This is a genomic window from Amycolatopsis sp. NPDC021455 (assembly GCF_040640995.1).
Lineage (GTDB): Bacteria > Actinomycetota > Actinomycetes > Mycobacteriales > Pseudonocardiaceae > Amycolatopsis.
The window spans coordinates 1-112972 of the sequence record NZ_JBFACT010000014.1 but is presented as its reverse complement, the minus strand read 5'-3'; the positions used below and the strand labels follow the sequence as shown (position 1 = coordinate 112972).

General features: G+C 72.0%; 108 protein-coding genes and 1 tRNA gene (1 of these 109 cut by a window edge). 63 read left to right on the top strand and 46 right to left on the bottom strand.

Features of this window, described 5'->3' with window-relative positions:
• Window positions 1-227, bottom strand: the 5' end (the start) of a protein-coding gene (locus tag AB0G28_RS19325; RefSeq protein ID WP_361090175.1) for an ATP-binding protein. Its footprint begins 1171 nt before the window's first position; 227 of the gene's 1398 nt are visible here — the first part of the coding sequence; its start codon is at window positions 225-227; the stop codon falls past the left edge of the window.
• Between the two features lie 113 nt (window positions 228-340).
• On the opposite strand from AB0G28_RS19325, the gene AB0G28_RS19320 reads away from it, so the two are divergent.
• Both AB0G28_RS19320 and AB0G28_RS19315 read left to right on the top strand, forming a co-directional pair.
• On the top strand, window positions 341-1138 hold the full coding sequence (locus AB0G28_RS19320) for a hypothetical protein (RefSeq protein WP_361090172.1): 798 nt from the start codon (window positions 341-343) through the stop codon (window positions 1136-1138).
• Between the two features lie 14 nt (window positions 1139-1152).
• On the top strand, window positions 1153-1932 hold the full coding sequence (locus AB0G28_RS19315; protein ID WP_361090169.1) for a methyltransferase: 780 nt from the start codon (window positions 1153-1155) through the stop codon (window positions 1930-1932).
• Here AB0G28_RS19315 and AB0G28_RS19310 read toward each other — a convergent pair.
• Window positions 1929-2972: a ferrochelatase gene (locus AB0G28_RS19310; protein WP_361090166.1), complete on the bottom strand. Its 1044-nt coding sequence runs from the start codon at window positions 2970-2972 to the stop codon at window positions 1929-1931. The two genes, AB0G28_RS19315 and AB0G28_RS19310, sit on opposite strands and share 4 nt — an antisense overlap.
• An 86-nt stretch (window positions 2973-3058) precedes the next feature.
• Here AB0G28_RS19310 and AB0G28_RS19305 point away from each other — a divergent pair, with 86 nt between their 5' ends.
• Both AB0G28_RS19305 and AB0G28_RS19300 read left to right on the top strand, forming a co-directional pair.
• Window positions 3059-3643 carry a TetR/AcrR family transcriptional regulator gene (locus AB0G28_RS19305; RefSeq protein ID WP_361090164.1) on the top strand — a complete coding sequence of 195 codons (585 nt, stop codon included), beginning with the start codon at window positions 3059-3061 and terminating at the stop codon, window positions 3641-3643.
• A 74-nt stretch (window positions 3644-3717) separates the two neighbouring features.
• A complete protein-coding gene (locus tag AB0G28_RS19300; RefSeq protein WP_361090161.1) occupies window positions 3718-4878 on the top strand; it encodes a Cmx/CmrA family chloramphenicol efflux MFS transporter in 1161 nt (386 codons plus the stop codon).
• A gap of 61 nt (window positions 4879-4939) precedes the next feature.
• Here AB0G28_RS19300 and fabI read toward each other — a convergent pair whose 3' ends face one another.
• The 3 genes from fabI to AB0G28_RS19285 all read right to left on the bottom strand — a co-directional run bounded on the left by fabI (window position 4940) and on the right by AB0G28_RS19285 (window position 6803).
• Complete coding sequence (gene fabI / locus AB0G28_RS19295; protein ID WP_361090158.1) at window positions 4940-5707, bottom strand: enoyl-ACP reductase FabI; 768 nt, start codon at window positions 5705-5707, stop codon at window positions 4940-4942.
• A gap of 37 nt (window positions 5708-5744) precedes the next feature.
• Window positions 5745-6449, bottom strand: coding sequence for a beta-ketoacyl-ACP reductase (locus AB0G28_RS19290; RefSeq protein ID WP_361090155.1), 705 nt, complete (start codon window positions 6447-6449; stop codon window positions 5745-5747).
• A gap of 210 nt (window positions 6450-6659) precedes the next feature.
• Window positions 6660-6803, bottom strand: a complete 144-nt coding sequence (locus AB0G28_RS19285; RefSeq protein WP_361090152.1) for a hypothetical protein — start codon at window positions 6801-6803, stop codon at window positions 6660-6662.
• Between the two features lie 208 nt (window positions 6804-7011).
• On the opposite strand from AB0G28_RS19285, the gene AB0G28_RS19280 reads away from it, so the two are divergent.
• The 11 genes from AB0G28_RS19280 to AB0G28_RS19230 all read left to right on the top strand — a co-directional run bounded on the left by AB0G28_RS19280 (window position 7012) and on the right by AB0G28_RS19230 (window position 15161).
• Window positions 7012-7773 (top strand): GntR family transcriptional regulator, encoded by a 762-nt coding sequence (locus AB0G28_RS19280; RefSeq protein WP_361090149.1) that lies wholly within the window; start codon window positions 7012-7014, stop codon window positions 7771-7773.
• A 44-nt stretch (window positions 7774-7817) separates the two neighbouring features.
• Complete coding sequence (locus tag AB0G28_RS19275) at window positions 7818-8108, top strand: hypothetical protein (RefSeq protein WP_361090146.1); 291 nt, start codon at window positions 7818-7820, stop codon at window positions 8106-8108.
• A gap of 117 nt (window positions 8109-8225) precedes the next feature.
• Window positions 8226-9536 carry an MFS transporter gene (locus tag AB0G28_RS19270; protein ID WP_361090143.1) on the top strand — a complete coding sequence of 437 codons (1311 nt, stop codon included), beginning with the start codon at window positions 8226-8228 and terminating at the stop codon, window positions 9534-9536.
• Between the two features lie 5 nt (window positions 9537-9541).
• Entirely contained in the window at window positions 9542-10210 is a 669-nt protein-coding gene (locus AB0G28_RS19265) for a response regulator transcription factor (RefSeq protein ID WP_361090140.1), read from the top strand.
• Window positions 10211-10213: 3 nt separating this feature from the next.
• Window positions 10214-11608: a HAMP domain-containing sensor histidine kinase gene (locus AB0G28_RS19260; protein WP_361090137.1), complete on the top strand. Its 1395-nt coding sequence runs from the start codon at window positions 10214-10216 to the stop codon at window positions 11606-11608.
• A complete protein-coding gene (locus tag AB0G28_RS19255; RefSeq protein WP_361090134.1) occupies window positions 11605-12549 on the top strand; it encodes a TAXI family TRAP transporter solute-binding subunit in 945 nt (314 codons plus the stop codon). Before AB0G28_RS19260 ends, AB0G28_RS19255 begins: the two co-directional genes overlap by 4 nt.
• A gap of 16 nt (window positions 12550-12565) precedes the next feature.
• A complete protein-coding gene (locus AB0G28_RS19250; protein WP_361090132.1) occupies window positions 12566-12988 on the top strand; it encodes a thioesterase family protein in 423 nt (140 codons plus the stop codon).
• A gap of 3 nt (window positions 12989-12991) precedes the next feature.
• Window positions 12992-13459 carry a tRNA (cytidine(34)-2'-O)-methyltransferase gene (locus tag AB0G28_RS19245; RefSeq protein ID WP_361090129.1) on the top strand — a complete coding sequence of 156 codons (468 nt, stop codon included), beginning with the start codon at window positions 12992-12994 and terminating at the stop codon, window positions 13457-13459.
• A 65-nt stretch (window positions 13460-13524) separates the two neighbouring features.
• Window positions 13525-14316, top strand: a complete 792-nt coding sequence (locus AB0G28_RS19240; protein ID WP_361090126.1) for a class I SAM-dependent methyltransferase — start codon at window positions 13525-13527, stop codon at window positions 14314-14316.
• Between the two features lie 52 nt (window positions 14317-14368).
• Window positions 14369-14878, top strand: a complete 510-nt coding sequence (locus AB0G28_RS19235) for a hypothetical protein (RefSeq protein WP_361090123.1) — start codon at window positions 14369-14371, stop codon at window positions 14876-14878.
• Window positions 14879-14957: 79 nt separating this feature from the next.
• Complete coding sequence (locus AB0G28_RS19230; protein ID WP_361090120.1) at window positions 14958-15161, top strand: hypothetical protein; 204 nt, start codon at window positions 14958-14960, stop codon at window positions 15159-15161.
• Window positions 15162-15258: 97 nt separating this feature from the next.
• On the opposite strand, the gene AB0G28_RS19225 is transcribed toward AB0G28_RS19230, so the two are convergent.
• The 6 genes from AB0G28_RS19225 to AB0G28_RS19200 all read right to left on the bottom strand — a co-directional run bounded on the left by AB0G28_RS19225 (window position 15259) and on the right by AB0G28_RS19200 (window position 21246).
• Complete coding sequence (locus AB0G28_RS19225; protein WP_361090117.1) at window positions 15259-16239, bottom strand: VWA domain-containing protein; 981 nt, start codon at window positions 16237-16239, stop codon at window positions 15259-15261.
• A gap of 73 nt (window positions 16240-16312) precedes the next feature.
• Entirely contained in the window at window positions 16313-17257 is a 945-nt protein-coding gene (locus tag AB0G28_RS19220; RefSeq protein WP_361090115.1) for a DUF58 domain-containing protein, read from the bottom strand.
• A gap of 7 nt (window positions 17258-17264) precedes the next feature.
• Window positions 17265-18338, bottom strand: coding sequence for a MoxR family ATPase (locus AB0G28_RS19215; RefSeq protein WP_361090112.1), 1074 nt, complete (start codon window positions 18336-18338; stop codon window positions 17265-17267).
• 160 nt (window positions 18339-18498) lie between these two features.
• Window positions 18499-19044 (bottom strand): molybdenum cofactor guanylyltransferase, encoded by a 546-nt coding sequence (locus tag AB0G28_RS19210; RefSeq protein ID WP_361090109.1) that lies wholly within the window; start codon window positions 19042-19044, stop codon window positions 18499-18501.
• A gap of 125 nt (window positions 19045-19169) precedes the next feature.
• On the bottom strand, window positions 19170-19889 hold the full coding sequence (locus AB0G28_RS19205; RefSeq protein ID WP_361090106.1) for a class I SAM-dependent methyltransferase: 720 nt from the start codon (window positions 19887-19889) through the stop codon (window positions 19170-19172).
• Between the two features lie 43 nt (window positions 19890-19932).
• Window positions 19933-21246, bottom strand: coding sequence for an NlpC/P60 family protein (locus AB0G28_RS19200; protein WP_361090103.1), 1314 nt, complete (start codon window positions 21244-21246; stop codon window positions 19933-19935).
• A gap of 347 nt (window positions 21247-21593) precedes the next feature.
• Between AB0G28_RS19200 and AB0G28_RS19195 the strand changes: the two genes are divergently transcribed.
• Together AB0G28_RS19195 and AB0G28_RS19190 are read left to right on the top strand one after the other, a co-directional pair.
• A complete protein-coding gene (locus AB0G28_RS19195) occupies window positions 21594-24407 on the top strand; it encodes an aconitate hydratase (RefSeq protein WP_361090100.1) in 2814 nt (937 codons plus the stop codon).
• Window positions 24408-24477: 70 nt separating this feature from the next.
• Complete coding sequence (locus tag AB0G28_RS19190; protein WP_361090097.1) at window positions 24478-25248, top strand: alpha/beta hydrolase; 771 nt, start codon at window positions 24478-24480, stop codon at window positions 25246-25248.
• On the opposite strand, the gene AB0G28_RS19185 is transcribed toward AB0G28_RS19190, so the two are convergent.
• The 8 genes from AB0G28_RS19185 to AB0G28_RS19150 all read right to left on the bottom strand — a co-directional run bounded on the left by AB0G28_RS19185 (window position 25245) and on the right by AB0G28_RS19150 (window position 33826).
• Window positions 25245-25943 carry an MgtC/SapB family protein gene (locus AB0G28_RS19185; protein WP_361090094.1) on the bottom strand — a complete coding sequence of 233 codons (699 nt, stop codon included), beginning with the start codon at window positions 25941-25943 and terminating at the stop codon, window positions 25245-25247. The two genes, AB0G28_RS19190 and AB0G28_RS19185, sit on opposite strands and share 4 nt — an antisense overlap.
• 226 nt (window positions 25944-26169) lie before the next feature.
• Window positions 26170-27771: an alpha/beta hydrolase gene (locus AB0G28_RS19180; protein WP_361090340.1), complete on the bottom strand. Its 1602-nt coding sequence runs from the start codon at window positions 27769-27771 to the stop codon at window positions 26170-26172.
• 136 nt (window positions 27772-27907) lie between these two features.
• The gene (locus tag AB0G28_RS19175) at window positions 27908-28330 is read right to left on the bottom strand and encodes a nitroreductase family deazaflavin-dependent oxidoreductase (RefSeq protein ID WP_361090337.1); all 423 of its coding nucleotides are present in this window, start codon (window positions 28328-28330) and stop codon (window positions 27908-27910) included.
• 46 nt (window positions 28331-28376) lie between these two features.
• The gene (gene egtD, locus AB0G28_RS19170) at window positions 28377-29354 is read right to left on the bottom strand and encodes an L-histidine N(alpha)-methyltransferase (RefSeq protein ID WP_361090091.1); all 978 of its coding nucleotides are present in this window, start codon (window positions 29352-29354) and stop codon (window positions 28377-28379) included.
• Window positions 29351-30106: an ergothioneine biosynthesis protein EgtC gene (gene egtC, locus AB0G28_RS19165; protein ID WP_361090088.1), complete on the bottom strand. Its 756-nt coding sequence runs from the start codon at window positions 30104-30106 to the stop codon at window positions 29351-29353. Before egtC ends, egtD begins: the two co-directional genes overlap by 4 nt.
• Window positions 30107-30110: 4 nt before the next feature.
• Entirely contained in the window at window positions 30111-31463 is a 1353-nt protein-coding gene (gene egtB, locus AB0G28_RS19160) for an ergothioneine biosynthesis protein EgtB (protein ID WP_361090085.1), read from the bottom strand.
• On the bottom strand, window positions 31460-32719 hold the full coding sequence (locus AB0G28_RS19155; RefSeq protein WP_361090082.1) for a glutamate-cysteine ligase family protein: 1260 nt from the start codon (window positions 32717-32719) through the stop codon (window positions 31460-31462). Before AB0G28_RS19155 ends, egtB begins: the two co-directional genes overlap by 4 nt.
• Window positions 32720-32899: 180 nt before the next feature.
• A complete protein-coding gene (locus tag AB0G28_RS19150) occupies window positions 32900-33826 on the bottom strand; it encodes a LysR substrate-binding domain-containing protein (protein WP_361090079.1) in 927 nt (308 codons plus the stop codon).
• 121 nt (window positions 33827-33947) lie between these two features.
• Here AB0G28_RS19150 and AB0G28_RS19145 point away from each other — a divergent pair, with 121 nt between their 5' ends.
• Window positions 33948-35147 (top strand): Glu/Leu/Phe/Val dehydrogenase dimerization domain-containing protein, encoded by a 1200-nt coding sequence (locus AB0G28_RS19145; protein WP_361090076.1) that lies wholly within the window; start codon window positions 33948-33950, stop codon window positions 35145-35147.
• Here AB0G28_RS19145 and pip read toward each other — a convergent pair.
• From pip to AB0G28_RS19120, 5 genes are read right to left on the bottom strand one after another with little or no spacing between them, the layout of a single operon-like run.
• A complete protein-coding gene (gene pip, locus AB0G28_RS19140) occupies window positions 35137-36084 on the bottom strand; it encodes a prolyl aminopeptidase (RefSeq protein WP_361090073.1) in 948 nt (315 codons plus the stop codon). The genes AB0G28_RS19145 and pip overlap by 11 nt on opposite strands.
• Before the next feature lie 55 nt (window positions 36085-36139).
• A complete protein-coding gene (locus AB0G28_RS19135) occupies window positions 36140-36868 on the bottom strand; it encodes an ESX secretion-associated protein EspG (RefSeq protein WP_361090070.1) in 729 nt (242 codons plus the stop codon).
• 25 nt (window positions 36869-36893) lie between these two features.
• Entirely contained in the window at window positions 36894-38159 is a 1266-nt protein-coding gene (locus AB0G28_RS19130) for a hypothetical protein (protein ID WP_361090067.1), read from the bottom strand.
• 3 nt (window positions 38160-38162) lie between these two features.
• Window positions 38163-38780, bottom strand: a complete 618-nt coding sequence (locus AB0G28_RS19125) for a DUF3558 domain-containing protein (protein WP_361090065.1) — start codon at window positions 38778-38780, stop codon at window positions 38163-38165.
• A 2-nt stretch (window positions 38781-38782) separates the two neighbouring features.
• Window positions 38783-39184 carry a hypothetical protein gene (locus tag AB0G28_RS19120; protein WP_361090062.1) on the bottom strand — a complete coding sequence of 134 codons (402 nt, stop codon included), beginning with the start codon at window positions 39182-39184 and terminating at the stop codon, window positions 38783-38785.
• 184 nt (window positions 39185-39368) lie between these two features.
• Between AB0G28_RS19120 and AB0G28_RS19115 the strand changes: the two genes are divergently transcribed.
• From AB0G28_RS19115 to AB0G28_RS19095, 5 genes are all read left to right on the top strand, one after another.
• Window positions 39369-39962 carry a helix-turn-helix domain-containing protein gene (locus tag AB0G28_RS19115; RefSeq protein WP_361090059.1) on the top strand — a complete coding sequence of 198 codons (594 nt, stop codon included), beginning with the start codon at window positions 39369-39371 and terminating at the stop codon, window positions 39960-39962.
• Window positions 39963-40161: 199 nt separating this feature from the next.
• Complete coding sequence (locus AB0G28_RS19110) at window positions 40162-41499, top strand: hemolysin family protein (RefSeq protein ID WP_361090056.1); 1338 nt, start codon at window positions 40162-40164, stop codon at window positions 41497-41499.
• Window positions 41496-42539, top strand: a complete 1044-nt coding sequence (locus AB0G28_RS19105) for a hemolysin family protein (protein ID WP_361090053.1) — start codon at window positions 41496-41498, stop codon at window positions 42537-42539. Before AB0G28_RS19110 ends, AB0G28_RS19105 begins: the two co-directional genes overlap by 4 nt.
• Window positions 42536-43417, top strand: a complete 882-nt coding sequence (locus tag AB0G28_RS19100) for a 3-methyladenine DNA glycosylase (RefSeq protein WP_361090050.1) — start codon at window positions 42536-42538, stop codon at window positions 43415-43417. Before AB0G28_RS19105 ends, AB0G28_RS19100 begins: the two co-directional genes overlap by 4 nt.
• 146 nt (window positions 43418-43563) lie before the next feature.
• Window positions 43564-45231, top strand: coding sequence for a hypothetical protein (locus AB0G28_RS19095; protein WP_361090047.1), 1668 nt, complete (start codon window positions 43564-43566; stop codon window positions 45229-45231).
• 122 nt (window positions 45232-45353) lie between these two features.
• On the opposite strand, the gene AB0G28_RS19090 is transcribed toward AB0G28_RS19095, so the two are convergent.
• The 4 genes from AB0G28_RS19090 to AB0G28_RS19075 form a co-directional block, all read right to left on the bottom strand.
• Window positions 45354-45815 (bottom strand): phage tail protein, encoded by a 462-nt coding sequence (locus AB0G28_RS19090; protein WP_361090044.1) that lies wholly within the window; start codon window positions 45813-45815, stop codon window positions 45354-45356.
• Window positions 45816-45886: 71 nt separating this feature from the next.
• Window positions 45887-46240 carry a hypothetical protein gene (locus AB0G28_RS19085; RefSeq protein WP_361090041.1) on the bottom strand — a complete coding sequence of 118 codons (354 nt, stop codon included), beginning with the start codon at window positions 46238-46240 and terminating at the stop codon, window positions 45887-45889.
• A gap of 10 nt (window positions 46241-46250) precedes the next feature.
• Window positions 46251-46838, bottom strand: a complete 588-nt coding sequence (locus AB0G28_RS19080) for an NAD(P)H-dependent oxidoreductase (RefSeq protein WP_361090038.1) — start codon at window positions 46836-46838, stop codon at window positions 46251-46253.
• Entirely contained in the window at window positions 46835-47290 is a 456-nt protein-coding gene (locus AB0G28_RS19075; RefSeq protein WP_361090035.1) for a MarR family transcriptional regulator, read from the bottom strand. The genes AB0G28_RS19080 and AB0G28_RS19075 overlap by 4 nt, the downstream gene beginning before the upstream one ends.
• 325 nt (window positions 47291-47615) lie before the next feature.
• Between AB0G28_RS19075 and AB0G28_RS19070 the strand changes: the two genes are divergently transcribed.
• The 15 genes from AB0G28_RS19070 to AB0G28_RS19000 all read left to right on the top strand — a co-directional run bounded on the left by AB0G28_RS19070 (window position 47616) and on the right by AB0G28_RS19000 (window position 61455).
• Window positions 47616-48575, top strand: coding sequence for a DUF1707 domain-containing protein (locus AB0G28_RS19070; RefSeq protein ID WP_361090032.1), 960 nt, complete (start codon window positions 47616-47618; stop codon window positions 48573-48575).
• A 57-nt stretch (window positions 48576-48632) separates the two neighbouring features.
• A complete protein-coding gene (locus AB0G28_RS19065) occupies window positions 48633-49457 on the top strand; it encodes a DUF72 domain-containing protein (protein ID WP_361090334.1) in 825 nt (274 codons plus the stop codon).
• Window positions 49458-49509: 52 nt separating this feature from the next.
• A complete protein-coding gene (locus AB0G28_RS19060) occupies window positions 49510-50070 on the top strand; it encodes an adenine phosphoribosyltransferase (RefSeq protein ID WP_361090029.1) in 561 nt (186 codons plus the stop codon).
• Between the two features lie 66 nt (window positions 50071-50136).
• A complete protein-coding gene (locus AB0G28_RS19055) occupies window positions 50137-51675 on the top strand; it encodes a hypothetical protein (protein WP_361090026.1) in 1539 nt (512 codons plus the stop codon).
• Window positions 51676-51689: 14 nt separating this feature from the next.
• Window positions 51690-51762, top strand: a tRNA-Trp gene (locus AB0G28_RS19050).
• Between the two features lie 34 nt (window positions 51763-51796).
• Window positions 51797-53116, top strand: coding sequence for an SDR family NAD(P)-dependent oxidoreductase (locus AB0G28_RS19045; RefSeq protein WP_361090023.1), 1320 nt, complete (start codon window positions 51797-51799; stop codon window positions 53114-53116).
• Window positions 53110-53355, top strand: coding sequence for a hypothetical protein (locus AB0G28_RS19040; RefSeq protein ID WP_361090021.1), 246 nt, complete (start codon window positions 53110-53112; stop codon window positions 53353-53355). The genes AB0G28_RS19045 and AB0G28_RS19040 overlap by 7 nt, the downstream gene beginning before the upstream one ends.
• Before the next feature lie 22 nt (window positions 53356-53377).
• A complete protein-coding gene (locus AB0G28_RS19035; RefSeq protein ID WP_361090018.1) occupies window positions 53378-53701 on the top strand; it encodes a YciI family protein in 324 nt (107 codons plus the stop codon).
• Window positions 53698-54924, top strand: a complete 1227-nt coding sequence (locus AB0G28_RS19030) for a DUF6596 domain-containing protein (protein ID WP_361090015.1) — start codon at window positions 53698-53700, stop codon at window positions 54922-54924. Before AB0G28_RS19035 ends, AB0G28_RS19030 begins: the two co-directional genes overlap by 4 nt.
• 11 nt (window positions 54925-54935) lie before the next feature.
• Complete coding sequence (locus tag AB0G28_RS19025) at window positions 54936-55532, top strand: hypothetical protein (RefSeq protein WP_361090013.1); 597 nt, start codon at window positions 54936-54938, stop codon at window positions 55530-55532.
• A 45-nt stretch (window positions 55533-55577) separates the two neighbouring features.
• Window positions 55578-56426 carry a hypothetical protein gene (locus AB0G28_RS19020; protein WP_361090010.1) on the top strand — a complete coding sequence of 283 codons (849 nt, stop codon included), beginning with the start codon at window positions 55578-55580 and terminating at the stop codon, window positions 56424-56426.
• Between the two features lie 76 nt (window positions 56427-56502).
• Window positions 56503-57651 (top strand): HAF repeat-containing protein, encoded by a 1149-nt coding sequence (locus AB0G28_RS19015; protein ID WP_361090007.1) that lies wholly within the window; start codon window positions 56503-56505, stop codon window positions 57649-57651.
• An 89-nt stretch (window positions 57652-57740) separates the two neighbouring features.
• Entirely contained in the window at window positions 57741-58994 is a 1254-nt protein-coding gene (locus tag AB0G28_RS19010) for a hypothetical protein (RefSeq protein ID WP_361090004.1), read from the top strand.
• Window positions 58995-59035: 41 nt separating this feature from the next.
• Window positions 59036-60259 (top strand): MoxR family ATPase, encoded by a 1224-nt coding sequence (locus AB0G28_RS19005; RefSeq protein ID WP_361090001.1) that lies wholly within the window; start codon window positions 59036-59038, stop codon window positions 60257-60259.
• On the top strand, window positions 60256-61455 hold the full coding sequence (locus AB0G28_RS19000) for a VWA-like domain-containing protein (RefSeq protein WP_361089998.1): 1200 nt from the start codon (window positions 60256-60258) through the stop codon (window positions 61453-61455). The genes AB0G28_RS19005 and AB0G28_RS19000 overlap by 4 nt, the downstream gene beginning before the upstream one ends.
• A gap of 10 nt (window positions 61456-61465) precedes the next feature.
• On the opposite strand, the gene AB0G28_RS18995 is transcribed toward AB0G28_RS19000, so the two are convergent.
• Window positions 61466-61975, bottom strand: coding sequence for a hypothetical protein (locus AB0G28_RS18995; RefSeq protein WP_361089995.1), 510 nt, complete (start codon window positions 61973-61975; stop codon window positions 61466-61468).
• Between the two features lie 76 nt (window positions 61976-62051).
• Here AB0G28_RS18995 and AB0G28_RS18990 point away from each other — a divergent pair, with 76 nt between their 5' ends.
• On the top strand, window positions 62052-62684 hold the full coding sequence (locus tag AB0G28_RS18990) for a nucleoside deaminase (RefSeq protein ID WP_361089992.1): 633 nt from the start codon (window positions 62052-62054) through the stop codon (window positions 62682-62684).
• Window positions 62685-62816: 132 nt separating this feature from the next.
• Window positions 62817-64322: an amidase gene (locus AB0G28_RS18985; protein WP_361089989.1), complete on the top strand. Its 1506-nt coding sequence runs from the start codon at window positions 62817-62819 to the stop codon at window positions 64320-64322.
• Here AB0G28_RS18985 and AB0G28_RS18980 read toward each other — a convergent pair.
• Entirely contained in the window at window positions 64285-65178 is an 894-nt protein-coding gene (locus AB0G28_RS18980; RefSeq protein WP_361089986.1) for an SDR family oxidoreductase, read from the bottom strand. The two genes, AB0G28_RS18985 and AB0G28_RS18980, sit on opposite strands and share 38 nt — an antisense overlap.
• Window positions 65179-65277: 99 nt before the next feature.
• Here AB0G28_RS18980 and AB0G28_RS18975 point away from each other — a divergent pair, with 99 nt between their 5' ends.
• On the top strand, window positions 65278-65868 hold the full coding sequence (locus AB0G28_RS18975; RefSeq protein WP_361089983.1) for a TetR family transcriptional regulator: 591 nt from the start codon (window positions 65278-65280) through the stop codon (window positions 65866-65868).
• Here the strand turns inward: AB0G28_RS18975 and AB0G28_RS18970 are convergent.
• Window positions 65837-67144: an erythromycin esterase family protein gene (locus AB0G28_RS18970; protein ID WP_361089980.1), complete on the bottom strand. Its 1308-nt coding sequence runs from the start codon at window positions 67142-67144 to the stop codon at window positions 65837-65839. The two genes, AB0G28_RS18975 and AB0G28_RS18970, sit on opposite strands and share 32 nt — an antisense overlap.
• Window positions 67145-67924: a MerR family transcriptional regulator gene (locus AB0G28_RS18965; protein WP_361089977.1), complete on the bottom strand. Its 780-nt coding sequence runs from the start codon at window positions 67922-67924 to the stop codon at window positions 67145-67147.
• A 73-nt stretch (window positions 67925-67997) separates the two neighbouring features.
• On the opposite strand from AB0G28_RS18965, the gene AB0G28_RS18960 reads away from it, so the two are divergent.
• From AB0G28_RS18960 to AB0G28_RS18945, 4 genes are all read left to right on the top strand, one after another.
• Entirely contained in the window at window positions 67998-68765 is a 768-nt protein-coding gene (locus AB0G28_RS18960; protein ID WP_361089974.1) for a methyltransferase domain-containing protein, read from the top strand.
• A gap of 238 nt (window positions 68766-69003) precedes the next feature.
• A complete protein-coding gene (locus AB0G28_RS18955) occupies window positions 69004-69438 on the top strand; it encodes a hypothetical protein (RefSeq protein ID WP_361089971.1) in 435 nt (144 codons plus the stop codon).
• Between the two features lie 35 nt (window positions 69439-69473).
• The gene (locus AB0G28_RS18950) at window positions 69474-70292 is read left to right on the top strand and encodes a CHAP domain-containing protein (RefSeq protein WP_361089968.1); all 819 of its coding nucleotides are present in this window, start codon (window positions 69474-69476) and stop codon (window positions 70290-70292) included.
• A gap of 141 nt (window positions 70293-70433) precedes the next feature.
• Entirely contained in the window at window positions 70434-72704 is a 2271-nt protein-coding gene (locus AB0G28_RS18945; RefSeq protein ID WP_361089965.1) for a tetratricopeptide repeat protein, read from the top strand.
• Between the two features lie 14 nt (window positions 72705-72718).
• Here the strand turns inward: AB0G28_RS18945 and AB0G28_RS18940 are convergent, their stop codons facing one another.
• Window positions 72719-73375: a hypothetical protein gene (locus AB0G28_RS18940; protein ID WP_361089962.1), complete on the bottom strand. Its 657-nt coding sequence runs from the start codon at window positions 73373-73375 to the stop codon at window positions 72719-72721.
• Between the two features lie 29 nt (window positions 73376-73404).
• Window positions 73405-74112, bottom strand: coding sequence for a dienelactone hydrolase family protein (locus AB0G28_RS18935; protein WP_361089960.1), 708 nt, complete (start codon window positions 74110-74112; stop codon window positions 73405-73407).
• Window positions 74113-74177: 65 nt separating this feature from the next.
• On the opposite strand from AB0G28_RS18935, the gene AB0G28_RS18930 reads away from it, so the two are divergent.
• Window positions 74178-75530: a TrpB-like pyridoxal phosphate-dependent enzyme gene (locus AB0G28_RS18930; RefSeq protein WP_361089957.1), complete on the top strand. Its 1353-nt coding sequence runs from the start codon at window positions 74178-74180 to the stop codon at window positions 75528-75530.
• Window positions 75531-75587: 57 nt separating this feature from the next.
• Here the strand turns inward: AB0G28_RS18930 and AB0G28_RS18925 are convergent, their stop codons facing one another.
• The gene (locus tag AB0G28_RS18925; RefSeq protein ID WP_361089954.1) at window positions 75588-76862 is read right to left on the bottom strand and encodes a diguanylate cyclase; all 1275 of its coding nucleotides are present in this window, start codon (window positions 76860-76862) and stop codon (window positions 75588-75590) included.
• A gap of 206 nt (window positions 76863-77068) precedes the next feature.
• Between AB0G28_RS18925 and AB0G28_RS18920 the strand changes: the two genes are divergently transcribed.
• Window positions 77069-77410, top strand: coding sequence for a hypothetical protein (locus AB0G28_RS18920; protein ID WP_361089952.1), 342 nt, complete (start codon window positions 77069-77071; stop codon window positions 77408-77410).
• Between the two features lie 35 nt (window positions 77411-77445).
• Here the strand turns inward: AB0G28_RS18920 and AB0G28_RS18915 are convergent, their stop codons facing one another.
• The 3 genes from AB0G28_RS18915 to araD form a co-directional block, all read right to left on the bottom strand.
• Complete coding sequence (locus AB0G28_RS18915; protein ID WP_361089949.1) at window positions 77446-78645, bottom strand: MFS transporter; 1200 nt, start codon at window positions 78643-78645, stop codon at window positions 77446-77448.
• Between the two features lie 51 nt (window positions 78646-78696).
• Window positions 78697-80481: a VanW family protein gene (locus tag AB0G28_RS18910; protein WP_361089946.1), complete on the bottom strand. Its 1785-nt coding sequence runs from the start codon at window positions 80479-80481 to the stop codon at window positions 78697-78699.
• Between the two features lie 114 nt (window positions 80482-80595).
• Window positions 80596-82308 (bottom strand): L-arabinonate dehydratase, encoded by a 1713-nt coding sequence (araD, locus tag AB0G28_RS18905; protein WP_361089943.1) that lies wholly within the window; start codon window positions 82306-82308, stop codon window positions 80596-80598.
• A 74-nt stretch (window positions 82309-82382) separates the two neighbouring features.
• Between araD and AB0G28_RS18900 the strand changes: the two genes are divergently transcribed.
• Genes AB0G28_RS18900 through AB0G28_RS18890 form a run of 3 tightly spaced genes read left to right on the top strand, consistent with a single transcriptional unit; the run spans window position 82383 to window position 84532 of the window.
• On the top strand, window positions 82383-83036 hold the full coding sequence (locus tag AB0G28_RS18900) for a GntR family transcriptional regulator (protein WP_361089940.1): 654 nt from the start codon (window positions 82383-82385) through the stop codon (window positions 83034-83036).
• Window positions 83033-83536 carry a YfcE family phosphodiesterase gene (locus tag AB0G28_RS18895; RefSeq protein WP_361089937.1) on the top strand — a complete coding sequence of 168 codons (504 nt, stop codon included), beginning with the start codon at window positions 83033-83035 and terminating at the stop codon, window positions 83534-83536. The genes AB0G28_RS18900 and AB0G28_RS18895 overlap by 4 nt, the downstream gene beginning before the upstream one ends.
• 9 nt (window positions 83537-83545) lie before the next feature.
• The gene (locus AB0G28_RS18890) at window positions 83546-84532 is read left to right on the top strand and encodes a PHP domain-containing protein (RefSeq protein WP_361089934.1); all 987 of its coding nucleotides are present in this window, start codon (window positions 83546-83548) and stop codon (window positions 84530-84532) included.
• Here AB0G28_RS18890 and AB0G28_RS18885 read toward each other — a convergent pair.
• The 3 genes from AB0G28_RS18885 to AB0G28_RS18875 form a co-directional block, all read right to left on the bottom strand.
• Entirely contained in the window at window positions 84522-85178 is a 657-nt protein-coding gene (locus AB0G28_RS18885) for a L,D-transpeptidase family protein (protein ID WP_361089931.1), read from the bottom strand. The two genes, AB0G28_RS18890 and AB0G28_RS18885, sit on opposite strands and share 11 nt — an antisense overlap.
• Window positions 85179-85216: 38 nt before the next feature.
• Window positions 85217-86056 (bottom strand): chitosanase, encoded by an 840-nt coding sequence (locus AB0G28_RS18880; RefSeq protein WP_361089928.1) that lies wholly within the window; start codon window positions 86054-86056, stop codon window positions 85217-85219.
• Window positions 86057-86228: 172 nt separating this feature from the next.
• Entirely contained in the window at window positions 86229-86819 is a 591-nt protein-coding gene (locus tag AB0G28_RS18875; protein ID WP_361089925.1) for a TetR family transcriptional regulator, read from the bottom strand.
• A 66-nt stretch (window positions 86820-86885) separates the two neighbouring features.
• On the opposite strand from AB0G28_RS18875, the gene AB0G28_RS18870 reads away from it, so the two are divergent.
• Window positions 86886-88364 (top strand): NAD(P)/FAD-dependent oxidoreductase, encoded by a 1479-nt coding sequence (locus AB0G28_RS18870; RefSeq protein WP_361089922.1) that lies wholly within the window; start codon window positions 86886-86888, stop codon window positions 88362-88364.
• Entirely contained in the window at window positions 88345-89163 is an 819-nt protein-coding gene (locus tag AB0G28_RS18865; protein ID WP_361089919.1) for an SDR family oxidoreductase, read from the top strand. Before AB0G28_RS18870 ends, AB0G28_RS18865 begins: the two co-directional genes overlap by 20 nt.
• Window positions 89164-89262: 99 nt before the next feature.
• Here AB0G28_RS18865 and AB0G28_RS18860 read toward each other — a convergent pair whose 3' ends face one another.
• On the bottom strand, window positions 89263-90423 hold the full coding sequence (locus AB0G28_RS18860) for a saccharopine dehydrogenase NADP-binding domain-containing protein (protein ID WP_361089916.1): 1161 nt from the start codon (window positions 90421-90423) through the stop codon (window positions 89263-89265).
• A 109-nt stretch (window positions 90424-90532) separates the two neighbouring features.
• On the opposite strand from AB0G28_RS18860, the gene AB0G28_RS18855 reads away from it, so the two are divergent.
• The 11 genes from AB0G28_RS18855 to AB0G28_RS18805 all read left to right on the top strand — a co-directional run bounded on the left by AB0G28_RS18855 (window position 90533) and on the right by AB0G28_RS18805 (window position 109470).
• Window positions 90533-91696, top strand: coding sequence for a lactate 2-monooxygenase (locus AB0G28_RS18855; protein ID WP_361089913.1), 1164 nt, complete (start codon window positions 90533-90535; stop codon window positions 91694-91696).
• 116 nt (window positions 91697-91812) lie between these two features.
• The gene (locus AB0G28_RS18850; protein WP_361089910.1) at window positions 91813-92070 is read left to right on the top strand and encodes a hypothetical protein; all 258 of its coding nucleotides are present in this window, start codon (window positions 91813-91815) and stop codon (window positions 92068-92070) included.
• 179 nt (window positions 92071-92249) lie between these two features.
• The gene (hrpA, locus tag AB0G28_RS18845) at window positions 92250-96134 is read left to right on the top strand and encodes an ATP-dependent RNA helicase HrpA (RefSeq protein WP_361089907.1); all 3885 of its coding nucleotides are present in this window, start codon (window positions 92250-92252) and stop codon (window positions 96132-96134) included.
• Window positions 96135-96233: 99 nt separating this feature from the next.
• Window positions 96234-97991, top strand: coding sequence for a sialidase family protein (locus AB0G28_RS18840; RefSeq protein ID WP_361089905.1), 1758 nt, complete (start codon window positions 96234-96236; stop codon window positions 97989-97991).
• Window positions 97992-98698: 707 nt separating this feature from the next.
• The gene (locus AB0G28_RS18835) at window positions 98699-99898 is read left to right on the top strand and encodes a HAMP domain-containing sensor histidine kinase (RefSeq protein ID WP_361089902.1); all 1200 of its coding nucleotides are present in this window, start codon (window positions 98699-98701) and stop codon (window positions 99896-99898) included.
• A 2-nt stretch (window positions 99899-99900) separates the two neighbouring features.
• Entirely contained in the window at window positions 99901-100551 is a 651-nt protein-coding gene (locus AB0G28_RS18830) for a response regulator (RefSeq protein ID WP_361089899.1), read from the top strand.
• 87 nt (window positions 100552-100638) lie between these two features.
• On the top strand, window positions 100639-103740 hold the full coding sequence (locus tag AB0G28_RS18825) for an efflux RND transporter permease subunit (protein ID WP_361089896.1): 3102 nt from the start codon (window positions 100639-100641) through the stop codon (window positions 103738-103740).
• Window positions 103741-103759: 19 nt separating this feature from the next.
• Complete coding sequence (locus AB0G28_RS18820; protein ID WP_361089893.1) at window positions 103760-104212, top strand: hypothetical protein; 453 nt, start codon at window positions 103760-103762, stop codon at window positions 104210-104212.
• A 16-nt stretch (window positions 104213-104228) separates the two neighbouring features.
• Complete coding sequence (locus tag AB0G28_RS18815; protein WP_361089890.1) at window positions 104229-107375, top strand: efflux RND transporter permease subunit; 3147 nt, start codon at window positions 104229-104231, stop codon at window positions 107373-107375.
• A 121-nt stretch (window positions 107376-107496) separates the two neighbouring features.
• Complete coding sequence (locus tag AB0G28_RS18810) at window positions 107497-108297, top strand: hypothetical protein (RefSeq protein ID WP_361089887.1); 801 nt, start codon at window positions 107497-107499, stop codon at window positions 108295-108297.
• Between the two features lie 387 nt (window positions 108298-108684).
• Window positions 108685-109470 carry a hypothetical protein gene (locus AB0G28_RS18805; RefSeq protein ID WP_361090332.1) on the top strand — a complete coding sequence of 262 codons (786 nt, stop codon included), beginning with the start codon at window positions 108685-108687 and terminating at the stop codon, window positions 109468-109470.
• A 96-nt stretch (window positions 109471-109566) separates the two neighbouring features.
• Here the strand turns inward: AB0G28_RS18805 and AB0G28_RS18800 are convergent, their stop codons facing one another.
• From AB0G28_RS18800 to AB0G28_RS18785, 4 genes are read right to left on the bottom strand one after another with little or no spacing between them, the layout of a single operon-like run.
• Window positions 109567-110892, bottom strand: a complete 1326-nt coding sequence (locus AB0G28_RS18800; protein WP_361089884.1) for a HAMP domain-containing sensor histidine kinase — start codon at window positions 110890-110892, stop codon at window positions 109567-109569.
• Window positions 110882-111583, bottom strand: coding sequence for a response regulator transcription factor (locus AB0G28_RS18795; protein ID WP_361089882.1), 702 nt, complete (start codon window positions 111581-111583; stop codon window positions 110882-110884). Before AB0G28_RS18795 ends, AB0G28_RS18800 begins: the two co-directional genes overlap by 11 nt.
• Before the next feature lie 20 nt (window positions 111584-111603).
• Window positions 111604-112113, bottom strand: coding sequence for a hypothetical protein (locus AB0G28_RS18790; RefSeq protein WP_361089879.1), 510 nt, complete (start codon window positions 112111-112113; stop codon window positions 111604-111606).
• Entirely contained in the window at window positions 112110-112901 is a 792-nt protein-coding gene (locus AB0G28_RS18785) for an ABC transporter permease subunit (RefSeq protein ID WP_361089876.1), read from the bottom strand. Before AB0G28_RS18785 ends, AB0G28_RS18790 begins: the two co-directional genes overlap by 4 nt.
• Window positions 112902-112972: the final 71 nt, after the last annotated feature.

Genomic DNA, 112972 nt, shown 5'->3' with positions numbered 1-112972 from the left:
TGGCCGCGTTCGCCGAGCAGGACGACGTCGTGGCCGGCCAGCAGCGCGCGTTCCAGCTGCGGCAGCACGGTGCGGGAGAACCCGACGATGCCGGGCCAGGCGTCCTCGCCGTTCTTGAGGGCCTCGAGGAGGTTGTCGTGGATCTCTTGCGCGATCGGGCGCGGCTCGTACCCGGCCGCGCGCAGGGCCCCGGCGGTGCGGGGAAGAGCGTCTGGAACTGCGTTCACCCGTTCGACGCTACTGCCGGATCGGCGGCCCGTCGATGTGGAGCGACTCCAGCGTGGGCGCGCGCTCGGTGCAAGGGGCGGCCCGGTAAAATAGGCCAGTAAAATAGCGAACTGTGTGCCGTCCCAGTGCGACTTTCGCGGTCTGGTCGAGCGCGTGGCTGAACGGAGCCGCGGCGTCCGACGATGTGCTCGACGCCCTGCTCGCGTGGGGTGAGGCCCACGACGTGGTCGCCGCTGACGCGGCCGCGGCCGAGGCGTTCGCGCTCCCGCTGGCCTTCAACCGGGCGGCCACGCCGGTGCAGCTGCTCATGGCCCTGCGTTCGCAGGGAGCGAAATCCCTCCACCTGGTCCTGCCGGTGCCGGGCGACGTCCGCGGCCTCGGCGGCGGCGGGCCGTTCACCGAGGCGGCGTTGCGCGCCGGTGACGCGCTCGTGCTCCCCGACCTCGGTTTCGGCCTGGTCCCGGAGCCGATCGCCGAAGGCCTGGTGCGCTGGACGGTCTACTCGCTGCCCGCGCCGGCGCCCCCGGAGTACGTGGCCCTCGGCGAGGCCGAGCACGGGCTGACGGACGCGATCCGGGCCAGCGCGGGAGCGTTGCAGGCGCTGGACGTGGCTTCGGACCGGCCGGGCGTGCGGGCGGAGCTGTCGGCCCACCTGCGCTCACGACCGGACGTGGACTGGCCGGCCGGAACACCGGGGCGCGCGCTGCGGGTGCTGCAGCGGGCCGAGGAGATCGCGGCGATCCTGGCGATCGCGTCGTCCGACGACCCGGGCGGAGCGCTTTCGGCTTCGGCGTCGACGCTGCGAGCCCAGGCGTTGCGCCCGCTGTCGGACGCGGTCCGGACGGCCCGCTGCGCGGCGGTCAACGAAGCCGTGCGGGTGTTCGGGGAGCAGACGGCCCGCGAAGGCTGAGTACGGTCGGCACCATGGCCGAAGACACCTGGGCCGCGTTGGCCGACCAGTTCGCCGATGGTGCTTACGCCACTGTGAAGGGGCGCGTACGCACCTACGTGATGCACCGGCAGCTGCTGGAACACCTGCCCGCCCCACCGGCCTCGGTGCTCGACGTCGGCGGCGGCGCGGGCCACCAGTCGTTCCCGCTGGCTCGCGCGGGGTACGACGTCACGCTGCTCGACCCGTCGGCGGCGATGCTGGACAAGGCCCGGCAACGGCTCCGGCAGCTACCGGACGAGGTTCGCGACCGCGTGACCTTCGTGGAAGCCGACGGCGCGGACGCCGGGGAGGCGGTCGGTGGCCGTCGCTTCGACGCCGTTCTGTGCCACGGCGTGCTCGGGTACCTGGAGCGGCCGGAACCCGTCCTCGACCAGCTGTGCCGCTGCGCCGCGCCCGGCGGAATCGTGTCGATCATGGCGGGCAACGCCGACGCGGCGGCGGTGCGCCCAGCCATGGAGCGACGCTGGGAGGACGCCCTGGCGGCGTTCGACGCCCGCGCCGAAATCGGGGTGCTGGGCCTCCCGACCCACGCCGGCACGGTGGACGAGCTCAGCGAGTCCGTCCGCGGCCGCGGCGTGGAACCCCTGCGGTGGTACGGGGTCTGGCTGTTCGTCGACTGGCTCGACCTCAGCGGCGCCGACCTGGACCCGGCCGAAACCGAGCGGGTGGCGGCCGTCGAGCTGGAAGCCGGCCGCCGGGATCCCTACCGCCGGCTCAGCCGCATCTTCCACCTGATCGGACGCAAGAACTAACGGCCCGGGCGCTTCGCCGGCTCACAGCAGCCGATCGCGCAGGGCGCGCCGTTGACCGTGCAGCCCGCCGCCGGGAACGGGGACAGCTTCCGCGGTGCCGCCCCGTGCGTGTGCTCGCGGATCAGCTCCACCACCAGCTCGGCGAAGCGCGGGTCCGCACCCGCCGTCGCCGCGCGGGCGAATGCCATTCCGTGCTCGGCCGCGCGGTCCGCCGCCTCGTTGTCCAGGTCCCAGATCACCTCGAGGTGGTCGGAGACGAACCCGATCGGCGACACGACCACCCCCGCGACGCCGTCGGCGTGCAGGGCGTCGATGTGGTCGACGATGTCCGGCTCCAGCCACGGCACCTGCGGCGGCCCCGACCGGGACTGCCACACGACGTCGTACTCGGCGATTCCCGCCTCGGCCGCGACGAGCCGGGCGGCCTCGGCGATCTGCTTCGAGTACCGGCGGCCGCCGTCGGCCGGCGGGCCCGAGGCGGCGTCCGCGCTCTCGGGCACCGAGTGGGCCGTGAACACCGTGCGGATCCCCGGCGCGTTCCCCAGCGAGGCGTGCGCGGCCCGGACGCCGTCGGCGACGGCCGCGACGAACAGCGGGTGGTCGAAGAACTGCCGGATCTTCACCAGTTCGGGGGCGTCCGGACCGACCGCGGCCCGGGCGCGCTCGATGTCCTCGTCGTACTGGCGGCACGCCGAATAGCCGCCGTACGCACTCGTCGGGAACACCAGGACGCGCTTCGCGCCTTCCGACGTCAGCGTGGACAGCGTGTCCTCGACCATCGGGTGCCAGTTGCGGTTGCCGAAGTGCACCGGCAGGTCCATGCCGGCGGCCGCGAGCTGCTTCTCCACCGCCGCCATCGCGTCGCGGTTCAGCTTGTTGATCGGCGAGACGCCGCCGAAGTGCTGGTAGTGCTCGGCGACTTCGAGGAGCCGCTCCCGGGGCACGCCCCGGCCCCTGGTGACGTTCTCGAGGAACGGCATGACGTCGTCCGGTCCTTCCGGACCGCCGAACGAAAGCCACAGCAACGCGTCGTATCCCACCCCGTCATCTTGCCGATAGCTTGACCCGCACGCTGACGCGGGCCGGTTATGAATCGACCAGTCCAAAACCCTGGTACGGTGACGGCATGGCCAGGCCACGGGAGTTCGACGAGTCCGCCGCCGTCGAGAGCGCGATGCACGCGTTCTGGGACCACGGCTACGAGGGCACGTCGACGCAGGATCTCTGCGCGGCCACGGGGCTCGGCCGCAGCAGCGTCTACAACACGTTCACCAGCAAGAAAGCGCTCTTCCGGCGGTCGCTGGAGCACTACACGACCCGCGAACTCGGCCGGCGGCAGGCGATCCTCGAAGGCCCGGGCACGGCGGCCGATCGGCTCGCCGAGGTGCTCGACACGGCCGTGGCGGCCGACCTGGAAAACCGCCGCCGCGGCTGCCTCGTGGTGAACACCCTCGCCGAACTCGGTCTCCCGGACGACGAAGTCGGCGCCGCGCTGCGCCGCGACACCGAACAGAACCTGGCGATGTTCGCCGGGTGCGTCCGGGAGGGCGTGCTCGACGGCAGTCTCCGGGACGGCCTGGACCCGGCCGACGTGGCCGAGTTCCTGCTCAGCACGATCTCGGGCCTGCGCGTGATGGCCCGCCGGGGCTCGAGCCGCCAAGCCATGCACCACGTCGCCGACCTGGCCCTCTCGGCGATCACCGCGCACTGAGTTCCCCGCACCGAGAGAACACCGGCCCGCTGCGCGCGTTTTGAACTGATCGATCCACAACCAAGGAGGACCCCGTGCCCCTGGCCGTCTTCGTCCTCGGGCTCAGCGTGTTCGCGCTGGGCACGTCGGAGTTCATGATCACCGGCCTGCTCCCCGGGATGGCCGCCGACCTCGGCGTCGGCATCCCGGACACCGGGCTGCTGATCTCCGCGTTCGCCGTCGGCATGGTCGTCGGCGCGCCGCTGCTGGCGGTCGGCACCCTCCGGCTCCCCCGCCGCCGGACGCTCCTGGCGATGCTCGGCGTGTTCGTCGTGGCGCACGTCGTCGGCGCGCTCGCCGAGGGCTACGCGCTCCTGTTCGCGACGCGGGTGGTCGCGGCCCTCGCCTGCGCCGGCTTCTGGGCCGTCGCGGCCGCCACGACGATCGCGCTGGTCCCCGCCGGCCGCCGGGGCCGCGCGATGGCCGTGCTCGTCGGCGGGCTGACCGTGGCGAACATCGCCGGCGTGCCCGCCGGGACCTTCCTCGGCCAGCACGCGGGCTGGCGCGCGGCGTTCTGGGCGGTGGCGGCGGTGACGCTGCTCGCGGCGGCCGGCGTGGCGGCGCTGGTACCGGAGACGACGGGCGACGCGGTGAGCGTCCGCGGCGAACTGCGGCTGTACCGGCGCGGCCGCGTCTGGCTCGCGCTCGGCGTGATCGCCTTGTGCCAGGCCATGATCTTCGCCGCGTTCAGCTACCTGGCACCGCTGCTGACCGGGACCGACGGCCTGCCCGAGGGCTGGGTGCCCGGCGTCCTCGCGCTGTTCGGCGCCGGCGCGCTGATCGGGATCACCGCGGGCGGCCGGCTCGCCGACCGGCGGCCGTTCGCGACCCTCTACGGCTGTCTCGGGCTCGCGCTGGCGGCCCTGCTCGTGCTGGCCCTGACCACCGAGGCGCTGGTGGCCGTCGCGGCCGTGGTGGTGTTCGGCGTCGCCGGGTTCGGGGCCAATCCGGCTTTGAACGTGCGCGCCTACCAGGAGGCGGGCGACGCCCCCATCCTCGTCGGCGCCAGCACGACGGCGGCGTTCAACGTCGGCAACACGTTGGGTCCGTGGCTGGGCGGGGTGGCGATCGACGCCGGGCTCGGCTTCCCGAGCGTCGCCTGGACCGGCATGGCCCTCGGCGTGGCGACGCTGGCCGCGCTCACGGTCGCCGCCGCCGTCCGGCGGAGCGACGACCGTGAACTCGCGGCCGTGTGAAAAGCCGTGAAGGCCTCCTTACCGGCCATAAGAGCCGGTAAGGAGGCCTTCACGGACAGGCTCAGACGCCGAGGAAGTGGACCCCGCCGTCGACCATGATCATCGAGCCGGTGGTGGCGGGGAGCCAGTCCGACAGCACCGCGCAGACGCTCTTCGCCACCGGGTCCGGGTCCGTGCTGTCCCAGCCGAGCGGCGCGCGCTCGCCCCAGCCGTCCTCCAGGTCGACGAAGCCCGGGATGGACTTCGCGGCCATGGTCTTCATCGGGCCCGCGCTGACCAGGTTGACGCGGATGCCGTGCGGCCCCAGCTCCTTGGCCAGGTACCGGTTGACCGACTCGAGCCCGGCCTTCGCGACGCCCATCCAGTTGTAGACCGGCCACGCGACGCGCGCGTCGAAGTCCATGCCGACGTACGACGCGCCCCGCCCGAGCAGCGGCAGGCACGCCTTCGCCAGCGACATGTACGAGTACGTCGAGATCTCGATCGCGGTCTTGACGTCCTCGGCCGGGGCGTCCATGAACGGCGCGCCGAGGCAGGTCTGCGGGGCGAAGCCGATCGAGTGCAGCACGCCGTCGAGGCCGTCTACGTGCTCGCGGACCTTGCCGGCGAGGCCGTCGAGGTGCTCCTGGTTGGTGACGTCCAGCTCGATCACCGGCGCCTCTTCGGGCAGCCGCTTCGCGATGCGTTCGACCAGCGACATGCGGCCGAAGCCGGTCAGCACCACCTTCGCGCCCTCCTGCTGCGCGATCTTGGCCGCGTGGAAGGCGAGCGAAGCGTCGGTGATGATGCCGGTGATCAGCAGGCGCTTGCCTTCGAGCAGTCCGGGCACGGGTCCTCCAAGTCTCGGTGCGGGTGTGGTGGGAAAGTCAGTGGCCGAGGCCGAGGCCGCCGTCGACGGGCAGCACGGCACCGTTGACGTAGCCGGCCTCGTCGGAAGCGAGGTAGCGCACGGCGGCGGCGATCTCCGACGGCTCGGCGTACCGGCCGGAGGGAACCTGCGCGAGGATCTCCTTCTTGCGGTCCTCGGGCAGTTCGTCGGTCATGTCGGTGTGGACGAACCCGGGCGCGACGACGTTCGAGGTGATGTTGCGGGAGCCGAGTTCGCGGGCCAGCGAACGCGCGAAGCCGACCAGGCCCGCCTTCGACGCCGCGTAGTTCGCCTGCCCGGCCGAGCCGGAGAGCCCGACCACCGAAGAAATGAAGACGAACCGCCCCCACTTGCCACGCAGCATGCCGCGCGACGCGCGTTTCGCGACCCGGTAGGCACCGGTCAGGTTCGCGTTGATGACCCGCTCGAACTGCTCGTCGCTCATCCGCATGAGCAGCGTGTCATCGGTCAGCCCGGCGTTGGAAACCAGCACCTCGACCGGCCCCTGGTGCTCCTCGACGAGCTTGAAGGCGGCGTCGACCTGCTCGGTGTCGGTGACGTCCGCCTGGACCCCGAAGAGGCCGTCGGGCGCCCCCGAACCACGGTGCGTGACGGCGACCTGGTGCCCCTGCGCGGCGAGGTCCCGGGCGATCGCCAGACCGATGCCCCGGTTGCCCCCGGTGACCAAGACCGACCGTCCCACGGTGTTCTCCCTCTTCGTGAAGCTTGCGCTGATGTCGGGCACGAGGTTATCGGCAGCGCCGCCGGGTCGCGCACCCGCGTTCGCGGGTGTCCGCGACCGTCCTGGGCGGGTGTCAGGAACTGTCTCCCGACCTTGGTGGTTACCCGCTGGTTGGTCACCGTGAGTCGCAACACAGGAGGTCGACGCCGCTGTCGCCGATCCGCCGGACCGTCACGACCGCCGGACCGGACTCGGCACGATGCCGTGCTCGCGGCGGTAGATCGCCTCGCAGCGCGAGCACTGGCGCGGAACGCTGCGGGCCCGCCGATCGGACAACGGGCGGAACTCCGCGACGGCGGTCAGCCCGCACAGCATCGTGATCCCCTGGCCGGGCAGGGGAATCCCCGTCAGCCGGGTCCGGTGCCACTCTCCGTCGACGACCGGTGGATCGCGTCCGGGTCGATGTGGATCACCGCCGCCATCCTCTGCCTCACCGGATTACTTGTCATGACGTGTTGACGACTGACCGTCGCACCGCTCGGCTAACTTGTCAAGACAAGTTGGCAAGTGGGAGGATCGGGGCATGGTCGATCGAACGAGTGGAGTCCCAGCATTTCGCCAGGTCGCGGCCGATCTCCGCGCGAAGATCGTCAGCGGCGAGTACGCACCGGGCGCCCGGCTGCCCAGCGAACACAACCTCGTCGAGACGTACGGTGTCTCGCGTCCGACGATCCGCGAAGCCGTCGACGTGCTGCGCGGCGAAGGTCTCGTCACCTCCGAACACGGCCGCGGCGTCTTCGTGCGCCCACCGGCCAGCATCCAGCGGATCGCCCGGTCGCGGCTGTCCCGCGACGCGCGCGAACACGACCGCGGCGCGTTCCTCGCCGACGCCGCGGCCGGTGGCTTCGCGCCGTCGGCGAACGTCAAGATCCGCTTCGAATCGGCCGACGCACGCGTGGCCCGTCATCTCGCCGTCGACGAAGGAGCCGAGGTCACCGTCCGGGACCGCGTGATGCGCGCCGACGGGCTCGTGGTCCAGCTCGCGGTGTCGCGCCTCCCGCGCGAGCTGACGCGCGGCACCGCCATCGAGGACGTCGACACCGGGCCGGGCGGCACCTACGCGCGGCTCGAAGAGGCCGGGCGAACCATCGGGTCCTTCGCCGAGCACATCGGCGCGCGGATGCCGACACCCGCCGAGGCGACGCAGCTCCAGCTCGCCGGAGGTGTGCCGGTCATGACCGTCACCCGCATCGCGTACGCCGCCGACGGCACGCCGCTGGAGATGAACGACATGGTGCTCGCCGCCGACCGCTACGAGCTGTCGTACGAGTGGGCCGCCGACTAGCCGCGGCAACTCCGAGAGGCAATCCACGGCATGCGAGGACCAGCATGAAGACGTACCGCAAGCATAAGTGCGAGAAGAAGCACCGCACGTACAGGACCTTCGCCGAGTGCGCGTGGAGCCAGAAAGGCATACCGGTCGACGTCGGCGGCGACGGACCGTTTGCATCGGTCAGCACGTGTGCCCGCGACTACGGCCTGCCCAGCTACCGGCGCATAACGACCGTCCACCTGTTCGCGACGGCCGAAGAGGCAGAAACGGCAAAGGCGCTCATCGACGCCACGGCATGCGGCGGCAACTGCCGGAAGCAACACGAGGTCGTTCGCATCGAGCGGTGACGCCGTAATGCCACGCGAACGAACGTCACCGTCCTAAGCACGTGTTAGGAACTGCCTCCTCGCCTTGCCGCTCATCCCCCGGTTGGTCACCGTGAGTCGCAACACAGGAGGTCGACGATGACAACCCGGCTCAGCGGCACCACCCCGGCGGCCGTCAACGAAAAGCGCGTTATCGGCAACGTGCTGCGCGGCTCGATCGGCAACTTGGTCGAGTGGTACGACTGGTACGCCTACGCGGCGTTCACCACCTACTTCGCCAAATCCTTCTTCCCGACGTCCGACACCACGGCCGCGTTCCTCGGGTCCGCGGCCGTGTTCGCCGTCGGGTTCCTCATGCGGCCGCTGGGCGGGTGGATGCTCGGGCGGTTCGCCGACCGGTTCGGGCGCCGCAGCGCGCTCGTTCTCTCCGTGACGCTCATGGCGGGCGGCTCGCTGCTCATCGCCGTCACGCCCAGCTATCACACCATCGGGATCGCCGCGCCGATCCTGCTGCTGATCGCGCGGCTCGTCCAGGGCCTGTCGGTCGGCGGCGAGTACTCCACCTCGGCGACCTATCTGTCCGAAGTGGCCACTCCCGGCAAGCGCGGCTTCTACTCGAGCTTCCAGTACGTGACGCTCTACGGCGGCCAGCTCCTCGCCCTGGGTCTCCAGCTGATCCTGCAGGCACTCCTCACCGAGCAGCAGCTGACGTCGTGGGGCTGGCGGATCGCGTTCGTCGTCGGCACCGTCGCCGCACTCAGCGTGATGTGGCTGCGCCGCGGCATGGACGAGTCCGAGAGCTACCAGCGCGAAGCGGAAGAGCCCAAGGGCGAACGCGGCACGCTGCGCACGCTGGCCAAGTACCCCAAGGAAATCGCCCTCGTCGTCGGCCTGACCCTCGGCGGCACCGTCGGCTTCTACACCTTCGCCACCTACAGCCAGAAGTTCCTGGAGAACACCGCGCACATCCCGCGCCGGCAGGTCACCATCGTGCTGTTCTGCGCGATCCTGGTCGCGGCGATCCTGCAGCCGGTGTTCGGCCGGCTGTCCGACCGGATCGGGCGCCGCCCGCTGCTGCTGTTCTTCGGCATCGGCGGCACCCTGCTCACCGTCCCGCTCATGACGGTGATGGGCTCGACGCGCAACCCCGTCGGTGCGTTCTTCCTCGTGCTGGCCGGGCTGGTCATCGTCGCCGGGTACACCTCGATCAACGCCATCGTGAAGGCCGAGCTGTTCCCGACGAAGATCCGCGCGCTCGGCGTCGGCCTGCCGTACGCGCTCACGGTGGCGATCTTCGGCGGCACCGCGGAGCTCATCGCGCAGGCGCTGAAGAGCGCCGGGCACGAAACGGTGTTCTTCTGGTACGTCGCGGGCTGTGTCCTGGTCTCCCTGATCGTCTACGGCACAATGCGGGAAACCTCGAAGACCTCGGAGCTCGAAGAGCGCTAAAGGGGATGGCCGTGCGCGTGCTCCTCGTCGAAGACGACGCGGGTGTCGCCGGCGCGCTCGCCGAGTCGCTGCACGCGCGCGGTCATCCGGTCACCAGCGTCGCCCGCGGGGCCGACGCCCTGCACCACCACCGCGCCGCCGACCTCGTCCTGCTGGACCTGGGGCTGCCCGACCTCGACGGCCTCGACGTCCTGCGCAAGATCCGGGCCGTCTCGCCGGTCCCGGTCATCGTCCTGACCGCCCGCGGCGACGAGCGGTCCGTCGTGCGCGGGCTCCGGCTCGGCGCGGACGACTACCTCACCAAGCCGGTGCGGCTGGCCGAGCTGCTGGCCCGGATGGACGCCGTCGTGCGCCGCGCGGTGGCCCGCACCGCCCCCGCCGGGGACGTCGTGCGGATCGAGGACGTCGAGATCGACCTCGGTGCCCGCCGGGTCCTGGTCGCCGGGCACGACGTCGGGCTGACGACCAAGGAGTTCGAGATCCTGGCCGTGCTCGCCGCGCGCCCCGGCACCGCGGTCAGCCGCCAGCAGCTCATGGACGAAGTCTGGGGCGACGCCTACCTCGCGGTGTCGCGCTCGCTCGACGTCCATCTGACCGGGCTGCGCGCCAAGCTCGACCGGCCCGGGTTGCTCACCACCATCCGCGGCTTCGGCTACCGGCTCGGCCGGGACTGACCCGTGCGCACCCGGCTCCTGGTGGTCCTGGTCGCCCTCGCCCTCGCGGTGGTCGCCGCCTTCGCCGTGCCGCTGCTCACCGCCACCGCCGAGCAGCGCACCCAGCAGCTCGTCATCTCCCGCACCGCCGACGTCGACCGGTTCGTGGTGCTGGCGCAGCAGGCCGTGGACACCCGCGACCCGGCGGCCTTGGCCGGCGATGCGGAACGCTACGCGCAGCTGTACGGCGAAGGCGTGGTCATCGTCGACGCCCGGCGCGCCCCGCTGGTGCAGGCGGGCGGGCTGACCGCGGGCGACCCGGCGGTGCACGCGCTGGTGGAGGCGGCGATGCGCAACGAGCCGGCACCGCGCGTCGAGCGGCTGAGCCCGTGGTCGGCCGGATCGGCGTACTTCGCGCGGCCGGTCGGCACCGGCACGCGGGTGTCCGGCGTGGTCGTGCTGCGCGCGTCGGTGACGGCGGCCGCCGCGGACGTCGCCACCCGCTGGAGCACCATCGGGGCCGGCGCCCTGCTCGTCGCGGTGGTGTTCGTGCTGCTCGCCGTGGTGCTGGCCCGGTGGATGGTGCGGCCGCTGCACGAGCTGGAGACCGGCGTGCTGGCCGTGGCCGCCGGGCACCGCGCGCACGTCCCCGAACGCGCCGGGCCGCGCGAGCTGCGGTCGCTGGCAGCCGAGGTCAACCGGATGTCCGAGGCCGTGCTCGAAGCCGCCGAGCAGCAGCACCGGCTGGTCGCCGACGCCTCGCACCAGCTGCGGAACCCGATGGCCGCGCTGCGGCTGCGCGTCGACTCCCTGGCCGGGCGGATCGAGGGCGACGACACGACCTACCGGGCGACCGTGGCCGAGGTCGAGCGCCTGGAAAAGCTCCTCGACGGGTTGCTGGCGCTCGCGCTCGCGGAAAGCACCGCGACCCGGGTCGCGGCCGGGGGCGCGGACGAGGCGTGCGACCTGGCGTCCGTGCTCGCCGAGCGCGTCGACGCCTGGCGACCGGCCGCCGAGGACGCCGGTTCGGCGATCGTGCCGCCGCCCGGCCACGACGAGCCGGTGACCGTGCGCTGCCCCGAGGGCGAGCTGGCCCAGATCCTCGACGTCCTGCTGGACAACGCCGTCCACTACGCCGGCCGCGGCGCGAAGATCACCACGGACTGGGAAGCCGGCCCGGACACCGCGACGCTCGTCGTCCGCGACGACGGGCCCGGACTGTCCACTGAGGACCGGGCCAGGGCCACCGAACGGTTCTGGCGCGCCGGCGGCGAAGGCGCCCCGCGCGGCACCGGCCTCGGGCTCGCCATCGCCCACCAGCAGGTCCGGACCCGCGGCGGGGTCCTGGAACTGCGCCAGGCGCTCCCCCACGGGCTCGAAGCCCGCGTCACACTGCCGCTGTGGGAGGGGCCGCGATGACACTCACCCGGCGCACCGCCCTGCTCGGCGGCCTCGGCCTGGCCCTGACCGGCTGCTCGACGTCCGGCTACCCCGGCCCGGAACGCACGGTGACCATCGCCGCCGGCGAGCCGGGCGGCTTCTACCTGGCCTTCGCCGAGCTGCTGGCCACCGAGCTGAACCGCGCGGAACCGCTGCTGCACGCCACCGCCGTGCCGACCGAGGCGAGCGTCGCCAACGTCGGTCTCGTGCAGCGCGGGCAAGCCGATCTCGGGCTCGTCCTCGCCGACGTCGCCCAGACCGCGCTGCGTGGCGGCGCGCCGTTCGCGGGAGCGGTGCCGCTGCTCGCGCTCGGCCGCGTCTACGAGAACTACCTGCAGCTCGTGGTCCGGGCCGACGGGCCGGTGCGGCGAATCGCCGACCTGGCGGGCCGTCCGGTCTCCCTGGGCGCGAGCGGCTCGGGGGCGGCGCAGCTCGGCGAGCGCCTGTTCGCCAAGGCGGGCGTCGCGGTCGACGCCCGGCACCTGCTGTTCGACGACGCCGTCCGCGCGCTGGCCGGCCGGCGCGTCGACGCCCTGCTGTGGTCGGGCGGGGTGCCGACCCCGAAGCTCGCCGACCTCACCCGCACGACGCCGATCGCGCTGCTGCCGCTGGACTCGGTGGTGCCCGCGCTGCGCGCCGCGTACGGGCCGGTGTACGACCAGGTCCAGGTGCCCGACGGCGCCTACCGCGGGGTCGGCGCGCTGGGCACGATCGGCGTCGCGAACCTGCTCGTCTGCTCGCCCTCGCTGCCCGGCGACGTCGCCGCGGCCGTGGTCCGGCTGCTCGTCGAGCGCGCCACCGCGCTGGTGCCCGCGGAAGCCGTCGGGACGCAGTTCCTCGACGTGCGGACGCTGATCGGGACGCAGCCGGTACCCCTGCAGCCGGGCGCGGCGGCCGCGTACCGGTCGCTGCACGGCTGAGCGCTAGATTGGCTGCGTGACCCGACCCCGCCGCCCGATCGCCGAGCTGCCGCTGCGCGTGCGCTACCACGAGTGCGACGGCCAGGGCATCGTCTTCAACGCCCACTACCTGGCCTATGTGGACATGTGTTCCTTCGAGGCGGAGAAGGCGCTGTTCGGCTCGCACGCCGAACTCCTCGCCCACGGCGTCGACGTCGTCGTGGCGGAGGCGAACCTCAAGTTCCGCGCGCCGGCGCGCTACGACGAGGACCTGGTCGTCTCGCAGTACCTGAACCACCTGGGCACGACGTCGCTGGTCTTCGACTTCGAGATCCACCGCGGCGAGACACTCGTCCAGGCGGCGACCCTCCGGTACGTCTTCGTCGACCCCGCCACGCTGCGGCCCACGGCCCCGCCGGACGCGGTCCGCAAGGTCTACGCGGCCCTCCTGGAAGGCTGAGCCGTGTTCCGCGTTCTCTTCTACCAGCCGGAAATCCCGCCGAACACGGGCAACGCGATCCGGCTGGCGGCCAACACCGGGTGCGAGCTGCACCTGGTCGAGCCGCTCGGGTTCACCCTGGAAGACAAGCAGCTGCGCCGCGCCGGGCTCGACTACCACGACCTCGCGCGGGTGCGCGTCCACGCCTCGCTGGCCGCGGCCTGGGAAGTGCTGCTGCCGGCGAAGGTCTACGCGTTCAGCGCCTCGGCGACCCGGCTGTACACCGATGTCGCGTATGCGCCGGGGGACGTCCTGATGTTCGGGCCGGAGTCCGTCGGACTGCCCGCCGAGGTCCAGGACGCACCCGAGGTCACCGACCGCGTGCGGCTGCCGATGCTGCCGACGAGCCGCTCGCTCAACCTCGCCAACACCGCGGCGATCACGGTCTACGAAGCCTGGCGCCAGAACGGGTTCGCGGTCCCGGACGCCTGACACTCGGCCGGTCGCGCCGAAAATGGCGTGAGGAGCACACGGTCCCGGGCGTAGTGTCGCCGACCGTGATCGGTGAGGCGAACCCGGGCGACGACCCGGCGGACGGCTGGTTCCCCGAGAGCGTGGCCGCGGGCTACGACGCCCCGGGCGGCGCGAACGCACCCGAGGCGGTGACGCCGGCGGTGGACGTCCTCGAGGCCCTGGCCGACGGCCCGGTCCTCGAGTTCGCAGTCGGGACCGGGCGGATCGCCGTGCCGCTGGCCGCGCGCGGCGTGCCGGTCAGCGGCATCGAACTGAGCCGGGCCATGGCCGCCCGGCTCGCGGGCAAGCCGGGCGGCGACGCGGTCGAGGTCACGATCGGCGACATGACGACGACGCGGGTGCCCGGCCGGTTCTCGATGGTCTACCTGGTGTACAACACGATCAGCAACGTGACGACGCAGGACGGGCAGGTCGACGTCTTCCGCAACGCGGCCGCCCACCTGCGGCCGGGCGGGTTGTTCCTCGTCGAAACGGGCCTCCCGGACCTGCGCCGCCTGCCACCCGGGCAGGACACCGTCCCGTTCGCGGTGGCGCCCGGCGCCGACGGCGGCGGCTACGCCGGATTCGACCAGTACGACGTCGTCACGCAGGAGTTCACGTCGAACCACGTCACCGTCTCCCCGGACGGGACGGGGCGGTTCCGCCGCATTCCGTTCCGGTACGCCTGGCCGGCCGAGCTGGACCTCATGGCGCGCATCGCCGGGATGAAGCTGAAGTACCGCTGGGCGGACTGGGACCGTTCCGAACTCACCGCTGGAAGCACCAAACACGTGTCGGTCTGGGAGTCGGATCCGGGCGCGCCGCACGCCGCCTGACCCGCGCCACCGGGCGGCCCGGGCCGATGATCCGCTCCGGTAGGTTCGCCGGATGCGACAGCAGTTCCTGGGGGCGCTCATCGGCGCCGCGTTCGGCACCGTCTTCGTCCTCGTCAACTCGGGCGCCCCGCTCCCCGCGGCGGCCGCGTGGGTGCTGCGCGCGCTCGCCGTCGTGGCGCTCGCGGCCGTGGTGGTCCTCGGTGTCCGCGCCAGCGGGCGGCCGACGCTCGACGGACGGCCGATGTTCGGACCGAGCTACCGGGTCGTCGTCGCCGGTGAGCTCGTGCTGCTCGTCGCCGGGTTCTTCGTGCTCAGCCTCCTCGACGCGCCGGTGCAGGCGAACGTCGCCTGGATCGCGACGGTCGTCGGCCTGCACTTCGTCGCGCTGGCGTCCGCGTGGAAGGCCCGCTCGATCCTGGTGGTCGGCGCGGTCCTGACCGTGCTCGGCGTGGCCGGTCTCGTCCTTCTCGGGAGCGCCGCGGAGTGGGTGCCGTTCGTCAGCGGCGTCCTCTCCGGGGCGACCCTGCTCGGCGGAAGCCTCTACGGCGTCCGCCGAGCCTGAGTCGCCATTGACCGCGGTGGTCCTGCCCGACCGGGCCGGTTCTCCTCAGGAAGGGGTGAAGGACACCCAGGGAGATTCCATGACAAAGGTGCCCGGCGCCAACGTTGTCTTCGCGCCGCGTCAGCTGGAGAACCAAGCCAGCGCGTTGTACGCCCGCTCCAAGCGCGCCGGCTTGGAGAACGTCGTGATCAGTCGGATCCTCGACGACCACGATCTGCAAGTCGTCCGCGAAGCGGAAGCCAACGGACTGGACACCAGCCGACCCGAGAGTGCCTGGTCCTGAGCGGTTCGGCGCCTGCCGTGGGTGCCGTTCGTCAGCGGCGTCCTCTCCGGGGCGACCCTGCTCGGCGGAAGCCTCTACGGCGTCCGCCGAGCCTGAGTCACGGCAGTCTCTGCCCGAAGAACAGGCTGGCCGCCGCGCCGATCATGAGGATCAGCGTGCCGGCCACGAGCCACGGCTTGCTCGCGTCGGCGTCCTTCAGCTCGTAGCCGATCTGCTCGCCGAGGTCGGCGTAGACCTTCTTCAGCTCCTCGGCGCTGGCCGCCTTGTAGAAGTCGCCGCCCGACAGCCGGGCGATTTCGCGCAGGGACTCGTCGTCCACGCTCACCGGCTGCTGCTTGTCGTCGATGGTGACCGAACCGTGCGTCGTGCCGAAGGAGATCGACGAGATCGGCACGCCGGCCTGCTTCGCCGCCTGCGCCGCGGTGTACCCGCCGCGGGCCGCGTACAGGTCCTCGGGCACGGTCTGCTTCCCGTCGGACATCAGCACGATCCGCGCGGGCGGCGGCCCGTCGGCCCCGCCGACGACGGTGGAGAAGCTCTCGATCGACTGCAGTGCCGCGAAGATGCCTTCCCCGGTCGCCGTCGACTGCGCGAGCTTGAGGTTCTCGATCGCCTTGATGACGCCGTTGCGGTCGGTCGTCGGGTTGACCAGCACCGTCGCCGTGCCCGCGAACGAGATCAGGCCCAGGTTGATGCCCGGCGTCATGTTCCGCGCGAAGCTCGTCGCCGCCTCCTGCGCCGCCTTCAGCCGCGTCGGGAGGACGTCGGTGGCCTCCATCGACAGCGAGACGTCGATCACCAGCATCACGGTCGCCCGGTTGCGCGGCACCTTCTGCTCGGCGGTCGGTCCCGCGAGCGCCACGGTGAGCAGCAGCAGCGACAGCACGATCAGCACCGCGGGCAGGTGCCGGACCCAGCCCTGGCTCTTCGGCGCGACCTTCTCCAGGAGGTCGAGGTTCGCGAACCGGATCATCCGCTTCCGGCGCGCGCGCTGCGCCAGGACGTACCCGACGGCGACCGCGGCCACGGCGATCAGGAGCAGGAACCACCAGGGCGCGGCAAAGCCGGTCAAACTCATGCGCACACCTCGCTGACGCTCGGTGCGGCCTGAGCCGGCAACGCTGTGTCGAAGGGTTCGGTCGCAAGCTCCCTCACGCGACACCCCCGGACCAGCGGCGCTTGCGGGCGACGACGAACCGCACCATGTCGGCGATCCAGTCGGCGTCCGTGCGCAGCGTCAGGTGCGCCGCACCCGCCCGCCGCAGGCCGGCCGCCACCTTCTGCCGGTGGGCGTGGGCCGCGGCCCCGAACTCCTTGCGCAGCAAGGCCGAAGCGTGCACTTCGCGTTGTTTCCCTGTCTCCGGGTCGGCCAGCACGACGGTGCCCACCTCGGGCAGGTCGACGTCGCGCGGGTCGAGGACTTCGATCGCGATCAGTTCGTGGCGCCCGCCCAGCGCCCGCAGCGGCCGCTCCCAGGACGCGTCGCCCAGGAAGTCGGAGATCACCACGGCCAGGCCACGGCGGCGCGGCGGGCGGCGCAGCTGTTCCAGGGCCAGCGCGAAGTCGCCCCGGGTGCCCTCGGGCGCGCGTGGCGTCTCCGCCAGCTTCCGGACCAGACCGCGCGCGTGCGCCAGGCCGCCGCGCGCCGGGATGCGGGTGGTGTCGGCGCCGGTGGAGATCAGCGCGCCGATCCGGTTGCCGCCGCCCCCGGTGAGGTGGGCGACCGCCGCGACGGCGCAGACCACCAGGTCGCGCTTCTCGCACAGCGCGGTGCCGAAGTCGAGGCTCGCCGACAGGTCGGCGACCACCCACGTCTCCAGCTCGCGGTCGGCCACGGTCTCGCGGATGTGCGGGGTCGTGGTGCGGGCGGTGACCGCCCAGTCCATCCGGCGCACGTCGTCGCCGGGCTGGTACGGGCGGGCCTCGCCGGGCTCGGACCCCGGCCCCGGCACCAGGCCGAGGTGGTTGCCCTGCAGCAGCCCGTCGAGCCGGCGGCGGACGTCGAGCTCCAGCGTCCGGAGCCCGGCTTCCATCCGGTCGCCCCGCAGCACCGGGGGCGCCCACGAAGGGCGGCTGCCCTTCTCGTTCTTCGCCATCGCGGGGTTACCTGACCGGCGCGCCCGCCGGAACCGGGCCGCCCTGGCCGGGGCCGCCCTGCGGCCGGGCCGAGACCTGCGGCAGCGGCACGGTCTGCAGCACCCGCGTGATGATGTGGTCGATCGGCACGCCGTCGGCCAGCGCGTCGTAGGACAGCACGAGCCGGTGGCGCAGCACGTCCGGCACGACGTCGACGACGTCCTGCGGCAGCACGTAGTCGCGGCCGCGGACCAGGGCCAGCGCCCGCGCGGCGGCGATGATGCCCAGGCTCGCGCGCGGCGAAGCGCCGTAGGAGACCCAGCCGGCGACGTCGGCGAGGCCGTGCTCGTTCGGCGTGCGGGTGGTCAGCACCAGCCGGACGACGTAGTCGACCAGCGCGTGGTGCACGAACACCTGCGACGCGACGCCCTGCAGCCGGACCAGCTCGCCGGGGCTGAGCACCTCGTGCGGGGTGGGCGGGGTGACGCCCATCCGGTAGATGATCTCGCGCTCCTCCTCGGCGGAGGGGTACTCGACGACGATCTTGAACAGGAACCGGTCGCGCTGGGCTTCCGGCAGCGGGTACACGCCCTCGTTCTCGATCGGGTTCTGCGTGGCGAGCACGAGGAACGGGTCGGGCATCGGGAACGTCTGCCCGCCGATCGACACGTGCCGCTCGGCCATCACCTCGAGCATCGCCGACTGGACCTTGGCGGGCGCGCGGTTGATCTCGTCGGCGAGCACGAAGTTGGCCACGACCGGGCCGAGCTCGACGTCGAAGCGCTCGGCGCCCTGGCGGTAGATCCGGGTGCCGAGGATGTCGGCGGGCACCAGGTCGGGGGTGAACTGGACGCGGGAGAACGAGCCGCCGACGACCCTCGCGAACGTCTCGACGGCGAGGGTCTTCGCCACGCCGGGCACGCCTTCGAGCAGCAGGTGGCCCTTGGCCAGCAGGCCGACCAGCATCCGCTCGACCAGGCGGTCCTGGCCGACGATGATCCGCTTGACCTCGAACACGGTCCGCTCCAGCAACTGGGCGTCCCGGGCCGGGGTCGCGGGCTGCTGCCCGTTCCCGCCCTCGGCGTAGCCGGGCTCGGTCACTCTGCCTCCTCGAAATCTCGTGCGCCGCCCCCGCGACGGTGATCACGCGGTGCGACCGTACTGCGTCCCCCGGTCGTTCGTCCGTCCGGCACGCGGGCGCCCACGATCAGCCAACACGGTCACCGGTGTGACATCTGTGAAGGACGTCCGGTTCCCACCCTCAGCGGTGGCGTTCGAGGTCCTCGGGGGTGTCGATGTCGTCCGCTTCGCCCCGTTCGGCCGGCACCTCGGTGACGGCCAGCCCGCCCAGCACGCGACGCACCGACGCGTTCTCGACCTGCTCCGGAAGTGCCGCCAGCAGCGCCGCGACCCGCCAGGCGCCGAGCAGCCACTGCCGCCGTCCCGCCGCGTCGACCAGGACGGCGCCGTCGCCGGGGCCGATCGCCGAGACCAGGCGGTCCACTGTGGACTTGCGGACCCCGGGCAGGTCGGCGGCCAGCACGGCGACCGCCTCGACGTCGTCGGGCACGAAGACCAGCCCGGCGGCCAGCGCCGCCACGGGACCGCTGCCCGGCACGGCTTCCCGGGTCCACACGACGTCGAAGCCGGGCCGCCGCGGCCCGACGGCGATCACCCGCTCGGCGCCCTCGAGGGCGTGGATCGCGCGGGTCAGCAAGGGTTTCCCGCCCACCGAGAGGGCGGGTTTGTCCACACCGGACAACCTGCGGGCCGAGCCCCCGGCCACCACGATCCCCGCGTAGCGCATCCCGGGAACACTAGCGGCCCGGCACGGGGCAGGTGAAGCCCGCGTACGGTCGGCTCCGGGGTCGCCGAGCGCGCCCGGCAGCGCCTGGTTCGCGCCTGAAGGCAAGGCTTGCACCCCGCCCGGCCTCAGCGGCCCAGCACGAGGTAGGCGAAGCCCAGCACGCCGCGGTAGTCGCGGACGTACTCGCGCAACCGCCCGCCGGCCCACTCCCGCACCTCCGCCGCCCGCGGGTCGGCCGGGTGGGCCAGGAGCCACTCCGTCAGGGCGGCCCGCGAGGTGGACTCGAAGTCGTCCCATTCCCGCTGGTCGGCGGTGCTGAAGTGCAGCACCTGCCAGCCCGCCGCGGCGGTGGCGTCGAGGAGGTCCGGCAGCGGCAGGATGTCGTCTCCGAAGATCTCCAGCGCCTTCGGCGACGGCGGGGCCGCCCAATACCCGTCGCCGAAGAGCAGGCGGCCGCCCGGGGCCACGACCCGGCCGAGCCGGTCCAGCGCCGCCTTCGTCGAGCCGAAGGCGTGGGACGCGCCGATGCAGAAGACCCGGTCGGCCGGACCGGGCCAGGCCGCGGCGTCGGCCTCGGCGAACTCGACCTGCCCGGCGTGTCCGCGGTCGCGCGCCGCCGACCGGCCCCGGGCGAGCGCGGCCGGATCGGTGTCGATGCCCGTCCCCCGCAGGCCCGGCGTCCGGGCGACGGCACGCAGCAGCAGCTCACCCCACCCGCAGCCCAGGTCCGCCAGGTGCCCGTCGCCGAGGGCCATCCGGTCGAGCAGCAGGTCCCCGTGTACCTCGGACAGGGGCGCGTTCCAGCGCATCCGGGTGCGCCGCAGCGCGTTCAGCTCGTCGTCCACCCGGTGATCCTCTGCGTCCCCGGCGACGGCGTCGAGCGAGTTTTCAGCCGATCAAGCGGGTCGCGTACGGCATGATCCCGCCGTAGCGCACCGGCGCGATCCGGACGCGCAGGCCGGACTGCGGTGCCTCGACCATCTGGCCGCCGCCGAGGTAGAGCGCGACGTGGTGGATGCCGCCCGGCCCGCCCCAGAACAGCAGGTCGCCGCGGCGCATCTGGGACAGCGGCACCTGCCGTCCCGCCGAGTACTGGTAACCGCTGTAGTGCGGCAGCGAACGGACCCCGGCGAAGGCGTAGATCATCAGGCCGGAGCAGTCGAAGCCGATCTTGTTGTAGTCGCCGTAGCTGTCGGCCACACCACCGTCGCGGATGCCGCGCGTCGGACCGCTCGCGTTGCCGCCACCCCAGGCGTACGGCATGCCGAGCCGCGACAGCGCCCGCGCGATCACCGCCTCGATCGACGAGCCCGCCGGGCCCGACGGCGCCGGGCCACCCGCCGGACGGCCCTTGCCTCCAGCCGCGGCAAGGGCGGCCTGGCGGGCCCGTTCCTCGTCCTCGCGCTGCTTCTGGGCGAGCCAGTCCTGGTAGCGCTGCCGCTGCCCCTGCAGGCCGCTGACCTTGGTCTGCGCGGCGTAGAGCTGCTGCTCGACGTCGGATTTGTTCTTCTCGAGCTGCGTGTTCTGCGACGCCTGGTCGTCCTGCGCCCGCACGGCGGCGGCCTGCGCGGCGTCGGCGCCGCTCTTGGCCTGGCGCGCGGCGTCCTGCTTCTGCCGCGCGATCTCGGCGGCCTTGCGGGCCGCCGAGTCCTTGTTCGACTTCTCGGTCTGCGCCTGCTGGAGCCGGTCGAGGGCGTTGAGCCGGTCGCCGCCGACGGCGTCGAGGAGCTGCGCGCGGGCGAGCATGTCCTTGGGACTGTCGGCGCTGAGGTACGCCGACAGCGAGCCGACCGTGCTGCCCTGCTGGAAGCTCGCGGCGGCGAAGGACTTGAGGTCGTCGCGGGCCTTCTCGATCGCCGCAGCCGCCGCGTCGGCCTCGGTCCGGGCGGCCTTCGCGTCGTTCTCCGCCTGCGCCGCGGCGTCCTGCGCGGTCTGCAGGTCCACCAGGGCCTTGTTGGCCTCTTCCTGCTTGAGCTCGACGTCGTCCTGCAGCTGCGACAGCTTCTGCTCGGCCTGGGCCAGCTGGTTGGTCAGCCGGCCGACCTCGCCCGCCTTCGCGTTCGCGTCGGCCTTGCTCGCGTCGATCTCGGAGTCGCTCGGGTTGGGCGGCGGCGGGGGCGCCGCGAGGCCCGTGCCACCGGCGCCGAACAAGATCACCAGCGTGAGCGTGCTCACGCTGAGTCCCCGGCGGACGCGCGGCACCCTCGGCCTCCCGCACCGTCCAAACAAGACCGCCACCTCCGCTCACCAGCGCACACCGCGTGTCACTGCAGTCACACCACTATCACAAGCATCAGCGGAAACTTACACAACGTAGGCACCAATTCCCCTCATTGAGGGACCCCCGTATCGGATGGCGCAGCCCACACCGCGTGTCGTCTTGTCCGCCAAACAGGACACGCGTACTGTTTGAGGTGCCGCGAGGTGTGGCATCCCGAATCCGGTCCTACGGTGGGGGTGCGCAAGACTCGCTGCCACCGAACCCGACCGAACTGACCCGGGACTCGACCGCCGCACCGGCGCGGAAGTCCATGCCACTGGAGTTAGACGTGACCGCACCTGCCAGCAAGGACAGCTTCGGCGCCAAAGACACGCTGAAGGTCGGCGACGCCTCGTACGAGGTGTTCCGCCTGAACAAGGTCGAGGGCGCCGAGCGCCTGCCCTACAGCCTGAAGATCCTGCTCGAGAACCTGCTGCGCACCGAGGACGGCGCGAACATCACCGCCGACCACATCCGCGCGCTCGGCTCGTGGGACCCCAGCGCCGACCCGTCGATCGAGATCCAGTTCACGCCCGCGCGCGTGATCATGCAGGACTTCACCGGCGTGCCCTGCGTCGTCGACCTCGCCACCATGCGCGAAGCGGTCACCGACCTCGGCGGCGACCCCGACAAGGTCAACCCCCTCGCCCCGGCCGAGCTGGTCATCGACCACTCCGTGATCATCGACGTCTTCGGCCGCGCCGACGCCTTCGAGCGCAACGTCGAGATCGAGTACGAGCGCAACCGCGAGCGCTACCAGTTCCTGCGCTGGGGCCAGGGCGCCTTCGACGAGTTCAAGGTCGTCCCGCCGGGCACCGGCATCGTGCACCAGGTCAACATCGAGCACCTCGCGCGTACGGTGATGGCCCGCAACGGGCAGGCCTACCCCGACTCCTGCGTCGGCACCGACTCGCACACCACCATGGTCAACGGCCTGGGCGTGCTGGGCTGGGGCGTCGGCGGCATCGAGGCCGAGGCGGCCATGCTGGGCCAGCCGGTGTCGATGCTCATCCCGCGCGTCGTCGGCTTCAAGCTGACCGGCGAGATCCCGGCCGGCGTCACCGCCACCGACGTCGTGCTCACCATCACCGAGATGCTGCGCCGCCACGGCGTGGTCGGCAAGTTCGTCGAGTTCTACGGCGAGAGCGTCGCCCAGGTGCCGCTGGCCAACCGCGCCACCATCGGCAACATGAGCCCGGAGTTCGGCTCCACCGCGGCGATCTTCCCGATCGACGAGGAGACCGTCCGCTACCTCAAGCTGACCGGCCGGTCCGCGGAGCAGGTCGCGCTGGTCGAGGCCTACGCCAAGGAGCAGGGCCTCTGGCACGACCCGTCGCGCGAGGCGTCGTACTCCGAGTACCTCGAGCTGGACCTGTCGACGGTCGTCCCGTCGATCGCCGGGCCGAAGCGCCCGCAGGACCGCATCGAGCTGTCGGACGCGAAGTCGTCGTTCCGCAAGTCGATCCACGACTACGTCGACGGCGAAGACCTGACGCCGCACACCAAGATGGACGAGGCTTCCGAAGAGTCGTTCCCGGCCAGCGACGCCCCGTCGCTGTCGTTCGCCGAAGACGACGCCGCGCCGGTGACCAGCTCCGCCGCGAACGGCGCCTCGGGCCGCCCGTCCAAGCCGGTCAAGGTCTCGACGCCGGATCGCGGCGAGTTCGTCCTCGACCACGGCGCCGTGGTGATCGCCTCGATCACGTCGTGCACGAACACCTCGAACCCGTCGGTCATGCTCGGTGCCGCGCTGCTCGCGCGCAACGCCGTGGACAAGGGCCTCGCGGTCAAGCCGTGGGTCAAGACGTCGATGGCGCCGGGCTCGCAGGTCGTCACCGACTACTACACCAAGGCCAACCTGTGGCCGTACCTGGAGAAGCTGGGCTACCACCTGGTCGGCTACGGCTGCACCACCTGCATCGGCAACTCCGGCCCGCTCTCGGACGAGATCTCCGCGGCCATCCAGGAGAACGACCTCACCGCGGTCTCGGTGCTCTCGGGCAACCGGAACTTCGAAGGCCGGATCAACCCCGACGTGAAGATGAACTACCTCGCGTCGCCGCCGCTGGTCATCGCCTACGCGCTGGCCGGCACGATGGACTTCGACTTCGCGACCCAGCCGCTGGGCCAGGACACCGACGGCAACGACGTCTTCCTCAAGGACATCTGGCCGACCGCGCAGGAGATCCAGGAGACCATCGACTACGCGATCACGCAGGAGATGTTCACCAAGGACTACGCCGACGTCTTCGACGGCGGCGAGCGCTGGAAGTCGCTGCCCACCCCGGAGGGCAAGACCTTCGAGTGGGACGCCGAGTCCACCTACGTGCGGAAGCCCCCGTACTTCGAGGGCATGACGCCGGAGCCGGCCCCGGTCACCGACATCACCGGCGCGCGCGTGCTGGCGAAGCTGGGCGACTCGGTCACCACCGACCACATCTCCCCCGCCGGCGCGATCAAGCCGGGCACCCCGGCCGCGCAGTACCTGACCGAGCACGGCGTGGAGAAGAAGGACTTCAACTCCTACGGCTCGCGGCGCGGCAACCACGAGGTGATGATCCGCGGCACGTTCGCGAACATCCGGCTGCGCAACCAGCTCCTGGACGACGTGCAGGGCGGCTACACCCGCGACTTCACCGTCGAGGGTGCCCCGCAGGCGTTCATCTACGACGCCGCGCAGAACTACGCGAAGGCGGGCACCCCGCTGGTCGTGCTGGGCGGCAAGGAGTACGGCTCGGGCTCGTCGCGTGACTGGGCGGCCAAGGGCACCTCGCTGCTGGGCGTCCGCGCGGTGATCACCGAGTCGTTCGAGCGCATCCACCGCTCGAACCTGATCGGCATGGGCGTCATCCCGCTGCAGTTCCCGGCGGGCGAGTCGGCCTCGTCGCTGGGCCTCGACGGCACCGAGACGTTCGACATCGCGGGCATCACGAAGCTGAACGACGGCGAGACCCCGCGCACGGTGCACGTCACCGCCACCAAGGAAGACGGCACCAAGGTGGAGTTCGACGCGGACGTCCGCATCGACACCCCGGGCGAGGCGGACTACTACCGCAACGGCGGCATCCTGCAGTACGTGCTGCGGAAGATGACGCAGGCGTAAGGTTTTCCGCCCCGAAGGCCTCCCCATCGCGCAGGTGGGGAGGCCTTCGCCTGCCGGTACCGTGGCGGGCATGGGGGAACAGCTGTGCCATGACGAACGCGGCCACGGGCGGCCACTGGTGTTCCTGCACCCGGGCGGCTTCGGCCGGCAGGTGTGGGACGAGCAGATGACGCGGTTCGCCGCGCACCACCGGGTCGTCCGCTACGACGCCCGCGGGCACGGCGACTCGCCAGGACCGGCGCCGGGTTTCTCCCACCACGACGACCTCCGGCAGCTGCTCGACGCGCTGGGAATCGACCGCGCGGTGCTGGTCGGCTCCTCGCTCGGCAGCCGCACCGCGGCCGACTTCGCGCTCTCGCACCCGGATCGGGTCGAGGGGCTGGTGCTCGCCTCGCCCGGGTTGAGCGGCATGGTCGAACGCGACCCGTTCACCCTGGAGCAGCGAAGGCTGGCCGCGGAAGCGATCGCCAGGAAGGATTTCACGCAGGTCTTCGAATGCGTGCTCCGGATGCTCGTCGACGGCCCCCACCGGACCCCCGAGCAGGTCGACCCGGCCGTCCGGGCCCTCTTCGGGCGGCTGCTGGCGGACAACGCCCGCAAGGGCCACGGCGGGTTCCCCCTCGGCGACGAGCTGAACGCGGTGACCCGCGTCCCCGAGATCCGGGCCCGGACGCTGGTCGTCACCGGCACGCTCGACACCACCGACATCCACGGGATCGCGGACCTGATCGCGCGCGAGGCACCGCACGCGCGCCAGGTCGCGATCGAGGGCGCCGGGCACCAGGTCAACGTCGAGCAGCCCGCCCGGTTCGGCGAGCTGCTCGACGAGTTCCTCGCCTAAGCGGGCACGGCCTCCCAGCGGACGCTGGACACCGACGGTTCCAGCGACAGCCGCGACACCGCCGCCTCCATCTGGGCGTCGTCGCGCTGGTCGCCGATCAGCTCGGCGCGCACCTCCACCGTCCGGTCCTCGCGGTCCGTGCTCAGCACCGACAGCAGCCGGAAGTCCGTGCGGGTCAACGACTGCACGAGCAACGCCCGCACGTGCGCCTCGGTCGCGTCGCGGGTGACGGCTTGGAACGCGTACTTCGCGGGCGTCTCGTCGCCCGAATCGGGACGGCGGTCGACGACCCGGCCGAGCGGCCGCAGCAGCACGTTCACCCCGACCACGACGGCGGTCCCGGCGGCCGCGACCGCGTACAGCCCGGCGCCGGCGAGCGCGCCCACCGCCGCGGAGCACCACAGCGTCGCCGCCGTGTTGAGGCCGCGGACGTTGAGGCCGTCCCGCAGGATGACGCCGGCGCCGAGGAACCCGATGCCCGAGACGATCTGCGCCGCCACGCGGGTCGGGTCGCCGCTGGACGCCAGGCCGCCGAAGCCGTGGGCGGACAGCAGCACGAACAGCGTCGCGCCGACCGCGACGAGGGCGTTGGTGCGCAGCCCGGCCATCCGGGCGCGGAACTGGCGCTCGAACCCGATGACGGCACCCAGGCCGACGCCGGCGCCGACGCGCAGCAGCATTTCGAAGATGGTCATATCCGGCTCTTTTCCGGCGTGCGCGCACTGCCGGACAGAAGGCGGCCGGAATTCAGCCCAGCCGGAAACCTCCGGTGAGCGCGCGCCCGGCCGTCCGATGACTGTCCGCTGGCATGTGCCGCTCACCTCGCTTCCGTACTCGTGTTGATCAAGCTCCGCCACTCTACCGGACGCGGAAAGGCCGGGGTGACGTGCGATCCGTCACCCCGGCCTCCGTTTCACGGCGTCAGGGCGTTTCGAACGGCTGGACGTTCGGCTGGAACACCTGGCCGTTCGCCGGGACCTTGAGGTCGGTCAGGTAGTCGGCCACGGCCTTGTCGACGCCGAGGGCGTCGCCGAGGATGCAGTGGCCGAACGCGTCGACCGACAGCAGCCGGGAGTTGCCGAGCTCGGCCGCCATCCGCTGCCCGAACTTGTACCGCGTCGCCGGGTCGTAGTAGTTGCTGACGACGACCACCGGGACGTCGGTCTTCGCCCGCCACGGGCCGCGGTAGGCGTCCGGCCGCTTCGCCGGCCAGACCGGGCAGCCCGCCGTGTCGGCGAACGCCTGGTAACGGCCGAACGTGGGCGACTCGCGCTCCCACTTGGCGGCGATCGACGGCACCTGCTCCTGGTCGATCTTGAACGGCTTGTCGGAGCAGTTGACGGCGAAGTACGAGTCGTCACTGGTGTACGGGCTGTCGGGGTTCTGGTCCGCCAGGCCCTTCTTGCCCTTCGTGATCACCTTGAGCGGCTTGGCCTGCAGGCTCTGCGCCTGCGCGCCCGCCGGGTGGATCGCGGTGTAGAGCGCCTGCAGGTCCTCGGCCAGGCCGGGGAAGGCCGCGGGCGAGTAGAGGACGCTCGAGACCCCGCCGGTGAACTGGTTGATGTCCACCGTGCCGCCGGGCAGGGTGATCGGCTGCTTGCGCAGGTACTCCCGCAGCTCGTCGAACTTCGCCCGCGGGTTGCCGTCGCTGAAGGCGCACTTCGCGCCGACCTGGTCGCAGCGCTTCAGGAAGCCGTCGAGCGAAACCTCGAAGCCCTGCGCCCGCTCCCGGTCGTACTCGACGCCGTCGCTGGTGCGCAGCGCCGGGTCGACGTTGCCGTCGATCACGATCGCCCGCGACTGCTTCGGGAACATCGACGCGTAGGTCGAGCCGATCAGCGTGCCGTAGGAGAAGCCGACGTAGCTCAGCTTCCGGTCGCCGACCGCCGCGCGCAGCGTGTCGAGGTCGCGCACGACGTCCTTGGTGGACATGTGGTTCAGCAGCGAACCGGCGTTGTTCTTGCAGAACCGGCCGTAGTCGCGGTAGCTGGCCAGCGTGCCGGAGATCTGCGCGCGGGTCAGCGGCACCGGGATCTGGGCCGAGAAGACCTCGTCCGCGTCCTCCTGCGTGGTGAAGCAGCGCAGCGGGTTGCTCTGCCCGACGCCGCGCGGGTCGAACCCGACGAGGTCGAAGCGGTCGAGGACCTGCGGCTGGAAGTAGAACTGGCCGCTGATCGGCATCCGCAGGCCCGAACCGCCGGGGCCGCCGGGGTTGAGGAACAGCGAGCCGACGCGTTTGTCGGGTGTGCGGGCGGCGCGCTTCAGCAGCGCGATGTCGATGGTGCCCAGCGCGGCGTTGTCGTGGTCGATCGGCACGCGGTAGCGCGCGCAGCTGTAGAAGTTCACCTGGTCGGCGGGAACCCCGGCGAGCGTGTCTGCGGAGCACTTCCCCCAGTTGACGGCGGCGGTCGCGCCGACGGCGGCGGGCTTGACCGCCGAGTCTTCGGCCGCCGCGGCGGTGCCGGCCGTCCCGGCCACGCCCACCCCGGCCACGAGCGCCCCCACCAGTGCGAACGACCGCACTCGAGCCTTTGCAGTTCTCGGCAAGACGTCTCCTCCCTAGGTCACGGCCGCACGGTCGGACCGTCACGGCGCGTTACCCGGGTGAGACTGGCACAAAGCGGTGAATTCCGTCACCGGCCAAAAGGATGGTGGGCACCTACCGCACCAGCCGGGTCAGCACGAAAACCGGCAACGGACGGTGGGCTTCGCGCTGCTCCATCCGGTACCCCGGCCAGAACTCGAGGAGTTCCGCCCACATCCGGTCGTACTCGTCGCCGTGCAGTTCCCGCGCGATGGTTTCGACCGGCTTGCCGGCCAGCGCCACCTGGCACTTCGGGTTGGCGCGCAGGTTCAGTGCCCAGGCCGGGTCGTTCGGGCGGCCCCAGTTGGACGCGGTCAGCACGAAGTCGCCGCCGCGCGGGAAGTAGAGCAGGTTGGTGCTGCGCGGCTGCCCGCTCTTGCGGCCGGTCGTCGTCAGGCGCAGCGACGGCAGCCCGGCGAGCGCCACGAGGCTCACCCGGCCGCCGAACGCCGCGTGCAGTTTCTTGTCCGCCCAGACGACGACCCGGGCCGTGCGCATCAGCCACGGCCGGGTGCCCGCGGCCCGGGCCAGTGCGCGGAGAGGATTAGCCACGCACGGATTTTGCCAGGCTGACCCCGAACCGCTGCTGGGAGTCGGTCCACCAGCGCTCCAGCGCGAACCCGGCGGCGGCCAGTTCGGCCTCGACGCCGCTCGGGCGGAACTTGGCCGAGATCTCCGTGCGGACGTGCTCGCCTTCGGCGAAGCTCACCGAGAGGTCCGCGCCCGGGATCTCGACGCTCAGATCGCGGCGGGCCCGCAGGCGCATCTCGATCCATTCGTTGTCCGCGTCCCAGTGGGAGACGTGCTCGAACTCGTCGAGGTCGAAGTTCGCGCCGAGGCGGGCGTTGATCACCCGCAGCACGTTCTTGTCGAATTCGGCGGTGACACCCGCGGCGTCGTCGTAGGCGCGTTCGAGAATTCGGGGGTCCTTGACGAGGTCGGTGCCGAGCAGCAGCCACTCCCCCTCGTCGAGGACGTCCCGCACGGACCGCAGGAAGACCGCGCGCTCGGCGGGCAGGAAGTTCCCGATCGTCCCGCCGAGGAAGGCCACCATCCGCGGCTGCCCGCCGGGCAGCAGCTTCAGGTGCTGCGTGAAGTCCCCGACGACCCCGCGGACGGTCAGGTCCGGGTAGTCCTTCGAGATGGCCTCGGCCGCGTCGGCCAGCGCGGATTCCGACACATCCAGGGGGACGAACGCCTCCAGGGTCCCGTGCCCGGTGAGCGCGTCGAGCAGCAGCCGGGTCTTCTCGCTCGACCCGGAGCCCAGCTCGACGAGCGTGTGCGCGCCGGTCAGCTCCGCGACGTCGCCGGCGTGCGCGGCCAGCACCTCGCGTTCGCTGCGGGTCGGGTAGTACTCCGGCAGCTGGGTGATCTTCTCGAACAGCTCGCTGCCGTCGGCGTCGTAGAACCACTTGGGCGGCAGCCACTTCTGCGGCGCGGTGAGCCCGGCGACGACGTCCGCGCGCAGTTCCGCGGTGACGGCGTCGCCGGAGCGGTGGTGGTCGAGATCGACTTCGGTCATGGACGCTCCTCGGTCAGGGGCAGCAGGTCGACGCCGGCCGCGGTGGCGCGCACGGCGTGGTGGTCGGGGACGGGTCGCCAGCGGGGGTCGCCGTCGCAGGGTTCGGAGGACAGCAGCACGCCGGCCGGGGTCTCCAGCACGGACAGCGCGTGGGTCCAGGCGGTGCCGATCAGCGTTTCGCCGTCGGTGAGCAGGAAGTTGAGCCGGGAGCCGGGCGCGGCCGCCTCGACGGCGGCGGTCAGTGCCGCCACCGCCGTCAGCGGGTCCTCACCCGTGGCCAGCCGGGCCCGCAGCAGAGCCCAGAGCACGGCCGAGTCCGTCGGCGCCTCCAGCGTCAGCAGTTCGGTGACGGGCAGGGTCTTGGCCAGTTCGGCCAGCGAGCCGGGCCAGCCGCGGACGACCCCGTTGTGGCTGAACAGCCAGCGCCCGGCGGTGAACGGCGCCGCGGCCGCCTCGGTCACCGGCATGGCGGTGGTGCCGTTGCGGACCGCGGCGACGAACGCGCCCGCGGTCACCGCCGCGGCCAGCGGCGGCAACGTCTCGTCCGTCCACAGTGGAGTGGACCGGCGGTGGCGCAGCGGCGGCGAGCCCGGGCCGGGGTACCAGCCCAGCCCGAACCCGTCGGCGTTGACCGAGCCACCGCCGCGCATGTCCGCCGGCGCGTACGACTGCACCAGCAGCGAATGCGGGGCGTGGAAGAGCACCCCGGCGGGCGGAAGCGGCTCGCCGAGGTAGCCGATGTGGCGGCACATGCGCCTACCCCACCTCGCCGGGTGCCGCGTCGCGGGCGGTGCGGAAGCCGGCGAAGATCTGCCGCCGGATGGGATAGTCCCAGTTGCGGAACGTGCCCCGGATGGCCGCCGCGTCGGTGCCGAACGACCCGCCGCGCAGGACCTTGTACTCCGGGCCGAAGAACACCTCCGAGTACTCCCGGTACGGGAAGGCGGCGAAGCCCGGGTAGCCGTGGAAGTCGGTCGAAGTCCACTCCCAGACGTCGCCGATCAGCTGGTGCACGCCGGTCGGCGACACCCCGGCCGGGTACGCGCCGGCCGGCGCCGGGCGCAGGTGCCGCTGGCCGAGGTTGGCGTGCTCCGCGGCCGGTTCGTCGTCGCCCCACGGGAACCGGCGCGACCGGCCGGTCGCCGGGTCGAACCGGGCCGCCTTCTCCCACTCCGCTTCGGTCGGCAGCCGCCGCCCGGCCCAGGCCGCGTACGCCTCGGCTTCGTAGTACGAGACGTGCACGACCGGCTCGTCGGCGGGAACGCGTTCGTGGACACCGAAGCGGGTCCGCCACCAGCCGTCCTGCTCCCGCTTCCAGAACCGCGGGGCGGTGATGTCGTTTTCGGTCCGGTACGCCCAGCCTGCCGGGCTCCACCAACGCTCGTCGTCATAGCCGCCACCGTCGAGGAACTCGACGTAGGCGCCGCACGTCACCGGCACGGTGTCCATCCAGAACGCCTCGACGGCGATCTCGTGCGCCGGGCGCTCGTTGTCCAGGGCCCACGGCTCGGCCGAGGTGCCCATCGTGAACGCACCGCCCGGAACCAGGACCTCCGGCGGCAGCACACCGGACCGGGCGGGCGGCGGCTCCGGCGCGTGCAGCACCGGGTCGCCCTTGCGGAGCTGGTGGGTGGCCAGCATGGTCTCGTCGTGCTGCTGCTCGTGCTGCGTGATCATGCCGAAGGCGAAGGCCTGCTCGGTCAGCCGCCTGCCCTCCATCGGCGCGTGCTCCAGCACGTCGAACGCCTTCTCCCGGACCTGCTTGACGTACGCGCGGGCCTCGGCCGGGCCGAGCAGCGGCAGCTCCGGCCGGTCGGCGCGGGCGTGCTGGAAGGCGTCGTAGATGTCATCGATGTCCGGGCGCAGCGGCTCCCGGCCGCCGACGTCGCGGACCAGCCACAGTTCTTCCTGGACGCCGATGTGCGCCAGGTCCCAGACCAGCGGCGACATCAGCTTCGAATGCTGCCGGACCAGGTCCTCGTCGTCGACCGCGTCGGTCAGCGCGACGCTGCGCGCCCGGGCGCGGGTCAGCGCCTCGGCCGCGCGGGCGCGCAGGTCCTGCGCGCTCAGGTCGTGCAGTGCCCGTTCGCCCAATGCTTCCGTGCTCATGCTTGGCTCCTCGATCGGTACGCGCGCCCCAGCACGCTCTCGCTGATCTCGGTGATCGACTCCGCCGCCAGCCCGGTCACGCCCAGCTCGGCGCACCCGAGATCGGCCAGCGCCGCCGCCGCGGCGGCCAGCTCCGGGTCGTCGAGACCGCGCCTCGCCGCCCTCTCCCACTTGTCCGCGACCGGCGCGCAGAGGTCGCGCACCTTGTCCACGGTGGACGGCCGGCCCAGCAGGGCGGTCACCAGCGCCACCGGGGGCAGCCACTCGTCCGGCGGCTGCGCGTCGAGGTACCGGATCTCCAGGTACCCCTGCGGGCGGACCGGGGTGAACATCGTGGTCAGGTGGTAGTCGAGGTCCGCCACCGTGGGCCTCGGCAGCAGGGCCGCGGCCCCCCGGCCGTCGATCCAGTCGGCGAAGGTCAGCCCCTCCGGCGCGTCCCACGGCCGGTCGCCGCGGCGCAGCACCATCAACGGGGTGTCCATCAGGCGCCCGGCCCACGCCGCCGCCGGATCGCCGTCGGCACGCGCCGTGCGCGTGCGGACCGCCTCCGTGTCGTGCACCGCCAGCCACCGCGCGGAGGCGTGGCCGGTGTCGCGCCCGGCGTGGACGCGGGAGTTGGCGAAGAGCGCGAGCAGCGGCGGCCCCATCGCGTGGGCGGCCGCCCACCGCGCCGCGTAGTTCTCCGGCTCCCCGGTGTCGACGCAGACCTGCAGGCCGGCGGTGCTGCACATCATGGTGACGCCGCCGGGCCCGATCGGCGCGAACCGGCGTTCCATGGCCGCGTACCGCGGCGTGTGCAGGACCCGGCGTGGCGCACGGTGGGCGTCGATGCCCGTTTCGCCCAGTTCGAGGCCGTGCCGGGCGAGGCGGTCACGCAGGTGGCGGAGGTCGGCCGTGACGGCTGCGGCGAGATCGCGCAGGGAGGCCTGGGGAAGAGCCGAGATCTCGACCTGGCACCCGGGTTCGAGGCTCACCGGTGAGCCGGCCGGGAGGGGCGAGGCGGGGCTGTCGGGGCGGAGCGTCCGCGGGGTGTGCGGACCCAGCGCCGTGGCGAGGACGTCGGGATCGAGGGGTCTTGCCGGGTCGTCGGCATGGTGCACGGTGAACTCCAGCTCCACGCCGGTCAGGCGGGGTGGCCCGTGCTTGAAACACACCGATGCGACGTACGCCTCGCCGGCCGCGCGGTCCGCCAGGACCCGCGCGGTGCGGTTCGACGCACTACCCGACTTCTCGGGAAAATCGTGCACCGTCTGCATGTCCGTTCCTGTTCCGTGTGATGGAACTCTGCCTAACCGGGGCTTCGCCCCGGGCCGGGGGCTCCGCCACCCGGAACCCCCCCAACCTTTTCGACTTCGGACGCTACACGCGGGGTACGACAAATTCAGGCCGGATCCTGCGCCGCGGGAGCCGATCACCACTCCGTAAGAACTGTCCGATCAGGGCAAAGCCGGTTCGGTACCGAGTCCGAGCTGGGCCGCGGACGCCCGCACGGCGTCGATCACCAGGTGCAGGGCCGGCCGCCGGAACGCGGTGCGCCGGTAGGCGATCGACACCGTCCGCAGCAGCGGCGTGGTGAGCGCGACGACGTCGATCCCCGGCGGCCGCAGCAGCCGCAGCCCCAGATCCGACACGAGCGTGATGCCGAGCCCGGCGCCGACCATCGCCATCGCCGTCGACTGCTCCTCGACCTCGTGGTTGATCTTCGGGGCGAAGCCGTGCCGCTGGCAGGCCGTGCGCATCGCGCGGCCGAAGTGCGACTTGGGGCTCGCCAGGATCCAGGGGTGCTCGGCGAGCTCGTCCAGCGACGCCGACCCCGCGGGCACCGCGCCCCGCGGCACCGCGGCGTGCAGCCGTTCCACGGCCACGACGGCCCGTTCCAGCCCGGCGTCCCAGGTCGTCGGCGCGTCGGAGTACTCGATCACGAACGAGAGGTCGAGGCGGCCGTCGCGGACCGCCTCGGCGGTGTCTTCCGGCGCCAGTTCACGAGTGCGCACCTCGATGCCGGGGTGCTCGCCGGCCAGCGCGGTGAGCGCCGTCGGAAGCAGGCCGGAGGCCACCGACGCCCACACCCCGGCGGTCAGCCGGACCGTGCGGGACTCCTGGGCCTCCTCCAGGGCGAGCGTCGCGCGCTCCACCGAGCCGAGGATCTCCTCGGCGTGCTCGGTGAGCAGGGTGCCCAGTTCGGTCAGCTGGACGCGCCGGCCGAGCCGCTCGAACAGCTTCGCGCCGACGTCCCGTTCCAGCTGCGCGAGCTGCTGCGAAACGGCCGAAGCGGTGTAGTGCAGCGCGGCGGCCGCCGCGGTGACGGTGCCGCGGCGGTGCAGCTCGCGCAGCATCCGCAAGCGGTGCAACGAAAGCTCCATATACAAAACCTAAACGAGATCGTGCAGGTTCGTTAAATGGACGCCCGCGCCACCCCGGGCGCACGCTCGTGGTGGCGGTCACCGCGGCCGCCCCGGATTTCCCTTGGAGGTGAGCGGCCCGATGACCCCGAGCAACGCCGAACCGCTGATGCGGCTCACGTGGACCGACCCCGTCACCGGCGCGCACGGCTACCTGGTCGTGCACAGCCTGGTCTCCGGCGTCGCCACCGGCGGCACCCGGATGCGGGCCGGCTGCACGATGAGCGAGGTCGAGGACCTCGCCCGGGGCATGGCGAACAAGACCGCCACCTTCAACCTGCCGGTCGGCGGCGCCAAGGGCGGCATCGACTTCGACCCGAAGGACCCGCGCGCCTTCGACGTCCTGAAGCGGTTCTGCGCGTTCCTGCGGCCGTGGCTGGACGCCCACTGGGTGACCGCGGAGGACCTCGGCGTGCCGCAGCACCTGATCGACTCGGTGTTCGCCGAGCTGGGGCTGGAGCAGTCGTACCACGCCGCGATCCGCCGTTCGGCCGATCCGGCGCGCACCCTGCGCCGGGTGCAGGCGGGCCTCAACGCGCCGGTCCCCGGCGGGTTGCTGCTCGGCGACGTCGTCGGCGGCTACGGCGTGGCGCAGGCGTGCCTCGGCGTCGCCGCCGCGTGGGACTGGGCCGCGCGCGAGACGACCGTGGCGATCCAGGGCATCGGCACGATGGGCGGCGGGGCGGCCTGGTACCTGCACGAAGCCGGCGTGAAGGTGGTCGCGGTGGCCGACGCCGCGGGCACGCTGTACGACCCCGCCGGGCTCGACGTCCCGGCGCTGCTGGACCTGCGCGACCGCTTCGGCGAAGTGGACCGTTCCCGGCTGCCCGCCGGAGTCCGTTCGCTGCCGCGGGAAACGATCGTCGGGATCGACGCGGACATCTTCGTGCCGGCCGCGATCTCCTACGCCCTGCGGCCGGACAACGAAAGCGTGGTGAAGGCGAAGGTGGTCGTCGAAGCGGCCAACGCGGCGACGACCCCGGAAGCGGAGGCGGCACTGTCGGCCCGCGGGGTCGCGGTCGTACCCGACTTCGTCGCCAACGCGGGTGCGGCGGCCTGGGCGTGGTGGCTGCTCCTCGGTGAAGTCGGTGCGGACCCGGCGGACTCGTTCCTGCGGCTGCGCACGGAAATGCAGGCGAAGATCGCCCTGCTGCTGGCGGAGTGGAACATGGACCGGCTCCCCCTGCGCGTCACCGGGCTCAAGCTCGCCGAAGCCAACCGCGCCCGGCGCGCCGAAGCCGCACTGGCTCCGGAGGGTGAGCCGGGGCTGCTCATCCCCTGAGCGCGAACCGGTCGGTCGCGCCGACGAGGACGTCCTGCATCGGGGCGTCCTGCGTCGAATGCCCGATGTCGTCGAGCATGACCAGTTCGCTGCCCGGCCAGGCGTGGTGCATCAGCCAGGGCGTGCCGACGATGTTGCTCGTGTCGAGCACGCCCTGCGCCAGCACGGCCGGGACGCCGGCGAGCTTGCCGAGACCGCGCAGGATCTCGCCGTCGGGCAGGAAGGCCCGGTTGCTGAAGTAGTGCGTGACCAGCCGGGCGAAGCAGAGGCGGAAGGCCGGGGTCTCGAAGGCCTTGTACGGGGGCACGCCCGGGAGCATGGCGTCTTCCCAGGCGCACCAGTCCTCGGCCGCCTTGTGGTGGACCGCCGGGTCGGGATCCATCAGCAGGCGGTGGTAGGCGGCGGACAGGTCGCCGTCCCGCTCGCTCTCCGGCACGCCCTGGCGGAACTTTTCGAAGGCTTCGGGAAAGTACGCCCCGAGTCCGCGGATGAGCATCTCGATCTCGATGTACCGGTCGGTCGCGAGGCCCATCAGGACCAGCTCGCTGACCCGCTCGGTGTGGCGCAGGGCGTAGGTCAGGCTGAGGACCGAGCCCCAGGACCCGCCGAACAACAGCCACTTTTCGATGCCGAGCCGCGTCCGGAGCAGTTCGAAGTCCGCGACGAGGTGGTCGGTCGTGTTGGCGGAGAGGTCGGCGACCGGGGCCCCGGCGTGCGGCGTGCTGCGGCCGCAGCCGCGCTGGTCGACGAGCACGACCCGGTAGCGGTCCGGGTCGAAGTACCGGCGGAGGTTCGCCGAGCAGCCGGTGCCGGGGCCGCCGTGCACGACGAGCGCGGGCTTCCCGGCCGGGTTCCCGCAGGTCTCCCAGTAGATCTCGTGGCCGTCGCCGACGTCGAGCATGCCGTGGTCGTACGGTTCGATCTCCGGATACAGCATGGGCACCCTTCCCCAGGAATACAACAGCGCTGTCACATTAGCGCGTCTTCCCGGCTCAGCCGAGGGTTTCGGCCAGTTCGGTGAGCGCGTCGGCCAGTTCCCGCGGGCCGGCCGGGCCGATGTGGATGACCGCGTCGTCGCCCGAACCGGTCGTGTAGCTGAGGTAGCGGCCCCAGTCCGTGTCCGCGTAGTGGAGTGGCTGCCGCAGGCAGCTGTGGCGCCCGACGTCGTCGCGGCGGCCGGCGTAGAGCTCGCCGCTGCCGGTCACCGGCCGCTGGACCAGGCTGACGACGTCGGCGATCGCCGGGTCCAGCGGGTAGGCGCCGGGCCCGCGGCGGGCCGCCTCGGTCAGGTCCGCCACCCGGACGGCGCGCGGGTGGCCGCCACCGGGACCGACCGGCGGCAGTTGCTCCACGAGGGCTTCGGCGAGCCGGTTCCGGTCGATCTCCCACACGCCGACGTGGGTGCCGTCGGAGACCGCCAGCACCGCCTGCAGCCCCTTCGCCGCGGCCAGCACCCCGTACGTCCGTCCGCCGGCGCCGACCCAGCCGTAGCATTCCCGCGCCGGGCTGACCAGCAACGGGAGCCAGTCGAGGAAGTCGACGGCGGTGCGGCCCTTGGCGTCGACCAGGCCGGCCTCCGCCAGCGCGGCGTCGATCCGCTTGCCGGCCTCGTCACGCTCGGCGTCCGAGAGCCACAGCGGCTCCGGGCGCAGCGTGACGTGCAACTGGCCGGCCTGTTCGCGCTCGGCCAGTGCGGCCAGCGCCTCGACCGGAACGTCCACCCGGCCTGCTGCCACGTCCACCCGCCTACTCGCCGATGACCGGCGGGCTGGTCCGCTGGTCGGTGCCGAAGATCGCGTCCGGGTCCGCCTCGATCAGGAAGTCCGGGCGCTGGTGCTCGTCGTCTTCCTCGCCTTCGCCCCGGCGGCCGCCGGCACCCATGGGGCCCATCGCCCCGGACCGCCCGGCCGCCGACCGCGCCGCGGCGGCTTCGGCCGCGGCCGCGTTGCCGAGGCTGCCCATGCCGGAGCGGCCCCCGCCGCCGAGCCCGCGCTCCCCCGCGGCGCCGGCGCCGCCCGGGCCGGAGCCCGTGCCGCCACGGCCGGCCGAGTCGAGCAGCCGCCCGCCGGCGTTGCCGCTGTTCGGCCCGCGCCCGCCGGGGCCCGTGCCGGGCTCCTCGCCGAAGGTGGTCGAGTAGTTCTGGCCGCCCCCGCCGCCGGGGGTGGTCGGGTAGAAGTCGATGCCGCCGGACGGGGGCGGCGTCTTGCCGGGCCGGTCGCCCGGCCGCTCCCCCGGCTTGACCGGCGCCGGCACGGGCGTGCGCGTCGTGTGGGTGCTGTCGTCGCCCCCGCCGGGCCGGTCCGTCCCGCCCGGCCGGTCCGTGCCGCCGGGCCGGTCGGGACCGCCGGTGTGCGCGGGGTCGACGCTGGTGGTCGACGTGTGGTCGTCGCCGCCGGGATCGCCGCCACCCCGGTTCCGGGACGGCGTCTCGGGCGGCAGCACCACCTTCCCCGGAGTTGTCGGCTGCGTGACGGAGATGGCGGCGCCGTCGGCTTCGAGCACGCCGTAGTTCGTGGGCAGCGCGGCCTGCGTGCCACTGGTGACGCTGCTGTACTGGTCCATGACGCGGACGTTGGTCTCGTTGGCCGCGTTGTACTTGGCCATGCCTTCTTGGTAGTTGTCGATGTCGTCCTTCGCCATGAACGGCCCGGCGATGGGGATGGCGGCCTTGAGCCCGGTGGTCCACGGGTTGGGTTTGTCGGGCTTCGGCGGCACTTCGACGACGGCTTTGCTGGAGTGCTCGAAGATGCTCGCCTGGGTGTCGACGGAGACCTGGGTGACGTCCAGCGGCGCGGCGGTCTCGGCGAAAGCCTGTTCCAGCGGCCCGGCCCCGGCGTTCGCGGCGTCGGCCGCATCGCCCGTCCAAGCCTGCTTCATCCGGTCCTGCAGCGCTTTGATGCCCTGCGCGCGCGACAGGTAGGCCGAGGACAGCTCGGACACCTTCCCCGCGGCTTCGCGGAGACCAGTGGTGTCGCCCTGTCTGAAGTTGTCGTAGATCTGCTTGCCGTCCACTCGTCAGGCCCCCTTGAGTGTGGTGACGACCGCGGCCGCCACCTTCTGCGCCGCGGCGCAGGAATCCTGCTGACCTTCGTAGCCGCCGGCGTACACGGCGATCGCCAGGTCGTCGGCGACACCGATGTCGAGGTGGCAGTTGCCGCCCGGACGCCGGTCCTTCTTGTCGAGGTAGATCGCGGGATAGCCTTCGACGTCCGGGGCCTTCTCGAGGAACGGGAACTGGCCGTTCTCGTGCGCGCCGTACAGCCCGGTCAGGCCGCCCAAGCCCCGGTCCCGGTTGCCGGTGGCGATGATGACCTGCATGCTGACGCCTTCGCCGGAGATCTTCCAGGCGCATCCCGGTCCGGCCGCGCCGTACCCGTCGTCCCGCAGCTGGGGGTCGCCCGCATCCGTGAACCGCAGCGAGGACAGCACCGAAGCCGGCACGATGTCGCACGGCTTCGAGGTGTACTTCGAAACGTCGAGCGGCGCGGGAACCTTCGGCACGTCGGGGTCGACCGACGCGCCCGGCGACGCGGAGGTGCCCGGCGCGGCCGACGCGGTGCCGGTCTTCTCGGAGGAGCACCCCGCGAGCAGCAGCAGAACGGCCGCGGCGGCGACGAGAGCAGGCAGGCGCACGGTCACACCGTCCGGAACGGGTCGGCCATCCCGTGGTCGGTGGCGACCGTCTTGGTCTGGGCTTCCTTGAGCTTCTTGAGGTAGTTCTGCACGTACTTCAGCATCGATTCGTTCTGGTCCTGGAGCGCGGTGAGGGAGTCCATCGTCGTCGAGACATACCCGTCGCTGACCGCATCCTTGCCCGGTGAGGTGAGCACCGTGACGATGTAGTCGATCTTGCTCTTGTCTTCGACGATCTTGTCCAGCTCGGCTTCCCACTGGCCGATCACCGAAGCGAGCTCTTCGGGGTCCATCCGGAACTGGCCGCCCCCGCCGCCACCGCCGCCGTAGACGCGGCCGCGCTCGCCGAGGATGTCGCCACCCCAGACCGCCTGGACCGCCTGCCCGGCTTCGCCGATGATCACGCCCGCACCTTCCCCTCGGCTCACCCACCGTGATGGGACGAAGATTAGCCAACCGTCTCACTCCGTGTCAGCGAATCGCCGCAACGTTCAGACGATGGGGACGGGCGAGCGGTTCCCCGCACTCCCGGTCACAGTACGTACGTACGGATTGCGAGATGCCGGTCCGCGATGCCAGGATTTCAGGATGCCACGCGTAAGCCAGGATCACCTCGACGCACGCCGGCGCCAGATCCTCGACGGCTCGCGCGTCTGCTTCGCGCGCTACGGCTACGAAGGTGCCACAGTCCGGCGCCTGGAGGAAGCCACCGGGCTGTCGCGCGGGGCCATCTTCCACCACTTCCGCGACAAGGAGTCGCTCTTCCTCGCCCTCGCCGAGGACGACGCGCTCCGGATGGCCGACGTCGTCGCCGAACAGGGCCTCGTCCAGGTGATGCGGGACCTCCTCGCCGGCGGCGACCACCCGGCCGACTGGCTCGGCACCCGCCTGGAGGTGTCCCGGCGGCTGCGCACCGACCCCGAGTTCCGCGCCCGCTGGGCCGAGCGGTCCCAGCAGCTGACCACCGCCACCCGGCTGCGCCTGCTGCGCCAGCGGGAGGCCGGGAACCTGCGCGACGACGTCGACGTCGACGTCCTCACCGCGTTCCTCGAGCTCGTCCTCGAAGGACTGGTCTCGCACCTGGCCATGGGCCTGCCCGCGGCCGGCCTCGGCCCGGTGCTCGACCTCGTCGAGGAGACCGTGCGGCGCCACCGGCCCGGCGCGAACGGACGGGCGGAGTGAGCGCGCCGACACACCGGCAACGCCAGCGGCGGATGTGGGAGACACGTTAAGCTGGTCCGCATATCCGCAGTACACGCCGATTTCTTGCTAGGAGTGACCGTTTCGTGCGCGCAGCGCAGTCACCCGGTGACAGTACCGGGCCGGGTGACCGACCCGGCTGTCCGATAGGTTCATCCCCCGCCACCGAGGCGGGTGCGGAATGATCCAGATCCTCTTCGCCGTGCTCGGCGTCCTCCTCTTCGTGCTGCTGACCGTCGGCACCGGGCTCGCGGTCGCCGCCGAGTTCTCGCTGACCGCGCTGGAACGCAGCACCGTCGAGGCCAACGTCCGCCAGGTCGGCGACCGCCGCGCGCTGACCGTCCAGAAGGCGCACCGGACGCTGTCGTTCCAGCTCTCCGGCGCCCAGGTCGCGATCACGCTGACCACGCTGATCACCGGGTACCTGGCCGAGCCGCTGATCGGCGAGCTCGTCCGGCCGCTGCTCACCGGCATCGGGCTCCCGGCCGGGTTCGCCGCGGGCGCGTCGATCGTGCTCGCCCTGGTCCTGGCCACCTCGCTGTCGATGATCCTCGGCGAGATGGTGCCGAAGAACCTCGCGATCGCCCGGCCGCTGCCGACCGCGCGCGCGGTCGCCGGCTACCACTCGCGGTTCTCCGCGCTGTTCCGCTGGCTCATCACCCTGATGAACAACAGCGCGAACTTCCTCGTGCGCAAGTTCGGCGTCGAGCCGCAGGAAGAGCTGCGGTCCGCGCGGTCGCCGCAGGAGCTGGGCTCGATCGTGCGCTCCAGCGCCGAAAGCGGCACGCTCGACACGTCGACCGCCGAGCTGCTGGACCGCTCGCTGCGGTTCGGCGAACGCACCGCGGAAGAGCTGATGACGCCGCGCGTGCAGCTCGAGGCACTCGCGGTCGACGACACCGTCGAGGACCTGATCGACATCTCCCGCCGCACCGGGTTCTCGCGCTTCCCGGTGCACGCCGAGGACCTCGACGACGTCCGCGGCGCGGTGCACGTCAAGCAGGCCTTCGCCGTGCCCGCCGCGGAGCGGGCGCAGGTGCCGATCGGCTCGGTCATGCGGCCGGTGCCCACCGTGCCCGAGTCCCTGCCCGGCGACGACCTGCTCAACCGCCTGCGCGACTCGCGCTTCCAGCTGGCGATCGTCGTCGACGAGTACGGCGGCACGGCCGGGCTGGTCACCCTGGAGGACGTCGTCGAGGAGATCATCGGCGACGTCCGCGACGAGCACGACGAGCGCGAGGCGCCGGCGTCGCAGCAGGTCGGCACGGACAGCTGGCTGGTGTCCGGCCAGCTGCGCGCCGACGAGGTCACCGGCGTCACCGGGTTCCGGATGCCGGACGGCGACTACGAGACCATCGCCGGGCTGATCCTCGAGCGGCTGGGCAAGATCCCCGCCGAAGGGGACGCCACGGAGGTCGACGGCTGGCGGCTGACGGTGACCACCATGGACAAGCGCCGGATCGCCGAGGTCGAAGTCGCCCCGGTCCCCGTCACCGCGGAGCCGGAGGTGGCGTCGTGAGCGACTGGCTGAACATCGCCCTGGTCTTCGTCCTGCTGCTGGCGAACGCCTTCTTCGTCGGCGCCGAGTTCACGCTGATCTCCTCGCGGCGGGACCGGCTCGAGGCCCTGCTGGAGCAGGGCAAGACGCGCGCGAAGATCGTCATCAACGCGAGCAGGCACGTCTCGCTGATGCTGGCCGGCGCCCAGCTCGGCATCACCATCTGCTCGCTGCTGCTCGGCCGCCTCGGCGAACCCGCCGTCGCGCACCGGCTGGCGGCGGGCTTCGACGCCCTCGGCCTGCCCGAGGCGCTGCTGCACCCGATCTCGTTCGCCATCGCGCTGGCGTTCATCACCGTGGCGCACGTGCTGATCGGCGAGATGGTGCCGAAGAACCTCGCCATCGCCGAGCCGGAGCGGCTGGCGCTGTGGCTGGTGCCGGTGCACGTCGCGTGGGTGAAGGTCGCCAACCCGTTCATCTGGCTGCTGAACTTCGTGGCCAACTCGCTGCTGCGCGCGGTGCGCGTCGAGCCGAAGGACGAGCTGGAGACGGCGTACACGTCCGACGAGCTCGCCGAGCTGCTCAGCGAGTCGCGCCGGGAAGGCCTGCTCGACCAGTCCGAGCACCAGCGGCTGGCCCAGACGCTGTCCTCGGTGCAGAAGACGGTCGCCGACGTCCTGGTCCCGACGGCCGAGCTGACCACGCTGCCCTGCGGGCCGACCGTCGGCGAGGTCGAGCGGGCGGTGTCCTCCACCGGCTTCTCCCGGTTCCCGGTGTGCACCGACGACGGGCGCCTGACCGGCTACATCCACGTGAAGGACATCCTCGACCTCGCGGGCCAGGACCCGGCGACGGTCGTGCCAGCGGCGAAGACGCGGGCGCTCACCGAGCTGCGCGCCGACGCCCGGCTCGACGTCGCGCTTTCGGCCATGCGCAAGGAACGCAGCCACCTCGCGCGGGCACTCGACGCGGCCGGGAACGCCGTCGGCGTCGTCGCGCTCGAAGACCTCGTCGAGGAGTACGTGGGCACCGTGCGCGACGGGACCCACGTGGGCGCATGAGCGAGAGCGAAGTCCTGGCCGAACCGGACTGGCTGGCCCGGGAAGCGGCCCACGTCGAGCGGATGCGCCGGTGGACGGTCCCGCACCAGGAGCGGCGGGCCCAGGGCGAGAAGCACCCGGTGCTGGACTTCCTGTTCACCTACTACTCGTACCGGCCGTCGCACCTGGAGCGGTGGCAGCCCGGGCCCGGCGTCGTCCTCGCCGGGCCCGCGGCGCGGCGCTTCCTGGACCGCAAGGGGTACGTCCTGACCGACGAAGGCGTCCTGCTCGATCCGGCGGGCTTCACCGAGGGCAAGGCGAAGACGGCCGAGTTCGTCCTCGGCTTGCTGACCGCGACGGCGTCGCGCGCGCCGCGGCTGAGCTGCTTCGGGCTGCACGAGTGGGCGATGGTCTACCGCGAGCCCGCCGATTCGGTGCGGCACAACCAGGTGCCGCTCCGGCTCGGCTCGGCGGGCACCGACGCCGTCGTGGAGTCCCTGGACATCCGGTGCGGGCACTTCGACGCGTTCCGCTTCTTCACGGCCGACGCGCGGCCGCGCAACGAGCTGACGCCGTCGCGGGAGACGCAGGTCGCCCTCGAGCAGCCCGGGTGCCTGCACGCGAACATGGACCTGTTCAAATGGGCGTACAAGCTCGGCCCGTTCGTGCCCGCGGAGCTCGTCGCGGACTGTTTCGAGCTGGCCGTCGAGATCCGGACGCTCGACATGCGGGCGAGCCCGTACGACCTGGCCGGGCTCGGCTATCCGCCGGTGCGGATCGAAACCGCGCCGGGGCGGGCCGAGTACGCGCGGGCCCAGGCCGGGTTCGCGCGGCGGGCGAACCCGTTGCGTCATCGCCTGATTGCGCATTGCCATCGCCTGGTCAGCGCAGCACCCTGAGCGCGCGCGACTGTGAGTCAGATTATTCTCTCTCCGATACTCACCTGTTAGGGTGATAACGGTTTGATTGCATCGCAGCGCGTGCTTGACGTGCGCTCACGCCCGAAAGGATGACCATGGGGCGACACACCCGGGACGAGGAGCCCGTGCCGCACCCTCTGGACCGCACCCCGCGCGTCCCCGCCGAGGGACGGCTGGCCGCCCCGGGCCACCCGGATGGGGCCACGGCGTCGCCGCGGGCCACCGGCCGCAGCGAGGCCTCGGGCGCCTTCCGGACCCCCGGGCGCAGCTCCATCTCCGACGCGTTCGGGATCGCCGGCCGCGCCGCCCGGGCCGAGGGCCGCAGCGAATCGTCCGGCTCCTACTTCGTCCCGGCGAACGAGACCCTGGCCCCGGCCCGCCGCGGGGAGACCTCCGGCGCCTACCCGGCCGCGGGCCGCGGCCCGTCCTCCGGCGCCCAGCCCGCCCGCCGTGGAGAGGCTTCCGGCGCTTATCCGGCCGCCGTCGAACCCGCCGTCGCTCAATCCACCCGCCGTGGGGAGGCTTCCGGTGCTTACCCCGCCGCCGTCGGGGTCGAACCCGCGGCCGCTCGTCCCGGCCGGCGCGGAAAGGCGCGCCGCGAGGAGACCGTCGCCGAACCGGCCCGCCGCGGCGAGGCTTCCGGCACTTACCCCGCGGCCGCCGAGCCCGCGGCTCGATCCACCCGGCGCGGTGAGACTTCCGCCGCCTACGCCACGGCCGTCGGGGTCGAACCCACTCGCCGCGGGGAAGCTTCCGGCTCCTACCCCGTCGCCGAACCCGCCCGCCGCGGGGAGACTTCCGGTTCCTACCCCGCCGCCGTCCGCGTCGAACCCGCGGCCGCTCGGCCCGGCCGCCGCGGGAAGGCGCGCCGCGAGGAGACCGCCGCCGAGCGGACCGAGGTGATCGCGCGGCTCGAGACCGCGGACGAGCGCCCGGTCGCCCCGCGCGAAGAGGCGTCCGGATCGTTCCGCGCCGTCGCCGATGTCCGGACTGCCGGCCGTGACGAGCGGACCGACGTCACCGGGGAATCCGAAGGCACCGGCAAGCGCCGCGCCCGCCGCGAGGGCACCACCGAAGGCGAAGGCCGCCGCCGGGCGCCCGGCCGCGGTGACACCACCGGCCCGCACCGCACCTCCGGCAAGGGCGAGGCGACCGGTTCGCACCGCGTCGTCGGCAAGGGCGAGGCCACCGGCTCCCACCGCATCGTCGGCAAGAAGGCCCCGCGCCGCCGGATCGCGACCTGGCCGATCGCCTGCCTCGTGCTCGCCGTGCTGATCGGGCTCGGCGTGATCGGCTGGAACTGGGCCGACAACGAGCTCAACAGCCGGGCCGAGGCGCAGGCCGCCAGCTGCTCGGGCGGCACCTCCCAGATGCGGGTGGTCGTCACCCCGAGCGTGCAGAAGCCCCTCGCCGCCGCGGCCGAGCGCTGGAACCAGGCCGCCACCGTCGTCCACGGCCAGTGCGTGAAGGTGACGATCGATCCGAAGGCGTCGGCGCAGGTGCTCGACGCGCTGGTCGGCCGGGCCGGACTGGACTCGATCGGCGGGCTCCCGGCCGCCTGGCTGCCCGAGTCGTCGTACTGGGTGAGCGAGCTCACCACCAAGAAGCCCGAGATGATCGGCTCGCCCGCCCAGTCGGTGGCGAACGCCCGGTCGGCGGACTACCCGTTCGTCGGCCTGTCGGGCCCGGGTATCGACGACACCGTGCTGCGTGCCGCCCAGACGTTCCGCGAGTACCTCGAGCAGCCCACCCAGCAGGCGGACTTCGCCGCCGCGGGGATCAAGACCGCCTAGGTCCATGCGCCCCAATGTGGCGTTCGGTGCGTTGGACGCACCGAACGCCACATTGGGGCGCTTGGGCCGGACGTCGAACAGCTTGCGAGGCGCGACACTGGTGCCCGCAGTCCGTCGCCGGGTCAGTATTCGTTCTTGATGACGAAGTAGGAGCCGCGGATGGTGCCGGCCAGCTTGGACTTCTGGCGGGCGAACTTGAACGAGGCGAGTTCCGCGGGAACCTCCATCCCGTCGGAGAGCTTGAACCCGACCGCCCGTTTCCCGGACTCCTCGAGCGTGTACATCACGTTGATCGACAGGCCGTTCTCGTAGAAGACGTAGGCCATCCGGATGTTCTCGACCTGGAACTCGGTCGCTTCGAGCGGGCGGGCGGAGATGACGATGCCGCGTTCCTCCGCGAGGATCCGGTGCACCCAGTCGACGGTCGGCTTGGCTTCGCTCGCGGGCTCGACGGTGAAGACGTGGTCGTACTTGTTCTTGAAGTACCGGGCCTCGTTCGCCCGCAGGCCGGCGAGTGCGGCCGCGACCGGCGAAGACTCCAGGCCGGTGGTCGACACGGTGGCGAAGTCCACGGCGTAGGACATGGCGCGTTCCTCCGGGGTGCGAACGGTCGGCGGAGCCGAGGGCGGGACCCAGCGTAAGCGCTGGTGCCGGGTCACGCTCGCAGGAACGTGTCCCGCAGGGCGAAGGCCGGCCGGGTGTGGACGCGGGTCCGTCCGTCGCAGTCTTCCGCTGCGTAGTCCACCGCGATCACCGGCCCGGTCCGGTGGGTTTCGACCGCGAGGCGGGTCACCTGTTCGCGGTGGACGTCGACGATGACGTCCGATCCCCGCCGGTACCGGATGCGGGCGCTCCGCGCGATCGTGTCCCAGCTGATGTGGAGTTCTTCGGTCGCGGAGAGGGGGAAGCGCACCTCCCGCACCGAGGCCTCGTCCGACGCTTTCCCGGCCTGCGGGAAGACGTCGAACGCGGAGAACCACACATCGTCTTCGGCCACCACGAACTCCACGCCGGCGAGCCTACCCACCCGCTCGGAGCGGTTTGAGCGCGCGAGCGTGGTCGACGAGGTCGCGGAGAGAAACGGGAACGAACTCGGCGACGCGGCTTGCCCAGCCGGACCGCTCGACGAGTTCGCCGCCGGGGGCGAGCAGCCGGTCGGCGCGGGCGAGGGAAAGGCTCTTGGGCAGCGGGAGCATGCCCGCCTTGCTCAGCGCCAGCCGCAGTTGCAGGCCGGCCGAGGCGCCGCCGTGCGCGGAGGTCGAATAGGACACGATCGACGCGGGCTTGCCGAGGGCCTCGGTGGCGAGGAAGTCCAGCGCGTTCTTCAGGACGGCCGGTGGTGCGTGGTTGTACTCGGGCGTCAGGAAGACGTAGCCGTCGGCCGCGGCCATGGCTTCCAGCCAGGCCCGCACGGGCGCCGAGGGGCGGCGGGCCGGGTCGGCCAGCGGCGCGAGCGGCTCGTCGAAGAAGGGCAGGGGGTGATCGGCGAGGTCGAGCACGGCGAACTCGGCGTCCTCGACCCGGCCGGCCCGGTCCATGACGAACCGGCAGACCCGGTCGCCGACCCGCCCGGGCCGGGTGCTGCCGAGGACGACCGCGATCCTCATCGCCGCTCCTCGTTCTCCAGGATCTCGCACATCGTCTTCAGGGTGCGGATCGTGGTGGCCATCGCCGCCTCGGTGATGCGCTCGTCGCCGACGCGCTCGTACTCGTGCTGGACGGCCATTCCCTCCCACACCAGGGACCGGCCGGCCGGGGTCAGCGTCAACGCGTGCTCGCGGCGGGACACGGGCGAGGCCGTGACGGTCAGCCACCCGCGGCGCTGCGCGGTCTCGACGTGACGGCTGACGGCACCCTTGGTCAGGCTGAGGAGGTCGGCGATCTCCTGCTGTGACGGCGGGACATCGCCCGCGTCGGCGATCGAGCGCAGCACGAGGAACAGCGTCCGCCCGATGCCGATCCGCTGCTGGAACCGGCGATCGCCGGCCCGCTCGCTCAGCAACGCCGCCCGGTGCAGGTAGCGCATGAGGTCCCGATGCGGAGCCGGTGGCCGAATCATGATCATAGTTTACCTGTGAACAGTTCACGTATCAACTAAGGTGTTGATCCGGCGGCGGCATCACCGCCAGACTCGCAGCCGGAGTGTTCGGCCCGGGGGTCACCGGGCGTCCCGGAAGGATGCGAAAGTCGTTGCTCGCGTGGTGGAGTCGTCAGGCCCGCAAGGGCGCCCGGCGGAAGCATGCGCTGGCCGTGGTGGACTACGCCTTGGCGGTCGGCCGGCTGGACCGGCCCGGCACGAGGATCTTCGGCAGGCGGTGTCGACAGCGGGCTATCACGATCTGCCGGCGATCGTGGCCGGCCTGCCCGCGCCCAGGTGGGACGCGGTGCCCGCCACCACGCCCGTCGGCGACCTCGAGCGCGGGTTCGCGATCACCCTGCTGGACATCGCCGCGGAGTACGAGTCGTTGAGCGGCGCGGACCGCAGGTGGCGGACCATCTTCGCGGCCAGGGCGCGCACCGCGGCCGACCTGCTCGTGCTCTTCCTCGACCTCGAACCGCACCTGCGGCGGCGACGGGACGATCCGGCGCTGGCGGCGGGTCTCGAGCGGCTCGCCTTCGTGCCGGAAGCCCTGCGGGCCAGGAGTGACCGCAGGCTGAGCCGAGAGGAGTTCATCGGCTTTCTCGAACGTGCGGCCTCGGGAGAGTGCCTCGACACCCTGCGCGCCGAGTTGGACGGCCTGCGCCGGGACGGCGGGCCGCGCGGCCAGGGCCGCGACCGGGCCCCGGACCGTGGTGAGCCGGTCATTGTCGTCGAGCCGATTGTGGTGGAGCCGGTCGAGGCCGAGTCCGCGCTCGACATCGACCGGGCTGCGGACCGTGGTGAGCCGGTCATCGTCGTCGAGCCGATTGTGGCCGAGCCCCTCGAGGTCGAGCCGGTTGTCGCGGCCGAGTCCGCCGCCGGCCCGCCGGCGCTCGACATCGACCGGGCCCGGATCGCCAAGTACCTCGGACAGGCGCTGGCCGAAGAACGGCTCGGCCCGGGCGAGCACGCGGCCCGGACGATCGGCGTCTGGTCGGCGACGACGACCCGCGAGCTGGCGGCGCTGGTGGTCGACCTCCCGTTGCCGGCCAGTGACCCGCTGAGCGACCGCAAACCGGACCCCCACTCGGACGACCTGATCACCCCGGCCCATCGCCGGGTCGTGCTCGACCGGCTGGACCACGCGATGGCCGGCGGCGTGCTCAGCCTGGGGGAGTACGAGGCCAGGCTGGATGTGGCGGTGAAAGCCGGTACCTTCGAGGAACTGACACCGGCGATCACCGGCCTGCCACCCGGCTGGTAGCAACGCACGTCCGAGGGGAGCTGACCCGCGGTGCCCCGTCTGCACGTCGGCTGCGCGATGTGGACCCACAAGGCATGGGCCGGGCGGTTCCTCCCGCAGTCGTCGCCGGCCAAGGAACGGCTGAGGGCCTACGCCGGCTGGTGCAACGCCGTCGAAGGCAACACCACCTTCTACGCGACTCCCGCCCGGGACACCGTCGCGGCCTGGGGCCGGCAGACCGATCCCGGTTTCCGGTTCGTGGTCAAGCTGCCCAAGGTCGTCACGCACGAGCGCCGGTTCGCCGGGGTCGAGACCGAGATGCGGGCGTTCCTGGACGCGATCGAACCCCTCGGCGACCGGGCCGTCCTGTGGACTCAGCTGCCCGGCTCGTTCGGCCCTTCGGACGTCGATGCCCTTCGCCGTTTCCTGCGCCGGCTGCCCGCCGATCGCCGCCGGGCCGTGGAGGTGCGGCACCCCGGGTTCTTCACCGATGCCGGCTCGACGTCGCTGCTGGAAGGGGCGCTCGCCGACGCGGACGCCGAGTGGGTGCCGTTCGACACCACCGTTTTCTTCCGGCGCCCGCCGGCCAGCGAGGCCGAGCAGGACGCCTGGGCCAAGAAACCGCGGCTGCCCCGGCGGACGCGGGCGCTGACCGCCCGGCCGATCGTGCGCTACCTGGGCCGGGATTCGGTGGCGGAGACGGTCGAGGGCTGGCGGCCCTGGACCGAGGTGGTCGCCGGCTGGCTGCGCGAGGGCCGGTCGCCGACGGTCTTCGTGCACACTCCGGACAACGCCGAGGCGCCCGCACTCGCCCGCCGCTTCCACGACGACGTCCGGGCACTGGTGCCCGATCTCGGCCGCCTGCCCGAACCGGAGCCGGTCGAGCCCGCGACCCTGTTCTGAGCGACGCGGTAATCCGATTGCCCGCGGAAGCCGGCGGCGCGACCATGGGCCGATGTCCGGAGACGTGTCGCTGCAGGAGGTCAGATCCGGGCTCCGCAGCGCGCTGGCCTGGCGCGGCGACCGCACGGACGACGATCAGTACGCCGATGTGACGGGGTGGTGGCGCCGGCCCGAGCTGCTCAGGAGCCTGGGTCCCGCGCTGGCCCAGCTGTTCGCCGACCTGAGGCCCACGGTCGTCCTCGGGCCGGAATCCCGCGGCTGCCTGCTGGGCCCGCTGGTCGCGCTGCACCTCGACGTCGGGTTCGTCGAACTGCGCAAGGACGGGGCGCCCTGCTGCGACAGTGATGCCTGGCTGCGGCGGACCACCCCACCCGACTACCGGGATCGGCACCTGAGCCTCGGCTTCCGCAAGAACCTGATCGGCGGCGGCGACCGCGTGCTGTTCGTCGACGAATGGATCGAAACCGGCGGCCAGGCCCACGGCGCGCACCTGCTCACCCGGGACGCCGGGGCCACCTGGCTCGGTGCCGCGACCGTGGTCGACGCGCTGAGCAGCAACCGGGTTCGCCGGCACCTGAACGTCCGGTCCCTGCTCCACATCAGAGAGCTCTGATCCCTCCGGCCGATCCGCGGCTGGGTCGTGTCGTGGCCGTGATCATCGCCCCGCAGGCTGTACCGGGTGCGAACCGGGGTTCTCCTGCGCTGGACGGCGCATCCGCTGACCGTCGGCGCCACCGTGGTCCTGCTGCTCAACGACCACGTGCTCAAGCAGGCGTGGCCGGGACTCGTCACCGGCAAGCTCAGCGACGTCGCCGGGCTGGTGGTGGCGCCGCCGGTGCTCGGGCTGCTGTTCGGCCTGTTCCTCGCCGACCGGATCGGTGCCGTGGCGGCCGTGCTCACCACCGGGGCCGGGTTCGCCCTGGTCAAGCTGACCGCGGGCGGCGCCGGGGTCGCCTCGGCCGCGTGGTCGGTCGTCAACGGGCCTTCGGTCGTCCTGGCCGATCCGGCCGACCTGGTCGCGCTGCCCGCGCTGGGCCTCGCCTGGTGGGCCTGGCGCCGGGTGGCGGGCGCGCCGCCGCTGCCGGACGGCCTGGCGTCCCGGGTGCGGGTGGTGGTCGCCGTGCCGCTCGTGGTGCTGGCGATCACCGCGACGTCGGCGCCCGACCACACCCTCCCGTCGGTCGACTCCGTGAGAAGTGCGGGCTCGCAGGTCGTGATCGAGGTGCGCGGGCAGCTCTACCGCTCCTCCTCGGGTGTCGACGGCTGGACGCTGCTGTCGACCTCGCGGGAGCCGCCGCAGGCGCACCGGCCGCAGGTCGAAGCGTGCCTGCCCGAGGCGGCCGCGCACTGCTACCGCGTGCACGGCGCCGGTGTCTTCGACTCGGACGACACGCGCGGCGGCCGCCTGCTCGGCGTCGACGAAACGATCGACGGCGGCCGGACCTGGCACACCGCCTGGGAGGTGCCCGCCGCCCGGTGGGAGTTCGTCAAGCGCCAGCACCCGTTTCCCGCCGACGTGACGCGTGTGTCCGAAGTGGCCAGTGTGGAGGTGCTGGTCCGTGCTGTCCCGGGTGGACACGAGGTGTTCGTCGCCAACGGGGTGGACGGGCTGGCGGTCCGCGACGCCGCCGGTGCCTGGCGTCGCGTCGCGTTCGTCAGCCCCGGGTCCGGGCCGGCCATCCGGCCGGCGCCGCTCACCGCGTTCGGCCAGTCGATCGGGGACGACGTCGGCACGGCCGGGCTGCTCGCCCTGCTCGCGCTGGTGATCGGCACGACGGTGGCGGCCGCCCGGGTTCGCTCCCGGTACGGACGCGGGCTCGCCGCCGCGGTTCCGGTCGCCGTGTTCGCCTTCCTGGCCGTCCCGATCACGGGCTTGGTGCCCTTCGTCGTATCGACCTCCGGGGCGTCGACCGTCCCCTGGCTGGTGACCACCTTGTGCCTGGTCGGCATCGGTACCGTTCTCGCCCTGGCGCAACGGCCCCTGCGCCGGTCGCGCATGCTGGTGGTGGTCGCCGCCGCAGTCCTGACCGCGCTGGCGTCCGCCGCGCCCGCGCTGGGCTGGACGGTGGGCCACCCCCAGGAGCACGGCACGGCCGTCGTCCTCGGCCTGATCTTCGCCGCGGCGTGCGTGCCGGTGGTGGTCGCGGTCGGCTGGTGGGCGGGCGCGCGCGACCCGGACGTGCTGGTGGAACCACCCTGGCCGCGGCTGCCGGGATAGGATCCGGCCAATGCCAGGGGCGTAGCGCAGAGGCAGGCGCGCCTCCTCCACTGGAGGGACACGCCGGTTCGAATCCGGCCGCCCTGGCAGGTTCGGTCCTGGTGCGCGGGAGGGGGACCCCATGATCACCGACGCCGAGCTCGCCGCGTTCCACGAGACCGTCGCACGGCTGCGGACGTTGCCCGCGGACGACCCGGTGCGGTTGAAGGCCGAGCGGGTGGCGGAGTCGTTCGTCCGCGAGGGCAGGCAGCACCGCAAGAGGGTGCGGACGGCCGAACGCGCCGAAGCGGACGCGGCAGTGGACGCCGCGACGGCGACAGGAGCCTGGGACCGGCGCGAGGACGCGCCGCTGCGGGAGGCCGCGGACGCGGTGGCCCGCCCGCTGGCGCGGTCGAGGCGGTCTTACGTCTGCAAGGAGCCCTACCGGCTCGCGGACGCCTTCTACCACCGGCTTTGCCCGTCCTGCGCGCGGGAGAACGCCGAACGCCGGAGCGCGACCACGGACCTGACCGGCCGGCGCGCGTTGCTCACCGGTGGCTTGGTGAAGATCGGTTTCCAGCTGGCGCTGATGCTGCTGCGGGACGGTGCCGAACTGCTGGTCACGACCCGCTTCCCGCGTGACGCCCAGCGCCGGTTCGAGGCGGCGCCGGGCAGCGAGCGGTGGCTGGACCGGCTGACGGTGCTCGGCGTCGACCTGCGTGATCCGCGCCAGGTGCTCGGTCTGGCCGAGTCGTTGCGCGCGGACGGCAGGCCGCTCGACATCCTGGTCAACAACGCCGCCCAGACCGTGCGGCGGCCGCCCGGGTCCTACGCGGCGCTGGTCGACGGCGAGACCGGTCTGCTGTCGTCCAACGTCGTGCTGGCGCCGGGATTCAGCCCGATGCTGGCGCTGGGGCCGAGCCGCGGTGCCTTGGCGCTCGCCGGGATCGACGAGGCGGGACTGCTGCCGGACACCGCGCCGGTCAACTCGTGGTCGGTCCGCGTGGGCGAGCTCGACGCGGCGGAAGTGCTGGAGACGCAGCTGATCAACGCACTGGCGCCGACGCTGCTGTGCGACCGGCTGCTGCCGCTGTTGCCGGCCTCGCCGCACCCGCGCCGGTACGTCGTCAACGTGACCGCCGTCGAGGGGCGGTTCGCCGTGCGGAACAAGACTTCCGGCCACCCGCACACGAACATGGCCAAGGCGGCGCTCGACATGCTGACGCGCACCAGCGGGCCGGAGCTCGCGGAGCGGGGCGTCCACATGTGCTCGGTCGACACCGGGTGGATCACCGACGAGAACCCGCTGCCGAAGAAGGCCAGGATGGCCGGAGCGGGCTTCCGCACGCCACTGGACACAGTGGACGGTGCCGCGCGGGTGTACGACCCGATCGTGCGGGGCGAGCGGGGTGCGCCGAGCGCGGGCGTCTTCCTCAAGGACTACCGGGAGGCGGCGTGGTGAACGCTCCGGAACCCCTCCTGGCGTGGCTGCGCACCGGCACGGCCGCCGCCGGACGGCGTGACTTCCCGACCGGTGCGGTGCTGCCCGGCGGCCGGCACCCGGTGCTGGGCAACACCGGGCTCGGTGTACCCGCGATGACGCCGCTCGTGGCCACCGGCTCGGGTACCTTTCCGGCGAACGCCGGCAGCCGACACGAACTCGGGCAACGGTTCTGCCCGCACGCCGAACCGCGATCATGACGGCCGGAGGAGAGGATTTCGCATGCAGTACCTGGTTTCCGTGGTCGACGACAAGAGCAATCCCGGCAGCACGGACCGGCAGCCCGCGATCAGCGAGTTCAACGAGCGGCTGATCGCCGAGGGGTACTGGGTCTTCGCGGGCGGGCTCGCGGACACCGACGCGGCCACGGTCGTCGACAACCGGGGTGAGCAGGCGGTGGTCAGCGACGGGCCGTTCGTGGAGTCGAAGGAGTACCTCGCCGGCTTCTGGGTGTGGGAGGCCCCCGACCTGGACGTCGTGCTCAAGCTCGCCGCCGAGGCGTCGAAGGTGTGCGACCGGAAGATCGAGGTGCGGCCGTTCCGGTGAGCGACGTCGAAGAGGCGGTGACCCGGGCCCACCACGAGGAGTGGGCGCGGGTGGTGGCCGCCCTGACCAGGCGCTTCGGTGATCTCGACATCGCCGAAGAGGCGGCGGCCGAGGCATTCGCGACCGCGGTGGAGCGGTGGCCCGCCGACGGCGTGCCGCCCAATCCCGGCGCGTGGCTGACCACCACCGCCAACCGCAAGGCCATCGACCGGATCCGGCGCGAGAGCAAGCGCGACGACAAGCAGAAGGAGGCCCGGACGCTCCACGACGACGACCCGCCCGAGCCCCTCGGCGCCATCGACGACGACCGGCTCCGGCTGATCTTCACCTGCTGCCACCCGGCGCTGGCGGTGGACGCGCGCGTGGCGCTGACGCTGCGCATGGTCGGCGGCCTGACCGTGCCCGAGATCGCCCGCGGGTTCCTGGTGGCCGAAACGACGATGGGGCAGCGGATCACCCGGGCGAAGGCGAAGATCAAAGCGGCCCGCATCCCGTATCGCGTGCCGTCGGCCGAGGACCTCCCGGCCCGCGTCTCCGGCGTGCTGACCGTCCTCTTCCTCGTGTTCAACGAGGGTTACCTGGCGACCGGCCCGGACACCGACCCGGTCCGCCACGACCTGACGGCCGAGGCGATCCGGCTCACCCGCCTGATCCGGACCCTCCTGCCGGACGACGGCGAGGTGGCCGGCCTGCTGGCGCTGATGCTGCTCATCGAGGCCCGCCACCCGGCCCGCGTCTCGGCGGGCGGCGAACTGGTCGCCCTCGACGAGCAGGACCGGGGAACCTGGGACGCGGCGCTGATCGCGGAGGGGCACCGGCTGGTGCGCGAGCGTCTGGCCGCCGGGGTGGCTCCGGGCCGTTACCAGCTCCTCGCGGCGATCAACGCGGTGCACACGTCGGCGCGCGATGGGCGAGACACCGACTGGTCGCAGATCCTGGCCCTCTACGACCAGCTCGTCCGCGTCGACTCCTCGCCGGTCGTCGCGCTCAACCGGGCGATCGCGGTCGCCGAGCTGGACGGCCCGGAGGTGGCACTGGCGGTCGTCAACCGGCTCGAGGACAAGCTGTCCGGTTATCACGCGTACCACGCCACCCGCGCCGACCTGCTGCGCCGGCTGGGCCGGACCCAGGACTCGCGCGCGGCGTACGACAAAGCCATCGAGCTGGCGGGAAACACCGCCGAGACGGCTTATTTGGCCCGTCGTCGCGACCAACTGCGGTAGCGTGCGCCCGGGTGGAATCAGTGAGTGGCTCGCGCGCGCGTTTCGAGGCGAAGCTGAGCGGACTCGAGGGGCGTCGGCTCACCGCAGTGGACTACTGGGACATCCGCGGCTTCGGTTCCGAACCGGCGCAGTGGGACTACGGCGACTGGCACCACGCCGTCATGGGCGTCGGGCTCGGCACCGACGCGGGACCGGTGGCGGTGACCTGGACCAGCACGTTCTTCTGCTACGGCGTGGAAGTCTTCCACGACCGGATCGAAGACCATCTCGTTCTCGGCGAAGGAGGCCCCGAACGGAACGGGCCGCACGGGAGTTCTTGGTCCCCTTACCTCGGGACACCGGTTCGCCGGGCCGCTTCCCATTGGGAGCGCGTCGAACTGGGTCCGGCCCGGCGATCCGACGGCACCGTCGTCGAACCCGCGCGCGTCGTGCACGTCCCGGCGGCGATCCGGCTCGACTTCGCCGCGGGACCGGTGTGGTTCGTCGCCGCCATCCCGCGGCCGCCGGACATGCGCCGCGTGTTCCCCCTGGGCGACGAGATCATGGTCGTCTTCTCGCGCGAGAAGATGCGCGACCTGGGTTTCGGCGACGCGGCTTTCCTGCGATAGCGCGACGAAGGCCCGGCCGTACCGACTGGATGGTATGTTGGCGTGGTGATCGAAACGGCGCGCCGGACGTGGCGATTCCTCGAGCCCTACCACGGCATGATCTACTTCGCCCCGGAAGCCGCCGCCGCGTACAAGGCGCTGGGGCTCTCCGGCCGCGCCGGCTACTTCGCTTCCCGGTCCGCTGCCCTCGGTGCGGTCCCGGCGCCGGTCGTGGTCGCGACCTTCTACAACTTCAACCCGGTCCTCGTCGGGCAGTCGCTCGACGGCGTCTGGTCCTCGACCGACCCGGCCGCCGTGCTCGCCGCCCGCTACGCCGGGGCCGACCAGGCCCTGCGCGGCATCCTGGGCGACGCCATCACCTCGCCCGAGATGCGCCGGGCCGCCACGCTCCTCCGCGAGGCCGCCGAGACGATCACCGGTGACGTCACCGGCCGTCCCTTGTTCGCCGCCCACGCCGCCCTGCCGTGGCCCACCGAGCCGCACCTGATCCTGTGGCACGCGCAGACCCTGCTCCGTGAATACCGCGGCGACGCCCACATCGCCGCCCTGCTGACGGCCGGTCTCAGCGGCATCGAAGCCCTCGTCACCCACGCCGCCTCGGGTGCCGTTCCCGCCGAAACCCTGCGCACCTCCCGGGCGTGGTCCGAGGACGACTGGAACGCGGCTGTCGCCGGGCTGCGCGAGCGGGACTGGCTCACCGACGACGCCGCCCTGACGTTCACCGCCGCCGGTGCGGCCCGCCGGGCGGAAATCGAGAAGGCGACCGACGAAAACAGCGCCGCGCCTTATGCTCACCTCGGTGAGTCCGCCTGCGTCGAATTGCAGGAATTGGTGCGTCCGTTCAGCCGAGCGCTGTCGGAGAAACTCATGCCCTGGGCGCTTGCCCGGCAATAACGGACGCGATTCGCGCTATTCTCCGCGGCAAGGGTGGCCGTGCGTCGAGCGACGCCGGGCCGGGAGGGGAGTGGTCATGCCGAGGAATGCCCGAAGATCCGCGTGGTCGCTGGGAGCGGCGCTCGTCGTGTTGTCCGGCGCGCTGGCGGGAACCGCGCAGGCCACCCCGGCCGGTCCGGTGGATCTCGGAACGCTGCCCGGCGACGACAGCAGTTCCGTCCTGGCGGTCAACGAGGCGGGCGTGATGGTCGGGACGTCTTCGGCCGGCCGCGACCCGAGGCACGATCACCCGGTTCGCTGGGACGCCGACGGCCTGATCACGGCACTGCCCACGCCGGGTGGCAGCGAGGGACAAGTGCGTGACATCAACCAGAACGGGGTTTCCGCCGGCTACGTGCTGACCGCGAACACCGCCGTGCCGGCCCGCTGGGACGCCCAGGGCCAGGTGACCCTGCTGCAGTTCCCGCCCGGCTACCACAACGCCACTTCGTTCGCGATCAGCGACACCGACGTCGTCGTCGGGAACTGGCTGACGCCGGGCAACGAGTACCACGGCTTCCGCTGGGACCCGGACGGCCAGGTCACCGACCTGGGCGTGCTGCCCGGCGACTCTTGGGGCATGGCCGAGGACATCTCCGCCGACGGCCGCATCATCGTGGGCGTCGCCAACCGCGCCGGGACGCAGCACCCCGTGCGGTGGGTGGACGGCGGCCCGATCACCGAGCTGGCGCCCCAGAGCTACAACGGCGGGGCCCACCGGATCAACGCGGGCGGGGTGGCCGCCGGAGTCCTGAAGGAAACCAGCAGCGGGCCCCCGGTCCCGGCGACCTGGGACCGGGATGGCACGATCCACCGCCTGGACTGGCCCAGCCTCTACTCGGTCTGGGTCTACGGCATCGGTTCCACCGGCTACGTGGCCGGCTTCGGGTACTACAACCCGCCCAAGCCGTCGGCGGTGGTCTGGGATCCCGACGGCCACCTCACCGTCCTGCCCGACAGCGGCCATTATCCCGACGTCGAAGACATCGACGGGGCGGGCACCGCGGTCGGCAACCTCGATCGGCACGCGACCGCCTGGTTCCGGACCGGAGAACGCGTCGAGCTCGGCATGCTGCCCGGTGGCAACGACAGCTCGGCCTACCGGATCACCGACAGCGGCCGCGTCGTCGGGAGCGCCACCACCGCCGCCGGGAAAAGCCACGCGGTGTACTGGACGCTTCGCTAGCGCTCGAAAGTCCTCGCTCCTGCTACGCTTGCCGCGATGAGTACCTACTCGAACAGATCGGGGGTTCCGTTCGCCGCAGGTGAGTGCTGATGCACCCCTTGGCCGCGAACGAGAAACTCCGCCTTCCTTTCTGGGCGCGCGTGCGAGAGTTCGCCGTGCCGCCGTCGATGATCGAGACAGCGACCGCCCGCCGGGCGGTGGGCGACTGGGCCGGGGCCTGTGCCGCCGCGCGCGTCGACGTGGATCTGAACCTGCGAGCCGTCACGCGGGCCCACGGCCACGGGGTGGCGGCGCAGGTCCGCGCCGATCTGCGGCACCTGGCCCCGGACCTGCTCCGCTGGCATTTTCCGAGGATCGCACCCGAAGGCCTGCTGCGGCCGGGGCTCACGGTGTCCCTCGCCCGGTACGGTCCGGCCGGCGCCGAGGTGCACCTCGTCGCTCGGACGCCGCCGGCGTGGGCGGATGCCGGTCAGCGGATCAGCCTGGCACTGTGGACGCCGTCCCGGCCCGGAGCGGGCCCGCATCCGCATCCCCGGCCCGACCGCCGCTTCCGCCTCGATCTGCACCGGCACCTGTGGGACGTCCGCCGGGTCGGTGAGCTGCGGGAAAGGCACGGGCCTGCGGACGGCGGTGTGTGCGATGTGGACCGGTGGCCGGCCGAGGCGGCGCTGCTGCTGCGGGCGGAGGGACGCGGCGGCGACGTCGTCGCCGTGCGGCTCACCAGCCGGCATCGGGTGCTGCTGAACGCGGGCACACCGGGTGGAGCGGCCGGCCGGGTGGTGCCCGTCCTGCCCGACGCCGCGACGTGGGTCCTGCCCGACCTCCAGCTGCTCCAGGCCGGGCTGATCGACGTCGGCCGGCTGCATCCGCTTGTCGCGCCGGCACTCCGGCCCGGTCGTCGGCCGGGTGCGGCACGAAGCCGGGACCACGCGGCGAATTCGCGTCTCGTCGAGTGCCGTGGTGCCACGCACCGGATCGCCGTGGTGGACGGGGTGCTCGTCCCGCTGGACCACGACCCCGCCGAGATCCGCCGCGAGGAACTGCTGGGCGCCTTGGGCGGCACCGAGCTGCCCTGCCTGCGCGCGATCGACGAGGTGCACCGGAATCCGGAAAACCTGGTGGACGTCCGCGCCCGGCTGGACCACGGTGACACCGACGGCGCCCTCGCCGCCGTCGAAGATCTGCTCGGACCGGGTGCGCACCTGCGCGCCGGCGCCCTGCGTGACGAGCTGGAGACGGCGGTGCGCCGCCAGGTGACCCACGGGCTGTACCGGGCCGGGCTGGCCGGGTACGGACCACGCAAGTCCACAAAGGACCGTTTGCGCCGCGCGGCGCTTCGCTGATTCCTCGACTTCCCAAAAGGTGATCGAAACTGTCTACTGCCATGGATTTTTCTTCGGAAGCGGCTCGCCTCCGGCCGCTGGACGTCGCCACCGAACTGCTCGGCCTGCTGCACGACACGACCACCGAGCCGCGGGCCGACACCCAGCTGGAAGCCTTGACGCTGGCCGTGTCCGCCGATCTGCCGGTGCTGCTGTGGGGCGAGCCGGGGATCGGCAAGACCGCGGCGCTGAACCAGCTCGCGGAGGCGCTCGAACTGCCCCTGACGACGGTGATCGCCAGCGTGCACGAGCCGTACGACTTCTCCGGCCTGCCCGTGGTCGGCGACGATCCCGCGGAGCAGGGGGTGCCGATGGCGCCGCCGGACTGGGCCGTGCGCCTGGTCCGGGCCGGCCACGGGCTCCTGTTCCTCGACGAGCTTTCCACCGCGCCGCCGGCCGTCCAAGCCGCGTTGCTGCGTGTCGTGCTCGAGCGGCGGGTCGGTGCCCTGCGGCTTCCGCCGGGGGGCCGGATCGTGGCCGCCGCCAACCCGCGGTCCTCCGCGGCCGACGGCTGGGAGCTGAGCCCGCCGCTGGCCAACCGGTTCGTCCATCTCCAATGGACATACGACCACGACGTCGTCGTGCGCGGGCTCGGCGGGACGTGGCCGAAGGCGGCGCTGCCCGTGCTCGACCGGCGGCGGCTGCCCGGCGCCGTGACGTTCGCCCGCCGCGCGGTCTGCGGACTCCTGACCGCCCGCCCCGGACTCGTCCACCAGCTGCCGAAGAACGAGACACGCCGCGGTGGTGCGTGGCCCTCACCGCGCAGCTGGGAGATGACCGTGCGGCTGATCGCGTTCGCCACCGCGGCGGACGTCTCCCGGGAGGTGTTGTCGTTGCTGGTGCGGGGCGCCGTCGGCGACGGGCCGGGCCTCGAGCTGCTGGCGAGCCTGGACCGGATGGACCTGCCGGACCCCGAGGTGCTGCTCGCGGATCCGGCGGCGGCGGTGCTGCCCGAGCGCGGCGACCTGCGTCAGACGGTGCTCGACGGCGTGGTGGCCGCGGTCCGCAAGCGGCCGGAGCAGTCCCGTTGGGACGCCGCGTGGTCGCTGCTGGTGCGGGCGCTGGAAACCGGCGCCCCGGACGTGGTGGTCGTGCCGGCGGCCACGCTCGCCGCGCTGCGCCGCGACGACTGGCAGGTGCCGGCGGCGATCGATCGGCTGTCCGGGGCGGTTTCGCTGGCGCGGCGGGCGGACCGGGCCGCGGAGAGCGCGGGTGCGGACCGATGACGCCGGGGACCCTGGACGAGGAGAAGCTCTTCGCCGCGCGGCTGCACGCGGTCCGGAACCGGCCGTACCTGGCGACGGCGTTGTTCGCCTTGCACGTGGTGGAATCACGGCGGGTGCCGACGATGGCCGTGGACCGCCACTGGCGGTGTTACGTTTCGCCGGCGTTCGTGGACCGCACCCCGCCGGCGGAGCTGGCCGCCGTCTGGGTGCACGAGGTCTCCCACCTGCTGCGCGACCATCACGGCCGCAGCGACCGGTACGCCGCGAAGCACGAGCTGACCGGTCCGGGGGAGCGGTTGCGGATGAACATCGCCGCGGACTGCGAAATCAACGACGACGTGTTCGGCGACGGGCTGGTGAGGCCCGAGGGCGCGGTCGAACCGGCGTTGCTCAGGCTGCGCGCGGGGCAGCTGATGGAGGACTACCTGAGCCAGTTCCGGCTCGGGCCCTACACCGCCGGATACGCCTGGCTGGACTGCGGAAGCGGTGCCGACGGGCTGGAGCGAGACTGGGACCTGGGCGCCGACGGTGCGCACGGGCTCAGCGCGCAGGAACGGGACGCCGTCCGGTTCCGGGTCGCCCAAGGCATCAACGGCAGCCCGGGGAACGTCCCGCAGGGCTGGCAGCGCTGGGCGCAGGAGGCGTTCCACCCGCCGCAGCCGTGGCGGGAACTGCTGGGGGCGGCGGTGCGGTCGGCGATGTCCGGTGCGGGCGAGGACTACACCTACGGCAGGCCCGCGCGCAGGTCGGCCGGCCTGCCCGGCGTCGTCATGCCGAGCCTGCGGCGCCGGCCTCCGCAGGTCAGCGTGATCGTGGACACCTCCGGGTCGGTGAGCGACGCCGAGCTGGGGACCGCGATCCTCGAAATCGCCGCGATCGTCCGCGCGGTCGGTGGCCGGCGCGACCTGGTCTCGGTGCTGTCGTGCGACGCGGCCGCCCACGTCACGCATCGGCTGTGCCAGGCCGAGGGAATCCCGTTGGTGGGTGGCGGTGGCACGGATCTGCGCGCCGGCTTCGCCCAGGTCGTGCGCGGCAATCCCCGGCCCGACGTGATCGTGGCCCTGACCGACGGCCAAACGCCGTGGCCCGACGCGAGACCGCCCGCCCGGACGGTGGTGGGGTTGTTTTCCCGGCCGCGTCCGGGTTATCGGCCGGAAACTCCACCGGCTTGGGCGCGGGTGGTCACGGTGGGCTGAGCGGCCGGCGTCAGAGGGGGTCGTAGGCGTCGCCGTCTTCGTTGAGCAAGACGTAACCGGGCGACAGTTCGGTCAGGCACCGGCTCAGCGACGCCAGCAGCTCGTCGACGGCGACCGGCCCGAGTCCGAGCTCCGCGGCGGCCTCGGACCGGAACTCGTCGATCCGGGGCTCGTACTCGCGCATTTCGGCGTAGGAAGATTCGAAGGAGGCGAGCATCGCCTGGACGTCAGGTGCGTCGGCCACGACGTCATGCCAGGTCGGCACACCGACGACCAGGCGGACGACTTCATCCGGATCGGCGGCGACGACCCCGGCGGAGCCTTCGGAGCCGGCGTAGAGCACGGGTCCGTCGTCGCACACGAAGAACGACCCGCCGGAGGCATCACCGGCGACCACGCGCAACTGGCCACCCGACGCCAGCCGCACGGGTTCGACGGGATCGAGGCGCGAGACGTCGAAGTCGAACACGCCGGCCAGCAACGCGGCGGCGCGGGCGTTCTCCCGGATGCGATCGACCATGGCGGAACGATAGACCACGCGCCACCGGGGAAAGCGCGTGCTGTCGCGCGGCGTGCCAGCATGGTCTGCTGTGACTGTGGACTCGAGTGCTGCGTGGCAGGACGCCGGTCTGGGCGTCACCCGGAGTTTGGAGCTTGCCCATCGGTCGTTGCTGGCCGGCGGTCTGCCGGTCGGCGCCGTGGTGCTGGGCCCTGGCGGCGAGGTGGTCGCGGAAGGCCGCAACCGGGCGTACGACCCGCCCGGCGGGGACGACCGGTTGCAGGGCAGCCCGATAGCTCATGCGGAAATGAACGCGCTGGCCCGCGTCACCGTTGACGAGGATCTGTCCGCGGCGACACTGTGGAGCTCCCACCGCCCGTGCGCGATGTGCGCGGCGGCGTGCGAGTTCACCGGCGTGGGACGGGTCCGGTTCGTGGCGCCCGACCCCTCGGACGATCGCCCCGGCTCCGGCCCGGCCGGGGTGGACGGCCGGTGGACGATCGTCGCCAACCTGCTTTTCCTGGCCGGCATCCGCGCGTACTCGGGCGCCGGCGCGCCGATCCTCGTGCGGGCCCGGGACCGTGAGCCGGAGACCACCGGCCTGCTCGACACGGTGGCGCCGCGGCAGCTGCGAACCGCGACCCTGCCGGACGCCCTGGAACCCCTTTGGCCGCAAGTCGCCGACGCCGCGCGCCGGCGGCAGCTCCGCATCGCGGATGAAGAGAATTGAGACATCGATCCCGTTGCGCGGATCGCCATTTCATGGCTTACGTGGATAGCGCCGAATTCGCCGATGAATGCCGCACTTGTTGCGTGAGCCGGAATTTCGTGCCCTCCGCGGCAGGCCGCTAGCTTCCGATTCATGGAATGGAGCTACCAGCCGGCCGAAGAACTCATCGCCGCGTTGCGGGCCGGTGAAGTGGCATCGGTGGAACTGACCGACGAAGCGATCGCCCGTATCGAGCGGGACGACAAGGTGATCAACGCGATCTGCGTGCCCGATTTCGACCGGGCGCGGGCCGCCGCGCGGCGGGCCGACCGGGCGCGTGCCCGCGGTGAGGACCGGCCGCTGCTCGGTGTTCCGATGACCGTCAAGGAGTGCTACGACATCGCCGGGCTGCCGACCACCTGGGGCATGCCGCCGTACTGGGACCACGTGCCGGCCGAGGACGCCGTTCAGGTGTCGCGGGTCGAGGCCGCCGGGGCGGTGGTGCTCGGCAAGACCAATGTGCCCTTGGGGCTGCAGGACATCCAGACCTTCAACGAGATCTACGGCACCACCAGCAACCCGTGGGACCACGACCGCACGCCGGGCGGGTCCTCCGGCGGGTCGGCGGCGGCCCTGGCGTCCGGGTTCGGCGCGCTGTCCCTCGGCTCCGACATCGCCGGCTCGCTGCGCACTCCCGCGCACTTCTGCGGTGTCTACGCGCACAAGCCGACGCTCGGGCTGGTGGCGAGCCGCGGCATGGTCCCGCCGGGCACGCCCGCCTTGCCCGTCGACCTCGACCTCGCCGTCGTCGGGCCGATGGCACGCACCGCCCGCGACCTCACGCTCCTGCTCGACGTCATGGCCGGGCCGGACCCGCTGACGCTCGGCGTGGCGTACGAGCTGGTCCTGCCGCCCGCCCGGCATGACCGGCTCGGCGACTTCCGGGTCCTGGTCCTCGACGAGCATCCGCTCATCCCGACCGGGTCCGCCGTGCGGGCGGGCGTGAACCGGGTGGCCGACGCGCTCCGCGAGGGCGGCGCGCGCGTCGAACGGCACAGTCCGCTGCTGCCCGATCCGACCGAAGCCGCGACACTCTCCATGCAGCTGCTGATTTCCGGTTCGGTGGCGCGGTTCCCCATCGGCTCGGACGAGCAGCTGCGGACCCGGATCGCCGCGCTGAGCGCGGACGACCGGAGCCTCGAGGCCGTGCGGCTGCGCGCGTTGACGTTCAGCCACCACGACTGGCTGGCGGCCAACCACCGCCGGGAGCTCCACCGCCACGGCTGGCGGCGGCTGTTCGCCGAGTTCGACGCCGTGGTCTGCCCGATCACGCCGACGCCCGCGTTCCCGCACGACCACCACCCCAACCCGATGGACCGGCGCGTCGACATCGACGGCGCCGGCCACCCCTACTTCGACCAGCTCGTGTGGGCAGGCCTGGCCACCATGCCCGGCCTGCCCGCCACGGCCGTGCCCGCGGGCCGATCCCCCGGCGGCCTGCCGGTGGGAGTGCAGCTCATCGGCCCGATGTTCGAGGACCGCACCCCGCTGCGGCTGGCCGAACTGCTCGAGCAGGAGATCGGCGGCTTCCAGGTGCCGAAGCAGGGGGACCGCCGGCCGGCTATGCCGAGTACGCCCCCGCGGCGAGGTCGTCGATGAGGGTGGGGCCGGTGGGTGTCCAGCCGAGCAGTTCCCGCGTCGCGGTGTTGGTCGCCGCGAGGTCCATCGCGAAGAAGCGGCTGATCCAGCCGAAGTGGGCCGGGACCTCGTCGGCGGGGATCGACGCGACGGGCAGGTCGAACGCGCGGCCGATCGCTTCCGCGATCTCGCGGGTCGGCACGCCTTCCTCGGCGACGGCGTGCAGCCGGGCGCCCGCGGGCGCCTTCTCGAGGCCGAGGGTGACCATCCGGGCGGCGTCGGTGCGGTGCACGGCGGCCCAGCGGTTGGTGCCGTCGCCGGGGTAGCCGGACACGCCCTTCTCGCGAGCGGTCGCCGCGAGGACCGCGATGAACCCGTGGTCGCCGGTGCCGTGCACGGTCGGCGCGAACCGCAGGCTCACCGCGTGCACCCCCTGGCCGGCGAACTCGAGCGCCAGGTTCTCGCTACCGCCCCGGGGCGACTCGGGGCCGTGGAACGGCGACGCGTCCTCCTCGGTGGCGGGCCGGCCCTGGGCGAGGGCGGCGATGCCGGAGGCGAGCAGGAACGGACGGCCGGTGCCGGCGAGCGTGTCGCCGATCGTCTGGACGGCGGCCCGTTCCGCCGCGTTCGAGACGGCCGGGTTGGCGAAGTCGTGCTTGTTCGCGAGGTGGATGACGGCGTCGGCGTCCTTGGCGCCGGCGCGGATGCTGTCCAGGTCGTCCAGGTCACCGCGGCGGACGTGGGTGCCCTTCGCCGTCAGCGCGGCGGCGGACGCTTCGGACCTGGCCAGCCCGGTGACCTCGTGGCCCGCGGCGAGCAGGTCGTCGACGACGGCCGAGCCGATCCAGCCGGAAGCTCCGGTGACGAAAACGTGCATGAGGTGCTCTCCCTCGGCGGTTGATGTCTGTGACTGACGTCAGTCACAGACATCACCGTACCCTTCAAGTCAGTCGCTGTCATCACTACACTCGAGGACATGGCGCGCTGGGAACCGGGAACCGCCGAGCGGCTGCAGAGGGCCGCCCTCGAGCTGTTCGCCACGCGCGGGTTCGAGCAGACGACCACCATGGAGATCGCCGAGTCCGTCGGGCTGACCGAGCGCACCTTCTTCCGGCACTTCAGCGACAAGCGCGAGGTCCTCTTCCACGGGCAGCAACGGCTGGTGGACGCGTTCCTCGCCGGCATCGACGCGGCACCACCGGATGCGTCCCCGCTCGAGCTCGTCGCCGGCGCGCTGCGGTCCTCGGCGTCCTTCTTCCCGGACGAGCGCCGGGACCACTCCCGGACCCGGCAGTCGGTCATCGACCAGAACCCGGCGTTGCGGGAACGCGAGCGGCACAAGCTCGCCAGCATCGCCACGACGGTCGCCGACGCCCTGCGCGCCCGGGGCGTCGACGAGGTGGCCGCCACCCTGGCGGCGGAGTCGGGTGCCACCGTGTTCTCGATCGCGTTCACCCAGTGGATCCGCGAGGGCGAGCAGCGTTCCCTCGCCGACATCGCCGCTGAAGTGCTGCGCGAGCTGCTGGCGCTGACCGCTACGGCGTCAGAACCGTCTGCCAGGGCGTGACCTTGTCGATGTGCACGACGGCGTCGAACGCGACGAGGGGATTCACCAGCTGCTTGTAGGGACCCTGCCGGGTGCCGTCGATTTCGGCGAAGCCGCGGGCCACCGCGCCGGCTTCGGGGACCTTGCGCAGGTCGAGCAGGGCGAGCGGCTCGCCGGTGCTCGAGAGCAGGGCGTCGAGACTGCCCGGTTCGGTGAACGGGGCGACGTCCTCGTAGAACACCTCGGTGTGGCCGGGCGGCCCGTCCGGCCGGGGACGGTGGCCGAACACGCGGCCGCCGTTGTAGGTGGTCGCGATGACGACCATCCGGTCCCCGAGCGAGCGGGCCAGGTGCTGGCCGAGCATGACCTGCTCCTCGTTGATGATCGGCGGCACGCGGTAGGGCCAGCGCTGCAGATGCCCGTTGGCCGCCCCGACGACGACGCGTTCCTCCCGGGCGAGGATCCATTCGACGTTGTCGGCCATCGCCGCGTCCCGGACGTTGGCGCCCCGGTAGGTGCGTCCCGGCGCGGCGGCCATGGCGGCCAGGAAGGCGTCGGCGTACCGCGCGTTGACCGCGCACTGCAGCGCGATGTCCGCCCGATCGGAGTCCACAGTGGAGTAAGGGACGCGCAGGGCGCGGAGGCGTTCGGTCAGCTCGCTGATCCGGGCGGTCAGCTCGTGGCGGTGGGCGGTGCCGAGAGCCAGGTAGGCGTGGATCGCGGGCGCGGCCCAGGCCAGCCCGGTCCGATCCGGCGGCAGGTAGTCGAACAGGGGCAGCAGGTTCCGGCGGACCGCCGACGCGTAGGCCGGGTCCGCGTCGTCCAGGAACGCCAAGGCGGCCACGACCCCGGGCAACGCGGACGCGCTGGAGTCCGGCAGGTCCATGCCGTAGAAGCGGATCTTGCGGTCGTGGGTGCGGTTGTACTCGCGCAGCCACCCCAGCTGGTCGCGCATTTCCGCGCATTTCCCCATGTGGTAGGTGATGCCGGTGTGCAGGAGTCGGTCGAGGTCGCCGTCGCCGCCGAGGACCCAGTCGCAGACCGCCCAGCCCTCCGGGAAGCCGGACTCCATCGCGAACGCGGTGAACCCCATCCGCTCGGCCAGGAACCGGGTCACCAGGTGGCGGAGCTGGTAGAACTCGTGCACCCGGTGCGTGCTTTCGCCGACGGCCACGACACGAGCGTCGCCGACGATGTCGCGCAACGGTTCGAGCTCGTCGTAGCCGGCGTCGTCCGGTTCGATCGTCCGCAGCCGGACCATGTTGTCCCGGAGCCATCCGGTGATGTCGGCGTCCATTCAGTGATCCTTTCCGGTTTCGCCCGCGGCCCGGGCCTTGCGCAGGTAGTCGACGACCTCGGCGGCACTGCCCGGCCCGGACCAGCCGAGCCGCTCGTCGAGCTCCCGCCCCAGCCCGGCCCGGTTGTCCTCCCACAGCGCCGAGGTCGCGGCTTCGAGGTCACCGGCGTGGAAGGCGGCCGCGATCTCCCGCCAGCTCGCGACCAGCTCCCGGACCGCCGGATCGTCGACGGGTGTCCCGCCGAGCAGGTGCTGCCGAAGCCGGGTGAAGAGGGCGAGCCACTCGGTCTTCGCTTGCTCGATCGCGTCGCTGCCGAGTTTCGCGGCCTGTTCGGTGATCGCCGCGAGCTGCGCCTCGGACAGATACCGGCGCACGTCCACGGGCATCGGCTCCAGCGTGGCGAGGAACTGCTCGGGTCCCGGCATGTCGGGCCCGTCCAGCCGGGCGAGCAGGCCCCGGAGCCGCTGGGCCGACTCCTCGAGGCGTGCGGCCCGGCTCTCCAGATCGGCGAGCTGAGCGGTCAGCAGGCCGCGTAGCGAGCCGAGATCATCCTGGGCGTTCCGGAGCACGGCGGCCACTTCGTCCAGGGAAAGCCCCAAGCCGCACAGGGTTCGCACGCGGTAGAGCCGTCGCGCGTCCGCCTCGGTGTACCGGCGGTGTCCCGCCGGGGTCCGTTCCCGCGGCCGCACCAGCCCGATCCGGTCGTAGTGGTGCAACGTGCGCACCGTGACACCACTGGCCCGGGCCAGCTCACCGATGCTCCACCTGCGTTCGCTCACCCCCCGACCGTAGAACCTGACGCGGCGTCAGGTTCAACCGCGAGTTCCGGACGTCCTGTGAGATGGTCGGAAGGTGACGAGAAGCGCCGCGGAGTTCGACCGCTGGTACGCGGATCGGATCGAATCGCCGGTGGCCGACGAGCTCGTCCGGCGGGTGCTCGGTCTTCCGCCGGCCCTGGAGTCCACGAGCCTGCTGGGCGGAGCCGGGCTCGACGAGGTCGTGGCGGCGCTCGGCCCGCGGGACGGGCGGGTCCTGCTGGACCTGGCGTGCGGTCGCGGCGGGTATGGGCTGGAGATCGCGCGGCGCAGCGGTTGCCGGGTTGCCGGGGTGGACTTTTCGGCGGTCGCGGTCGAGCACGCTCGGCGTCGGGCACAGGCGCTGGGCATGGCGGATCGAGCGGAGTTCCGGGTGGGCGAGCTGACGTGCACGGGATTGAGCACGGCGTCGGTGGACGCGGTGCTCGTCGTCGACTCCATCCAGTTCGCCGAACCGATTCCGGACGCTTTGCGGGAATGCCGTCGAGTTCTCCGTCCAGGCGGACGCCTAGTCCTCACCTGCTGGGAAGCCGTGGACGCCACCGACGAGCGGGTATCGCCGCGAATGCGGCAGGTGGATCTGCTCCGGCAGCTGCCGCGGGCCGGATTCGCGGACGTCGAGGTCACCGGCAAACCGGCGTGGCACAAGGCCGAACGAGCGTTGTGGCAGGAGGCCCTCACCATCGACGCCGGCGGTGATCTCGCGATGCGGTCGATGCGGGAGGAAGCGCAACGAGTCCTGGCGACCTTCGACGGATTGCGCCGTGTCTTGGCCACGGCGGTCGCGCCCCGGTCCGGACCGTGAAGTAGGTGTCACCAGGCGGCCGGCACCGTGTTTCGGTCGATCGACAGCGCCTTCGCCAATTCGGCCGCCGGTGGCAGCTGAGCCTCGGCCGGCCGTCCGAACGCCAGGTGAACGTCAAGCCGGCGTCATGGAGGTTCCGCCCCGGGGCGAACAGGATGTGGTGTGGCGGCAGGGGAGAACAGGGCCCCGCCGCCTCTTGCCGGAAAGGATCCCCGCTCCCGGACCGAAGGGCGCCAGCATGTCCAGAATCGCCAAGATGGCCACCGTCGCGGCCCTCGCCGTGCCCGTCCTCGTGGGCGCCGCCGGCACCGCGCAGGCCTCCACCCCGGCCGGCTGCTCCAGCGTCACCCAGATCGGCAGCACCGCGTACCTCGACGTCGGCGGCCAGACCATGGCCTCGGTGAAGCAGTACAAGGGCTGCGGCAAGAACTACGCCTACATGTACATCTGGGCCGGCTACCGCGCCACCCACGGCAGCTGGGACGCGTGCACGTCCATCGTCACCAACGGCGGAAACACCTTCGAGGATCCCTTCTGCGGCGGCGTGAACCCCGTCGAGTTCTGGTCCTTCGGCGCCGCCACCCTGTCGCAGTGCACCCAGGCCCGGGGCTGGAACGGCGGCCTCCCGCCCGATCCCGGCGACGTCAGCGCCTTCACCGACGTCCGCTGCTGAGCCCGATCATCGACACTCCACCCAAGGGGAAAACCGTGAAAAACACCCGCATGACGCTCACCGTCGCCGGGGCCGCGCTGGCCCTGGCCGCCCCGCTCCTGACCGCCACCGCCTCGCCCGCGTTCGCCGCGGCGCGGGACGGGGTCTGCGACAGCGGAGAGTTCTGCTACTACTACAACAGCGACCAGGGCGGCTCGCTCTCCGACTTCACCGGCTCGGTCAGCGACCTCGGTGCGACCGAGCCGACCTGCTACGACTTCAAGAGCGCCGGCGCCGGCCAGGGCGTGTGCGTGAAGAACAACGCGGCCTCGGTGTGGAACCGCAGCGGGCAGACGGTGCGGGTCTACTACAACAGCGGCTTCCTCGGGCACAGCCAGGACTTCGCCCCCGGCCAGGCCGGCAACCTCGACGCCACGCTGAAGAACAACGAGGCAGGCCACCAGTTCCTCAGCACGGGCGGCGGCTCGCAAAACCCCGTCAACGACTACGACGGCAACGCCCGCGGCTTCGCCCAGAACAACTGCACGGCCTTCGCGGCCTACCGGATCGCCAGCAGGCTCGGCGTCCCCGGCTTCAGCAACTCCTACGGCGGAACCACCTGGGGCAACGCCGGCACCTGGGACGACGCCGCCCGCCGCGTCGGGGTCACGGTCAACACCACCCCGGCTGTCGGCGCCATCGCCGTCAACGACGTCCACAAGGTCGGCCACGTCGCCTACGTCAACGCGGTCCACTCCGACGGCTCGTTCGACGTCGAGGAATACAACTGGAACAACCCGCTCGCCTACGGCACCCGCACCCACGTCCACGTGAGCAGCGCCCAGGCCGATTTCCAGTGGATGCTCCACTTCTGAGCGACATCGCCGACGATGTCCGGTCTGTCCATTCTGTACTCCCCCTGGAGAGACGGTGGTTGAACCGGCACGGGCCGCTGACCGACAATGGTCGGACTGGCCTGTGCCGTTTCGGCGGCTGACCGTTTCCAGGGGGAGGAAATGGGCGGTAACGCCTTTGGGGAGCTTTTGCGCGAATGCCGGCTCGCGGCCGGCTGGACGCAGGACGAACTGGCCGGCCGGTCAGGGGTGTCGGCTCACTCCATCAGCGTGCTGGAAGCGGGACGGCGGCAGCCACGGCTCTCCTCGGTGAGCCTGCTCGCCGAGGCCCTCGCCCTCGATCCGCGCCGCCGCGAACAGCTGCTCGCGGCGGCGCGCACCGACGTCACCCCGGCCGCCGAACCGGTCCCGCCGCCGGCCACCGGGTCGGCTGCCGCGGTACCGCGGCAGCTGCCCGGTGCGGTGGCGGGCTTCACCGGCCGGGCCGCCCAGCTCAAAGAGCTCACCGGCCTGCTGGACCGGAACGAGACCGTGGCGATCAACGGCACCGCGGGCGTCGGCAAGACGGCGCTCGCCGTGCACTGGTCGCACCGGATCGCGGACCGGTTTCCCGACGGGCAGCTCTACGTCAACCTCCGGGGCTTCGACCCCAGCGGTCAGCCGGTCCAGCCGGCCGAGGCGATCCGGGGTTTCCTCGACGCGCTCGGCGTGCCGGCCCAGCGGATCCCGGCCGGGCTGGCCGAGCAGGCGGCGCTGTACCGGTCCCAGCTGGCCGACCGGCGGATACTCGTCGTGCTGGACAACGCCCGGGACACCAGCCAGGTCCGGCCGCTGCTGCCGGGCTCGGCCGGGTGCCTGGCCGTCGTCACCAGCCGCGACCACCTCGGTGGCCTGATCGTCAGTGAAGGCGCGCGGGCCCTCCCCGTGGACCTGATGACCACCGCCGAAGCCCATGACCTGCTGGCGAGCCGGCTGGGTCCGGAACGGCTGGCCGCCGAACCGCAGGCCGCCGGCGAGCTGATCGAGCTCTGCGTGCACCTGCCGCTGGCGCTGAGCATCGTCGCCGCGCGAGCCACCTGCACCCCCGCCCGTTCGCTGACCGAGCTGGCCCGGCAGCTGCGCGACGTCCGCGATCGGCTGCGCGCCCTGGACATCGGCGACACCAGCGTCGACGTCAGTGCCGTGTTCTCCTGGTCCTACCGGACGCTGAGTGCCGCGGCGGCACGGATGTTCCGGCTGCTGAGCGTGCACCCCGGCCCGGTCCTCTCGCTGTCCGCCGCCGCGAGCCTCGCCGGAACCGGACGCGACCAGGCTCGCGAAGCCTTGGCCGAACTGGTCAAGGCGCAGTTGCTCACCGAACCGGCCACCGGCCGGTTCGCCTACCACGACCTGCTGCGGGCCTATTCGGCCGACCGGGCACGCGGCGAAGAGACCGAGCAGGCGCGCCGTGCCGCCGTGCACCGCATGCTCGATCACTACCTGCACACCGCACACGCCGCGACGCTGCTGCTCAACCCGCCCAACGACCGGCTGTCCCTGGCCGGACCCCGGCCGGGGGTCATCGTCGAAGCACTCGCCGACGACGAGCAGGCCTGGCAGTGGTTCACGACCGAGCGCCCGGGGTTCGCGGCCGCCGTCGACCTCGCCACCGACACCGGCTTCGACACCCACGCCTGGCAACTCGCCTGCAGCGTCGCGAACTTCTGCATCCGCGCCGGGCACTGGACCCGGATGGTCACGACCCAGCAGGTCGCGATCGCCGCCGCCGAACGCGCCGGCGAACCGCACGGCCAGGCGTGGTCCCTGCGCGAACTGGGCCGCGCCTACATCCGGCTCGGCCGCCATTCCGACGCCCAGGCCAGCCTGCGGCGGGCCCTCGAACTGGACGAGCGGCTCGGCGACCTGGTCGGCCAGGCACGCAGCCACAACAACCTCGGCATCGTGTCCTACGCGCAGGGCGACCACCCGGAGGCGCTGGCGCAGGGCAAGACCGCCTACGCGTTGTTCCGCGCGGCCGGGCACCGCGCGGGCCAGGCGGAAGCACTGAACGCGATCGGCTGGATGCAGACCCAGCTGGGCCGGCACGCCGAAGCGCTGCACTTTTGCGCCCAGGCACTCGAACTGCACCGGGCGGTCGGCAGCAAGCACGGCGAGGCGGACACCTGGGACAGCCTCGGCCACGCCCACCACCACCTCGGCGAACACCAGCAGGCCGCCGCTTGCTACCGCCACGCCTTGGAGCTGTTCCGGAAGCTGGGCGCGCGCCATCCTCAGGCCGACACGCTCATCCGCCTCGGCGAGACCCACCAGGCCGCGGGCGACTTCGCGGGCGCGCACCAAGCCTGGCAGCAGGCCCTGCCCATCCTCGAAGACCTGCACCACCCCGACGCCGAGGTCCTCCGAACACGTGTCCTGCGGTCACTGCAACGCTGAAGCCGGCTCGGCGCTCACTCTTGACCGCTGATTTTCCAAGGACCGCCGATGTCCGACCGCGTCGCGCTGCTGCCGGGTGGCAGGGCGACGACGTCGAGCAGGGTCTGGTCTTCGTCGATCGTGTGGTGCAGGTGCCCGATCTTGCCGGTGCCGGCGTCCGGTGCGGAGGTGCCGATCAGCTGCCAGATGCCGTCGTCGGCGTCGTGGCTGACGAACAGCACGGGCTCGGCGCGTTCGAAGACCTCACGCGTTTGGATGGAGGTGGTCCGCAGCAGCCAGTGGCGCATCCACCACGCCCGTCGGTCGCGCTGCATGACCTGGTCGGTGACCCACCAGATGAACGGCAGGTCCACGTGGGCACGCGCCTGGTCCGCGGTCAGGTCCGGGCCGCCCTGCGGCACGCGCTCGAACGGCTCGTCGATCAGGGAGAAGGCGTGCCCGCCGTCGCTCTCGAAGATCACCGCGTGAAAGGTGCCGCCACCGGGGTTGCCGGCGCCGATCCCGACCGACAGGCGGGCGACGTGCGGATCGGCCCCGGTGGTCCAGCCGAACGCGTACGAAGCCAGCTCACCGCGCGGCCCGACGAACTCTCCGAACGCACGCCGGTCCATTCCGGTGACGTCGTTCGTGGGAGCCTCGACAAGCGTCCCCGCCACCACCTGCACGTCCACTTCGGCAGGTTAGCGGACGGGAAGCCGCCTTACGCCGGCAAGGTCCGCCGCAGAAAGCCCGTCGTCAGCTCCCAGGCCCGGGCCGCCGCTCGCGGGTGGTGGAACATCGGGGCCACGTGGTTGTGGAACGCGTGTCCCGCCTCCTCCTGCACGTGGATTTCCGCTCCCGGGTGCGCCGCCACCGCCGACTCGACCGCCGCCACGTCCTCGCGGGGGATGTACGGGTCCTGGCCGCCGAAGTGGAACTGGATCGGGCAGGAAATCCTCGGCAGGAGACCGATCTCAGCCGGGACCGTCGAACCGTAGAACGACACAGCCGTGTCCGGGTCGCCCTCGGCCGCCGCCGCGAAGGACAGTGAACCGCCCAGGCAGAAGCCCAGCACGCCCACTCCGCCCGTCACCGCGGGAAGGCCGCGGAGGTGGGCGATCGTCGCCAGGACGTCGGACAGTCCCGTCGCCGGGTCGAAGGACGCCGCCACGTTCATCGATGCCGCGACACCCGCTTCGTCGTGCGTCGACGACCAGCCCGGGGCGATCCGCCAGAACAGCTCCGGGATCGCCACCACGTACCCCGCCGTGGCCAGGTCCTCCGCGACCGAGCGCAGGTAGTCGTCGAGGCCGAAGATCTCCTGGACGAGCACCAGGCCCGGGCCGCGGCCCGACGCGGGCAGCCACACCGGCAACCCGACGTCGCCGTCGGGCAAGGACAGGATGTGCACCGCGGAAGAGTTCTTCACCGCGTCACCGTAACTGGCTCCGCGGCCGGTCGCGTCCTAAGTTGAGAGCCGACCTAGGAGGCGCGATGGCTGAACAGACCAAGTACGTCCTGGACGAAGCCGATCTCCCGACCCGGTGGTACAACGTCGTCCCCGATCTCCCGGAGCCGCCGCCCCCGCCGCTGCACCCCGGTACCCGCGAGCCGGTCGGGCCGGACGATCTCGCTCCGCTCTTCCCGCAGGCGCTCATCGCCCAGGAAGTGACGGCGGAGCGCTATGTCGACATTCCCGAGGAGGTCCGGGAGGTCTACCGGCTCTGGCGGCCGTCGCCGCTGTTCCGCGCGCGACGGCTGGAGAAGGCGCTCGGCACGCCGGCGCGGATCTACTACAAGTACGAGGGGGTCAGCCCGGTCGGTTCGCACAAGCCGAACACCGCCGTGCCGCAGGCGTTCTACAACGCCCAGGAGGGCGTCACCCGGCTGACCACCGAGACCGGCGCCGGCCAGTGGGGGAGCGCGCTCGCCTTCGCCTGCGCCCAGTTCGGGCTGGAGTGCGAGGTCTGGCAGGTGCGGGCGTCGTACGACCAGAAGCCCTACCGCAAGCTGATGATGGAGACGTTCGGCGCGACGGTGCACCCCAGCCCGTCCGAGCTGACCGAGTCCGGTCGCGCGATTCTCAAGCAGCACCCCGACTCGACGGGCAGCCTCGGCATCGCCATCAGCGAGGCCGTCGAGCAGGCCGCGCAGGACCCGGGCACGCGGTACGCGCTGGGCAGCGTGCTCAACCACGTGCTGCTGCACCAGACGGTCATCGGCGAAGAGGCGCTGAAGCAGTTCGAACTGGCCGGTGACACCCCGGACGTGCTCGTCGGCTGCACCGGCGGCGGCTCGAACTTCGGCGGGCTCGCCTTCCCGTTCCTGCGGGAGAAGCTGGCCGGCCGGATGAACCCGGTGATCCGCGCGGTCGAGCCGGCCGCGTGCCCGTCGCTGACGCGCGGGAAGTACGCCTACGACTTCGGCGACACCGCCGGTCTCACGCCGCTGCTGAAGATGCACACGCTCGGCCACGAGTTCATCCCGGACCCGATCCACGCGGGCGGCCTGCGCTACCACGGGATGTCGCCGCTCATCTCGCACATCTACGAGCTGGGCCTGATCGAGGCGATCGCCGTCGGGCAGCAGGAGTGCTTCGCGGCAGGAGTGCGCTTCGCGCGTTCCGAAGGCATCATCCCGGCGCCCGAGCCGACACACGCGCTCGCCGCGTGCATCCAGGAAGCCTTGCGGTGCAAGGAAACCGGGGAGGAGAAGGTGATCCTCACGGCGCTGTGCGGGCACGCGCACCTGGACCTGCCCGCCTACGGCGCGTACCTCGCCGGGGACATGGTGGACAACGAACTGTCGGCGGCGACCCTCGAAGACTCGCTGGCCACCCTGCCGTAAAGCCGTGAAGGCCTCCTTACCGGCTCTTATGGCCGGTAAGGAGGCCTTCACGGACTTTCAGAGGGCGTCGGGGATTTCGGGGCGGGTGAGTTCGGTGCGGGTGGTGGCGAGGACGACGCGGTCCCGGCCCGCCGCCTTGGCTTCGAACACGGCGTCGTCGGCCGCCTGCAGGAGGATCGTGTACTCCGTGGCCGTTTCCGGGTACACCGCCGCGCCGATCGACGCCGTCAGGCCGCCGATCACCTCCGGCTTGCCCGGGCGGATCACCGGGACGCGCACCTCCACGCGGGCGATCGCCGTGCGGATCCGGTCCGCGATGGACGCGATCTCCGTGCTCGTCGCGCCCGGGAGCAGCACCACGAACTCGTCGCCGCCGAACCGGCCGACGTAGTCGCCGCCGCGCACCGAACCCTGGATCGCCGCCGCGACCGCGCGCAGCACCTCGTCACCCGCGAGGTGGCCGCTGCCGTCGTCGATGGCCTTGAAGTGGTCGATGTCGATCATCAGCACGCCGGCGGTCGAGGACAGCTCCGCGGCGCGGGCCAGCTCGCTGCGGGCCAGCTGCACCCAGAACTCCGGGGCGAGCAGCGCGGTCTTCGAGTCGGTGCGCGCGGCGGCCTGGAACTGCGGCAGCAGCAGGCCGATGTGCAGCGCCACCGGCGTCACCATGAGCACCGGCAGCAGCCACGGTCGGACCGTCATCACCAGCGCGATCCCGCAGCCGACGCCGACCGCGGCCAGCACGATCAGCACGTCGGACGGGTTCCCGAACGCCTGCCGCGGCGGCTTGCCCGGGTTGCTCATCAGGATCGCGAGGATCACCAGCACGTAGTTGAGGCCGAAGTAGACGATCCCGGAAACCAGCAGCGCGGTCATCCCGCCGAACCCGTCCAGGTACGGCACATACGGCGCGAAATGTCCGGTACCGGTCGTCAGGACGGCGCCCGCGGCCGCGCAGGCGAGAATCACGGTGGCCCCGGAGAACACTTTCCGGTGAATCACGCCGCGTCGTTTGTAGACGCGGACCCAGGAATGGGCGTAGCTGACGACGATGACCAATGTGGCCAACGGCGGAGGCAGCAGGAGCAGCCCGGCGAAGATCCAGATCGACTGCAGGTGCATGTGCGGCCTGCCGTCGGCGGCAAGTTCTCGGATGCGCTCGATGCGTTGCGCCGCTTCGAGATGCACGATCTCGCCGGCCAGGATCAGGCCGCACCACAGCAGCGACTGGGCCGTGATCGGCACCAGCGCGGCCGTCGCCACGACGACGAGGAGTGCCAATGCGTCGACGGCGAGGACATAGCCGAGCACCGGAGTGGTCAGCTTCCACATCGCCCACGTACGGAGACCTGATCGTGGACGTTCTGAGCTGGGCATTCTCCCTGGGGACCCGGACAATCCCACGAAACGCCAATCTCCTCAGGACGGAACTCTTCGGGGACTCGTCACTGTAATCGAATGAACGCGGTGTGTCACTAGGCCGGTCAGGCTACGGTTCGGTTACACACCGTGCCAACACCCTCACCACAGGAGAGATCATGTCGCACTTCCTGCCCGGCAACAACATCGTCCCGTCCCGTCGTCGTCGCGCGCAGCGGCCGACCGACTGGACCCGGCAGCTCCCCACCGACTGGACCCGCGCGATCCCGACCGACTGGACCACGCGGCAGGCGCCGACCGACTGGACCGCCCGCGAACTGCCCACCGACTGGACCGTCCGCCGGCTGCCCACCGATTGGACCCGTCCCGGCGTCTCGTCACCACTGCCCGAGTGCCCCACCGACTGGACGCCGCGGCAGGCCCCCACCGACTGGACGCCCCGCGAGTGCCCCACCGACTGGACGCCGCGGCAGGCGCCGACCGACTGGACGCGGTCCTGACCGGTGCCCGGTGACCGGTACCCCGGCGGGGCCGGTCACCGGGAATCCGGTTGCGCCCGCCGCCACAGCGTCGCGGCGCCGGCCGCGGCCACCACGCCGATCGCCCCGGCCGCGGCGACCACGGCGTGCGGGGCGGCCTGTTCGGCGGCGAGCCCGGCCAGCACCACGCCGAGGCCTTGGGAGACCCGCAACGCCGTCAGCGCGAACCCGAACGCCTGCGCTCGCTGGGCGTCCGGCGTGAGCTGGACGAACGTCGTGTTCGCGATGAGGTTGTACGAACTGGCCACTCCCGAGAGCGTTAGCAGCGCTAACGTGGCCTCGAGGTCCGGTCGCAGCGCGCAGCCCAGCAACGCGGCGCACGCGAGCACCGCCAGCGGCCCCAGCAGCCGGCTGCGCCGCGCCGGCGGGATGCGGGACAACGCGGCCATGCCGATCACGTTGCCCAGCGCGTACGCCCCGAGCAGCAACCCGACGACCACCGCGCCACCGCCGAGCTCGGCGGCGTACGGCGCGGCGATCGCCTCGCCCGCGATGTAGATCCCGGAGACGCAGCCGAGCGCGACCAGCGCGAGCCGTCGCCGGTCGCCGACGACCACCGTCCAGCCCGCCCGCACGTGCCGCCACCACCGGACCCCGGGCTCGGCACGGGGTGGCCACGACCGCACGCCGTTGACCAGGAACAACGCCGAAACCGCGAAACTCGCCGCGTCCGCGAGCAGGGCGCCCGACGTGCCGAGGGCCGCCACGAGCAGCCCGCCGAGCGCGAACCCGGCGACCTGACCCGCCTGCACCAGCATCATCAGCAGGCCCATCCCGGGCACGAACGTCTCGCCGGGCAGCAGCTGCGGCAGCAGCGCCGCCCGCGCGGAGCTCCACACCGGGTTGAACAGCTGGATGCCGACCAGCAGGGCCGCCACCGCGGGCAACGGCAGGCCGGGAGCGGCCATCACGGTCACCGCCGCCGCGCGCAGGACATCCGCGGCGACCATCACCGTCCGCGGCGGGTACCGGTCGGCCAGCCCGGACAGCAGCGGCCCGCCGACGAGGTCCGGCAGGAACGTCAGCGCGTAGGTCAGCGCGGCCCAGCCGGACGAGTTCGTCCGGTCGTAGACCAGGATCGACAACGCGACCCGCGCCAGCTGGTCACCGGTGACCGAGACCAGCTGCGCCGAGAACAGCGCCCGGAATTCGGTCACGCCCAGGACGTCCCGGAAACCCACCGCGCGTGCCGTCATGGGCACTCAGGGTACCGCCGCGGACGCCGAGGGTGAACGTCCGTTAGGAGGTCACTGACCTTCGCCGCAGACGATTTTCGGCTGCGGGTTGTAGTGGACGGTCCGGGTCGACCGGCTCACCTCGCGGCCGGTGGCGGCGTCCTTGAGCACGCGCGTGTCGGTGGTGGTGAAGCCCGGCGCGCCGTTGGAGGCGTGGCAGTTCTCCGCCGGTCCCGGCTTGGGCTGCGGCTCGCTCTGGTTGGTCTGGGCGCCCGGGATCGACTCGACGGTGTAGCGCTTGGTGCCCCACAGCTTCACGGTGATCGACGACGGCGACCAGATCGTCTGGATGGCGATGCCGGTCGGCGAGTCGTTGGTGAACTTGAGGTCGATGACGCTGGCGCCGTCGGGGTTCTGGAACACCGTCGCTTCGCGCGCCGCGGGGTAGCGGCTGATGTAGTAGCTGTGTTCCTTGTGGCCCGCGTCCTTCAGGCCCGAGAAGTACGCCGCGTTGTACAGCGTGGTCGCGAACTGCGAGATGCCGCCGCCGACCTCGCGCCCCGGGGCGCCGTCCTTGATCACGCCCGCTTCGACGTAGCCCTGCGCCTTGCCGCGCGGGCCGGTGAACCCGTTGAGGCTGAAGGTTTCCCCGGGCTTGACGATGGCGCCGTTCACCTTCTGCGCGACGACGCGGATGTTGACCCCGGACTCGGGGGCGAAGCCGCCGGTGGTGAACTCGCCGACGACCTCCTTGACGCCCAGCTGGTTCGCCTGGTCGGTGGTGACCTTCGCCGGGCTGTCCTGGTAGATCGCGGCGACCTCGCGGCCGTCGGTCTTCTTCAGCACGTCGGGCAGCGGCTTGAGGCTCGGGTCCCAGTCGATGGTCCGGCCGTCGGTGGACGGGTCGACCGCGGGCTTGCCGCCCTCGAAGACGATGGTCGCGTCCTTGCCCTCCTTCTCGGTGGACTTCAGCTGCGGCCCGGCGGCTTCGGCGATCTTCGCGTTGTCGATCTTCGGGGTCAGCCCGCCGCCGTCGGCGGGCTCGAAGGTGATCGCCGCGGCGATCGCTTCCGGCTTCACGGTGGCGTTCTTGCCTTCGCCCTTGACCACCAGCGGGCCCGAGACGGCGGGGCGCGCGAACTGCTCCAGCGCGGCCTGGACGCCTTCGGGGGTGGTGCGGACGGGCGTGCTCGTCACCGGCAGCGCCAGGGACTCCCCGTGCGCCCACTTTTCGATCACGGCGGCGGTCGCGCCCGGCACGTCGAGCTTCTGCCCGGCCTTCGGCGGCACGGCGACCGGTTCGGCGCCGTCGAACTTCACCGTGCCCTCGACCGGGTCGCGGTCGACCTGGCCGCGCAACGACTCCAGCGCGGCGGCGAGCTTGGCGTCCTCGGCGTGGCTGACCACGCCGACCTCGCGGCTGGAGAACAGCGACGCGAGGCGCGTGAACGGGTTGAGCGGCTGCTCGCCGGCCTGGTCGAGGGTCTGCGGCCAGTCCAGGCGCAGCCCGGCGAGCGTCGGCGACAGCGTGCCCTGGACGTCGCCCGCGGTCACGGCGAGGGGCCGGGTGAGCCGCGGCTCGATCTTCCCGCGCAGCTCCTGCTCGGCGGCGTCGCGGTCCATCCCGCCGACGTCGACCCCGGCGACGGTCACGCCGCGCGGGACGCTGCCCTGGCTGATCAGCAGGTCGATTCCGTAGAGCGCGAACAGCACGCCGAACACGCCGCCCGCGACCAAGCCGGCCTTGCGCAGGTTCCAGCGCCGCTGTGGGTGCGTGGCTTCCGGTTCGGGCCGGACCACCGGCAGGACGTCCGTCTGCTCGCCGTGGGAATCGGGCCAGCGCGGTTCGTACGGCAACTCTCCACCCCTTCAACGCGGCACCGGGTTGCGTCGGTGACGGGGCCAGCGTACGGGGCACCCGGACAAGCCGTACGACTCGCCCTAATGGGGGATGAACCGGTCACGGGTGGATCACCGGGCATCGGGTTCCGGGTTGTGACCGGCGCGCGCCAGGAAGTCGAAGTCGCAGCCTTCGTCGGCCTGGGTGATGTGTTCGCTGTAGAGCGAGCCGTAACCGCGTTCGAACCGCGGCGCCGGGGCCGTCCATTCGGAACGCCGCCGCGAAAGCTCCTCATCGGACACCTCCAGCCGCAGCACGCGCGAGGGGACGTCGAGGGTGATCAGGTCGCCGTCGCGGACCAGGGCGAGCGGGCCGCCCACATGCGACTCGGGGGCCACGTGCAGCACGCAGGCGCCGTAGCTGGTGCCGCTCATCCGCGCGTCGGAGATCCGGACCATGTCGCGGACGCCCTGTTCGAGCAGGTGCGCGGGGATCGGCAGCATCCCGTACTCGGGCATGCCGGGGCCGCCGAGCGGGCCGGAACCGCGCAGCACCAGGACCGAGTCCGCGGTGATCGACGGGTCGTCGATCCGCTTCTTGAGGTCGGGGTAGTTCTCGAACACCACGGCCGGGCCGGTGTGCGTCAGCAGGTGCTTTTCGGCCGCGATGTGCTTGATGACCGCGCCCGAGGGCGCCAGGTTCCCGTGCAGCACCGCGACCCCGCCCTCGGCGGCGACCGGGTTCTCGCGCGGCCGGATGACGTCGTCGTCGTGCACCCGCGCGGAAGCGAGGTTCTCGCCGAGGGTGCGGCCGGTGACGGTGAGCCGTTCCGGGTGCAGCAGATCGGTCAGCCGCGACAGCAGCCCGGGCAGGCCGCCCGCGTAATAGAAGTCCTCCATCAGCCAGTCGCCGCCGGGACGGATGTTCGCCAGCACCGGCACGCGCCGGGCGATCGCGTCGAAGTCCGCGAGCGAAACTCCGATCCCGCTGCGGCCGGCCATCGCGATCAGGTGGATCACGGCGTTGGTCGACCCGCCCAGCGCCAGCACGGTGGTGATCGCGTCCGAATAGGCCCGTTTGTCCAGCACCTGCGTGATCGTGAGGTCTTCCCACACCATGTCGACGATCCGCGCGCCGCTCGCCGCGGCCATCCGGTGGTGCGCCGAGTCGACGGCGGGGATCGACGCGGCGCCCGGCAAGGTCACCCCGAGCACTTCGGCGGCCGACGTCATGGTCGACGCCGTGCCCATCGTCATGCAGTGCCCCGGTGACCGGGCCAGCCCGCGCTCCAGTTCGGACATTTCGGCGTCGCCGATCAGGCCGGCGCGCTTGTCGTCCCAGTACTTCCACATGTCGGTGCCGCTGCCGAGGACCTCGTTGCGCCAGTGCCCGCGCAGCATCGGCCCGGCCGGGACGAAGATCGCCGGCAGCCCGGCGCTGGCCGCGCCCATCAGCAGCGCCGGCGTCGTCTTGTCGCAGCCGCCCATCAGGACGGCGCCGTCGATCGGGTAGGACCGCAGGATCTCCTCGGTCTCCATGGCCAGCAGGTTGCGGTAGAGCATCGGCGTCGGCTTCTGGTAGGTCTCCGACAGCGTGGCCACCGGGAACTCCAGCGGGAAGCCGCCGGCCTGCCAGACGCCGCGCTTGACCTGCTCGGCGCGTTCGCGCAGGTGCATGTGGCACGGGTTGATGTCCGACCAGGTGTTGAGGATGCCGATGACCGGCTTGCCGAGGTGCTCTTCGGGGTTGTAGCCGAGCTGGCGGCCGCGGGCGCGGTGGCTGAAGTTGCGCAGTTCGTCGCCGCCGAACCACCGGTGGCTGCGGAGTTCCTCGGGTCGCTTCATAGGATCCAGTATGGCATCTGATATACGATCTGACGGGCCTGGTTGAATGGGACCACAGATCGAGGGAGCGCGCTATGACCGGGACGTTCAGCCTGCCCGCCTCCCGGACCGAAGTGGTCCTGGAGGAGATCCGCCGCGGCATCCTGACCCGGGAGCTGCTGCCCGGTCAACCGCTGGTCGAGGCGGAGCTGGCCGCGCGGCTCGGGGTGTCGAAGACGCCGGTGCGCGAAGCGCTGAAGGTGCTGTCCAACTCCGGGCTGGTCACCTTCAGCCCGTACAAGGGCGCGTCCGTGGTCAAGGTCGACGCCGAGCTCGCGAAGTCCGTCTACGACGTGCGGATGGTGCTCGAACCGGAGGCCGTCCGGCGGACGGTCGGGCGGAACGACCCCGAACTGCTCGAAGACGCGGCGGACGCGCTGAAGGAGGCGTCGTCGGCGATCGCGGACAAGGACCAGGCCGCGCTGAGCCTGCTGAACCGGCGGTTCCACCGCGCCCTCTACCGCGGCTGCGGCAACCCGCTCCTGGTCAGCATCCTCGACGACCTCAAGGACCGCGCGGCGCTGATCAGCGTCGTCGGCTGGGAGGCCAACCCCAGCTGGAAGAAGGAGTGGACCGAGCACAAGGCGGTTCTCGCGGCGGCGAAGAAGGGGGACGCCGACGGCGCGGCCTCGCTGCTGCGCGACCACATCGGCGGGTTCCTGGAACGGGTCCTCAAGGCCATCGGATGAGGCTGCTGCTCATCTCGGACACGCACCTGCCCGCCCGGGCGCGCGAGCTGCCGTCGCAGGTGTGGGACGAGGTGGCGGCCGCGGACGTCGTCGTGCACGCCGGCGACTGGGTCGACGTCGCCCTGCTCGACGAGCTGGAGGAGCGCAGCAAGCGGCTGATCGGCGTCCACGGCAACAACGACGGCCCGGCGCTGAGGGCGCGGCTGCCGGAGATCGCGCGCGCCGACCTCGACGGCGTCCGCTTGGCCGTGATCCACGAGACCGGCGCGAAGCAGGGCCGTGAGCAGCGGTGCGACGCGCAGTTCCCCGACACCGACGTGCTGGTCTTCGGGCACAGCCACATCCCGTGGGACACGACGACCCCGGCGGGGCTGCGGCTGCTCAACCCGGGTTCGCCGACCGACCGGCGGCGCCAGCCGTACTGCACGTACCAGACGGCTGTCGTCGTGAACGGCGAGCTGACCGACGTCGAGCTGCGTCGACTGCCCCGCAGGGGGTAGACAGGGCGTATGGATCCGGCATGGGCGTTGCGGGAGATCGCGTTCCAGCTCGAACGCGCGGGTGAACCGACCTATCGCGTCCGCGCGTTCCGCAACGCGGCCGCGACCGTCGACAAGACCGGCGCCGAGAAGCTCGCGCAGCTGGCCGGGAACGGCACGCTGACGTCGTTGCCGGGAATCGGCAAGGCCACCGCCGGGGTCATCGAGGACGTGCTGGCCGGGCGCGACCCGGCGTACCGGGCGAAGATCGTCGAGAAGAAGCTGCCGGACGGCGAGCCGCTGCGGTCGGCGCTTCGCGGGGATTGCCACACCCATTCGGACTGGTCCGACGGCGGCAGCCCGATCGGCGAGATGGCCGTCGCGGGCCGGGAGCTCGGGCACGAGTGGATGGTGCTGACCGACCACTCGCCACGGCTGACCGTCGCGAACGGGCTGTCGGCGGACCGGCTGCGCATGCAGATGCAGCTCGTCGCCAAGGCCAACGAGCTGATGGCGCCCTTCCGGCTGCTGCACGGCATCGAGGTCGACATCCTCGACGACGGCTCCCTCGACCAGGAGGAGGAACTGCTGGGGCAGCTGGACTTCGTCGTCGCGAGCGTGCACTCGAAGCTGCGGATGCCGTCGGCCGAGATGACCCGGCGGATGGTGACGGCGGTCCGGAACCCGCACGTGCGGGTGCTGGGCCACTGCACCGGCCGGCTGGTCGTCGGCCGCGGCCGGCCCGAGTCGGAGTTCGACGCCGAAGCGGTGTTCACGGCCTGCCGCGAGAACGGCGTCGCGGTGGAGATCAACTCCCGCCCGGAGCGGCTCGACCCGCCGATGCGCCTGCTGCGCCTGGCCGCGGAGATCGGCTGCGACTTCGCCATCGACAGCGACGCGCACGCCCCGGGCCAGCTCGACTGGCAGCCCTACGGGTGCGAGCGCGCGGTCAAGGCCGGGATCGGGCCGGAGCGCGTCCTCAACACCCGTTCGGCGGAGGAACTGCTCAGGCGCTGATCTCGATGACCGGGCGCCGGGCCGGGTCGAGCCAGCGCAGGATGGCGTCGAGGTCCGCCGCGGGGATCGCGACGCAGCCCGCGGTCGGGCGTCCGCCGGTGACGTGCAGGAAGAACGCCGAGCCGGCGCCGGGGACGACGGGCCGGCGGTTGTAGTCGATGACGACGGCCTGGTTGTAGACGGGGCCCGCCTTGCCGAGGTTCTCGCCCGCGGCCTCGTCGAACGGGCACGTGCCGGGGGCGCAGGAGAAGTGCGTGTTGTAGTGAGGCGATCGCACGTCGGAAACCCACCAGTCCGAGGTGGTCACCTGGCGGTAGGGCAGCCGGGTGACGGCGGGCTGGATCCCGAAGGCCTCGGTCAGCGACCAGGTGCCGGCGGGGGTGTGCGACGTCGTTTCGCTCGCCTGGCCGATGCCGTCCTTGCCCACGAATACGGCCACGGGCCCGCGCACGGGGACCCAGCCGCCGCCGTCGCGCTCCCACGCCGTCAGCGTGGCGGTGGTGGCGCTCGGCGAGTCCGCCACGACGGTGACGACCTGGTCCGCGTCCGCCGGGAACGACGCCTGCGCGGCTGCTCCGGCGGGTGCCACGCCGCTCGCCACCAGTGCGGCGGCGGCCAGCGTGACACCGAGGGATCTTTGGCCCATGCCGAGATCCTACGGTGTCACGCCGGCCGCGTGCGCGGTCAGTTGATCGTGTACGAGTCCCCGTAGACCTTCCACTTCAGCGGGGTGTGCAGGTCGAAGTTGCCTTCGTTGAGGAACTTCAGCTGCTCGGTGTCGACGCGGGAGGTGTCGGCGTGCGCCTCCTCCTGCTTCATGATCACCTTGCGGGCGGCGAAGAACGCCTTGAGGTACGTCGTCTCGTCGCCGCCCTGCGCCGGGGTCTTCGCCTTCTTCATCGCGGCCTTGCGGATCCCGCCGAAGCTGTCGGAGCTGTCACCGGGGCCGTGCATCACGATGGCGTCGTAGTAGGCGAACTGGCCGAGGTTGCTCAGGCCGTCCGACTTCCCCTGGCTCACCGCGGGGTTGAAGTAGACGCGGTCGCGCTCGTTGTTCTGCGCGGTCTGGAACGCACTGGTCGCCGCGGCCTGCTTCCACGCGTTGACGAACGGGGTGCCGAGCCCGGCGTGCGAGTCGGTGCCGTTCACCTTCCGCAGCGCGGGCAGGAACTTCGCCAGCGGGTTGTCCGGGACGGAGTTCGTGTACGCCTCGACGAGTTCGAGCATGTCGCCGGTGCCGGAACAGAAGCCGATGATGCCCGCGGTGTAGCCGCGGCCGTCACCGATGTCTTCGATGTACTTGTACTGCGCCTTCCAGTCCAGCGACGAGTTTTCCGCGCTGGAGACCAGCTTCATCGCGATTTCCTTCTTGGCGGGCGCCGAAAGGTCGCCGGCGGCGAGCACGGACACACCGGCCACCGGGGCCGGGGCCGCCGAGGAGAACGCCGGGGTGGTGATCACGAGGGCCGCGACGGACGCGGCGCCGAGCGTGCCGATGAGGACCGGCCGCAACTTCTTGCTCATGGGGAGGAAACCCTTTCCGCGGGATGCGCCGTCGGTTCACGGCGTACGGGTAGTGCGGGTGGAGCTGCGGCGTAGCGACACGGTAGCGGAGGGTCAGCGAGCTTCACAAGAGCCGGAAGTCGTTCATGTTCGTGAACGGTCCAGACCACTGCGGCGGGTCCGGAAAGGACGGTCAGCGCGCCCCGGCGAAGAGGCGGATGACGTCCGGCAGCACGTTCACCGGGATCGTCGGGTCGATCGCGCGCTGGACGCCGAGCCCGATGCCCAGGCTGAGCAGTGCCGTCGCGGCGTCGTCGGCCGGCATCGGGAGCGTGATCCCGAACCGCTCGGCGTACCCGGTGAGCAGGCCGGCGATGGTGGCGCGGATGGCCTTGTCCCGCGCGGCGAGTTCGGCGCGCACGTGCGGGTCGCGACGCGCGTTCGTGGCGAACTCGACCTCCAGCGCGGTCCACGCCTCGTCGCCGATGCTGCGCTCGGCCCAGCTCTGGAACGCCGTCAGCAGTCCTTCCACGCCCTCCGCGCCCACCAGGGCTTCGGCGATCAGGGTGGCCTGTTCGTCGTGGATCCGGTCGAGCACGGTGAGGCAGAGCTCGTCCTTGTTGCGGAAGTTCGAGTAGACCGCGCCCTTCGAGTACCCGGCTTCGTCGGCGACCTTCTCCAGTGACGTCACCGAGTAGCCGTCGCGCAGGAAGAGCAGCTTGGCGGTCTCGATCAGCTGCTCGCGGGTGCGCGCCTGGCTTTCCGCGCGGGTGAGTCGGGCCATGCGGGCACTCTAGCGAACCACGGAATTGGGGTACCGCTGGTTTCCGGATACTGTTAGTCTTCGAAAATGGAGCAACGCCACTTCGCGGTCCTCGTCGTCGGTGCCGGGGCGTCGGGCCTGGGCGCCGCCATCCGCCTCTCCCAGGCCGGCGTCGGCGACCTCGCCGTGCTGGAGAAGGCCGACGCGCTCGGCGGGACCTGGCGCGACAACACCTACCCCGGCTGCGCGTGCGACGTCCCGTCCGCGCTGTACTCCTACTCGTTCGCGCCCAATCCGGAGTGGACGCGCGCGTTCGCCGGCCAGGCCGAAATCCGCGCCTACCTGCGGGAAACGGCCGCGCGGTTCGGCGTGACCGAGAAGATCCGGTACGGCGTCGAGGTGACGCGCGCGCAGTGGAACGACCGTGACGCGAGGTGGGAGCTGGAGACGTCACAGGGGTCCTACAGCGCACGGATCCTGGTCGCCGGCACCGGCCCCTGGCACGAGCCGCTGATCCCGGACCTGCCCGGCCTCGCCGGGTTCCCCGGCGAGGTCTTCCACTCCGCACGCTGGAACCACGGCTACGACCTGACGGGCAAGCGGGTCGCGGTGATCGGCAGCGGCGCGTCCGCGGTGCAGTTCGTCCCCGAGATCGTGCCGCGCGTCGGGCGGCTGCACCTGTTCCAGCGCACCGCGCAGTGGGTGCTGCCGAAGCCGGACCACCCCGTCCCCGGGCTGGAACGGTTGCTGCTGCGCCGGTTCCCCGCCCTGCAGCGGACGTTGCGCCGCGCCGAATACGGCGCGATGGAGACGCTCGGCTTCGGGTTCCGGCACCCGTGGCTGCTGCGGCAGGTGCAGAAGATCGGGCTGGCCTACCTGCGGCTGACCGTGCGGGATCCCGCGCTGCGGGCGGCTTTGACGCCGGACTACACGCTCGGCTGCAAGCGCCTGCTGATGTCGAACACGTACTACCGGTCGCTCACGCGGTCCCATGTGGACGTTCACCCGACGGCGGTGCGCGCCGTCTCCGGCAGCCGGGTCTCCGGTGCGGACGGCTCGTCGGCGGAGGTCGACGCGATCATCTTCGGCACCGGCTTCCACATCCTCGACATGCCGGTGTCGGCGCGAGTCTTCGACGCCGAAGGCCGCAGCCTGGACGACCACTGGAAGGGCAGCCCGCAGGCCTACCTCGGCACGACGGTGACCGGATTCCCGAACCTCTACCTGCTGCTGGGGCCGAGCCTCGGCACCGGCCACTCGTCGGCGTTCATGATCCTCGAGGCCCAGCTGCGCCACACGGTCGCGGCGGTGACCCGGACGCTGCGTTCGGAAGGGACGTCGCTGGCGGTCCGTCCGGAGGCGCAGGCGGCCTTCAACGCGGAGGTCCAGGCGGCGCTGCCGGGCACGGTGTACCAGTCCGGCGGCTGCTCCAGCTACTACACGGATGTCAACGGGCGCAACAGCTTCAGCTGGCCGTTCTCCACCGGGCGGCTGCGGTCGCGGGTCGGAGCGTTCGACGAGGCCGACTACGAGGTCGGGAGGGCCCATGCGGTATCCGGCGATTGAGGTGCGCGGCGCGGTGGTCGCGATCACCGGCGGCGCCAGGGGAATCGGCCGCGCGACGGCGGCGGAGTTCGCCTCGCGCGGGGCGACGGTGTGCGTCGGCGACCTCGACGCGGCCTCGGGAGTGCCGTCGTTCCCGCTCGACGTGACGGACCGGGAGTCCTTCGACGCGTTCACCGCCGCGGTGACCGAGCGGTTCGGGCGGGTGGACGTCCTGGTCAACAACGCGGGCGTGATGCCACTCGGCGGCTTCCTCGAGGAACCGGACGCCGTCGGCCGGACCACCCTGGACGTCAACGTGCGGGGGCTGGTGCACGGGCTGCGGTCGGTGCTGCCGGGAATGATCGCGCGCGGGCGCGGGCACGTCGTGAACGTGGCCTCGATGGCCGGGAAGATCCCGCTGCCCGGCATGGCGGTGTACAACGCGAGCAAGTTCGCCGCGGTCGGGCTGACGGCGGCGGTCCGCCGCGAATACGCGGCGACCGGGGTCAGCGTGAGCGCGGTGCTGCCCGGCGCGGTCCGCACGGAGCTGGCGTCGGGCGTCCGGCTGGGCGGCGCACTGCCCACAGTGGACCCCGAGGACGTCGCCCGGGCGATCGCCGGCACCCTGCGGACCCGCCGCGCGGAGACGGCGGTGCCGCGCTGGCTCGCCGGCTGGGACCTCCTGGCGGCGCTGACACCCGAGCCGGTGATGGCCTGGGCGCGCGGGTTGATCGGCGACGACCGCGCCCTGACGGAGCTGGACCCGGAGGCTCGCGCGGCCTACGTGCGGCGGGTTTCGGCGCAGGTCCGCCGAGGGTGACCACTCCGGCGGCTCCCGGCGGCGCGCCGCGAATGACTCATTCGCGGCGCCGGAGGTCCCGAATGAGTCATTCGCGACCTTCCGGTGCGCCGGGAACCGTCACAGGGTCGTGAAGCGGATGCCCGCCTTGGTGAGGCGGTCCACGAGCGCGTCACCCATGGCGGTCGCCGTGGTCACCTGGCCGGAGGTCGAGGGGAGGTCGTCGGTCGCCAGGCAGAGCGCCGACTCCGCGAGCATCTTCGCCGTCTCGTCGTAGCCCGGGTCGCCGCCGGACACCTCCGTCACCACCCGCGAGCCGCCGCCTTCGCCGACGAACCGCACCGCGAACCACGACCGCGCACGCCGTTCGGGGCTCGGGCCGGTGCCGGGGGCCAGCCGCCGGGACAGCGCCCGGCGGGCCGGCGGGATCTGCGCCGCGGCGAGCAGGGCACCCGCGCCGGCGACGCCACCCGCGAGCACCGGCAGGTGCTTGACCGCGGCGAAGTGCCGGTAGGTGAAGTCCGGCCCGTAGCGCTCGGACGCCGCCGCCGAGCGGCGGACGATCTCGGGGTCGATCGTCGGCAGCGGCACCGCCCACCAGCCGGCCTCGGCGAGCCGGTGCGGGCGCCCGAGCGGGGCACGCGTGACCCGCCCGGCGGGCCGCGGCTCCGAGGCCGCCCGCTCGCGCGCCACCCGGGCTCCGGCCGGCAGCCGGGACATGATGGTCAGCGCGCTGAGCACCGTGCCGCCGGACGGCATCCCGCTCGCCCGGACGTAGCCGTCGACCTTCAGCGGCACGCCTTCCGGCAGCTGCCGCACGGTGAACCACGCGCCGAGGTCGTGCGGGATCGAGTCGAACCCGCACGCGTGCACCAGCCGTGCCCCGGTCTCGCGGGCGCGCCGGTCGTGCGCCAGGTACATCCGGTCGACGAACTCGGGTTCGCCGGTGAGGTCGACGTAGTCGGTGCCCGCCTCGGCGCACGCCGCCACCAGCGGTTCGCCGCGGTCGAGGTACGGGCCGACGGTCGTGATCACCACCTTGGCGGCCTCGGCGACGGCCCGCAGCGACGCCGGGTCCCCGGAGTCGGCGACGAGCAGGTCGAGCGTGCCGAACCGGTCGTCGACCTCCGCCAGCCGGGTCCGGACGGCCTCCAGCTTGCCGCGGTCGCGCCCGGCCAGCGCCCAGCGCAGGTCCGCGGGCGCGTGGCGGGCCAGGTAGCCGGCGGTCAGGCCGCCGGTGAACCCGGTGGCGCCGAACAGGACCACGTCGTACGCGCGCATGTCTTCTCCTCCGGGACGTCGGCCGCGCTCAGGTTACCCGTCGGTCACTTCCTCGTGCCGGGTGAAATACCGGCGGGTACAGTGCCCCCTCGAACGCGAGGAGGCAACCGTGACCGAACGCTTCGGCAGCTACCAGAACGAGCTCTACCTGCAGGGACTGGGTGGTCAGCTGCCGCCGTGCTCGACCGACGCGACCAAGCTCGAAGCGTCGGCCCGTGAGGTCATGGCGCCCGGCCCGTTCTCCTACGTCGCCGGCGCGGCGGGCTCCGGCGCGACCGCCCGCGCCAACCGCGAGGCGTTCGACCGCTGGCGCATCGTCCCCCGGATGCTGACCGGCGCCACCGACCGCGACCTGGCCACGACGGTGCTCGGCACCCGGCTGCCGGCGCCGGTGGCCGTCGCGCCGGTGGGCGTCCAGTCGATCGTGCACCCGGACGCCGAGTCCGCGACCGCCCGCGCCGCCGCGTCGGTGGGGCTGCCGTTCATCCTTTCGACGGCGTCGTCCACGGGCATCGAGGACGCCGCGGCGGCCAACGGCGACGGCCCGCGCTGGTTCCAGCTGTACTGGCCCGGCGACGCCGACGTCTGCGCGAGCCTGCTGAACCGGGCGAAGAGCGCGGGCTACACGGCACTGGTCGTCACGCTCGACACGTGGACGCTGGCGTGGCGGCCGTCCGATCTGGACCAGGCGTACCTGCCGTTCCTGAAGGGCGAGGGCTGCGCGGTCCCGTTCACCGACCCGGTGTTCCGCGGCCTGCTGGAGAAGACGCCGGAAGAGGACCTCAACATGGCGATCCTGCGCTGGCTCGGCATGCTCACCGGCACCGACCGGACGTGGGACCAGCTGCCGTTCCTGCGCGAGCACTGGGACGGCCCGATCGTGCTGAAGGGCATCCAGCACGTCGAGGACGCGCGCCGCGCGGTGGAGGCGGGCGTGGACGGCATCGTGGTGTCGAACCACGGCGGCCGCCAGGTCGACGGCGCGATCGGCGCCCTGGAGGCCCTCCCGGGCATCGTCGCGGCGGTCGGCGACCGGCTGGAGGTGCTCTTCGACTCGGGCATCCGCACCGGCGCGGACGTGCTGAAGGCGCTCGCGCTGGGCGCGCGGGCGGTGCTGGTGGGGCGGCCGTGGGTGTACGGCCTGGCCCACGCGGGCGAGGAGGGCGTGCGCCACGTCCTGCGCAGCCTGCTGGCGGACTTCGACCTGACCATGGGGCTGTCCGGCCACCGCACGCTCGCCGACCTGGGCCCGGAGTCGCTGCGGCGAAGCTGAGATAACGAAACGGGAAATTGCGCGACAGTGCCGGAGCGGGCCGCTACTGTTCGGGTCCCATCGCGGGCCGTCGGGGGCGGCCTGTTCCCGTTTTGCTTTCCCGTAGGGGGTTTTCCATGTCTTCGATCATGATGCGGATCGGCATCCTGTTCACGGTTCTCGGCTTCGGTTCGTTGATCCTCGAGCAGTTCGACTACGAGTTCACGCTGATTTCCTGGGCGACCGACATGCAGCCCGTCTTCGGCATCGTGCTCGGCCTGGTCGGCGTCGCGCTGATCGGCGGCTCGGTGGCGATGAGCCGCGCGAAGGCCGCACCGCAGCCGCCGCAGCAGGCCGCGGTCCAGCCGCCGCAGCAGCCCGGTCAGCCCGGCTGAGCCCCAAGCGCCCCAATGTGGCGTTGGTTGCGTCCAACGCACCGAACGCCACATTGGGTGCGTTGGACGCACCGAACGCCACATTGGGGCGCTTGAGCGGGGCGTCAGGGTGCGCCCGGTCACGCGCCGGGGATATTCGGAGGCCCGGGCCGTCACGCACGGCTATCCTTGGCCCAAGTATGTCCACGCCATCCCCCTTCCACGCGCTGCGTGCGCGCCTGCCCGAGCTGATGCCGCGCGACGAGCAGCGGCTGCGCCGCCGGCTCGAGGGCGCCCGCAAGGCCCGCGACCGCGACGCCGTCCTCGCGCGGATCGCCGCCGACATCGGCGCCGCCGAGCTGCGCGTCCAGTCGCGGCGCGCGAGCGTGCCCAAGATCGAGTATCCGGCCGAGCTGCCGGTCAGCAAGCTCAAGGACGAGATCGCCGCCGCCATCGGCAAGCACCAGGTCGTGATCGTCGCGGGGGAGACCGGCTCGGGCAAGACCACCCAGCTGCCGAAGATCTGCCTGGAGCTCGGGCGCGGCATCCGCGGCCAGATCGGGCACACGCAGCCGCGGCGGCTGGCCGCGCGCACGGTCGCCGACCGGATCGCGAGCGAGCTGAAGACCGAGCTCGGCGAGACCGTCGGCTACAAGGTCCGGTTCACCGACCAGTCCGGCCAGGACACCCTGGTCAAGCTGATGACCGACGGCATCCTGCTGGCCGAGATCCAGACCGACCGGTCGCTGCGCCAGTACGACACGCTGATCATCGACGAGGCCCACGAACGCAGCCTCAACATCGACTTCATCCTCGGCTACCTCAAGCAGCTGCTGCCGCGCCGTCCCGACCTCAAGGTCATCATCACCTCGGCGACCATCGACCCGGAACGCTTCTCGAAGCACTTCGACGACGCCCCGATCGTCGAGGTCTCCGGCCGGACCTACCCGGTCGAGGTGCGCTACCGGCCGCTGGTGGACCCCGACGATCCCGAAGGCGACGACGAGCGCGACCAGACCCAGGGCATCCTCGACGCCGTCGAGGAACTGTGCGCCGAAGGCCCCGGCGACATCCTCGTGTTCCTGTCCGGCGAACGCGAAATCCGCGACACCGCCGACGTGCTCAACCGCGCGAACCTGCGCAACACCGAGGTCCTGCCGCTGTACGCGCGGCTGTCGTCGGCCGAGCAGCAGCGCATCTTCCAGTCCCACACCGGGCGCCGGGTGGTGCTCGCGACGAACGTGGCCGAGACGTCGCTGACCGTGCCGGGCATCAAGTACGTCGTCGACCCCGGCACCGCGCGGATCTCGCGCTACAGCCACCGGACCAAGGTGCAGCGGCTGCCGATCGAACCGGTGTCGCAGGCGTCGGCGAACCAGCGCAAAGGCCGCTGCGGCCGGACGTCGGACGGCATCTGCGTCCGGCTCTATTCCGAAGAGGACTTCGAAAGCCGCCCCGAGTTCACCGATCCGGAGATCCTGCGGACGAACCTGGCGTCGGTCATCCTGCAGATGACGTCGCTGGGCCTCGGCGACATCGCCGCGTTCCCGTTCGTCGAGCCGCCGGACCGCCGCCAGGTCAGCGACGGCATCGGCCTGCTGCAGGAGCTGGGGGCCTTCTCTTCGACCGGGTCCGATCGCAGTCTCACCGACATCGGCCGCAAGCTCGCCCAGCTGCCCGTCGACCCGCGGATGGGCCGGATGGTCCTGGAAGCCGCGAAGAACGGGTGCGTCCGCGAGGTCATGATCATCGCGGCCGCACTGTCCATTCAGGACCCGCGCGAGCGGCCGGCCGAGAAGCAGCAGGCGGCCGACGCCCAGCACGCGCGGTTCGCCGACCCGACGTCGGACTTCCTGGCCTACCTGAACCTCTGGGAGTACGTCGCCGAGCAGCAGAAGGCGTTGTCCGGCAACCAGTTCCGGCGCATGTGCCGCACCGAGTACCTCAACTACCTGCGGCTGCGCGAGTGGCAGGACATCTTCAGCCAGCTCCGGCAGCTGGCCAAGCCGCTCGGCATCCACCTGAACACGAACGCGTCCCCGGCCGACCCGCAGCGCGTGCACACGTCGCTGATCGCCGGGCTGCTCTCGCACATCGGGCTCAAGGACCCGGCCAAGGGCGACTACCTGGGCGCGCGCGGCGCCCGGTTCGGCGTGTTCCCGGGGTCGGCGCTGTTCAAGAAGCAGCCGCGCTGGGTGATGTCGGCGGAGCTGGTCGAGACGTCCCGGCTGTGGGCCCGGGTCAACGCGCGCATCGAGCCCGAATGGGTCGAGCCGCTGGCCCAGCACGTCGTCAAGCGGTCGTACTCCGAGCCGCACTGGGAACGCAAGCAGGGCGCGGTGATCGCGACCGAAAAGGTGACGCTGTACGGCGTCCCGCTGATCGCCGACCGCCGCGTCAACTACGGCCGGATCGACCCGGAGATGTCGCGGGCGCTGTTCATCCGGCACGCGCTGGTCGAAGGCGACTGGCAGACGCGCCACCACTTCTTCGCCGAGAACCGCGCGCTGCTGGAGGAGGTCGAGGACCTCGAGAACCGCGCGCGGCGGCGCGACATCCTGGTCGACGACCAGACGCTGTACGAGTTCTACGACGCGCGGGTCCCGGCGGACGTCGTCTCGGTGCGCCACTTCGACAGCTGGTGGAAGAAGGCGCGGCACACCGACCCGGACCTGCTGTCGTTCGAGAAGTCCATGCTCATCAACGAGTCCGCGGGCAGCGTCCGCGAGGGCGACTACCCGGACTCGTGGACGCAGGGCACGCAGGTCTTCAAGCTGACCTACCAGTTCGAGCCGGGCGCGGACGCCGACGGCGTCACCGTGCACGTCCCGCTGCCGGTGCTGAACCAGGTGACGCCGGACGGGTTCGACTGGCAGGTGCCGGGCCTGCGCGCGGAGCTGGTCACGCAGCTGATCAAGTCGCTGCCGAAGGCGTTGCGCCGCAACTTCGTCCCGGCGCCGGACACCGCCCGGGACGTCCTTTCGCGAGTGTCCCCTTCGGACGGTCCGCTGCTGGAGGTGCTCGGCCGCGAACTGCGGGCGCTGCGCGGGATCACGGTGCCGTACGCGGACTGGGACCTTTCCGCGGTGCCGGAGCACCTGAAGATGACGTTCCGGGTCGTGGACGAGCGCGGCAAGAAGGTCGCCGAGGGCAAGGACGTCGAGGATCTGCAGCGGCGGCTGGCTCCGAAGGTCCGCGCGACGATCTCCAAGGCGGCCAACAGCATCGAAAAGGCCGGGCTGACGAAACCGGCGTTCGGCGAACTGCCGAAGGTGTTCGAGGAGCGCCAGCGCGGCCACGACGTCAAGGCGTACCCGGCGCTGGTGGACGAGGGCGCGTCGGTGGCCGTGCGGCTTTTGGACACGCCGCAGCAGCAGGAACACGCGATGTGGGCGGGCACGCGGCGGATGCTGCGGCTCAACCTGAACTCGCCGATGAAGTTCATCACGCGGTCGCTGTCCAACTCCTCGAAGCTGGTGCTCAACCGCAACCCGCACGGCAGCGTCGCGGCCCTGCTCGAGGACTGCGTCGACTGCGCGGTGGACGCCCTGATGGCCGCGGGCGGCGGCCCGGTGTTCGACGAGACCGGCTTCAAGGTGCTGCTGGAGAAGGTCCGGGCGGGCCTGCACCCGCAGGTCCTCGAGGTCCTGACGGACGTGGAGAAGATCCTTCGCGCGGCGAACGACGTCGAGGTGGCGCTGCCTTCGTCTCGTGGTCCCGCCGACTCGCTGGCCGACATCCGTGCCCAGCTGGCCGGCCTGGTGTACCCGGGTTTCGTGACGGCGACCGGCGCGTCCCGCCTGCGGCACGTCGTGCGCTACCTGCAGGGGATCTCGCGGCGGCTGGAGAAACTGCCGCTGGAGCCGACGCGCGACCTGCAACGGACGGCGGACATCGCGTGGATCACGCGCGAGTACGAGGACGCGCTGGCCTCACTGCCGCCGGGGACGTCGTCGCCCGCGTTGCGTGAGGTGCGGTGGATGATCGAGGAGCTGCGGGTTTCGTTCTTCGCCCAGACGCTGGGGACGGCGCATCCGGTCTCGCTGAAGCGGATCACGAAGGCCCTGGACGACGCACTGGCGTGACGCCGGGAATGTCCGGCTCCCCACTTCCGTCGGTTGACCGCGACCGTTCGCCGGTCAAGCCTGGGGCGGCTGGAGACCTTCCTGGGAGAGGACTTTCCGATGTCCTTGGGTGTTTCGTCCGCCACGCGGAGAATCGTCGCCGCCTGTGCTGCGCTCCTCTTGCCCTTCGCCGTCGCCTCGGTCGCCCATGCCGCGCCGCTGCCCGTGGATCCGCACCACGGCAAGCACAAGATCGCCCGGATGGCGCAGGAGGCGCGGCACGACGTGCCGAATCCGCTGCTCAAGGAGCAGTTCGCCGAGGAGGAAGAGGAGGACGGCGACGACCCCGCGCTGTCCGCGCTCTGCCAGACCTACATCGGCAAACCGAACCCCTACCGGCCGGTCGCGCCGAACACCGACGTCATCGACGGCGACACCATCGTGCCCACCGGCAGCCAGACCGGGTGCAGCACGGCGCAGAACGAAACGACCATCGCCGTCAACCCGGAGAACCCGCGCAACATCGTCGCCGGGGCGAACGACTACCGGCTCTACAACACCCGCGAGTCCCGCAACGACTCCGGCGGCTTCGCCTACACCTCGTTCGACGGCGGCCGGACCTGGGCGAACGTCCAGCTGCCGCACCTCGACTTCCCGACCGGGGCGGCCGCGCCACTGTCCTACATGGACGCCGCCGGTGACCCGGCCATCGCCTTCGGACCGCACAACACGGTGTACTACGCGACGCTCGTGTTCAGCCGCGCGGCCGTGCCCGACGACCAGCAGCTCGCCAGCGGCATCGCGGTGTCGGTCTCCCACGACGGCGGCCGCAGCTTCGGCGACCCGGCGATCCTGCACCTCGACGGCGTCACCCCGGCGGGCACGCCGACGCCGACGAACATCTTCAACGACAAGGAGTGGATCGCCGCCGACCCGGTGTCCGGCGACGTCTACGTGACCTGGACGCAGTTCACCTACGACGCCACCGGCGCGTTCACCGAGTCGCCGATCGTGCTGTCGAAGTCCCGCGACTTCGGCCGGACGTGGTCGCCGATGCGCCGGATTTCGCCGTCGCTGACCGGGTTCCACGGCGGGATCACGCCGTTCGGCAGCGGGTCGAACCCGGTGGTGACCCGCGACGGGACGCTCCAGGTGGCCTACGAGACGTCGGTGTGCGCGACGGCCGCGTGCGACCAGCCGGCCGACCACGACGCCGTCGTCGTGGCGACCTCCCGTGACGGCGGCCGGACGTTCAGGCACGCCGAAGTGGGGCTCGACTTCGACTTCCCGGTCGACGAAGACGTCGCCAACAACGCGCTGACCGGCGAGAACTTCCGGATCAACAGCTTCCCGCAGCTGACCTACGACCGCGTGACGGATCACTTGTGGGTGACGTGGGCCGACGACCGCAACGGCACCTACCGCGACGGCGAGTCGGTCAAGACCAACGGCGACGCCTTCCTGAGCGGGTCCGACGGCCGCCACGGCTGGTCGAAGCCGGTCAAGGTCGGCACGGGTGCCGACGAGGTGTTCCCCGCGGTCGCGGCGCTGGCGGGGAGGGTCGCGGTCACTTCGTACACGCGCGCGTACGACCCGAACGGCATCGGGCTGGACTACGCGTACGCCACGGGCTGGGGCGACGCGCTGTCTCCGCTCCGCCGGATCACGACGCAGACGGCGAACCCCCAGGTGCAGTTCGTCTCGACGGGAGCGGTGACGGGCAAGGAGCTGCAGGGCGTGTTCATCGGCGACTACACGGCGGCGGCGGTCGGCGCGGACTTCCGGCTGCACCCGGCCTGGACCGACTTCCGCGGCAACCCGGGCCGGACGCTGCCGAACCAGGACGTCGGGACGCAGGCCCTGCCGATGTTCCCGTAGGGGAATCCCTCACAGAGACGGAAAGGTGCGAGAAGTCCAGATATCCGTTGGATAACCGGGAGTAACGCCCTCGCCGGTCCGGTCGACTCGGGATTCAAGAAAGGGTAACGGCGAGGGGCGCGAACATGCGGTCGCTTCGTTCACTCACGGTGGGGGTGCGGGGCGGGAGAAGTCCCGCGGCGCTGGTGGAGGCCGGGGCCGTGACGGCCTTGGTCGTGCTCGCGTTGTGGCAGTTCGACCGCTGGGACGGAGTACCGCTCGGCCCCCCGGCCCGCGACGCGGGCGCGGTGCTGGCGCTGGCCGCCGCCGGAATAGCCACGGCGGCGGCGGTCGTCGCCGCCCTCGGCCCGGCTGAGGCGGGGCGCCGGCGGAGGGCTGGGTACCGGGGTTCGGCGGAGGCTGGGCGGCGGACGCCTGCCGGGGCTGGGCAGAGGGATCCGGCCGAGCCCGGTCGCCGCGATCCGGCGGAGGCCGGGCGCTGGGATCCGGCGGTGGCCGGGCGCTGGAAGCGTGCTCTCGCCGGGCGTTGGAAGCCTGCCGTGGCCGGTCGCCGGAACAGGGCGGAGGCCGGGCACCGGAACTCGGCCGAGGCGGGGCGCTGGAGCCTTGCTGAGGCGGCCCGCCAGGCTCCAACCGAGGCCCGTCGCCGGGATCCGGCGGAGGTCGGGCGCTGGAAGCGTGCTCTCGCCGGGCGTTGGAAGCCTGCCGTGGCCGGTCGCCGGAACTCGGCGGAGGCCGGGCACGGGAACCCGGCCGCAGCCGGCCGCCGTAGCCCCGCCGAGACCGGCCACCGCCGCCTGGCCGCCCCCTTGGCCTTCTACGGCCTGGTCGTCATCCCCGCCGGCGTGGTCGGCGTGCCCGGCCCGGCGATGACGATCGCGCGGTTCGCGGCCGGCTGCTGCTTCCTCGCGCTCGCCGCGACCGCGCTGCCCGTCTCGACCCGGCTGCGCCGCCCCAAAGCCCTCGCCGGCTCACTCCTCGCCGCGGGCACCGTGGTCGCCCTCTCCCAAGGCGCGCCGGTGGCCGCGCACGTGATCGTCGTCGGTGGCTGGTGGCTCGTCGCCGCCGGGTTCGTCGCCGCCGGGACCGCTCGCGCCGAGCCCGCTACCTGGCGGATCGGGATCGGCCTCTCCCTGGTCGCGCTCGCCCACCTCGAGGCGTTCACCGGCGTCCCCGAATTCCCGTCCTCGCCCGAACTGGAGCTCGGCGGCCTGCGCCTGCTCGGGCTCGTCGTGGTGCTGGTCGTGCTGGCCCGCCCGGTCGCCGGCGCGCTGCGGGCCGTGCAAAACGTCGCCGAACGCGAACACGAGATCCGGAACGTCCTTTCCGGACTGTCCGGGGTCGGTTACCTGCTCGGGGCCGGCCCGGAAACCCTCGACCGCGGGGAACGGGCCGAGCTCGCGTCCGCCATGCGCGCCGAGCTCGCGCGGGTCGGCGAGCTGCTCGGCGGCCGCCCCGACGAGCAGGACGGCGACACCGTGCTGCGGCCCGTGCTCACCCGGCTCGTGGCACTGCGGTGCGCCCGCGGCGAACGCGTCGAGCTCGACGTGCCGCCGTGCCTGAAAGTGGCCATGCCCGCCCACGCGCTGACCCAGGTGCTGACGAACCTGCTGGCCAACTGCGACCGCCACGCGCCCGGCAGCCGCGTGCGCGTCGCCGCCGCGGCGGACGGTGACCGCGTGACCATCACCGTCGCCGACGACGGGCCCGGCCTGCCCGGTGAAGGCCGGCCGGAACCGGGGATCGGCCTGAGCGTCTGCACCCGGCTGCTCGCCGAACACGGCGGGCACCTGTGGCTCGGCCCGCCCGGCCCGGGCTGCACCGTCGAGGTCCGCCTGCCCGCCGTGGCGGACGTCCCGGCGCCGCGGGGCAGTCCCGTCCGCATCGGGTCACCGCAGGTCGTCTGACCATGGTCCGCCGTCCGGTCGTGGTCATCGACGATCATCCGCTCGTCAGCACCGCCCTGGTGGTGGCGTTGCGTGCCGAGCGGGTCGACGCCGCGCGGATCCCGGTGACGGACCGGGCCGGGATCCTGGCCGAAGTGCGAAAGCACCCGCCCGGGCTCGCGCTGCTGGACCTCGACCTCGGCGACACGTCCGGGCTGGAGCTGATCGACCCGCTGCGCGACGGCGGCTGGGCGGTGCTCGTCGTCACCGCCTGCCAGGACCGCCGCCCGATCGCCGCGGCGGTCGCCCGTGGCGCGATCGGCTGGGTCGGCAAGCGGGAGCCGTTCGAGCGGCTGGTGGCGGTGGTCGCCGACGCGGCGGACGGCCGCGAGGTGCTCGCGCCCGCCGTCCGCGACGAGCTCGTGCGGCTGCACCTGTCGGCGCACCTGCGCCACGAGCAGCTCCGGCAGGGACTGGCCCGGCTGTCCGCCCGCGAACGGCTGGTGCTCACCCGGCTCGCCGCCGGGCACGCCGCCGCCGACGTCGCCGCGGAGTTCGCCGTCTCGCTGACCACCGTGCGCGCGCAGATCCGGTCCATCCTGGCGAAGCTCGACGTCCGCTCGCAGCTGGCCGCGGTCGCGGTGCTCAACGAAGCCGGCCGGGACACCAGGTAACGAACGGGCTTTCCTCAACTTTGACGATGCGGCCGTGCCCGCCGCGATGGCGCAATTGAAGGCCAATCGTGCGGGAGGGGCCCTGCCATGACGCGCTGGATCGTCGCTCAGAGCGTGAAGCTGCGGCTGCTGGTGATCGTCGCGGCCGTCGCGGTGCTGGCCTTCGGCTTCACGCAGCTGCGGGCCGCGTCGCTGGACGCGCTGCCGGAGTTCTCGCCCACCTCGGTCGAGGTGCAGACCGAGGCGCTGGGACTGTCGGCGGCCGAGATCGAGCAGCTGATCACCGTGCCGCTGGAGGCCGACCTGCTCAACGGCGTCGCGTGGCTCAAGACGATCCGCTCGGAGTCGCTGCCCGGGCTGTCCTCGCTGACGCTGGTGTTCGAGCCCGGCACCGATCCGCTGAAGGCACGCCAGGTCGTGCAGGAACGCATCACGCAGGCCAAGGCCCTGCCGAACGTGTCGAAGCCGCCGATCATGCTGGAGCCGCTGTCGTCGTCCAGCCGCGTGATGATGATCGGCCTGACCCCGAAGACGCTGTCGCTGATCGACACGTCCGTGCTCGCCCGGTGGACGATCAAGCCGCGCCTGATGGGCGTGCCCGGCGTGGCGAACGTGTCGATCTGGGGCCAGCGCGACCAGCAGCTGCAGGTCCAGGTCGATCCCAAGAAGCTGGCCGCCTCCGACATCTCGGTCGCGCAGGTGCTGCAGACCGCGGGCAACGCGATGTGGGTTTCGCCGTTGAGCTTCCTCGAAGCGTCGACGCCGGGCTCCGGCGGCTTCTTCGACACGGACAACCAGCGGCTCGGCATCCAGCACGTGTCGCCGATCTCCTCGGCCGAGGACCTGGCGAAGGTCACCGTCGAAGACACGCCCAACCGCATCGTCAAGCTCGGCGACGTCACCACCGTGGTCAAGGACCACCAGCCGCTGATCGGCGACGCCGCCGTCCACAGTGGACCGAGTCTCGTCCTGGTCGTCGAGAAGTTCCCCGGTGCCGACACCCTCGCCGTCACCCGCGGGCTCGACGAAGCGATCGGCGACCTGGGCCCCGGCCTGCAGGGTGTCGACGTCGACACCGGCGTGTTCCGGCCGGCGACCTTCCTCGATTCGGCGATCGGCAACGTCGGGCTGTGGCTGCTGATCGGCGGGATCCTGCTGCTGGCCGTGTTCGCGCTGACGCTGCGCTCGTGGCGGGGCGTGCTGGCCGGCGCGATCTCGCTCGTGCTGTCCCTGGCGGCCGGCTGGCTCGTGCTGAGCCTGTTCACTGCGGCAGCCGCCACGGTCAACCTGCTCACGGTCGCCGGGCTGGTGGCCGCGGCCGGGCTGGTCGTCGACGACGTCCTGACCGGCCTGCGCGAGATCCGGCTGGGCCTCGGCGACGACGGGAAGTCGCGAGCCGAGCTGGTCGTGGAAGCGAGCCTGGCCGCGCGGAACTCGGCGGTCTTCGCGACGGCGATCGCGCTGCTGGCCGCCGTCCCGGTGTTCTTCCTCGACGGCCAGGCCCGCACGTTCTACCTCCCGCTGGTGCTGGCCTACGGCGCCGCCGTGCTGGCGTCGCTGGTGGTCGCGCTGACCCTGACCCCGGTGCTCGGGATGCTGCTGCTCCGGCCGGCGCCGCGGCGGACCGTGCGGGAAGCAGCTTTCCTCTCGCGCGCGCTCGGCCGCCCCCGCCCGATCCTGATCGGCGCGCTGGTCGTCGTGGTCGCCGGGATCGGCCTGTTCCCGCTGGTCTCGCGCTCGCTCGTCCCGGCCGCGAAGGACCCGGACGTGCTGGTCCAGTTCAACGGCCCGGCCGGGACCTCCCTGCCGGAGATGAACCGCATCAGCGGGCGCGCGGGCGAGGAGCTGAAGCGGATCGGCGGCGTGCGGAACGTCGCCGTGCAGGTCGGCCGCGCGGTGCTGGCCGACCAGGTGGTCGGGACGAACTCCAGCCAGCTGTGGCTCACCCTCGAACCCGGCGCCGACTACGACGCGACGCTCGCGTCGGTCCGCCACGCCGTGAGCCGTTACCCCGGCATGAAGAGCCAGGTCCAGACCTACGGCGAGAGCCGCGCGGCGGAGATCCTCGCGACCGACAGCAACGACGTTACGGTCCGGCTCTACGGCCAGGACATCGACATCCTGCACCGCAAGGCCGACGAGGTCCGCGCGCTGCTCGGCGGCGTCTCCGGCATCGTCGGCCCGCGGATCGAGACCCAGGACGAGGAACCGACGATGCTCGTCGACGTCGACCTCGCCGCGGCGGCGCGCGTCGGGATCAAGCCGGGTGACGTCCGGCGCGAGGCGGCGACGCTGGTGAACGGCACCGAGGTCGGCAGCCTGTACGAGGGCCAGAAGATCTTCGAGGTCGTAGTGCGCGGCACGCCCGCCACCCGCAGCAGCCTCTCCAGCGTGCGCGACCTCGTGCTCGACACCCCGAGCGGCGGGCACGTGCGGCTCGGCGACGTCGCCAACGTGACCATCGGGTCGAAGCCGACGGTGATCAAGCGCGAGGACGTCTCGCGGCGGATCGACGTCACGGCGTCGGTGTCCGGGCGGTCGGTGAGCGACGTGTCCGCCGACGTGCAGAGCCGGCTCAAGGACGTCCAGTTCCCGCTCGAGTACCACGCCGCGCTGCTCGGCGACCACGCGGAACAGCAGGCCGCGCAGAACATGCTGCTGGCGGTCGCGGTCGCCGCCGCGCTGGGCGTGTTCCTCCTGCTGCAGGCCGCCTTCGCGAGCTGGCGCCTGGCCGGGCTCACGTTCGTCGCGCTGCCGTTCGCGCTCTCCGGCGGGCTGCTGCTGACCGTCCTGGTGGACGGCGGGCTGTCGCTCGGCTCCCTGGCGGGCCTGCTGCTGGTGCTCGGGGTCGCCGCGCGCGGCGCGGTCACGCTGATCCGGCACTTCCGGCGCCTGCGTGACGACGGCGTGGAGTTCGGCCCCGGGCTGGTCGTGCGCGGCACGCACGAGGCACTCGGCGGCGTGGTCGCGACCGCCGCCGCGCTGGGCCTGTTCTTCCTGCCGGTGCTGTTCTTCGGCACCGCGGCCGGGCTGGAGATCGTGCACCCGATGGCGGTGGCCGTGCTCGGCGGGCTGGTCACCTCGACGGTCCTCGTCGCGTTCGTCGTCCCGGCGCTGTACCTGGTCTTCGGGGCCCGGCGCGGGGAGCCGGCGGAAGCCGAAGTGTCCACAGTGGATGAACAAGCCTGAGTCCGCGGAGAGGAGCGAAATGCGTATCAGCAACCACGTCCGGACCGGCGTCGCCGTGATCGCCGCGGGCCTGGCCATGGCCGGCTGCGCGACCGCGAGCGGGACGTCGGCCGGTGGCCCGGACGAGGCGCCCGCGGTCGTCGAGCAGGTCCCCGAGGGGGAGATCCCCTCGGTGACGCTGACCGCCGACGCGGCCGAGCGGATCGGCCTGCAGACCGGCACGATCACCGAGCAGAACATCGACGGCGTGCCGCGCAAGGTCGTCCCGTACGCGGCCCTGCTGTACGACGCGAAGGGCGACGCCTACGTGTTCGCGACGTCGGCGCAGCTGGTCTTCAAGCGGGCCAAGCTCGTCGTCGACACGATCACCGGCGACCGCGTGGTGCTCGCCGACGGCCCGCCCGCCGGCACGACCGTGGTGACCGTCGGCGCGGCGGAACTGTTCGGAGCCGAAGCCGAAATCGGCGAGTGACCTGGGGAGACGTGCGATGCTGCGGTGGATCGTCGGGTCGAGCCTCAAGGGCCGGTTCCTGGTACTCGCGCTGGCCGGCGCGCTGCTGTTCTTCGGCTCGCTGCAGCTGAAGAAAGCACCGGTGGACGTGTTCCCCGAGTTCGCGCCGCCGCGCGTCGAGGTGCAGACGCTGTGCGTCGGGCTGAACGCGACCGAGGTGGAAAGCCTGGTCACCGTGCCGCTCGAGCAGGCGTTCAACGGCGTCGCGGGCATCGACACGATCCGGTCCAAGTCGGTCTCCGGCGTCTCGTCGATCGAGATGATCTTCAAGGATGGCACCGACGTCCTCAACGCCGAGCAACTGGTGTCCGAGCGGATCGGCACCGTCGCCCACCAGCTGCCGACGTGGGCGGCGCCGCCGGTGATCCGGCCGCCGCTGTCGGCGACCAGCCGCGCGATGCACATCGGGGTCAGCTCCAAGACCGTCGGCCTGCTCGACCTGTCGAACATCGCCTACTGGACGCTGCGGTCGCGGATCCTGCGCGTCCCCGGCGTGGCGAACGTGGCGATCTGGGGCGAGCGGCTGGACCTGCAGCAGGTGCAGGTCGACCCGAAACGCCTGAAGGACAAGGGCGTCACGCTCACCCAGGTCATGGAGGCGGCGTCGAACGCGGTGGACTCCGGGCTGCTGCAGTTCACCGACGGCGCGATCGTCGGCACCGGCGGGTTCGTCGACACCCCGAACCAGCGCCTCGGCCTGCAGAACCTCCCGCCGATCGTGACGACGAAGGACCTCGCGCAGGTCGCCGTCGAACGGACCAACGGCGCGCCGGTGCGGCTCGGCGAGGTCGCCGACGTCGTGCGCGACCACCCGCCGCTGATCGGCGACGCGGTGATCAACGACGGCACCGGCCTGATGCTCGTCGTGGAGAAGTTCCCGTGGGGCAACTCCCTCGACATCGACAAGGGCGTCGAGCAGGCGATCGACGAGATGCGCCCGGGTCTGGGCGGCATCGACATCGACACGACGATCTTCCGGCCGGCGACGTTCATCCAGTCGGCACTGGGCAACCTGACGACGTCGATGGTCATCGGCGCGCTGCTGCTGGTGCTGATGCTGGGCCTGTTCCTGTGGGACTGGCGGACCGCGCTGATCAGCGTGGTGGCGATCCCGCTCTCGGTGATCACGGTCGGGCTGATCCTCGACGCCGCGGGCTACACGATCAACACGATGATCCTGGCCGGGCTGGTGATCGCGCTCGGCGACGTCGTGGACGACGCGATCGTCGACGTCGAGAACGTGTACCGGCGGCTGAAACAGCATCGCGCCGGCCATCCGGGCGCCACGCGCGGGGCGACCGCGCAGGTGATCCTCTCGGCGTCGCTGGAAGTCCGGAAGGCGATCATCTACGCGACGGCGATCGAAGTCGCCGCCGTGACGCCGGTGATCCTGCTGCCGGGGCTGTCGGGGGCGTTCTTCCGGCCCTTGGCGCTGGCCTACGCGCTGGCGATCCTCGCGTCGATGTCGGTGGCGCTGACCGTGACACCCGCGTTGTGCCTGATCCTGTTGCGCAGAGGCAACTTCGAGCGGCGCGAGTCGCCGGTGGTGCGCTGGCTGCAACCCCGGTACACGGCCCTGCTGAGCCGGGTCGTGCGCCATCCGCGGCGCGCGTTCGCCGGGGCCGGGGTGCTGCTGATCGCCGGGATCGCGGTGTTCCCGCTGCTGGGGGCGTCGCTGTTCCCGGAGTTCAAGGAACGCGGGTTCCTGATCCACTGGATCACGAAGCCGGGCACGTCGCTCGCCGAAGAACGGCGGATCGTCGAGAGCGTCAGCCACGACCTGCGCGAGATCCCGGGGGTGCGGAACTTCGGTTCGCACATCGGGCAGGCGTTCCTCGCCGAGGAGATCGCCGGCGTGGACTTCGGCGAGAACTGGATCAGCATCGACCCGGACGTCGACTACGACAGCACGCTCGAAGCCGTCGAGGACGTCGTCAACCGCTACCCGGGGATGTTCCACAACGTCGAGACCTACCTCGCCGAACGGATCGAGGAGGTGCTGACCGGGTCGAGCAACCCGATCACCGTGCGGATCTTCGGCACCGACCTGGAGACCATGCGCGCCAAGGCGGAAGAGGTCAAGAACGCGATCGCCGGCGTCGAGGGCACTGTGGACGCGAAGGTCGAGCTGCAGCAGGACGAACCGCAGCTGCAGGTGACGGTGAAGCTCGACGAGGCCCAGAAGTACGGGCTCAAGCCGGGTGACGTGCGCCGGGCCGCGGGCACGCTGGTCGCGGGCGAGGAGGTCGGCGACATCTACCGCGGCGGCAAGACCTACGACGTCCAGGTGTGGAGCACCCCGCAGACCCGCCGGAGCGTCACCGACGTGCAGAACCTGCTGCTGGACACGCCGTCCGGCGGCCAGGTGAAGCTGGGTGACGTCGCGGACGTCGCCGTCGTCCCGGTGCCCAACGCGATCCGCCACGAGAACGCCGCGCGCCGCATCGACGTCCTGGCCGACGTGGGCGGGCGGGATCTCGGCGCGGTGGTCGGCGACGTCGAGCAGAAGCTGAAGGACATCCAGTACCCGCAGGGGTTCCACGCGGAGCTGCTCGGCACGTACCAGGAGCGGCAGGCCGCGCAGGACCGGATCCTGCTCGTCGCGATCGGCGCGGCGATCGCGGTGCTGTTGCTGCTGCAGTCGGCGTTCCGCAACTGGCGGATGACCGTGCTCGCGTTCTTCGCGCTGCCGATGGCCGTCGTCGGCGGGATCCTGGCCGCGCTGGTCAACGGCGGGGTGCTGTCGCTCGGTGCGCTCGTGGGGTTGTTCACCGTCTTCGGCATCGCCGCGCGCAACGGGATCATGATGATCAGCCACTTCCACCACCTGGAAGAGGCGGAGGGCGTGCCGTTCGGGCTCGACCTCGTGCTGCGCGGGGCCCGCGAACGGCTGCGGCCGATCGTGATGACCGCGCTGGCGACGGCGCTCGCGGTGCTGCCGCTGGTGGTCGCCGGGGACATCCCCGGGCACGAGATCGAGCACCCGATGGCCGTGGTGATCGCCGGCGGCCTGGTCACCTCGACACTGCTCAACCTGTTCGTCCTGCCTGCCCTGTACCTGCGCTTCGGCCGGGCCTCGCGGCCCGCCGGGATCGAGGAATCCGATGCGCCGCAGCACGTTTAGCCTCCTCGCGGCCGTCCCGCTGCTCGTGGTGGGCGGGTGCGGGACTCCCGCGCCGTCGTCGTCGCCCGCGCCTGCGCCTCCCACCACTTCGCGGGTGGCGCCGGTTTCGACTTCCGCCACCGTGAAGCCGGCGGTCGCGGTGCCGACGTGCGGGCCGGTGCACATCCCGGCCCTGGACCCGCACGTGTTCTCCCAGCCGACGAAGATCACCAGCCAGTGGATGCCGCTCGTGCCGGGGACCCGGATGGTCCTGGAAGGCCGCGCCAACCGCGGCGGCGGCGTGCTGCCGCACCGGATCACGTTCACGGTCACCGACCTGACCAAGGTGATCGACGGCGTCCCGAACCTGGTCACCTGGGACGTCGACACCGACAAGAACACGGTGTCGGAGGCGGAGCTGGCGTTCTTCGCCCAGGACGACGGCGGCAACGTGTGGAACTTCGGCGAGTACCCGGAGGAGTACCAGGGCGGCAAGTTCACCGGCGCGCCGAGCACATGGATCGCCGGGCTCTCCCGCGCGGAGGCGGGCATCCAGGTCCCGGCGAAGGTGCAGATCGGCACCCCGGAGGTGCTGCAGGGCTCGTCCCCGGACGTCGACTTCCTGGACTGCGCCAAGGACGTCAAGGCGACCGACCGGACCTGTGTCCCGGTGGGCTGCTACGACCAGGTCCGGGTGGTGGACGAGCGCAGCCCCCTGGCCCCGGATTCCGGCGTCCAGCGCAAGTCGTACGCCCCGGGCATCGGCAACGTCCGGGTGGAGGCGGTCGGCGACCCCGAAGGCGAGACGCTGGTCCTGGTCGAGCGGACGACACTGAGCCCGGCCGACCTGGCGAAGGCCCGGGCGGAAACCCGCAAACTGGACGAGCACGGCCGCGCCACCCACCCGGTCTACAAGGACTCGGCTCCCCTGCAGGGCCCCTGACTCCCGCTCTCCCGCGGCGCCCAAACGCCCCAATGTGGCGTTGGGTGCGTCCAACGCACCGAACGCCACATTGGGTGCGCTGGACGCACCGAACGCCACATTGGGGCGCATGAGCCGGGACGTCCCGAACGGGTGATCGTGGCCGGGAAAGGGCGTCAACGGACCGTTCGCAACATCCTGAGCTGGCTTGTTGCCGGCCGTTGTGGTGATCCTGGAAAGGTGAAGAGGGGGACCTGGGCCCGACACCCACTGGTGGTCGGCCACAAAGCCAATCCGGACGTAGTGCGCACCGCCGACCTGGAGGAGATCGGCATGCAACGCAGCAGCATCTATCGACGCTGCCTGCCCGGCGGCCCATGGCGGAGACTGCTGCCGGGAATCATCTTGTTGCGCTCCACCGAACCAACCGACGAACAGCGCTTGCGGGCGGCACTCCTGCGCGGCGGCGACACCGCGATGCTCACGGGCCTGTGGGCGCTGCGAAGACACGGGTTGGAGCAGTTCCCTGAGCCAGGTGACGTGCACATCCTCGTTTCGGACGAGCGGGAGATCACCAGCAGCGGCTTCGTCCTCGTCGAACGCACGACCCGGATGCCCGCTCCGATCTCCCGAGGCGGCCTGCCGGTTGCACCGGTGTATCGCGCCGCCCTGGACGCGGCACGCCGGATCCGGGATTTCGATGCCGTGCAAGGGTTGCTCACCGAGGCTGTGCAACGCAATCGCTGTACTCCGGATCAACTCGACAAGGAACTCCGGCTTGGCAGCCAACGCGGCTCGGCACTGCCTCGCCGTGCCCTGCAAGCCATCCTGTGTGGTGCGCAATCGATCGCCGAGGCCGACGCCTGGGAGATCTGGAAGCTCGCCGGCCTGCCACCGGCCGAATGGAACGTCCGGGTTTTCGACGAGCGGGGTACTTTCATCGCCAAGCCCGACGCCTGGTGCGATGACATCGCGTTCGCCTGGGAGATCGATTCCCGCACGTGGCACGGCGAGGGAGACGGTTATTCGGACACCCTCGCCCGCAATGCCCGCTACACCGCCGCCGGAATCGTCTTCCTGCAGACATTGCCGATCCATCTGCGCACCCGGCCGGACCGCGTGATCGCCGACCTCCGCTCGGCTTATGCAGCCGCGCAGCGGCGACCGCGCCCTTCGGTGAGCTGCCGCCCCTAGCCCGCAACAAAGCGCCCCAATGTGGCGTTGGTTGCGTCCAACGCACCGAACGCCACATTGGGTGCGCTGGACGCACCGAACGCCACATTGGGGCGCTCAGGTCTCCCGGGGCAGACGGACGTGGACCTCGGCGCCGCCGGGGGAGTCGGCCACCCAGGCGGACCCGCCGTGGCCGGCCGCGACTTCGCGGACGATCGCCAGGCCGAGGCCCGCGCCGCCGTCGTCGCGGGTGCGGGCCGTGTCCAGGCGGCTGAAGCGCGCGAACACCCGCTCGCGGTCCGCGGCCGGGATGCCCGCGCCGTCGTCGGTCACCACCAGCTCCGCGTGACCGTCCTCGGTGGACAGTCCGACCACCACCCGGGACGTCGCGTGCCGCTCGGCGTTGTCCAGCAGGTTGCGGATCAGCCGCCGCAGCTCGCCCGCCCGGCCCGGCACCCGAGCCGGGGTGAACGGCGAAAGCTCGACCCGCACCTTCCCGCGTGCGCTCAGCGACTCGGTCTCCGCGAGTACCAGCTCGTCCAGGTCGACCGGCCCAGTGGCAGACATAGAAGAGTCCAGTTTGGACAAAGCCAGCAGCTCGTCCGTCACCGCGGCCAGCCGCGCCGCTTCCTGGTGGTTGTCCCGCGCCAGCCGCGGCCAGTCCGTGCGGTCCGGGTGCGCCAGGCCGACCTCCAGCCGGGCCAGCATGCCCGCCACCGGGCTCCGCAGCTCGTGCGCGGCGTCGGCGACGAACCGGGACTGCCGCTCGGCCGACGACTGCAGCCGGCCGAGCATCGCGTTCATCGTCCGGGCGAGCAGGCCGACCTCGTCCGCCGTCGCCGGTTCGGGCACCCGCCGGGACAGCTCGCCGGCGCCGATCCCGGCCACCTCGTGGCGGATCGCCTCCACCGGCCGCAGCGCCCGGCCCACCAGCAGCCACGCCAGTGCCGCGATCCCGGCCAGCAGCACCGGTGAGCTGACCGCCAGCGCCGACGTCGTCGCGTCCACCGCTTCGGCGGCCGGGTCCAGCGAACTCGCCGCGTAGACGGCCAGCGAGCCGGTCGCCGCCACGCCCGCGACCGTGTAGTCGTGGTCCTCCTCGATGCCCGGGTTTTCGACGATCACCGGTCCCGAACCGTCGGGCCACCCCGGCAGCAGCGGGCCGCGCCCGGCCAGCGCGGTCCCCGCCGCGACCACCCGGCCGCCACGGTCGACGACCTGGACCAAGGCCGTCCCGAGCGGTACGCGTCCGGTCCCCGCTGCGGCCACCTCGGCGGCGGTGTCGCGGGCCCGCTGCTCCGCCGCGTTCTCGGCGTTGGCCGTGAGGTTCTGCCGGACCAGCGTGACGACGACCGCGCCGCCGGCCAGCAGGCCGAGCCCCACGACGAGCACCGCCAGCACGGTCAGCCGGACCCGGACCGTGCCGGATCTCCTATCCGCCATCGGGATCGAGCCGGTAGCCGGTGCCGCGGACGGTGCCGATCGCGTGCCGCCCGAACGGCAGGTCGACCTTGCGCCGCAGGTAGCCGATGTAGACCTCCAGCACGTTCGTCTCGCCGGCGGCCAGCACTCCGTCCCAGACCCGTTCCAGGGCGAACGCCTTCGGCACGACCCGGCCCGGCCGGGACATCAGCAGTTCCAGCAGCGCGAACTCGCGCGGTGTCAGGTCGATCTCCGCCGTGCCCCGGCGGCACGTGCGCGCGGCCCGGTCGAGGACGAGGTCGCCCGCCACCAGGCTCATCGCGTCCCGCGGCCCGGTCCGGCGCAGCAGGGCCCGCAGCCGCGCCAGCAGCACGCGGTAGGAGAACGGCTTGGGCAGGTAGTCGTCCGCGCCGAGGGTCAGCGCCCGCACCTGGTCCTGCTCGCCGTCGCGCGCGGTCAGCACCAGCACCGGCGTGCCGACCCCGGCCGCCCGCCACCGCGTGCACACGTCGAGCCCGGCGAGCCCGGGCAGCATCAGGTCGAGCACGATCAGGTCGTACCGGCCGTTCAGGCCGAGGTCGAGCGCGACCAGGCCGTCCCCGGCCGTCTCGACGGCGAACCCGTCGTGCCGCAGCCCTTCGGCGAGGGCGGCCGCGACCGTGCGCTCGTCCTCGACGACGAGCACGCGTGCGGCCGAAGGCGCCACGGGCATCCCCCAGTTTACCGCGCTGATCAGCGGTTTCTCGCCTGTCGATACCGGATCGCGCCCGCGCCGAGGCCGAGCAGCACCGGCACCACGAGCACCACCGGCAGCGCGCCGCCGGCGTCGAGTGTCCGTTTTCCGGCGACGTCCAGGTGCACCGGCGGGCTGACCACGAGGGGACCCCGGCCGGCGTCGGGAATCAGCACGACGTAGACGGCGAAGCTGCCCACGTCGACGGCCTGGATCGACCAGCTCAACGTCCGGGTTTCGCCGGGCCCGAGGTCCTCGATGACCTGGCTGCGCTCCGACGACCAGTCCTCCGGGTCGACGTACACGCTGTCGGTGAGGCTGACGACGTTGAGGTGGGCGAGGATCTGCCCGCTGGGCCCGGCGCCGGGGTTGCCGACCTTGCTGGTGAGCGTCACCCGTTCGCCGACCGACATCGCGACGGCGGCCCGGTCGAAGCCGACGTCGGCGGCGGCCGCGGGCGAGGCCAGCGCGAACAGCAGGCCCACCACGAGAAGGAGTGTCTTCGTCATGCCGCGCGCACCCCCGGGAACAGCCGGACCAGCCGCGGGCTCCACCCGGTCAGCACGGCCGTGGCCAGCACGAGCAGGACCACCGGGGACACGAGGTAGCCGAGATCGCGCGTCCACGCGTGCCCGCCCACCAGCACCAGGCCGACGTAGTGCAGCCCGGACGCGACGGGGTTGGCGCGGGTCAGCACGTCGAAGAACCAGCCGCGCGGCAGCCCGCCGGGCAGCTGCGTCGGCGCGAACAGGGCGAGCAGCACGAACAGGCTGATCGCCAGGCTGGCCTTGTTGCTGCCGGACACCGAGCTGATCAGCAGGCCGGCCGCGGCCAGCCCGGCGGCGAGGACGGTGCCGACGGTCAGGGCGAGCACGAGCGCGCCGGCCACCAGCGAAATGCCATTCCCGAGCACCCAGATGTAGGGCACGGTGACGACGAAGGCGCCGAACCACACCGAAAGCGCGGCGACGAGCTTGCCCAGCACGATCGAGCGCCGCGGGACCGGGGTGAGCAGCAGGCATTCGAGCGTGCCGCGTTCGCGTTCGCCGCTGATGCCGTCGGCACTGACCACCAGCGTCACGAGGACACCGACGCCGACCGCGATCTGCAGCGTGAAGTTCACGGCTTCCTTGTGCTCCAGGAAGTTCAGCGTCTGGTCGATCGCGGTGAAGTAGGTGATCGCGCTGACCAGCAGGCTGAACGCGAACAGCAGCACCGGCGCCCGCCCGCTCAGCCACAGGTCGCGCGCCTCCTGCGCGGCCACCACCCGGGCGCTGATAGGACTACCTTCCTTCATGGCTGGGACCTCCGAGGAACGCTTCGGGCGCTTGTCCTGCGAGGACTAAAATGAGACGGCGTCCTCGAAGG

What these genes read in the sequence shown, in the direction of transcription:
- AB0G28_RS19315 (WP_361090169.1), top strand. Translation starts at nt 1,153, where the DNA reads ATGGCCGAAGACACCTGGGCCGCGTTGGCCGACCAGTTCGCCGATGGT.
- AB0G28_RS19305 (WP_361090164.1), top strand. Translation starts at nt 3,059, where the DNA reads ATGGCCAGGCCACGGGAGTTCGACGAGTCCGCCGCCGTCGAGAGCGCG.
- AB0G28_RS19285 (WP_361090152.1), bottom strand. Translation starts at nt 6,803, where the DNA reads ATGCTGTGCGGGCTGACCGCCGTCGCGGAGTTCCGCCCGTTGTCCGAT.
- AB0G28_RS19280 (WP_361090149.1), top strand. Translation starts at nt 7,012, where the DNA reads ATGGTCGATCGAACGAGTGGAGTCCCAGCATTTCGCCAGGTCGCGGCC.
- AB0G28_RS19275 (WP_361090146.1), top strand. Translation starts at nt 7,818, where the DNA reads ATGAAGACGTACCGCAAGCATAAGTGCGAGAAGAAGCACCGCACGTAC.
- AB0G28_RS19270 (WP_361090143.1), top strand. Translation starts at nt 8,226, where the DNA reads ATGACAACCCGGCTCAGCGGCACCACCCCGGCGGCCGTCAACGAAAAG.
- AB0G28_RS19265 (WP_361090140.1), top strand. Translation starts at nt 9,542, where the DNA reads ATGGCCGTGCGCGTGCTCCTCGTCGAAGACGACGCGGGTGTCGCCGGC.
- AB0G28_RS19255 (WP_361090134.1), top strand. Translation starts at nt 11,605, where the DNA reads ATGACACTCACCCGGCGCACCGCCCTGCTCGGCGGCCTCGGCCTGGCC.
- AB0G28_RS19235 (WP_361090123.1), top strand. Translation starts at nt 14,369, where the DNA reads ATGCGACAGCAGTTCCTGGGGGCGCTCATCGGCGCCGCGTTCGGCACC.
- AB0G28_RS19230 (WP_361090120.1), top strand. Translation starts at nt 14,958, where the DNA reads ATGACAAAGGTGCCCGGCGCCAACGTTGTCTTCGCGCCGCGTCAGCTG.
- AB0G28_RS19225 (WP_361090117.1), bottom strand. Translation starts at nt 16,239, where the DNA reads ATGAGTTTGACCGGCTTTGCCGCGCCCTGGTGGTTCCTGCTCCTGATC.
- AB0G28_RS19220 (WP_361090115.1), bottom strand. Translation starts at nt 17,257, where the DNA reads ATGGCGAAGAACGAGAAGGGCAGCCGCCCTTCGTGGGCGCCCCCGGTG.
- AB0G28_RS19210 (WP_361090109.1), bottom strand. Translation starts at nt 19,044, where the DNA reads ATGCGCTACGCGGGGATCGTGGTGGCCGGGGGCTCGGCCCGCAGGTTG.
- AB0G28_RS19190 (WP_361090097.1), top strand. Translation starts at nt 24,478, where the DNA reads ATGGGGGAACAGCTGTGCCATGACGAACGCGGCCACGGGCGGCCACTG.
- AB0G28_RS19185 (WP_361090094.1), bottom strand. Translation starts at nt 25,943, where the DNA reads ATGACCATCTTCGAAATGCTGCTGCGCGTCGGCGCCGGCGTCGGCCTG.
- AB0G28_RS19175 (WP_361090337.1), bottom strand. Translation starts at nt 28,330, where the DNA reads ATGCGCACGGCCCGGGTCGTCGTCTGGGCGGACAAGAAACTGCACGCG.
- egtD (WP_361090091.1), bottom strand. Translation starts at nt 29,354, where the DNA reads ATGACCGAAGTCGATCTCGACCACCACCGCTCCGGCGACGCCGTCACC.
- egtC (WP_361090088.1), bottom strand. Translation starts at nt 30,106, where the DNA reads ATGTGCCGCCACATCGGCTACCTCGGCGAGCCGCTTCCGCCCGCCGGG.
- egtB (WP_361090085.1), bottom strand. Translation starts at nt 31,463, where the DNA reads ATGAGCACGGAAGCATTGGGCGAACGGGCACTGCACGACCTGAGCGCG.
- AB0G28_RS19155 (WP_361090082.1), bottom strand. Translation starts at nt 32,719, where the DNA reads ATGCAGACGGTGCACGATTTTCCCGAGAAGTCGGGTAGTGCGTCGAAC.
- AB0G28_RS19150 (WP_361090079.1), bottom strand. Translation starts at nt 33,826, where the DNA reads ATGGAGCTTTCGTTGCACCGCTTGCGGATGCTGCGCGAGCTGCACCGC.
- AB0G28_RS19145 (WP_361090076.1), top strand. Translation starts at nt 33,948, where the DNA reads ATGACCCCGAGCAACGCCGAACCGCTGATGCGGCTCACGTGGACCGAC.
- pip (WP_361090073.1), bottom strand. Translation starts at nt 36,084, where the DNA reads ATGCTGTATCCGGAGATCGAACCGTACGACCACGGCATGCTCGACGTC.
- AB0G28_RS19115 (WP_361090059.1), top strand. Translation starts at nt 39,369, where the DNA reads ATGCCACGCGTAAGCCAGGATCACCTCGACGCACGCCGGCGCCAGATC.
- AB0G28_RS19110 (WP_361090056.1), top strand. Translation starts at nt 40,162, where the DNA reads ATGATCCAGATCCTCTTCGCCGTGCTCGGCGTCCTCCTCTTCGTGCTG.
- AB0G28_RS19100 (WP_361090050.1), top strand. Translation starts at nt 42,536, where the DNA reads ATGAGCGAGAGCGAAGTCCTGGCCGAACCGGACTGGCTGGCCCGGGAA.
- AB0G28_RS19090 (WP_361090044.1), bottom strand. Translation starts at nt 45,815, where the DNA reads ATGTCCTACGCCGTGGACTTCGCCACCGTGTCGACCACCGGCCTGGAG.
- AB0G28_RS19080 (WP_361090038.1), bottom strand. Translation starts at nt 46,838, where the DNA reads ATGAGGATCGCGGTCGTCCTCGGCAGCACCCGGCCCGGGCGGGTCGGC.
- AB0G28_RS19075 (WP_361090035.1), bottom strand. Translation starts at nt 47,290, where the DNA reads ATGATTCGGCCACCGGCTCCGCATCGGGACCTCATGCGCTACCTGCAC.
- AB0G28_RS19065 (WP_361090334.1), top strand. Translation starts at nt 48,633, where the DNA reads ATGTGGACCCACAAGGCATGGGCCGGGCGGTTCCTCCCGCAGTCGTCG.
- AB0G28_RS19060 (WP_361090029.1), top strand. Translation starts at nt 49,510, where the DNA reads ATGTCCGGAGACGTGTCGCTGCAGGAGGTCAGATCCGGGCTCCGCAGC.
- AB0G28_RS19045 (WP_361090023.1), top strand. Translation starts at nt 51,797, where the DNA reads ATGATCACCGACGCCGAGCTCGCCGCGTTCCACGAGACCGTCGCACGG.
- AB0G28_RS19035 (WP_361090018.1), top strand. Translation starts at nt 53,378, where the DNA reads ATGCAGTACCTGGTTTCCGTGGTCGACGACAAGAGCAATCCCGGCAGC.
- AB0G28_RS19015 (WP_361090007.1), top strand. Translation starts at nt 56,503, where the DNA reads ATGCCGAGGAATGCCCGAAGATCCGCGTGGTCGCTGGGAGCGGCGCTC.
- AB0G28_RS19010 (WP_361090004.1), top strand. Translation starts at nt 57,741, where the DNA reads ATGCACCCCTTGGCCGCGAACGAGAAACTCCGCCTTCCTTTCTGGGCG.
- AB0G28_RS19005 (WP_361090001.1), top strand. Translation starts at nt 59,036, where the DNA reads ATGGATTTTTCTTCGGAAGCGGCTCGCCTCCGGCCGCTGGACGTCGCC.
- AB0G28_RS19000 (WP_361089998.1), top strand. Translation starts at nt 60,256, where the DNA reads ATGACGCCGGGGACCCTGGACGAGGAGAAGCTCTTCGCCGCGCGGCTG.
- AB0G28_RS18995 (WP_361089995.1), bottom strand. Translation starts at nt 61,975, where the DNA reads ATGGTCGATCGCATCCGGGAGAACGCCCGCGCCGCCGCGTTGCTGGCC.
- AB0G28_RS18985 (WP_361089989.1), top strand. Translation starts at nt 62,817, where the DNA reads ATGGAATGGAGCTACCAGCCGGCCGAAGAACTCATCGCCGCGTTGCGG.
- AB0G28_RS18980 (WP_361089986.1), bottom strand. Translation starts at nt 65,178, where the DNA reads ATGCACGTTTTCGTCACCGGAGCTTCCGGCTGGATCGGCTCGGCCGTC.
- AB0G28_RS18975 (WP_361089983.1), top strand. Translation starts at nt 65,278, where the DNA reads ATGGCGCGCTGGGAACCGGGAACCGCCGAGCGGCTGCAGAGGGCCGCC.
- AB0G28_RS18970 (WP_361089980.1), bottom strand. Translation starts at nt 67,144, where the DNA reads ATGGACGCCGACATCACCGGATGGCTCCGGGACAACATGGTCCGGCTG.
- AB0G28_RS18955 (WP_361089971.1), top strand. Translation starts at nt 69,004, where the DNA reads ATGTCCAGAATCGCCAAGATGGCCACCGTCGCGGCCCTCGCCGTGCCC.
- AB0G28_RS18945 (WP_361089965.1), top strand. Translation starts at nt 70,434, where the DNA reads ATGGGCGGTAACGCCTTTGGGGAGCTTTTGCGCGAATGCCGGCTCGCG.
- AB0G28_RS18930 (WP_361089957.1), top strand. Translation starts at nt 74,178, where the DNA reads ATGGCTGAACAGACCAAGTACGTCCTGGACGAAGCCGATCTCCCGACC.
- AB0G28_RS18925 (WP_361089954.1), bottom strand. Translation starts at nt 76,862, where the DNA reads ATGTGGAAGCTGACCACTCCGGTGCTCGGCTATGTCCTCGCCGTCGAC.
- AB0G28_RS18920 (WP_361089952.1), top strand. Translation starts at nt 77,069, where the DNA reads ATGTCGCACTTCCTGCCCGGCAACAACATCGTCCCGTCCCGTCGTCGT.
- AB0G28_RS18915 (WP_361089949.1), bottom strand. Translation starts at nt 78,645, where the DNA reads ATGACGGCACGCGCGGTGGGTTTCCGGGACGTCCTGGGCGTGACCGAA.
- araD (WP_361089943.1), bottom strand. Translation starts at nt 82,308, where the DNA reads ATGAAGCGACCCGAGGAACTCCGCAGCCACCGGTGGTTCGGCGGCGAC.
- AB0G28_RS18900 (WP_361089940.1), top strand. Translation starts at nt 82,383, where the DNA reads ATGACCGGGACGTTCAGCCTGCCCGCCTCCCGGACCGAAGTGGTCCTG.
- AB0G28_RS18895 (WP_361089937.1), top strand. Translation starts at nt 83,033, where the DNA reads ATGAGGCTGCTGCTCATCTCGGACACGCACCTGCCCGCCCGGGCGCGC.
- AB0G28_RS18890 (WP_361089934.1), top strand. Translation starts at nt 83,546, where the DNA reads ATGGATCCGGCATGGGCGTTGCGGGAGATCGCGTTCCAGCTCGAACGC.
- AB0G28_RS18885 (WP_361089931.1), bottom strand. Translation starts at nt 85,178, where the DNA reads ATGGGCCAAAGATCCCTCGGTGTCACGCTGGCCGCCGCCGCACTGGTG.
- AB0G28_RS18880 (WP_361089928.1), bottom strand. Translation starts at nt 86,056, where the DNA reads ATGAGCAAGAAGTTGCGGCCGGTCCTCATCGGCACGCTCGGCGCCGCG.
- AB0G28_RS18875 (WP_361089925.1), bottom strand. Translation starts at nt 86,819, where the DNA reads ATGGCCCGACTCACCCGCGCGGAAAGCCAGGCGCGCACCCGCGAGCAG.
- AB0G28_RS18870 (WP_361089922.1), top strand. Translation starts at nt 86,886, where the DNA reads ATGGAGCAACGCCACTTCGCGGTCCTCGTCGTCGGTGCCGGGGCGTCG.
- AB0G28_RS18865 (WP_361089919.1), top strand. Translation starts at nt 88,345, where the DNA reads ATGCGGTATCCGGCGATTGAGGTGCGCGGCGCGGTGGTCGCGATCACC.
- AB0G28_RS18860 (WP_361089916.1), bottom strand. Translation starts at nt 90,423, where the DNA reads ATGCGCGCGTACGACGTGGTCCTGTTCGGCGCCACCGGGTTCACCGGC.
- AB0G28_RS18850 (WP_361089910.1), top strand. Translation starts at nt 91,813, where the DNA reads ATGTCTTCGATCATGATGCGGATCGGCATCCTGTTCACGGTTCTCGGC.
- hrpA (WP_361089907.1), top strand. Translation starts at nt 92,250, where the DNA reads ATGTCCACGCCATCCCCCTTCCACGCGCTGCGTGCGCGCCTGCCCGAG.
- AB0G28_RS18840 (WP_361089905.1), top strand. Translation starts at nt 96,234, where the DNA reads ATGTCCTTGGGTGTTTCGTCCGCCACGCGGAGAATCGTCGCCGCCTGT.
- AB0G28_RS18830 (WP_361089899.1), top strand. Translation starts at nt 99,901, where the DNA reads ATGGTCCGCCGTCCGGTCGTGGTCATCGACGATCATCCGCTCGTCAGC.
- AB0G28_RS18825 (WP_361089896.1), top strand. Translation starts at nt 100,639, where the DNA reads ATGACGCGCTGGATCGTCGCTCAGAGCGTGAAGCTGCGGCTGCTGGTG.
- AB0G28_RS18820 (WP_361089893.1), top strand. Translation starts at nt 103,760, where the DNA reads ATGCGTATCAGCAACCACGTCCGGACCGGCGTCGCCGTGATCGCCGCG.
- AB0G28_RS18815 (WP_361089890.1), top strand. Translation starts at nt 104,229, where the DNA reads ATGCTGCGGTGGATCGTCGGGTCGAGCCTCAAGGGCCGGTTCCTGGTA.
- AB0G28_RS18800 (WP_361089884.1), bottom strand. Translation starts at nt 110,892, where the DNA reads ATGGCGGATAGGAGATCCGGCACGGTCCGGGTCCGGCTGACCGTGCTG.
- AB0G28_RS18795 (WP_361089882.1), bottom strand. Translation starts at nt 111,583, where the DNA reads ATGCCCGTGGCGCCTTCGGCCGCACGCGTGCTCGTCGTCGAGGACGAG.
- AB0G28_RS18790 (WP_361089879.1), bottom strand. Translation starts at nt 112,113, where the DNA reads ATGACGAAGACACTCCTTCTCGTGGTGGGCCTGCTGTTCGCGCTGGCC.
- AB0G28_RS18785 (WP_361089876.1), bottom strand. Translation starts at nt 112,901, where the DNA reads ATGAAGGAAGGTAGTCCTATCAGCGCCCGGGTGGTGGCCGCGCAGGAG.